This is a genomic window from Sporomusa malonica (genome assembly GCF_900176355.1).
GTDB classification, from domain to species: domain Bacteria; phylum Bacillota; class Negativicutes; order Sporomusales; family Sporomusaceae; genus Sporomusa; species Sporomusa malonica.
In genome coordinates, this window is sequence record NZ_FWXI01000005.1 from 115,344 (window position 1) to 230,686 (window position 115,343).

Here is a 115,343-nt window from a genome sequence, read left to right on the forward strand (position 1 = left end):
GGGATAAAGTCCAAAGAGTTTTGCCGGCTGGGTCGCCATTTTGTCAACAAACTGGGAAAGGCTAAGTTTTCCGGCCTTGACACCATAGGTATATAAAATACCCAACCGGTGCTCTACACCGGGAGCGCCATTGGGTATTTTGCTAAAGTCATCTCGTCCCGCCTCTTTTTGACCACGGAGGTTAAACGAGCAATGGTCGGTAGCGACGGTGTCCAAAATGCCGGTTTTCAGCCCGTTCCATAAATAATCTTGGTTTTCCTTGGCCCGAAGCGGGGGCGACATAACGTATTTTGCACAGGTAAAAGTGAAATCCTGATATACACTGTCGTCAAGCACTAAATATTGAGGACAGGTTTCAGCAAATACTCTAATACCCCGGGCTTTGGCCTGCGCAACCGTCTCCAGAGCCTCCCGGCAGCTTAAGTGGACAACAAAAACAGGGGCATCAGTCAGCTCAGCCAACACCATCAACCGGTTTACCGCTTCCTGTTCCACTCGTGGCGGACGGGACAGCGGATGGTAAAATGGCGCAGTTTTACCTTGCCGGCGAAACTGCTGGGTTAGATTATCGACAATATCCCCGTTTTCACAGTGAACACAGGTTAGAATACCGCAGTCCCGGCTGCGTTCCAACACTTGGAATAGGGCACTGTCATCCACCTGCATGATATTTTTGTAGGCCATATAGAGCTTGACTGAAGCTACACCGGCTTCCTGACTGAGCCAGGGCATTTCACGGCCGACATTTTCATTCCAATCAGTGATGGCCATGTGAAAACCGTAGTCTGAATAACATTTGCCGTCTGCCCGCCGGTGCCAGTTTTCCAGACCTTGCTGTAAGGTCTCACCCTTGAATTGGGTGGCATAATCAATTATGGTGGTGGTGCCGCCGAGGATGGCGGCCCTGGTACCACTGGCAAAATCATCGGCAGTAGACAAAGTCCCTACAGGCAAGTCAAAATGGGTATGGGCATCGATGCCACCCGGAAATATATAACATCCCTCTGCTGACAACACAGTATCTTCCGCGTGCGTTACCTGATCACCAACAGCGACAATGATTTCCCCTTGGATACGAATATCGCCCTGATAATAGTCCGCGTCGGTGACAATGGTGCCGCCGCGCAAAACAATTCCCATAAAAACCTCTCCTTGCCATAGGAAATTCAATAACAATTAAAACCATTATCGTTCATCTAAACACCGTAACCACTCTCTGTCAAGACACTAGGCGATACTGATGTGAGTCATGCTCTTTATTGCTTTTTTCTATCCGTTTGTTGGAAATCCTTTAATCTCGGTAACATCGAACTCGTTTAGCAGGAGGTTCACTGTATCGGTTTATTACGGCAGCTTATCCATGTTGTCCCATAGACGCTGGGCGGCCTTACGGGCTTTGGCATAAATCGGACTGACGTCAAAAGTAAACTGTCTGTTTTCCAGCACAATGTTGCCGTTGATAATAACGGTAGTCACATCACGGGAGTCCATACCAAAGGCAATGTGACCGCCGATATTTCCAGGCACAAGCGGTGTGGGAGCCTGGTAATCCAGCACTGTCAAATCGGCTTTACAGCCGGCAGCCACGCGGCCGAAATCGGCAGCAAAGTATCGCTTCAATATCTCGTTGCCGTTAGACAGGAACTTGAGGTAGCTGTCAGGCCACAGGGCACCGGCAGCATCTTTATGTTTGAAGTAGGCAAACTTCATTTCTTCCCACATATCACTACCCATGCCGTCAGTTCCCAGCACCAGGTTTTTGTACAGGGGCAATTTGGCGCTGTAGCCAACATTGTTGTTCATGTTTGAACGGGCGTTGTGAGCCAGAAAGGCGTCTTTGGCATTGATGATTTCAATATCCTGGTCTGACAGGTATACGCCATGCACCAGGAGAGCTTTGTCATTGATTAAGCCATAATCGCTCAAACGGACAATAATATCTTTACCGTACATATGGTGGCTGTGGGACACATCATAACGGTCTTCGGCCACATGGACATGGATGCCGCGTCCGGTTTCACGCACAGCGTCGGCCATCAGCCTAAGGGCAGCGTTAGGCATAGTAACAGGCGCGTGGCCGCCAATCATGGCCTCTACCAGGTGATTGCCGCCTGTGGCCGCTCTGTCACTTTCGCACAGTTTGGCAAAATCGACATTCTCCTGAACCCCGGCTTCTACTTCGCTGAGTCCCCCATTGCGGTCAGTGGTTTCATAACAGGTAATGCCGCGCAGGCCGGTTTCCTCAAAAGCTTTTTTGAGAGTTTTGAGCGAGCCTTTGAGGAAGGCTGGTGAGGCGTGGTGGTCAATTACCGAGGTTGTGCCACAGCGGATTGCTTCCAGTGAGCAGACCATTCCGCTGTAGTAGAGGATTTCTTCGTCAATAGCCAAGTCTAGCCGCCACCATAGATTCCTGAGTACAGACACAAAGTCGGGACTGGGGGCAATATTGGCGGTGATCCCTCTGGCTAAGCCGGAATAAAAATGGTTGTGACTGCAGACAATGCCTGGCATAACTATTTTTCCCTGTATATCAAGCACGCGGTTGGCCTGAACATTGGCCGAGGCGCCTACGCCGACGGCAGCAATTTTGCTGCCGTCAATGACAATATCGACACCGGATTGTATAGAAGCTGGATGAAAGTCTACAACTGTGGCGTTTTTTAAAACTAGCATAATGGTCCCCCCTTATTCCTCCACACGCCCGAACAACGTCGGCCGGTTATTGTACAGGTAATTAAATACTTGGGCCATTTGGTCAAAGGTCGTGTTGCCGGTTGTCTGAATCAGGCCATTTTCAAGCTTATGGGTAGTAACTTCACTATTAGCGCGAACAGTTAGTATATCGCCTTCCACAAAAAAGCCGCTGTTTTGACTATGGTCAAAGTCGTCACGACGGCTAAATACTGTAAGCTTATCGGAGAACGGACGGCCTTCCCACGGACAGAAGCCGGCACAATTGCCGCATTCGTTGCAGAAGGCATCCAGGTGGATAATCTGGTTGTAGTTGGCAAAGCCATTATCTAAGCGAATAGCCAGGTTAGCGCGGTTGGGGCAAACTTCCACGCACTTGTTGCAAACATAGTTGCACTCTAAGCACCGGTTGTACTCTCTGTCACCTGTGGCAACATCGACTTTACCTGAACCTTCGTGCGCCAGAGGCGCAGCATTTGTCAAACCAAATTTTTTGGCAGCAATCTCTTTAGCCTGCTCACAATGGGCTTTACTTGTTTTGTCGGCGTTGCTTTCAAAACCGGGTATTTCTTTTTGACAGATGGCGTCAGCCGCTCTACGCCCATCGGCAATACACTTTACAATTGAGGATGCGCCTTGCCGGACATCACCGGCTAAGTATACGTTCTCTAGATTGGTCAATTGCTGCCCTTGTGTAGTAATACCCAGTTTGGCAAGTAAGACTGTATTAATATCTTCACCGATCGCGATAATGATGGTGTCGGCTTCAAAGGTCTTGTATTTGCCGGTAGGTTCAGGCTGACGGCGGCCGCTGGCGTCAGGTTTGCCAAGCTGCATAACCAGGCAGACAAGATTGCCCTGGGCATCAATTTTTTCCGGGTTGACTAAAAAATTAAAGTCTACGTTATTGGCTACAGCCAGATCGTATTCGGCTCGGTCGGCAGGCATTTCATTAATGGAGCGGCGGTACACAATGGCGCTTGTTTCTACACCCTTTACCCGCAAAGCCGTGCGGCTGGCGTCCATAGCAGTGTTGCCGGCACCGATGGTAACAACGGTTTTTCCTAATTTGAGGGCAGATGCATCTTGGTTAAATTGGGCCAGGAATTTTAAAGCCGGAATGATTTGCGGTTGTTTATCGCTTTCCACTTTGAGTGTAAAGGTTTTTTCTGCGCCAGCGCCTACGGCTACAATTACATAGTTGTAGCCTTGTTGTTTGAGGTCGGCGGGAGTAAGATCCGGGCTGGAGTTGAAAACAAACTCCACGCCATGTGCTTTGATAAAGTTAATATCGCTGTCAATTGTCTCGCGGCTGATGCGGAAATTGGGGATTATATGCTGTACAGTGCCGCCGGCACTTGCACGGGTTTCGTATACCGTCACGCTAATGCCCTGGCGGGCTAAGAAGTAGGCTGAGGCCAGACCGGCCGGACCGGCCCCCATCACAGCCACTTTGACGCCGTTTTTGCTCTGGGGCAGCACATAATTTTTACGATATTCATCCCAACCTTGTTCGACAGCCAGGCGCTTAACCTCACGAATCTGTACACAGCCTTCATAATCCAGGCGGGTACAATTGTGCTGACAGGCATGGTCGCAGATGGTCCCGGTAATACCTGGCAGGGCATTTTTTTCATAGATAAGCGCAAGTGCCTCAGCATAACGCTTCTGCCCTGCCAGCCGAATGTATTCAGGAATGTCCTGGTTAATGGGACAGGCTGTTTTGCAGGGAGCGGCCGTACAGTTAAACAGCGGCAGCGGGCTCTTGACTGAAGCTTTGGCAGATCCGCGGAAATGCTTTTGCGAATAGCCGGCAGTAAGAGATTTTTCCGCCAGGGCTTGCAGTTTGGCAACATCAATCTTGTCAACTTCCCAGCCGGAAGCTGTCTCAAGTTTTGTGGCAATGGCTGCCATACGGGCATAGCCCCCGGGTTTGAGCATCTCGGTAGCCATTGTGACAGGCTTAATGCCTGTGGCAAATACGTCTAATACATTGTGTTCGGTAATACCGCCAGAGAAAGATATAGGCATTTCCCCCTGAAACTCTGCCGAGATTTTGGCAGCCAGAGTAATAGACAGCGGGAACAGGGCGCGGCCTGACATGTACATCTCACTGCCAGGCAGCTTGCCTTTAAAGTTGACTGAGCCTAAGGTATTGGTTAACTTAACGCCCAAAAAGCGGCCTTGCTTACCAGCTAATTCTTTAAGCCGGGTCAGCATGGGGATGGCGTCAGTATACTTAAGGTCATGGTCAAAGGCGTCTTCGGACAACTCGACATAGTCAAAGTCAGTGTTGTCAAGAATGGATCGCACGCCCTGGTAAGTCAGCAGCGTGGGATTAAGTTTTACGTACATGTCAATTTTCTTTTCGGTCAGCAAGTATCCGCAAATTCTTTCAATTTCAGCAGGCGGGCAGCCGTGCATGGTAGAGAGGGTAATTGACTGACAGACATGGCCTGAGATGCGTCCCTCGATGCCGCCAAGCCGCGGCAGGCGCTCTTCTAAGCCGGTGCCTTTCAGGAAACTGCCTTCAGCAACAAGAGCTTCTACTTCGGCCAGACATTGCTGAAAGTACGGATGCCGGGAGGCATCACGCAGGTTGTTCAGGTAAGCGTCCATACGCGGCGACTGGATGCCTTCCAAGTTATAGCCTGCGCTCATATTAAAGATAAAGGAACGTTTGCCGCTTTGACTGAGACCAAAGACTTCCTCCACTACATGCAGCAGCACCCAGGCTTTGATGTATTCTTCGTAGGCTTTTTCTACCGTAAACTCGCTTGACCATTCGGTGTTAAAGCCTTCGTCATCGGCATCAATACAGGGTTTAGCAACAGGCGGTTCATGTTCCTGAACAGTCTTAAGCTCAATAAAGCGTGCACCGGCCAGGTAAGCTACCACAATATTCTGGGCCAACTGGGTGTGCGGCCCGGCAGCAGGCCCTACGGTAGTCTCGATAGTTTCACCAAAGAGGGAAAATGTTTTACCGCTTTGCTTTCGAAAGAAATGGCTTGCAGGATAGCCAAAGACGGAACAGTCGGCCGCATATTCTTGGAAAATCCGTGCAACAAGTCCAAGCAGGGGAACCGGTCTCATTATGTCTCCCATTAGTGACTCCTCCTATTTATTTCATCTATATATACAATGAATGAACGTTTTACAGGTGGTGCGTGTTGGCTAACAGAGCGCAATGGCTTCTAATTCTATCTAAACATAGAATTATTTCTTACGGCTATAGGGTGTCTGGATAAGCGGCAAATCCGGACGAATTTTTCTGTCCAGTCTGAAATAGGCACCGGCAACAGCTGGTGCGGTAGGAATGGCAGTAATTTCGCCTACGCCTTTAGCGCCATAGGCCAGCTCAGCCTGGTTTTTTTCTACAAGAAGGCTTTCGATTTCAGGGACATTACCGGCCCGGAAAAGACCTAGAGTTCCGAATTTAACTTGCGGTATCCCGTTTTTCAGCGGAAAATCTTCGGTTAGAGCATACCCCAGTCCCATAACTACTCCACCTTCAATCTGTCCTTCGACCCCTATTGGATTAATGGCTTTGCCAACATCATGAGCGGCTACTACTTTGACCAGTTTGCCTACATCGTTAAGGATAACTACCTGGCTGGCGTAACCGTAGGCAACATGGCTTACCGGGTTAAGCTTATCAGACCCCATGGGGTCGGTTATACCTGAATATTCGCCGTAAAACTCACGGTCTTCCAACTCGCTTATCTTGGTTGCAGCCAGTGCTTCCCTGAGCTTGAGCGCCGCCCGGCGGACGGCCTCGCCGGTGAAGACTGTCTGACGCGAGGCTGTTGTGGTACCGGAATTAGGTGTAAGATAGGTATCAGGTACAGCCATGGCGGTTTGGAAATAATCAAGACCGGTTGTTTCGCACAAAATCTGGGTCATAGCTGTAGCTAAGCCCTGACCGATACAAGCGGCGCCTGTAAGAATAACGGCTTTACCATCTTCGATTTTTATTTTTGCCCGACCAATGTCTGGCAGCCCAACACCGATTCCGGCATTTTTCATAGCACAAGCAAGACCTGCGTAGGGACTGGCGTCAAATGCTGCCTTGACAGCCAGCAGGGTTTCTTTCAGGGCGGTGCCCTGGTCGGCGATTTGACCGTTTGGCAAAACCTTGCCGGGTTCAATGGCATTGCGCCAGCGTATCTCCCACTGGGATATACCGACTTTTTCAGCCAGCAGGTTGATGTTGGTTTCCATGGCAAAGCAGGACTGGGTTACGCCAAACCCCCGGAAGGCGCCAGCAGGAGGATTATTGGTATATACGCCCAACCCGACAATATCTACATTCTCAATTTGATATGGTCCGGCTGCATGGGTGCAGGCCCGCTGCAATACCGGCCCGCACAGCGAGGCATAGGCTCCGGTATCGGCAATTAATTGGGCTTTTACGGCCGTGATGATGCCATTTTCGTCACAAGCGGTTGTAAATTCCAGCTCCATGGCATGCCGTTTGGGATGGATATTGATGCTGTCCTGACGGGCCAGCGTATTTTTCACCGGTTTTTTTGTATGCCAGGCTAAGAGAGCAGCATGATGCTGCACAGATAGGTCTTCTTTGCCGCCGAAACCGCCGCCCACCACTTTGCTGATAATGCGTACATGGTTTTCATCCACCCCCAGCAGGGAAACAAGGGCGTGGTGATCGTCGTAGACGTTCTGCCCTGACGTATACACGGTCAGCGTGCCGTCAACATTCAGTACAGCCAGGGCGCTCTCAGGTTCGAGAAAGGCGTGCTCGGTGGCCGGGGTGGTGTAGTGCTGGGTTACGACATGCGTGGCCTTGGTAATGGCGGCGTCCACATTGCCGCGTTTAAGCACGGTTTTAGCCAGCAGGTTGCCCTTGGGGTGAAGCTGCGGCGCATTGTCAGCTAGCGCCTGGCTGGGAGAGGTTAGCGGATTTAACTCTTCATAATCGACTTTTATTAACTTGATAGCCTCTTGGGCAATTTTTTTACTGGTAGCGGCTACTGCGGCCAGTGCATCACCGATATAGCGGGTTTCTTCCCCGGCGGCGATAAAGGCCGGCCAATCGGGAACAATATGCCCTTGATGGCGTCGACCGGGAATATCCCTGGCGGTAATGATGGCCTCAACACCAGGCAATGTCTGTGCGGTCGAAGTGTCAATACTTTTAATCAGAGCGCGGGCGCTAGGTGCCCGTAAGACGGCGGCGTGCAACATACCTTCGACATACATGTCGTCCACGTACTCGGCCAATCCTAACACTTTGTCTTTGGCATCGATACGCGGCATTCTGTCGCCTACTTTATAGTTAACATTCGTCGGTGGTATGTACCCTTCACGCAGGGCTTTGGCAACCAGCAGTACGGCCTGCTCAATTTTAACATAACCTGTGCAGCGGCAGATGTTGCCGAGGAGCGCTTTTTTTACTTCATCTTGAGAGGGGTCTAACGTCTTATCCAGTAAAGCTTTAGTGCTAATCACCATGCCTGGTATGCAGAAACCACATTGCACGGCACCGGCAGCGGCAAACGCCCAGCTATAGATGGACTTTTCCTGCTCGGACAAACCTTCAACTGTTAACAGCGTTTTGCCGTTGATTTTGGCAGTTGTCAGCACACAGGCCCGCATAGCTTTTCCGTCCAATAACACCATACAGGCCCCGCAGGCTCCTTCAGCACAGCCGTTTTTTACCGAAGTAAGACGGACGACTTCTCTCAGGTACTCAAGCAAGTTTATTTCCTTGTCACAGACTGTTGGCTGACCGTTTAATATAAAACTATACATGGTAATCCCTCCTGCTTAGGAAAGGTTATGCAGCTTTAAAGTTCATTTTTGCTGTGGTTTTTTATGTTCTTAATTTTTTTTATTGCAGCGGATGACGTATTCAGCTTGAAGCTTGATAAACGTCTTTTTCGCGAATTTTCAATCTCAGTCAGATTTCGACAATCAAAACCGATTGGCTGCCGTTATTAAGATTATGGTAGAGATACTCCCGAGCGGGAGTATCTCTACCTGCTTCTATAGTTGCACGTGAGTTCCCGTTTTTCCAGCTACTGCTTCTTCCAAGGACTCCGGATTGGTAATAATGGCTTTGCTGCCGCCGTTTTCCAGGAATTTGATTACAGCCTGGATCTTGGGCAGCATGCTGCCTGGTGCAAAATGATTTTCTTTTACATATTCTTTTAGTTCAGCAAGAGTGACTCTGTCTAAGGCTTTCTCTTCCGGTTTGCCGTAGTTTAAGTATACTTTGGGCACACCGGTTGAGATTATCAGTTCATCTGCTAGAATCTGTGTGGCTAGCAGGCTGGCGGCAAAGTCTTTGTCTATAACAGCATCGACGCCTTTAAAGCAGCCATCCTCCTGCCGGATGACCGGGATACCGCCGCCGCCTACTGCAATCATGCAGTAACCTTCTCGTACTAATTTATGAATAACGTCTTTTTCGACAATTTCCAGGGGCAAAGGGGAAGCCACTACCCGGCGGTAACCCCGCCCTGAGTCACTTACCATAACCCAGTCAGGATGCTCCTTTTGAATTTTTTCTGACTGCTCCTGGGTGTAAAAAGAGCCGATCGGTTTGGTCGGTTTTTGAAAGGCCGGATCATTGGCGTCTACCACTACCTGCGTAACCAGGGTAATAGCCGATTTATCCATGCCCCTTTTTTTAAACTCATTATCCATAGCCTGTTGAATCTGATAACCAATAGCCCCTTGGGTATCGGCTCCACAAGCTACCAGGGGTACAAAATGCATTCCTGCTACTTCGTTTGCAATTTCTGACCGCCTGAGAATAAAACCTACCTGAGGTCCGTTGCCATGAGTAATAATTACCTCATACCCTTGTTCCATCATGCCAACAATATGCTTAGCAGTCTCACAGACGGCATCATACTGATCCTCTACCGTCTGGCGCGTGTTATCCCGAATTAAGGAGTTGCCCCCAATAGCGATAACAGCTAATTTGGTCATACTTATCTGCCACCCATTAACAGTGTCATAACAGCTTTGGCTGTGTGCAGGCGGTTTTCGGCTTCATCATAGACGATAGAATGTGGTCCGTCGATAACTGCATCTTCTACTTCGTTGTTACGGTCAGCCGGCAATGCATGCATATACATTACATTTTTATCAGCGGTAGCCATTTTTTCCTTGGTGCATTTCCATGATCTTTGGGCTTTCAGTTTGTCATCCACTACGGCTACGGCACCGGAAGCAGCCACGCCAGTCTGGTCATTTACCCAGTTGCCCCAGTTTTTCGGAATCACGATATGAGCGCCCTCGTAGGCTTCGGCTTCATTGTTGGTAACAGTAACGGTACCGCCGTATTTTTCAGCATTGGCTTTGGCTTGGGCAATGACCCAGTCAGGCAGTTCCCAGCCTTTGGGATGGGCCAGGACAACGTCCATACCATAACGTGGGAACAGCAATACCTGGGATACCGGTACGGAGATGGGTTTTTTGTGGCTTTCGGCATAGGCCCAGATGATGGACACTTTTACCCGTTTCAAATCGCCGATTTTTTCCTTCATGGTCATGAGGTCGGCTAATGCCTGGAACGGATGATATAGGTCGCATTGCAGGTTCATAATGGGTTTTGAGGACCATTTGGCCATTTCGGTCAGGTATTTGTTGCCATAACCCCAGTTGCAATAACGACAGGCAATAGCATGACCGAAGCGGGATAGTATGATGGCCGTGTCTTTGGCACTTTCGCCGTGAGCTATCTGCATGCTGCTCGAATCTAAGAACCCTGCATGACCACCTAATTGAGCAAACCCGGCTTCCATGGAGTTTCTGGTACGAGTGGATTGTTCAAAGAACATGAGAAACATGGATTGATGTAGCAAATAGGGAGTGGGAACACCCATGGCAAATTTTTTCTTCAAATCTAGTGAAACCTCAAGCATGGTATCTACTTCTTCTTTAGTGAAATCTTCCAAGTTAATAAAATGTCTTCCTCTGAAAATAGATTGCATTGTAAATTCCTCCCTAAAAATTTTCATGTTTTTATATATTATGGTGTAGTTACCATAACTATCGCTAAGGTTACACCAGATTTTCGGTGTGTTCCGTCATTTTGTCAGCGTATTTTTGGGTATAAATCAGCGGAACGGCCGCATACATGGCGGCGCAGTTTACCAGTTCCTTCTTCCAGGTGCGTTCATTAGGGGCATGGGCCTGGTCTTCATGGCCGGGTCCAAAGCCAATGCAAGGAATGCCAAAACGCCCCATAATGGAAACGCCGTTAGTGGAAAAGGTCCATTTATCGACTTTGGGTGCTTCTTTGAACAAACCTTGGAAAGCATCTACCAGGGTATGACATACAGGATGTTCGTTCTCAATAAGCCAGGTTGGGAAATAACACTCGGTCGGATATACCAAGCCGGTATATGCAGGCCTTTCGTAGGTATACATGGTGACTTCGGCATTGGCTGCTTTTACCGAAGGAAGGTTTTTTATCTGCTGAATGGCATATTCGCCGGTTTCTCCGGCCGTCAACCGTCTGTCGATGGAAATCCAGCAACTGTCAGCCACGGCGCAGCGTGAAGGAGACGTATGGAAAATTTCCGAAACCGTCAGGCTGCCTTTGCCCAGGAAGTTGTGATCCATAAGGTTTTCATGCAGGGCTTTTAGATCACTAAGAATGGGTCCCATTTTATAGATGGCATTATCGCCCCGCTCGGGCGCTGAGCCATGGCAGCTCACGCCGGTGGTTTTTACCCGGATTTCCATACGTCCTCTCTGGCCTCTATAAATTTTGCCGTCTGTCGGCTCAGTGCTTATCACAAACTCAGGACGCAGTTTATCCTCCTGAATAATATATTGCCAGCAAAGGCCGTCGCAGTCTTCTTCCTGAACTGATCCAACCATAACTAAGGTATAGTCGTCTTCTAGGCCAAGGTCTTTAATGATCTTACCGGCATAAACCATGGAAGCCATACCGCCTTCCTGGTCGCTGGCCCCTCGGCCGATGATGATTTCTTTATCCTCATACCCTTGATAGGGATCATATTGCCAGTTTTCCGGATTGCCGACTCCAACTGTGTCAATATGGGCATCCATGGCGATAAGGTGTTTACCATGACCAATGTAGCCTAAGATGTTGCCCATCGGGTCGATCTCCACTTTATCAAAACCTACTTTTTCCATTTCCTCCTTAATCCGCAGGACGACTTTTTCCTCCTGGCAGCTTTCACTAGGAATGGCAATCATATCGCGTAGAAATCTACTCATTTCCGGTTCATACTTTTTCGCAAGTTTCATTATTTTTTCAAAATCCAGATTCAAAATAATTGCCCCTTTCTTGTTTTGCTTATCTTATTGTTCCTGCCCCTTTTCCTATCCTCTGGCTGAGACTTCTTTTTTGTCGGTAACATCATGAGGTGCTTCCTTACCGTTTAAAAGGAGATTCAAGAGAATGGCGGCCAAGCTGCCGGCGGTAATGCCGCTGTGCAGAATGACCTGCAGCCAGCTGGGGAAACCGTGATAAAATTTAGGTACGGCTAAAGTAATCATCCCGATACCAATGCTAATGCCTACCACCATAATGTTGTGCGTTCCATCAAAGTTGACTTTAGACAAAGTCTTAATGCCGCTGGCTGCTACCATACCAAACATGACAATACCCGCGCCGCCTAGTACCGGATGCGGTATGGCTGCAACCATAGCGGCCAGCTTTGGAATTAGACCAAGGGCTATCAAGATAACCCCGGCAGCCGCCACCACAAACCGGCTTTTTACCCGGGTTAACCCTACCAAGCCTACGTTTTGAGCAAAGGCAGTATAAGGGAAACTGTTTAAAATACCGCCAAGTACAGTTGAGAAGCCATCGGCTCGCAAACATCTGGCCAAGTCTTCCTTATGAATGGGTTTTTCAATAATTTCGCCAATAGCGATACAGTCGCCGGTGGTTTCGGTCATAACCACAAGCATAACTAGCACCATGGCCGCGATGGAAGCAATATCAAAAGTTGGCAATCCAAACCAGAAGGGCGTGGTAATACCCACCCAGCCGGCAGTTCCTACCTGACTAAAGTTGACCATTCCCAGAGGAATGGCAAGAAGCGTTCCAGAGATTAAGCCTAAGAGAACGGCAATGTTACTTATGAAGCCGGTAAAATATTTGTAGAAGAATAGCACCAGCATCATAACCACAAACGCCAGGCCAATGTATTCCGGACTGGCATAATCCTTGGCTGTCGGATTGCCGCCTGCGGCCCACATGACAGCAACCGGCATCAAAGTGACGCCGATAATGGTGATAATAGTACCCGTAACTACCGGCGGAAAAAAACGAATCAACCTGCTAAAATAGGGTGCTGCCAGGTAGGTAACAAGCCCGGCTACAATAATGGCACCGTAGATGGCTGGCATACCATGGGTTTTACCAATAATAATCATGGGCGTAACGGCCGCAAACGTAACGCCCTGAATCATGGGAATCCGAATCCCCATATTGCCAATGCCCAGAGTCTGAATCAGGGTGGCGATACCACAGGTAAATAAGTCGGCATTAATCAGGAAGATTAATTGTTCTCTGCTTAATCCGATGGCATTGGCGATAATGAGCGGGACGGCAACAGCCCCGGCATACATGGCCAATACATGCTGTAAACCATAGATAAACAGTTGCCCCGGTGGCAGCATTTCATCAACTGGATGACGTGTATTCTCTGTCACTCTACATCACCTCGTTTTATTCTCATTGTACTTTCTGTGTGCTTGAGCACAATTGCTTACCTTGATTACACGGACACCGATACAAGTTGAAACGTTGTGACATCTACCAGGCCGCCAGCTGTTAACTTTAAGGCAGGAATAACCGGCAGACTTAAAAAGGCTAAAGTCATAAAGGGATCGTATTCCATTTTTACCCCAAGACTGCGGGCTATTTTTTGCAGGGCGGCCAACTTTTCCTGTACCTCGCTGATATTCTGATCGGTCATAAGTCCAGCTAGCGGTAAGGGCAGAGTACCTAGAATTTCCCCTTCAGCGGCAATGACCAAACCGCCTTGAATATGTTCAATTGCCTTTACGGCCAGCATAATGGCTGCATCGTCTGTTCCGACCACCACCAGATTGTGGGAATCATGGGCAATGGTCGACGCTATAGCCCCCTGTTTGAGGCCTAAGCCCTTGAGCAGTCCCACCCCCACCTTGCCTGTGCCCTTATGCCGTTCCCAAACTACCAGTTTTAGAATATCTCGGGTGGTATCGGGAACAAACTCCCCTTGAACTACCGGCATAGGCAGCTCTAAGGCAGTGGTAACCAACTGGTGGGGCATTAAGCCAACCACTCTGGCTATGGAAGAATGGGCCGGAAGTCGTAGCTTTTCTCGGCTGATTGGCCCCAGGGAAAGGGTATTGCGTATCGCTTTGTCGTCCACGAAGAAGTTCTTGAACAGGGATTTTCCATCTTCCGCTGCCAATTGTCCATCTTTAAACACCATAACCGGACGCCAATCTTTCAGATTGTCAAATACCAGTAAGTCAGCCCGATATCCAGGGGCAACCGCTCCCAAGTCACTAATTCGAAAATAATTAGCTGCATTGATGGTGGCCATTTGCAGTACCCAAGCCAGATCGGTACCTGCTGATACGGCCACATTAACTATATGATTAATGTGGCCTTGTTCAATTAAATCCGCCGGATGACGGTCATCGGTAGCAAACATACAGCGTTTTACCGTGTACTGGTTTATCGCAGGTAACAGACTTAACAAATTTTTGGCTGCCGATCCTTCCCTGAGCATGACATGCATGCCTTGCGCAAGTCGTTCAGTTGCTTCTTTAGGAGTAACGCATTCATGATCAGAGCAAATCCCGGCGGCAATATAACCGGTCAAATTTTTTCCCGTTAAGCCCGGGGCATGGCCGTCAACCAGCTTGCCCTGGGCCAGTTGGATTTTTTCGAAGACGGCGTTAGAGTTGTGGAGTACTCCGGGATAATCCATCATTTCGCCCAAACCAAGTACCCGTGGATGATGAATAAACTCCTCCAAATCCTTGGCCGAAAGTGTAGCACCCGAATGTTCCAAAGGGGTAGCCGGCACACAAGACGGCAGCATCACGTATACATTTAAGGGAAGCTGCTCGGTAGCATTGAGCACATAGCGAATGCCTTCTAAACCTGCCACATTGGCAATCTCATGGGGATCGGCAATTACCGTTGTTGTGCCGTTAGGCACCACCGCACAAGCAAACTGCGCGGGATTTACCATGGAACTTTCCAGGTGGACATGTCCGTCAATAAAGCCAGGCGTTATGTATTTTCCTGCTACATCTATTTCCTTGCGTCCGCTGTACTCTCCAATCCCGGCAATATAGCCATTGACAATGGCCACATCCCCTTTGGTAAAAGTGCCTGTAAATACATTAAATACTTGGGCATTTTTCAGCACCAAATCGGCTGCCGATCGTCCTAAAGCCGTATCCACCAGTTTGTGTACCGGTTTCACGCTACATCCCCTTTCTTTGCCGGGGAAGGATGTCGCCCTTCCCCGGCGGCTACATACTGCACGGACTAATGTAGACGCATATAGAAGTTAGCGAGGAAGGCCAAGCTGACAAGCCACATAATGAGACTGACTTCTTTGCCTCTGCCGGACAATACTTTTACAAAGGTGTAGCTAACAAAACCAAAGGCAAAACCGTTGGCAATACTGAAAGTCAAAGGCATCATAATAATAGTCATAAAAGCTGGAAACCCATCGGTAAAGTCAGCAAAGCTTACATGGACGATCTCAGCCATCATCAGTGCTCCTACCAGAATCAGGGCCGGTGCCGTAGCAAAGCCGGGCACCAAACCGATTAGTGGAGCAAACAACAGGGAAACAACAAACAAGCCGGCCACTGTCAGGGCTGTCAAACCGGTTTTACCGCCTTCGGCAATACCAGCGGCACTTTCTATATATGAGGTTACCGTGGAGGTGCCAAAAATAGCACTGGTAAGCGTTCCTACCGCGTCGGTGGTCAAGGCCTTGTCGAGATTTTCGATATCACCTTTGTCATTCATCAGTTTGGCCTTACGGGTCAGGCCAATGAGTGTTCCCATGTTGTCAAAGAGTTCCACAATGGTAAAGGTAAAGATAATGGAGAATATACCGAATTGCCAGGCACCCATCAGGTCTAACTGCATAAAGGTAGGTGCCATACTGGGAATATTAAAGCTAATAATATCATTTAACCCTTTAGGAGCCGGCACAACACCGAAAATCATTCCTAAAATAGTGGTGGTTATGATCCCAATGAGTATAGAACCTTTAACATTTCTGGCCATGAGAACGGCGGTCAGAATCAAGCCAAAACAGGCCAATAACGGTTCTTTATCGATTAAGTGACCTACTGTCACAAATGTTGCTTTATCTGCAATAATGATGCCAGCATTTTTTAGCCCAATAAAAGCGATAAACAAACCGATACCTACGCCGATGGCGCATTTTAAGTTCATCGGCACAGACTTGATAATGGCCTGCCGAATACCGCCAATGGTTAAGATCAGGAACAAAATACCGGAGAAAAATACCGCTCCCAGAGCAACCTGCCAGGAAAGGTGCAGCACTCCTACTACATAGTAGGCAAAGAAAGCATTTAGTCCCATGCCAGGTGCTACGGCAATAGGGAAGTTGGCCCACACAGCCATAAGGGTTGTTGCTAAAGCGGTGGCCCATATGGTAGAAGCAATGGCCGCTTCTTTGGGAATTCCCGCATCTGCCAAAATGTTGGGGTTGACAAAGATGATGTAGGCTAAGGCCACAAAGGTGGTCAAGCCTGCCAGCATTTCCGTCTTGACATCGGTTTGTTTTTGACTGAGTTTAAACATCCGGTCGAGTATACCTTGGTCCATTTTATCTCCTCCTTAAAATCACCCGGTTTCCACCGACCTATAGATTTGTAGGAATCCTGCCTCTATCATCTCCTTCCTTTAAATCAATTGCCACCTAATAAAGTAAACACAGCTTGCGCCGAGCCTTTGACGAAAGCGGAAGCTGATGTTACCAGAGAATGTTTACGTAAACCCAACCTAATGATGGCATCTCCCGCACCTATTTCATATAGATGGGACAGGATATTCTCCATTCCAGGTAATACCGCGGTATTTGACCGGATCGGTGTCGCCTTCGGTGCTAAACAGCAGGATTCTCGATTTCTCATTTAAACCCAGCTTTGCTTTGGCTTCTGCCATATCCGGGTTAGTCATAAGCTCTGCCACAAGACCGGCGGTAACGGCTCCTGACTCTCCGGAAATCACCCGGGCATCAATACCTAAGGGATTTCCCAGAATACGCATACCCTTGGCTGCCACCCAGTCAGGACAAGAAGCAAACATATTGCTGTAATCCCTGAGAACGTTCCAGGCAATGGTATTCGGCTCGCCACAGGCTAAACCGGCCATAATTGTTGCTAAATCCCCGTTAACAATTCTTGGTTCACCATCATTGGCCAGAGCTGATTTATATAAGCAGTCGGCCTGGTCAGACTCTACGATTACCGTTACCGGACGGTCGCTTTCACAGGCCGAGGCAAAGAACCCCTGTACCGCGCCGGCTAACGAACCTACCCCCGCCTGTACAAACACATGGGTGGGTTTTTCCACACCTACTGCCTTAAGTTGCTCCAAAGCTTCCAACGCCATAGTCCCATAGCCCTGCATAATCCACGTAGGAATTTCTTCATACCCTTTCCAGGCCGTATCCTGCACTACCACCCAGCCATACTTTTTAGCATTTTCTGTAGCCAAGCGTACCGCGTCATCATAGTTCAAGTCGGTAATAGAAGCCTCTGCCCCTTCAGCCCGGATATTTTCTAGACGAGTGAGGGAAGAGCCTTTGGGCATATACACCACAGATTTCTGCTTTAATCTGTTAGCCGTCCAGGCAACCCCCCGTCCATGATTGCCATCTGTTGCTGTGGTAAAAGTAATTTCCCCCAACTCTTTACGAACTTCATCGGAGGTCAGCCGTTCATAACCCAGTTGACTTATATCTCTCCTCAGACGCTTAGCTAAGTACTTGGCCATAGCGAAAGAGCCGCCTAGTACCTTAAAGGCATTTAAGCCAAAACGATAAGATTCATCTTTTACATACATACCTGCTACTCCCAAATAGGCGGCTAAATCATTCAACTGACGAAGCGGGGTTGCGCTATATTCAGGAAAGCTTTTATGGAATTGCCTCACCTTGCTGATTTCCTGACAACTCAAAAAATCAATAGAAACTTTCTCTTGCTTCTCCATCATTTGGTTCTTAATCCATTTAATTTTTTGGTTCATTCCTAGTCCCTCTTTTCTGGTTTATTGCACATTCTATTACCAATATCTTGCAAAAACCATGCCATGTTAAACTATCCCATAGAAATAGCTTGTTCTGATGGGTAAAAGACCCTATATTCCCATATAATATATTGAAGTTTGACTTCAAATATTTTTTCTTTGTCTCCCACCTAGTTCTTAAAATCTACCTATTATATTTTTTAATTTCCAGTTTTCTCTTATCAAAATGATAATTTTTATCATTTTGATAAATTACGTCCTCTAACTTCTACTTTTGTCCTTTCCTATAAAGCACACTATTTTTCTGCTTTGCATTTGTCCTATAATCAATAACTTATATTTATCAAAATGATAAAGAAGACACGGCTTGCGCCGAGCCTCTGGCGACAGCGGAAGCCGATGTTGCCCTTATCCAGACGGAAAGTTTTACTTTCTTACAGGATAAATATAAAAAATACATCCTTTATATCTCAACAGCAAAGAGATATAAAGGATGTATCAGTTTCTATGAATACCTGGTCTGAACCAACTAACGTATCAGTCAGGTATAGCTTTCGCAGCAACTCCGATTGTAATCTGCGCTTCTTCTATTTCATGTAATTTTCGATACAAAGTGGCAATGCCAATTCCCAGTTGTCTGGCAGCAGCTAGTTTTCCCTGGGTTGTATCCCCAAATTGCCGAACAACTTGTAAAATGTGGTCTTGTTCTACTTGGCGCAAAGATTTGATCTCTCCCGCCCGCGGCTCATCTGATTGAACTGCCCAGCTGTCAAAAAAACTTCGCGGCAGAGTATCCCTGGTCAACCAACCGTTATCATCAGCCATATTAATCATAAACTCAATGGTATTTTCCAGCTCCCGGATATTCCCCGGCCAACTGTATTGCTTCAATAACTCCATAGTCTCTCGGTCAATTCCGCGAATTATTTTTCGAAACAAGCCGCCGTATTTTCCCATCATAGAATCCACAAGCGGTTCGATATCTTCCACCCGTTTGCGTAGAGGAGGCACTTCAAGGGGAATTACATTTAAACGGTAATACAAATCCTCCCGAAACTTTTTTTCCTTAATAAGTTCTTTTAAGTCTTTGTTGGTAGCGGCAATAACTCGCACATCCAGAGATAGCAGCTGGTTAGAACCAATGCGCACCAGCTTGCGCTCTTGAAGCACTCGCAGCAGTTTCACTTGCAGATACAGGGGCATATCCCCAATTTCATCTAAGAAGATAACGCCCTTGTTAGCCAGTTCAAATTTACCGATTTTTCCTCGGGGGTCTGCACCGGTAAAAGCCCCCTTAACATAACCAAACAACTCACTTTCCAGTAGCGTATCAGGTATGGCGGCACAGTTGATGCCAATAAAAGGCCGGTCATTGCGATTGCCTGCAGCATGAATGGCCCTAGCGATAACTTCCTTGCCGGTACCGCTTTCCCCGGTTACAAGAACAGTGGAATTGGAATCTGCAATTTTCGTCAACCTAGCCTTGAGCTGCTGGGTTACCGGTGAGCAGCTTACAATATTATCTAAAGTGACTGCTATAGGCACCTTGGTCAAGTCATAAATACCGGATTTTACATTTTTTATTTCGTTAAAGATAAAAATCCGGTCACAGGAAGATAAACCTGGTGATACAGATAATAAGTCGCCCATAAGAAAATAGGTGGTATTATCAATAGTTACCTTGTATTCGTCCACGCCCAGCATAGAGTCGCTGGTAGCAACCATGGAAACCGGCTTTTTCATACAATCAACAGTGAGCTGGAGTTGTTTGCGTGCACTGTCATTAATCTGAACAATGTGGTTGCTGCTGTTCAGCACTAGCACCCCTTTGTCTACATTGTCGACGACTTGCAATAACACCTCCATCATGCGCTGATTACGTTGGCTTTCCTGTCGCTCATATGCTTTAGCACTGATAAAGTCAGCAATTTGCTCCAGAAACAGCTGGTAAAAGTTTAAATCCTGTAACAGCTGTTTCTTCTGTGCTTCCTCAAAGCAAATCAGACCAATAACCCCGATGATCTCCTCTCCCAAGGTAATGGGAGTACAAAGTTCTAGTTTTTCATCACAGCAACCTTGTTTGGGACAAATAATGCAAAGGGCGTGCTCGCCTGGGTTTTCAATAAGCTGGGATTGTCCGGTAGCCAGTACATGCTTATAGACAAATCCCTCTCGGGACATGTCTTCATTAATTCCCTTGTCATAGATGCCGGTGCCAACAATGCGGAATAAGTCCGCATCTACAATTTCTACATCCACACGAATGACATGAGCAATAATTTTTGCATATTGAATAACCGCAGCTTGAATTTCTTGTAAAATTGATTTTTTTATCATCTTCAGTCCACTTGCCTTTACTGATTTATGATTATTGCTTCCTGTGTTCTACTCTTTTGGCAAATTACCCAATACAAATTCGCTTGGGGTTGCTTCTTTCCCTGCGTATTGTTGTAAATGCTTCAAAATTTAACCGAATAAAATTTTTCCTCAGAATTAAATTCACTGCACCATTCTCTATTCTCTCAGAACAGGGCGGGAATGCGGGCGGAAAAGTCTCGGATTATAATGGTAAGAAACATTAAATCTGGATTAAAACTGATGACGGGAGAAATATTTGCCCAAAATAAAAGGCCCCCAGTTTCCCGAGGGCTCTAAAACTTCATATTATCTCTGCAACCTTCTCTATATCGGTCGCCGATGACGCCAATTGCTGCATTGACGCTGATATTTCCTGGCTTGCAGCGGCCTGACGCTCACCAATAATGGCCGTCTCTCCTATACCCGTTATTATCCCAGTCGTATCTCGCTGGATAGCCTGAAGTACTGCTTTAATGTCTTTCACTGCCTGGCTACTGTTATCAGCCATCTTTCTTATCTCGGTCGCCACTACAGCAAACCCACGTCCGTGTTCACCGGCTCTGGCGGCTTCAATAGCAGCGTTGAGTCCTAGTAGATTAGAATTAGTAGAAACGTCACTGACAAACTTAAGAATATCATCGGTCTTCTTAAGTTCCTGTATTACTCGTTCCCCTCTTGATTTAAGGTCGTCAAGCTGCTGTGCCAAAGAGGTAGCTGATGCTGCAAGCTCCTCAGTAGTTGCCGTGATTTCTTGACTTGTAGCTGCTATGTTTTGAGCTGATTCCATTAACGTTTGCTGTGAGGATAAAGAAAAACCCATCGCACTAGCTCCAACTAATACACCGTTTTCAAATACTGGATATGCGATTGCTTTAATTGCAACGCCGTACAGTTCCTTGGGCAGAGTCTTGAAAACTTCTTTGTGCGTTTTTAGGCAGTCGCCTAGAGTTCCGTTGGTTGGAATTGTATCGCCTTCCTTAACCCGCATATCAAAAGTTTTTGCTGGTAGGAACTTAACTACGACACCTTCTGTATTGCAAATCATTACACAGCAGTCTATGGGAACAAGATGTTGATACACAGTAGCTGATCTTATAGCGCAATCTAATTCTGTCATGGCTCCCTCTCCTTTTAATTACTTAGCAAAAACAATCACATTAACTTTTGACATGAAAGGGAAAGCCGCCTCGAGGATACGGCAACCCGGCAGAGTATTTTGCCTATTCTTCATCACTATCCCAAGAGATGTTTGTGCATTTCGCTTTATCAAACTCATCTTTTGCCTGTTCTCGCGTACCAGATAGATTAGATATCATGACCACTCTTTTTATTCTCCATCGCCCATTAATATACTCAATGTATTCAGCATTCGTGAAATGCTGCAAAACTTGATAGAGAGCTTCCTTAGCAGCAAACAACTGCAATCCCCTCGCCGGTGTCATATCGGGATTACGAATTTCCTGTTCAATAGCGTAATAGTCGCTAATAGTTGTTTGCAAGGCATTTTTTAGTTTAAGCTCCATGTTTATTATCCCTTCTTTTTTCATGCGATTACGCAGCCTAAGGTATCGGCAAATCTTTTGGGCTTACGAGGCTAACACAAGTAAAAAAAAGTACCGTCTACTCACAAGTAAACGGTATTATAAAATGGGAGAGTTTTACTAAAAGGTTAATTTAATAATACAATAATGATGTTGCGGTTAGGTTAAGAGTTTGTAAACATTTGATTAAAAATATAAAACCACGTTATTTTTTATTTCTCAATATAATTTATATGATTGCAGGAATATAATGTTAATTTGTGGTATTTTATATAATAATAAAAATCACCTTTGGGAGTGTGCAAAATGAAAACTGTTTTATCTATCCTGATTTGTTTTATAATCTCACTATCAGCGTTACCCGTACAGGCCGAGTTTAGTTTTAGTTCCACCGAACCCGAATCCAAACCAACTATCGCTGTTTTGGTTGGTGGCCAAGGCGCCATACGAAGCAATGAAAAGGCCATGAAAATAATCCAAGAGAAACTTGAAGAAAAATTCCCAAAAGCAAAATTCAATCTGGTTACAGACAGCAAGTTAGTTCAAGATGCTTTGATTTTTGCAGAAGACGAAGAAGTTACTGACATCTCGCAAATAAAGAAAGGTCAACTCGCCAAATTTGGAAAAGAACGCAACTTTGATTATGTCATTTCTTTAATACTGGGCATGGGCCACGGCAGGTCTGGTATGAATTTTTGGGCCCTAAATTACGACATCGACGTAGACTTACAGGCCAAGGTTGTCGATGTTGCTACCGCACAATATATATACCGGCAAAACATTATGGGCCATGGGAAAAGTTCTGCTGGAATCGGTATGCCTAGCTCTGTAAATGCGTTTGCTAAAGCAACGCAAGCCTGCATGGAAACGTTTTGTAAGGAAGTTAATATAAGTCCAATTAAACCTGTTGTACCCGAAACAGCACAATAAAAAACCACCAAAGCCCCCAGTACACGCAAGGGGGCTTTGGTGGGGTAATTTATTTCTCAATATACCCTTTACCGATTTACAAATGATTCACTATAAACCAAAAAAGCTGCCCCATCTATAAGGAGAAGCGGCAAAGCTTTAAATATGTGACAGCATTAGCGCAACATACGCCAAACCTAGGAAAACTGCTATACTCCCCTTTATAGGCCATGACTTATGTTCCTGTTGACCGATTTGCTGTTTTGCTAATTCATGAACCAAAAACATTCAATATCACTCCGATTTTCATAAATATTATTATTTAAGATTTATTATTTCTTTATTATAACATGTATTTATTTCCAAGGATAGCTAAATCAAAAAAACTAGGTATGATATTAAGATAAGAGTTGTTATATTGACAGAGACGTTAACGCTCTGAGTTCATATGTAATATAATAATCATCAATTTTTAGAATTAATTTAGAATAAATAAAAGCCACCTATCAGGGACGAACCCGTCAGGCGGCTAGAATCTATCATTCTGAACATGCGCAGAAGCTCAAGCCTTTGCAAAAATCAAGATCGGGGCTTTTGAAATTATGGAAGTAAAGCTGGATCTATGTAGATTCCTTGAGATGCTCCAAATAAAACTAGAGCCGAAAGAACTAACATAGCTAAAATATAGCCGCCAGCTATTAAAAATTTATCTAAAAGTTTTATCTTGCCTTCTTCGTGGGCACCATCACAATACCCTTTATAGCAATAGGTGTTGGCCATTACAATCATCCCCTTGAGATATATGTTAAATGTTTCCTTGAAATCAACATACTATAATCGATAATAATTGTCAATGTGAAATTATATTCTGTTAATAGATAAAGTTGAAAATATTCTGTAATAGGTAAAGAAAAGCAAAAGATCCTTCCAGTTCATTACTTGTTCGTATTGAGTGATGGTCGGCAACATCGTGAACTATCATGATGTGCTGTAGCACTCGTATCACTTACATTTGAGGGAAAAAGAAAACCGCCCTATTTGGACGGCTTAAAAGTTATAATCAGTCATAAAATCAGGAAAAAATTCATCTTTACTTAATTCTTTTAATTTAGTCCTCGCCTCATCAACAGTGTTCCCGATTCTAGTTGATTCTCCAGTTTTAGAATTGATCAACAGAACTTCTCCGTTTCCAATTACTAGTTGCTCTGATGAATCCATGCTCATCCAAAAATGTCCAGATTCCTCTACCATGCTAGCATCTCCCTTGTACCATTTTTATGCGTCATTCGTCAAAAGGTAAATAATTCCTCTATTTAACGTTTTTCTTTAAATCACATCAATACAATAATTTCATGAACACTAGCAACGGATTATTGTGGCTTTCATGGTTTGCCTCTCCGTTAAGTATAAAGATATCTTTTTTTGCCTACGCTACGTTAGGTGAATGTTTAAACTTGAAAAGTTATCTAGTTAGTTCCAAAAAATTTCAAGATAATCTACTGCTATTTTGTAAAAACTAAAACAAAACTTGATTGGAGGTGTTGGAATGGCTAAAGGAGATAGCGGCGCAACGCAACAGGATATATTTAATAAAAATGTGTCAGAGCAAGCAGTGGTTAATTACAATAATCCTGCGACAAGCGGAGCAATTCAAGATAAATTACGTAACCGCCGCGACCCTAACATTCATTCATAATCCAATTGAATCGTGTCAAATTGCTGTGAGCTGGAGATACTAGAATCTCTCCCTATAGGCCGTATGGCCTGTTTTTTATTTATGGTCACTCCTTTGCCCAGTAATTTACTGTCAACTTGTCTCCAGGATGAATTTCACCGGGTTCTCTACTAGCAAGTACATCCTGGTTAATTTCAATAATCCCGTGATAAAACTCCCTTATGTCTCTGGGGCCGTAAGTATTCTTCTGTATATACTGTTCCGATATAGTCCATAGCGTGTCTCCGGTTCTGACTGTATATGTTTCTGATATTAGTACGCCAGAAGGATCACTGCCGCTTCCATAGCTTACTACAGTTACTAATAAGGCCGTGCCAATAATTAACCGTTTAAAGTTTGTCATGCTTAACCTCCTAGCAGTCACACATGATTAGCCGAATGTCTCAGCCTGCTGCTTGTACATTCTATGATTAGAATTCATGCTTCATGCACTGGTTAAAGAAAATTGGCTCAAACGTCTGGCACTCTAACTCCTTCACGCACACGTCCTTAGGTGGACACGGATCGGTCTTACACATTCTTGCACCTTTGTTTGCACCTCCTAACAACATAATCCGTATAATAAAGCAACCAGGATTATAAGGTGGTGATACTTTGGTTATTGATTTTGATGAACAAAAATTTAGAAATGAAGTTAAAAATATGGTTCGCCCCTTAGGATTAAGCAAACGACAGGTTGAAGAAATTGTGAATCAGGCTTTAATGGCAATTCGTAGATCAAGCAAAATAGTAAAAATGTAGTTCAATCATCTGGCTGGCCTTTGGGGTTGGCCATTTTTTTCTGCTGCGTTACGCCTGCTTTAATATTGCCATGGAGGGGGCCTTCTTGAACATCCTGCTAATGTCATGCAGGAATTCTACAAACACTAAAGCCAGAAATAAAAAAAGGACAGGCTTAACGCCTGTCCTTTTTTTATGCACAATTATTATTTTGTTCTTTTGAAAACGTCGTAGGGGACAAGATTACATAAAATTAAAAACCGAAGGTCTATAAACCTTCGGTTTAACTGGTGTTTTTTGGTCGGAGCGGCGAGATTCGAACTCACGGCCTCTTCCACCCCAAGGAAGCGCGCTACCAAACTGCGCTACGCCCCGACATTTTCACCCTTCAGACAGTTACATTTAGATGTTCTGTCTGACTGACAAAATCTATTTTACTCAATTTACAGGTAATTGTCAACACTTATTATTAGAATTTTTATGGAAACTCTATTTTTTCGTCTGAACTGTGTCTTTGCCAGTGCGACCGGGATATGCGCCTTCTTCCCTGCTGCCTAATAGACCCTTATGAATGGCGGCGACGAAGTCGCCTTCGGCAATGACATTGTCGAGTACACCTTCGATGCCGTCAACGATTTGTGCTGCATAATGATCGGCTTGTTCAGTTGGTGTGATGTTGGCATGGCCAAAGAAACGAAAGCCGTCCTGAACTGCACGGAGTGTATCAACCTTAGCCGGAACCGAGATGGGTCCTCCGGAATAAGCTTCATCGGTGGACGCAATCGAAATGGCATCCACGCCAAGCGACATGGCCAGACAGGCGTGCAGTGTGGTGGTCATGGATGATTGAACTCGGTCTTCGGTATGGGTTAGGAAGCCGATGGGTGCGCCCGGCCATATGGGTGCGTTGATGATGTTTCGAAGAGCATAGATTTTGGCCGCATTAAAGTTGATGTAGTTATCGTCCATGAGGTCGTTGATCATGACTTCTGGTGAATAGGCGAATAACGGTTGCAGAATGGGTCTTGCCCCCAATTTGATAGCCAAGTCAGCTACGATTAACATACCGGCAAAGGCTTTATGTGCTGGTACACCTGCCAGTTCTTCATTGGTAACAATATCAAACGGCAGTTTATATTTTTGGGCATATTTTATGGCATGATAGCCATCAACCGTCATACGTTCTGGATCAGTACCAGCACCAAGTGCTCCATAGCATATGTTAATTTTAGTCAAGTCAGCGCCGATTTTTCCGGCCAAGACAACTGTCTCAGGGGTATTTAGACCACGATGAGCCCGGATTTGCCAGAGTGTTGATTTTTCCAATGCCATCTGTATACGGTTAAGATTAGCTGGGGTCATAACGGTGCCATCTTCCTGGTGGGTTAGGAAACCATCAAGGAAGCCCTCTGTTCTAGCGCCCCAGGATGGATCAAAGTGTACCACGCCGTCAGCACCCCAGGCTTCACTGGCAAGGATATGGGCAATGTCCATAAACGGACAGCCTGTTCCATATTGATTAAACACAAGTGGCTTTTTTCTAGTATGTTGTAGTTTGACAACCGACATCCGCGCTTTTGTTTCTTCAAGATATTTTTCTAATCCAACTACTTCGCCTTTTGTAAACCGTCTGGTTTTAGGATGCAGCTCACCTGTATTATAAAATTTCTGTGGTAATTCACTGCAAATCCCAGGGTAATATTTGTCTAGATCGCCATTACCCAGGCGATCACGCCAACGTTCGACATCCCAGTACTCATCGCGGACGCGTCCGCGTTCAACACCGGATGAGGTCTTATCTTTTACCCAGTCCAAGATGAGATTTGACACTTTATCAAGCTTACTTCCGATGTTAGGTGAAACATAGTGATAATCATAATCGGCTGTCATATCTGTCTTTTTCTTCTTGGTACGGTTCAAATCCGGTTTATATTCGCGTCCTTCAACAAAACAGATGACTTCTTCTACGGTTGTTCCAGGACCGAATCCAGCGTCAAATCCAAGTTCTGCCGCCAATTCTGGGCGAATAGCCATTCCGCCGATGCCAATTTTAACCCGCTCTCTTGCACCGGCTGCATCAGTGAGGTCAATAAACCGGGCTAAAAGTTCTCCTACCCCATAGCCAAGTGTTCGGCTTAAGAGTAGTGTTTCGACATCCTGGTGGCGGAGGATTTGCTGGACGATTTCTTCGGCAGACAAATCCGGCTGCAGTAATATAGCCTGGTGTCCTGCTTGTTCTAAGCCTCTGGCTATCATTTTAAGACCGATGTCATGTACTGGATCAATAGGGGCCAATAGTACTTTTTTCATGAAAGATGCACCTCTACTTCCGTTCAGCGTCGGGGATAATCCAACTGTATTTGTCAGCTGGTCGGTGGATATATGCTCTTCCCCTTACTCGGATTCCAGGACCCATATGCTGAGCAAACACCACGTCAACATCAGTAAGACCCCATTGTTTGAGGAGTCCAAGCATGAGACTACGTCCCTGCTGTTCATTATCGCAAACAAAAAAAGTTTCTACATCAAGGGCATCCATAACTTGCTCTAACGGCTGAATCATATTTTCCCTCCTTGTTGGATAATAAGAAAAGACTTGGCTTGTGCCAAGTCCTTCAGGGACGCCGGCAGAAGCCTTAGTCGTTCTTATGTCAACAGAATTGCGTTATAAATTCTGGTAGACTAAAGAAGGTGATACCAAGTATCACCTTCTTTATGTCAAGGTATTCTCTATTAGTTTGCCCTTATTATAGGAGGAATATTGCAACAATCGTCGTTGCTGCAAAGCCCAATATAACTGGTATAAAGTTTTTGCGTGCAAGGTCAATGGGGTTAACACCAGTGATGGCGGCAACCGGGATTAATCCCCAGGGAATAATGGTCCCGCCCCCTGTCCACACACCGGCGATCTGGCCAAGCGCAGCTAGTGTAGCTGTATCAAAACCTGCTTTTCCGAAGGTTGCGGCTACGCTACCGACTAATGGCAGCGGTGAGAACCCTGAACCATCCAGACCGACAACGATCCCTGTTGCCAGGCTGACAAGAGCGACAAATACTTTATTTAGGGGCACTGTCTGTGATAATGCCACACCAAAATCTTCAAGGAAACCGGTGGCGGCTTTGTCGCTTAGAATGCTTTGGGCAAGCTCTCCTTTACCGAGAAAGAAGAAACCACCAATAATTACGACAGGCGCAAAGATTTTGATGCCAAACATAAATCCGTCCCGCACGAAGTCGGTTATTTTCTCTAAGCCTTCCCAGCCGTATTTGAGCATGGTGCCAACTGCAAGAATGAGTACAGCCGTACCACCTAAAAGAGCAGTAGCATCCCCGCCTCTAAGCTGTAATACCCACATGGCTGCTACGTCAAGGGCGAATGCCAGCGGGGTTACTACAGCCAGGAAATACGATACTCCGTTGATCTCTCTTTTTATTTCTTTGCCCACAATAGCTTCGCGTTCAGCGGCCAAAGCTTCGGGGTTTTTACGCATATCTTTTTTTATAATAATATACGCAGCAATGGTGGTTACAAGACCCATAGTCAGCGCTAGTGGTATGCTGGCTTGAATAACTGGGCTCGGGTTTGCAAAGCCGGCAGCCTTGGCTGTAATGGTCGGCGCGCCTTGAATAATGTAGTCTGTAGACAAAGCAATGCCGTGACCAAAAAGGTTCATCGCCATAGCGGCACCAATGGCCGGTAGGCCAGCTCGTACTGCAACCGGGAACATAATGGCGCCTATGAGTGCTGTCGCAGGCGACGGCCAGAAAAACCAGGAAGCCAGCATCATGGCAATACCAATAACCCAATAGGCAACATCGGCGTTAACCATAAGCCGCGCGGCTGGACTCATAACCAAGTAGTCGGCCCCGGTTTCACTTAGTAGTTTTGACAGGGCTACGATGAGGGAGATAATAACAATTATCCCCCAGAACTCGTTGCCTGCTACAATTAATGCGTTATACACGCTGGTAACGCCGCCAAGGAAGCTTTTCTTAAACAGCCAGCCGACTGTAAGTAAGCCTAAGAGGCACGGTATCAAAGGGTCTTTACGGAACCCCATAACGATGATTACCACACCGACCCAGAATAGAAACAGCCAGTGAGCGGTCGTCAAAGTTACCGACATGCCGCCGCCTCCTTAGCAGAGCGGGCATAGATGCTGGTTAAGCCGGCTTTCTCGACACGCTCTTTAATCGCCTGGACATCGGTGGTATATAAGCCTTTTTCCTGCATGCGCTTAAAGTATTGCGCGCCCGAAAAGGTGTATTTTAGTTTCAGACCATCTTCGGTTTGCATCTGTTCTCTGACATGGGCAATAGCGTCGCCGGTAGCCAATGTTTCAGAGAGAACTAGCAGTTGTTTGGCAAATGCATGGCGAACGGCGTTATGTCCAGCCAGAGTGCCTGTGACAATCGCTTCGGTGTGTCCAACCAAGAGTCCCGCTTTTTCACCACCGCAGAATAGGTTATCAACACCATTCACTTTAAGCGCGTTGTCACGCGGTGAAAGTGCGGTAAAACGCATGGAGTTTCCTATTCCGCCTGCATATGGATCTTCATAACGGGCGTTTTCGAAACCAGGAATTTTCCGGAGCTTGTCCAGTGGATAGTAGGGCGACATAAGCTTAGCATGACCTGTATCAAGCAGGATTATATTGTCAGCAAACTCTTTTAGCGCGTATTGCTGGCAAGCTTTTATTGATAGTGATTCGGCTTTTTTTAGGTCTTCAGGGATGGGCACAACAACAACACCTTTGCTGTCAAGTTCTTTCGCAATTTGCTCTGACAACGATTCCTTATGCAGTTTACATGAGCCGCTCATAGCGGCATAGGAACCGTCAGCTTTGCGCCCCATCATTTCTTGTACGCCTGCTCGGGCCGCCACGCTGATTCGTGGACCAAACGAAGGGCAGCGAATAATGCACATAACGCAGCCATTGCCATATTTACTACAATGGCCTTGCGGGCCAGCGGTGCCAGTGGCTTCGACAAAGACGTCGCCATAAACTTCATCGTCTTTGTCTGTAATAACTGACTTGATTTTTGTGCCATCCATTGTGATGTCTCGGACACGCGCCATTAGATTGTATTTGATGCCAAGGCGGTCTAGAACACGTCTAACGGCTGGCTCAATCTTGGCTACATCGTACAAGGTAACATGTTTGTGGCCAGGGAATTCTATATTCCGATGCCGGGCAGCCTCTTCAACAGCGTCAAATAAATCACCGCCGCCCATAGCATAAGCTTCTTCCGTGGCAGTGAACCGGCCGTTATTGCGCATAATACCGCCAACTAATCCAGTGCCAAGAAGCATATCAGTGCGCTCTAACAAAATTACTTCGTCAGCACCGGCTTTTTTGGCGGCTATGGCTGCGCCACAGCCGGCCCAGCCGCCACCAATGACAACTATTCTAGCCATAGAGATTCCTCCCTTGTTTTCCTGTTAGAAAGTATAACTTTCGCCTGGATAAGGGCAACATCGGCTTCCGCTTTCGCTAAGGCTCGGCGCAAGCCGTGTTTTCTTTATATTAAGCGATGCCAGCGTAACGGCAGGTGATCTCAATCAGGCGGACTAAGCATTGAACTGCATAACGGGTAACATCTTCTAACAGGCGGTTTTTACTGTCAACAGTGGCAAGGCCTGGGGAAATATAAATATTGCCGTCATAAGCGACAGTCGGTATTACGCCCATTTGTGCCATACCTGTTTGGAAGATATTGCTGCCGGCATACATGTCTTCAATCGAGAAAATCGGAATACCTAGTTCGCCACCTTCCCAAGTTTTCTCGTAGTTAACCTCAACAGCGGTCGAGTTATACGATTTGGAGATAATGATTCCATCTTTAAGACGGGCAGGAAGATTAATCTTTGCAAACTCTTCTTTAACTATTTTTTCGAGAACATCAACTGGGTCGGTCAAGACTTGCGGATTATCGCGCAGTACTTTAAGAGCTTGGATTTGGCTTAAGAGTGCTTCTTTACCAGGGTCAAAACCTACATAAGCAGCCTTACCATAAGCAGCTGTAGTACCATAGCGGTCACCATGCATACCCATGGCGCGACGGATGGGTACCATGTATTCTTCTTTGCCAATGATGAGACCGCTGGTAGCTGCGCCGGTGGCTTTGTCCATGCTGTAGATAATAACATCTGCGCCAGTTTTGATTGGGTTGCAGCCTACGAACGGCAGACCCCAGGCATTATCAATGACATAAGGGATATCATAGGAATGCGCTAAATCCGCAAGATATTTTTGCAGAATCGGAGTGCCTTCTTCGTCTTTTACGGCATAGCCATAGCCTGGAGTTTCATAGCCAAGGCCGGTAATACCGGTTAAGAACGGAGCGTGAATGCTCGCATGCTCGCTTAAAATATCGAGAGATTCCTCAGGATCAACACCGGTTAAGAGTGGAACAGGATGATATTTGATGCCATGTACGTCATATCGTGCACCAGCTAATGGTACGATTATCGTGTCAAGGTTATTTTGGCGTTTACCGTAGAAACCAAGTTCGCCCGCAGTGGTGCCTCGATCGCCAAATATGTCTTTAAACCGTGCCGGAAATGGACGACCATAAGCGCCTTGGTGATGTAGATGTTTTTCATAAGGTGCAATATAGCGAGCACGATAGTTATCACCACGTCCCATCATTGGAGGGCTGAATAAGCTGTCAAATGTTACCCAAAGACCTGCTTCACAAGTCGATATTGGGCAGGCGTCATATTCGTCGCCGTAAACAGACTTAACCAATTCACGAATGTCGTCAACCAGTTTAGCCAAAGGAATTACTTCTTTTGCACCATGCTCGCTGTACTCCATGATATCATCGCGAAGGGGGGCTGGACAGCCGGAGATAGCACCGGTTAAACCAAATTTGCCTTTGAGTTCTTTAGGAATGTTGATTTCATCTGCCGCTTTACGAGCGTCTGCGTAAATATTGGAAATGTTTTGTTGAAGAGCGCGGTACATCTGGAATTTAAATTTGTGTGTTGACATTTGGTTGCCTCCCTTTTAGTATGTGTGAATTAGTATTGAATGTGATTTGTTGACGGCAGTAGCTACTTCACCTTAATAATCATTTCTACTTCTACGGCGGCGTTAAGCGGCAGCTCAGCTACACCGACAGCAGAACGCGCGTGTTCGCCCGCTTTGCCAAAAATTGAGCCAACTAGTTCTGATGCGCCGTTAATTACCTTAGGCTGGTCATAGAACTCTGGTGCACTGTTGACAAAGCCGACGATTTTTATCACTTTTTCAATATTGTCCAGCGAACCAATTTGCCCTTTGATGGCTGCCAAACAGTTGATAGCACAGGTTTTGGCAGCTTCATACCCCTCTTCCACTGTTAATTCTTTACCAAGCTTGCCTTTGAATTTTAATTCGCCAGCAATAAACGGGATCTGCCCGGAGGTGTACACATAGTTGCCATCTTTAACAGCAGCAACATAAGCTGCCACGGGTTTGGGAGCATCGGGCACGGTAATGTCCAGTTCTTTCAATTTTGCTTCGTAGCTCAAACATATCCCTCCATTATTTTATGGTGCTAACCAATGGTGACCTCGTCCGCAACAGATAAACTAAACTCTTTTCCGGTAGTTTTGCTGCCTGTCATGATAATGTTTAGGTGATTGGGCATATGCGTTTCATCATACCCTGCAATTTTACCGAGTATTTTTTTACCGATTTTGACTTCATCGCCAACGACTATGACCCCGCCCTGGTTGATTTCGAAAAAACCGACATAAGCAATATTATTGACTTTGCTTCCAGGCTGGGCTTCTTCATCGGTTATAATTAATTCATGAATCTCCGTTTGCCGTAACGCACGCGAAGGAGGCTTAATGAGTTCCAGCCCACGGTTTTCGTATACTCCATCCAAAACAACTACTAGCCTGCCAATAACAGGTTGTTTGGCATAATAGGGGTTAAAGGAACCAAACATTTTGCGGGCATAAGGGTCGGACACACGTCTAACCTTCTTTCATAACGGAATTAATGCTGTGATTCTTTTATATTGTGCCGTGAAAAACAGCAAATATGCAAAAAAGAAAACCCTACTCGCTACAAGTGCGAACAGGGTTTTCTTTTTTATGGAACTGTATAATTAGCATATCTAGCTATACGATTATAGCACCTTGAGTGTCAATCTGTAAAAGTTGATATCTCGCATCCACCTTATGTATGTTAAATGCTTTGACCATTGCCTGCCCTATCTCATCAGAATTATCGGCGGTAAAGGCCAACAGACACGGTCCAGCGCCGCTCAGCGCTGCGCCCAATGCCCCAGCTTGACGGGCTGCCGCCAGAACCTGCGCCATACCAGGAATAAGTTGCTCACGGTACGGCTGATGCAGCCTATCTTCCAGAGCATGAAGTAACAGCTTTAACTCGCCAGTGCACAGCGCCCCAATTAAGAGCGCTGTACGACTGACATTAAATACTGCATCTGCAAAGGGTACTGAATCAGGAAGCACCTTACGAGCTGCTTTGGTGGACAGGTTAAATTCAGGAATTACAGCCACCATGGAAAAGTTTTTAGGTGGCAGGAAGCGTAGATATTTAGCAGTACCGCTGTCCATAATGCTTACAGTGATACCGCCAAAGATGGCTGGTGCAACATTGTCAGGATGGCCTTCAATGGCTGTCGCCATATCTAAAATTTCTTCTTTGGTAAGTCGATTGCCAGTAAGCTCATTGGCCGCCACTAGCCCGCCGACTATAGCAGCCGCGCTACTCCCTAGCCCCCGCGCCAGCGGAATATTGTTGACCATGTTAAGTTTAATGCCGTTAGCCGGATAACCAGTTTTGGTTAACACCATTTGAATTGCCTTAACCACAACATTAGATGCATCAGCCGGTATTGCCCCAGCGCCCTCACCGGCTACCTCCAGTGATATCCCGCCTTGATCACTTAAAGTAAGTTCTAGGTCGTTATATATTGTACATGCTATACCGACCGCATCAAACCCCGGGCCGCAATTGGCGGTTGTTCCCGGCACGCGGATTTTTACGGTGTTTGCCATGGTATCTCCACCTTTTGACCTATGAGATTTGTTCTGCTTCTACTCTAATTACATTTCCTACTTTACTTACTACCGACATGCCAAGCAAGGTGTTCATGGCCAGACGGATATTTTCATCAGATACCCGGTAGGTGATAAGGACAAGCTCGGTAGAACGTTCTACTTTACGTTTTTGAATAACGGAATGCAGGCTGACTTGCTGAGCTCCAAATGCACCGGCAATGGCTGCCAATACGCCGGGCTTATCCTCGACAAGCAGTCTAATATAGTATGGTGACTCGGTCTTACTGACAGGATAAATATGTTTATGATCAAAGCAGGTGCACAAAATTCGGCTACTGACATTGTGACGAATGTCGCGAGCTACATCAATAATATCAGCAGTAACGGCGCTGGCTGTCGGCAATTCGCCAGCGCCGCGGCCGTAGAACATTGTCTCACCCACAGCATCACCTTTGACAAATATAGCATTAAACACATCGTTTACTGAAGCTAACGGATGGCTGGTCGGCAGGAAAGCCGGATGCACCCGGACATTAATGCCGCAGTCGTCTTGCTTGGCAATAGCCAGCAGCTTAATGTTAAAGCCTAATTCCCGTGCGTATTCAATATCCTCGATGGCGATATTTGTTATACCCTCAACGTTGACATCATCTAGCGTAATTCTGGCGCCAAACGCAATTGACGCCAGAATGGCAATCTTACGGGCTGCGTCAAAACCACCGACATCGGCTGTTGGATCAGACTCAGCATAACCTTTGGCCTGAGCTTCAGCTAATACGTCAGCATAGTCCATCTTTTCGTTGGTCATCTTAGTGAGCATATAGTTAGTGGTCCCGTTAACAATGCCCATAATTTCAGTAATCTGATTAGCTGCTAGACACTGTTTAAGTGGACGGATTATAGGGATACCCCCACCCACACTGGCTTCAAAAAGAAAATCAGTATGGTTTGCTTCGGCAGCTTCAAATAGCTCACGACCGTATTTGGCTACAACATCTTTATTGGCAGTCACTACATGTTTACCAGCTTTCAGCGCAGCCAACATATAATCCTTCGAGGGCATTTCACCACCCATAACTTCGGCGACAATCTTTATGTCAGGATCATTCAGGATTTCATCAATATCTGTAACTATCTTGGCGTCGGTTGGAGCATTTCTAACTTTGCCAGGATTTCTAACAAGTATCTTTTTAATAACTACCGGAGCGCCCACTTTTTGTTCGATATTGTGGGCATTATTGGCTAATATTTTAACAACACCGGTACCCACAGTTCCCATTCCCAATAGGGCAATATTGATGGCACTCATAGTTTTCCCTCCTAAGCCTGACCCAGAACTTCCAACCTTTTTACTCCATCCACCATTCTTAGTTTGTCAAGCATAGCTTCTAAATCGATTGCCAAATCGGCTGTTTCGATTGATATAGTGGCGTTGGCAACTCCCTGAAGCGGAATTCCTTGATTAATTGTCAGTACGCTACCACGCTCATTGGCGATAGTATTTAATACACGGGACAGTACTCCTGATTTGTGTTCAAGCAGTAAAGCAAGTGTAACAATTTTTTCTTTACTGGCTTCATAAAACGGAAAAACATAGTCCTTATATTTATAATAGGCGCTACGGCTTAATTCCATTTTTTCTACAGCTTCATTAATTGTTCTTGCTTCACCGCGTTTTAATAGTTCTTTTACTTTAATAGTTTTTTTAATAGCTTCAGGTAAAATTTCTTCCCTAACTAAATAAAAAACAGCTTTTTGGCCTGTAACCATGTTTCCCCTCCTCGGTACTGCTGTTGCGGATGGATATCTGTATATGGTAGACATTATAACATCACTTTGCCTGGAATTACAAGTAAAAATACAAAAAAATTAGTCAGTCCTTTACAGACTGACCTCAAAACTACTACATAATGTTGTTTTTATCAAAAAATGATACATATTAATCCGCCGCTACCATCGTTAACGATTTTTTGGAGTGTATCTTTCAGTTTCATTTGTGCATTTTCAGGCATACTTGTTAATTTATTCTGAATGCCTTCACGGACAAGTTCATTCAAAGATTTACCAAACAGGTTAGTTCGCCAGATTTTTTCTGGTTCGCCTTCAAATTCGCGCATGAGATATTGAATTAGTTCTTCGCTTTGCTTTTCAGTACCAATAATCGGCGAGATCTCAGCTTGAACGTCAGTTCGGATAATATGTAAGGACGGCGCTGAAGCCTTGAGTTTTACACCAAAACGGTTGCCGGTACGGATAATTTCCGGCTCTTCTAGAATCATTTCGTCAAGCTGCGGCGGCACGATACCATAGCCGGTTTGTTCAACATCTTCAAGAGCGGCCGATATTTTGTCATATTGCCGTTTAGCCACAGACAAATCCTTCATCAGCCGCAAAAGGTGATGTTCGCCGGCAATGGTAAATCCTGTTAGCTCTTCTAGGACACTATAGAACAGGTCTCCACGGGCTGTCATTTCGATAACAGCAATACCGCTGCCAAGGTCCATATCATGGAGAATAACGTCAGCGACAAAATCATAACCAGACAAATCATCAATGGCCCTGTCAATATCCCGCAAGCGGCGGATGTATTGAACAACATCACTAACAGCGGCTTCGAATTTTTGGCGCAACCAGTGGTCTTTATCCAGCTCTTCTACCCACTTCGGCAGTGTAATATTGACTTCTTTTACAGGGAATTCGTACAGTACTTCCTGTAAAATACCATAGATATCGTCGTGGGACAGTTGGGCGCAGTCAACCGGAATAACCGGTACATCGTACGTGCCCTCTAGTTTGGCTACAAGTTCCCGCGTCTCTTTGGAATTTGGCTTACCAGTATTTAGAATGACCAGAAATGGCTTTTGCAACTCCTTGAGTTCATTGATAACCCGTTCTTCAGCCGGTATGTATTTATCACGAGACAGGTCGGTCACTGAGCCATCAGTTGTGATAACCAAACCAATGGTTGAATGCTCGGCAATAACTTTGCGTGTGCCCACTTCTGCTGCTTCCTGGAAAGGGATTTCATTTTCGAACCAGGGTGTGAGTACCATGCGGGGACCTTGTTCTTCTTCATATCCCAGTGCGCCTTCTACAGTGTAACCGACGCAGTCTACTACTCGCACTCTAACATTAACATTGTCTTTAACATTGATCTCCACGGCTTCATTGGGAATAAACTTAGGTTCAGTTGTCATGATAGTCTTACCGCCAGCGCTTTGTGGCAGCTCATCTTTAGCACGTTCTTTGTCATATGGATCGGCGATATTAGGCAGTACCATGGTCTCCATAAAGCGTTTGATAAACGTAGATTTACCAGTACGGACCGGCCCGACTACACCAATATAAATATCTCCACCAGTCCGCTCGGCGATATCTCTAAACAGGTCGAATTTTTCCATCTGGCGTCTCCCTCCCTGATTACGATAATTGTCATTAATAAATATATGACAGGCCACTCCAAATATTACAATAAAAAAAGCATGGTAACTAAAAAGTAAGTATATCTTACTTTATTAGTCACCATACCATTTTATGCCAAGTTTATTTAATTCCAGTGCAAATTGTTAAGGGCAACTTCCTCAACCTCATGGGTGCGGCTTCGGGTCATCAATTCAAGGACGGCGTCTTTAGGAGACTTATTTTGATGTAATACTTGGTAGATTTCGCTAGTTATCGGCATATCAACATCATAGTTGGCAGCCAACTGATAGGCCGCTTTGGTAGCCCGGATGCCTTCCACTACCATGGATGTCTCAACCTGGATTTCATCTACTGTTTTACCTGCCGCCAGCATAATCCCAGCCCGTCGGTTGCGGCTGTGTACACTGGTGCATGTGGCAATTAAGTCGCCAATACCCGCTAACCCTGCAAAAGTTAGCGGGTTGGCGCCCATCGCTATTCCCAGACGAGCAATTTCAGCCAGTCCGCGTGTCATAAGTGCTGACTTGGCATTGTCACCGAAACCTAACCCATCGGCAATACCAGCGCCAAGCGCAATAATATTTTTCAGCGCACCTGCCAGTTCTACGCCGTTAATATCAGGATTGGTGTAGACACGGAAATACGGCAGCATAAACGTATCCTGAACATATTCGGCTACTTTGCGCGACGTTGCTGCAGCTACAGTGGCTGTCGGATGGCCTAATGCCACTTCTTCGGCATGATTGGGACCAGAAAGTACGGCTATTTGACCGGCGATTACCGGCAATTCCTCAGCAATAACCACGGACATGCGTTTAACACTGGCTAATTCCAAGCCTTTGGCAGCGCTCACAATGACACTATTAGCCCTGATATATGGCGCTAGCTCTGCCGCTGTTTGCCGTATTGCATGAGATGGGGTTGCCAGCACAATTAACGGTGCACCATTGGCGGCCTCGCCGAGCTTGTGAGTAACGGTAACAGACTGCGGCAATTTACAACCAGGCAAGTAGTTTACGTTTTCGCGGGTTGTCTTGATTTGTTCGGACAGGCCTGGCGATCTCACCCATAATGCAACTGAAGGGTGTTTCTGGCCTAAAACGGCGGCCAGGGCGGTACCCCAACTGCCAGCGCCAATGACTGCTATCTGCATTTAGTAACTGTCACTTCTCTTTCTCGGGGCCGGATTCAGGTGTGCCTCCGGCCTTGATTTTTGGCTCATCCCCTTTTAAAAGGCGCTCAATGTTCGGACGGTGCCTCACGATAACAAACAAGGCAGCCAATATACCAAAATAAAAAAATTCCTGCCTGGCGTGGAGTAGCCACATACTGATTGGAACCAAGGCGGCTGCCACGATTGAGGCCAGTGAAACATAGCGCGTAAAATACACAATAATTGCCCATACACCGAAAACAATGAGTGTCACTTTAGGGGCAATCATTGCAATAACGCCCAGGCCGGTCGCCACACCCCTCCCACCTTTGAACTTCAAGAATGCTGACCAGTTATGGCCGGCGATAGCCCCAATTCCTCCGGCTAATTCGGCCAACGCTGTTCCGGCAATATATTGGCCTAAGAGCACCCCGGCTACGCCCTTAAGGGCATCTGTTAAAAATACCCAGAAGGCTGGCCGGGGGCCTAGTGTCCTGTAGGCGTTGGTTGCCCCAATATTTTTACTGCCAAATTGCCTTAAATCAACCTTATAGAAGTACTGTCCGATGATCAGGCCATTAGGAATTGAACCAATTAGGTAGCTGGTGATAATAACCAGCACATACTCCATTCTCCCACTCCCCCACTCACTGAATCAGTTTACTCATCTTTTTCTTTACGTCCGCGAACAACCAGTTTGAGTGGAGTCCCTTCGAAGCCAAAGGATTCTCTTAATCTGTTTTCTAAAAATCTCAAGTAAGAGAAATGCATGATCTCAGGGTCATTAACAAAGAAAATAAAGGTAGGCGGCTTGACATCAGGCTGGGTAGTAAAATAGATTTTGAGCCTTCGACCACGGTCTGAAGGTGGCGGATTGATGGCTGTAGCGTCTTCAATAACTTGGTTTAGTACACTTGTTGCTACTCTCATAGCGTGTTGGTCTGCCACATATTTGACAAGCTCGGTTACCCGGTGAATGCGCTGTTTGGTGAGCGCTGAAGTAAACAAAACCGGCGCATACTGCATAAAGCCTAATTCTTCGCGAATGGTTTCGGTAAATTTGAGCGAGGTTTTACCGTCTTTATCAATCAGATCCCATTTGTTAACGACAATAACGCTGCCTTTACCAGCCTCGTGTGCATAGCCGGCAATTTTTTTATCTTGTTCTGTCACGCCTTCTTCGGCGTTAATAACCATAAGAACAACATCCGAGCGGTCAACAGCCCGAAGTGAGCGGATAACACTGTATCGCTCAACCGGCATGTCAACTTTGGCTTTGCGCCGCATCCCGGCTGTATCAATCATGACGTAAGTTTGCCCGTCTTTAGTAAAATGGGTATCGATGGCATCGCGGGTTGTACCGGGTATGTCGCTGACAATGACCCGTTCCTCGCCAATAATAGAATTTACCAGCGAAGACTTGCCGACATTAGGACGGCCAATCACGGCCACCTTAATCTGATCGTTGGCCTCAGGTTCAACCTGTTCTTCAGGCAGGCTTTCGATTAGCAGGTCAAGCATATCACCGAGATTCAGCGCATTGGTAGCAGAAATGGCAATCGGGTCGCCTAGACCTAGATTATAAAACTCGTAGATATCGGCTTCGTTTTTCATGTTGTCAACTTTGTTTACTACCAGCAGCACAGGCTTTCTGGTATTGCGCAAAATAGTAGCCACTTCGTCGTCCCCTGCGGTCAGTCCAGCTTTACCATCAACAACAAACATGATGGCATCAGCCTCGTCAATAGCCAACTTTGCCTGATTACGCATGGCTGTGTAGATTTTATCATTGCTTTCAAACTCAATACCACCGGTATCAATCATAGTAAAATTACGACCCAGCCATTCAGCATCCATATAGATGCGGTCACGGGTAACGCCTGGCATATCTTCAACAATCGATAAACGGTTTCTGCCTATATAATTGAATATGGTCGATTTGCCGACATTAGGACGGCCAACAATTGCAACAATTGGTTTACTCATCGAATACCACCTTGTATCTTTCTAAAAATCGATTCCCTGACGTGCTGGGACGCCAATAGAAAATGGATGTTTAATATCATGCATCTCGGTAACTAGGTGTGCAATGGCTGTTATCTCAGGCGGAGCATAGCGGCCTGTCAAAACAACCTCTGTATTATTCTTCTTCTCAGCTAAAAAGGCGGCCACAACAGAAGCATCCAATAATTTTGCCGCCATAGTGACATTGACTTCATCTAAAATAACAATATTATACTGCCCTGACAGTATGACCGACTTGGCTAGTTCCCAGCCTTCCTCAGCCAGTTTGTAATCAATGCTCTCAGGATTTTTCAGGTCAACAAATGCCTCGCGTCCGACCTGAATAAGCTTAAAGTTTGGAATTTTGAGGGCCGCCTTTACCTCGCCGTACTCATCATTCTTTTTCATAAACTGAATCATGCATACATTGAACTCATGTCCGGAGGCACGAAAGGCTAGACCCAGGCTAGCAGTAGTTTTTCCTTTACCGTTGCCTGTATATACTTGGATTAAGCCAAAGTTATCATGCTTTCCCACATTATAGCCCCCTCACGGTTATTTTTAATTACCGCCACGCGCAAAGCAATTCCTTTAAATCTTTGGCAAAGTAGGCAGTACGTACCGGTACGCCCAGCTTGGCGGCTATTATTTCCGGTGTGGTATTATCAAGAAAAACGTGTTCACCTTTTCTGAGCGCCACGCCTGGTATAATAATACCGCTACGAGAACCAGGAAGCTGCTGCAAGTTCTCAATAATATCACCGCCAGTCAAGAGACCGGTGACTGTCACATTATGACCAAAAAACTTGTTTTCTACAGCAACTACCCGTACTTTAAGATTGGGTAGAGACAATTTGGACAGCAGCGGTGTTAAAATCTTTTCGGCTGATACGCCACAGACAACATCTATATAATGCTGCTCATCATAACCCATCTCAACGACTGGTTGCTCCTCCCATTCTGCCAGGAAACTCCGGACAATGCCAACACCATTTTCTAGCTGTGGAAAGCTGTCATAAAGTTCATAACTGGGAATCTCCTGACCAGCTGCCAAATAAAACTCATCAGCCAGATACACAAAGGATTCCTGATTCTCTTTGCGGCATTTTTCTTGCCATGCATGAACTAATTTAATCACTTGGTCAGCCTTTTCACTGGTAAACGTAGTCAATGGGTGGCAGTTATCACGGTAGCGGGTAAGTCCAACAGGTACGATGGCTAGCGAGAGAACAGAAGGATACATGCCGTATAAATCGCTGATGGTTCTTTCAAGTTCCTTACCATCGTTAAATCCTGGACATAAGACAACTTGAGTGTGCACATCAATGCCTTTATCTACCAGCTTGCTAAGTTGCTCCATAATCTTGCCTGCCTGTTTACCGCCCAACATTCTTTCCCTAAGCTCACCATTTGTGGTATGAACTGAGACATATAGTGGCGACAAGTGCAATCGGGCAATACGGCTGAGGTCCTGATGCCCCAAATTAGTCAGTGTAACAAAATTGCCGTACAAAAAGGACAAACGATAATCGTCGTCTTTGATATACAGGCTATCTCGCATGCCGATTGGCATCTGGTCAACAAAGCAAAAAATACATTTATTGGCACACTGCCGTACTTTATCAAATACCGCGCTTTCAAACTCCAGCCCCAGATCCTCGTCATACTCTTTCTCCAGAGTAATTAGTTCCTGTTCCCCCGAACTCCGTTCAACCAACAACTCAACATCTTCCTCGGCCAGCGCAAAGCTGAGGTCAATAATATCTTGAACAGCTTCTCCGTTTACCTCTAGCAGCTGGTCGCCGGGAGCGAGGCCTATTTCAGCGCCGATACTATCTGGTTTAACATTTGTTATAATCGCTTTATATGTCAAAGTATTCCCCCCTTCCTTTAATATTCCGTTAGTAGCTATATTTTCCTGCAAAGTGTTTTGTTAAACGACAAAATAAATAAGAAAAGGCAGGACATAAGCCTGCCTGATGCGCATTACTTGTTATCGTCCTGTTTTTCAGACTGCTCAGAATCTGATGGATTTTTACGACGCTTTCTGGTCTTAGGACCAAGGAAGTTGGCAAATTCAGTGGAAGCAAAGTTCTTAAGTTTGGCACCGGCTTCTTTCATGCTGCCGGTACTTAGGAATAAGAACGCCGCAGTGCCTACAATCAAGAGCCCTACAATCCAACCCATAGATTTGGTAGCACCTGATGCACCGCCAGCCGCCGAGCCCAGCCCGGTATTACCGTCCGCCCCAGTGGTTCCTGCGGCATTAGGACCTGTAGGAGCGCTGGATTTGCCTAAAACTGTTGGCACAACATCGGAGAATAGCGCAATCCCCTTTTCAGCCGATTCGCGATCATTGGTATGAGCACCTACTTCCAGCAACATGGAACGCGGGTGTAAATCCTGGTTATAGTCACCGCCTTTGGCAAAGAAAATACCCTTTACCAGGCCTGGATGCTTTTTATCTGATGCTGCTTTAATTTGTATGGCGTAATCTTCGATTTGCTTGCCGGTAGGTCCGTACTTTCCAACGACGAGTTGAATTTTACTGACATCTTGACCGTCAATGTTGCCTTTATACACTTGTGGCGGCACAGCATCACGGTGAAGATCGAAAACAGCATCTGGCTGCTCTTTTTTGATTAGGTTAAGCGCCGTACGGCGCGAACGTTCATAGGCCATATCGTCATGGGGATCATGTTTTGCTTCAGAAAAAGCCACATTAATGCCCTTGCTTTTGAGTGATTCAGAAAATTTAGCACCTACTTTGTAAATGCCACCAGCGCCGAGAATACTCTCTTTGCCGTCAGTCGGTACATATGATTCGTCAGAGTGAGTATGGTAGATTGCTACTTTTCCACCGCCTTCAGCCCTGGCGATAGTTGGTTCAAGCAACCCTCTTAACCTAGCCAGTACGCTTTTGTCTGCATCTTGGTAGTATAAGGAAAGATTAACTTCGCCAATAAATTTGGCATGAGCGGTGTCACCATCCACGCGTACGACTTCATATCGACGGTTATTCTCGGTAATCACCTGATCGCCTGCTTGTACACGCCATCCTGTCATGTAAACGGTATTGCCACCTTCATCAACGATTGTTGAATAACTTCCGTCATTACGCTCGTTGGCTAAAACAAGAATGTTGGTCGTAACTAGGAGCAAGCCCACGAGGATAGTTACCAGGAGCCTACTTTTCATTGTTTTCACCCCCATTATCAGAGGTGTTAGTATTAGCTCCTGTCTGCTTCGGCGTTTGTTGCCCTGCTTGTTGTTTTTCTTTGGGATGCAGTTCTTTACTAAACTCATATAATCCTTCGGGTCGATTAGGCCCTAATACCGGACCGCCTTGCAGTTTTTCTCTGGTCTCACCGACCAGTTCGGCTATCATTACAGCTACTATACCGGCAATAATAGTAACGTCAAATGCTCCTGCTCCACCAATTGCGGTAGTGCCTGGAATGCCTAAGCCAGAAAGGGTAACAATATGGATTATATCGCTGAGAACAATGCCCAGTACACCGCCGATAAAAGCACTGCGCCGAGAACGGCCAGCAAGATAGGCAATAAGACCTGCCGATACCCCATAGATAAGTTTGGGATCAAGAAACATGTTTTCCGGTTCGTAAGGCAAATAACGCGATCCTAGCGATACTGCGCCTGCAACAAGTACTGCTGCAACAACGGCTCGTACTCTTTCGGCAGTTTCATCGGCTTTGGCAATTAGGTAGATACTGAGCAAAATAGGAAGCACCGCGCCGCCGACATTGATGGTAATTTCCATAGGGGAACGCATTATGGGAATGTCGATAAAACTGCCGACAACAATACCGGCAATAAACATCAGCGCTTGTTTATCAGTCATCCGCATGCGGTCTAAAATTCGCTGAGCTAACCCGAAATAAACCAGCACGCTGACAACTAAAAGCAAAATCATTCCTAGCGGCATATTCATCATGTTGTCTCACCTCATAGCCTTGTAATGTTGACGTATTAATCCTAGTTTGTACTGTTGTCGGCTTATTAATGCAAAAAGCATGGCCAGTTGGCCATGCTTTTACCGTGTTTTTTTACGCTTTGCAAATTGCTCAGTGTCAATTCCCCTTGCAGATAACCACTCTCGGCTAAAGCCGGTAACAACTATAGGTGTAGACCGTAGATCATTGATGTTTTGTGCGCCCACAAGGAGCATAAAGCGCCGTATATCTGTAGCAAAATTCTCATACCAGCGGACCGTGCCGTCCAATCCCTTACGCCTGAGCGTTTTTAGCACTGGACCAGCAATCCCCGTGGCCGCGCCACCAATAGAAAGCGCCTTGACAACATCAAGCGGTGTCCTGACGCCGCCTGACAAGACCACATCAACGGCAGGAGCAGTTGCAGCCACTACTTCTACCGCCGCAATTGCGGTAGGAATCCCCCAGGCGATCATTTCCTCATCCAGGTTTATTCGCCCACGGGCCGCTTCGATCGCCAGGAAGTTGGTACCGCCAGTGCCGCCTACATCAATGGCCTTGACACCAATACCGGCCAGTGCCTCCGCTTGTTCACGAGCAATGCCGCACCCCACTTCTTTAACAATAACTGGCACGTTAACTTTTTTTACAATGGCTTCAATTTTAGACAGATACCCGCTAAAATCACGGTCACCTTCACTCATAATGATTTCCTGTCCGGCGTTGAGGTGAATCTGAATGGCTTGGGCACCAATCATCTCTACAGCGTAGCAAGCAGCATCTGGGGCAGCATATGCGCCTAAATTTGCAAATACCACACCGTTAGGATTAGTTTTGCGTACAACTTTATACGATTCAGCCGCTGCCGGGTTCTCAATGGCAGAATACTGCGACCCCACCGCCATGGACACCCCTGTAAGACGAGCGAATTCAGCTAGCTCCCGGTTGACCTGTGTGACATCGGCTGCACCACCGGTGATTGCATTAATGATAACTGGCTGCGGCAACGTTATGCCTGCGACTGACGTACTGATGTCAATATCCCGCCATGCCAAATCTGGCAGGCAATTATGCACCAGATGAAAATCTGTAAATCCGGCAGCCGCCGGGCCATCGCCTAAGAGTATGGAATACTTTAAATGTTCCAGTTTACGTGACTGCCGTATCATGCGACTTGCTAGTCCTCCCGTTTAAATAAATGGCCGAACTTATCGCCAAGCGTAACTCCAGATGGCGGAGCCTGCGTGGTGAGATAATCGCTGAATTCGGCCCGCTCCTTATCTTGTGCGGCCTGCACCATGCTAAGCCCAATCCGTTTGCTTTCTTTATCAATGCTAAGCACCTTAACAGCCACTTCTTGTCCGGTGCTTACAACTTCCTCAGGATTAGCTACCCGCCGCTCCGCCATTTCAGAGATATGTACCAACCCTTCAATGCCTTTTTTGAGTTCAATAAACGCACCAAACTTGGCAATCTTACTAACCGTGCCAGTCATGACCGCACCTACTGTCAGGCTGTCAATCGTTGTATACCATGGGTCGCGTTCAACGTCTTTTAGGCTGAGCGACAATTTTTTTGCTTCAGGGTCAACCTTGAGCACAACGACAGTCACTTCATCGCCAACATTGACAACTTCCTGAGGTGTTTTGATACGCTGCCAGGATAAATCAGAAATATGAACAAGCCCGTCAATGCCGCCTACATCGACAAAAGCGCCAAAGTTAGCCAGGCGGCTTACTTTACCGGTAAGCGTCTGCCCCGCTGCTATTTTAGTAAATAGTTCTTTCTCTTTGACTTCTTTTTCCTGTGCTAACACTTGTCTGCGGGAAAGAACGGCCTTTTGTTTTTCCCTGTCGATTTCAATAGGCACTGCCTGAACAGTTTGTCCGACAAATGGTTGTAAATCTTCAACAAATCTAAGTTCAACCTGTGAGGCTGGAATAAAGCCGCGCACACCCAAAACGGCAGCAACCACACCGCCTTTAACAACTTCAGTAATTTGGGCATCTACTGGCTGTTTAGTGGCAAAGGCCTGCTCAAGTTTATCCCAGGCAGTTATTTTATCAGCTTGCACCATTGATAGTTTGACCTGGCCGTCAGTACTATCAGCATCAAGCACCAATACCTCAATGATCTGTCCGATACTAACAACGTCTGCGGCCGTTTCCGGTGTTGGATATGCCAGTTCAGCTAGCGGAATAACGCCTTCAGACTTGTAGCCGATATCTACGAACACTTCATCATGACGGACGCCAACAACCGTACCTTTTACAATACTGCCAGCCTCCAATTTAACAACATCAGTTACATTCATTTCTTCCATTTTTTTATATACCTCCTCAATCACCCAATCGGGCGTTGACGCACCAGCTGTAATCCCTGCAACTTGTACACCCGTAAACCATTCAGGTTTTAACTCATTGGCTGATTCAATATGATAAGCCAGTGAGCCGGCCTCACGGCAGACACTGGCGAGCCGGGCGGTGTTGGCACTGCTTTTGCCGCCAACTATAATAATGATATCCACCTTTTTCGCTAAATCGATAGCTGCCTGCTGCCTAAGATCTGTTGCCGTGCAGATAGTGCGTTCAATTTTTAATTCTTCACATTTGGTCTTTACAACTGTAACGATAGCCTCAAACTCCTTAGCGGCAAACGTTGTCTGAGCTACTACCCCGATTCGCGGGTAATATGGCAGCGCCTCTGCCTCAGCTGGCGTTTCCACCACTTGAGCCTTATGATTTGTCCAGGCAATAATACTTTGGACTTCTGGATGGTGCTGTTCGCCGACAATAACTACCTGATAGCCGACTGTCAAAAGCGCATGAGCGGCCTGCTGGGCCTTTTTTACATGTGGACATGTGGCATCGACCACTTCCAACTGTTGGGTTTCAGCCTGATGATATACTTCAGGGCCAACACCGTGTGACCTGATGATGACTCTGCCTGCCGGTATCTCATCCAGTTTGTTAGCAGTATCGATACCCTGCGCTTTCAGGTGGCTTACCATCTGCGGATTATGGATAATCGGGCCTAGAGTATGGACCGGGCAATTTGCATTAGTTGAAGCCAAGGCCATATCGACAGCTCGCTTTACTCCATAGCAAAACCCCCGGTGCTCGGCCATAACTATTTTCATAACAGCCTCCTGCTTGGTAGTCTTTGGTATATTCACCTTATTTATTATAAACCCTTTGCGCCAACGTTTCAAATCTAAAACCGCCGCCATTTAGCTAAAGCTGAAATAGCGGCGGTTTTCTTTATAATTTAGTTGACCTATTACAAATTATTAGCTCGGAATATTAGGCTTAGTGGTATTCACGGGGCAAGACATGGCTGAAATTTCGGTATTCATGCCAATTGGTTTATCATTCTTAAGCAGTTGTAACCACAACCTAATGGAGTCAAGCAGAGTAATAATTACCAGGACAATTAGGATAATGCTTACTGTGCCATTCGTGTTGCCTAAGGCATCACCGCGTTTGAAGAACATTTGCACATTCATTATACCTGCAGTAATAACAGTAACTGACAAGAAGCAAAGTGGGGCAAAAGTAACCCAGGCGTACGATTTCTTAGGAGCGATTTTCAGGATAATGGTTGTGCCAAGAGCCAGAGCAACAACAGCCAATAGCTGATTGGCCACACCAAACAACGGCCAAATAGTAGCTACGTCACCACTATAAAGCAGGTAGCCCCAGCAGTAAGTGACCAAAAAGCTGGTGAAAAGAATTCCTGGCCACCAGTTGGTTTGTTTGAGTGGAGAATACAAGTAGGTGCCAAGAATATCCTGGAGGATATAACGGGCTACACGAGTACCAGCGTCAATTGTAGTAAGAATAAACAGAGCCTCAAACATAATGGCAAATTGATACCAATAACTCATCAGGTGCTGCATACCGCCGATGCTGGAAAAGATATGTGCCATCCCAACTGCCAGCGAAACTGCACCACCAGGACGATGCGCAACATCCATTTGTACCAAACGGGACAATTCTTTAATTTCTACGGTAGGAATACCCAGTTTCGCAAATACAGCAGCCGGGCTGTTGATGGCGAAATAGTCGCCAGGCATAAGCACAACCGCCGAGATAAGAGCCATTACAGCAACAAAACCTTCAGTAAGCATGCCACCATAAGCGATAACACGGGATTGGGATTCAAGTTCAATCATCTTAGGCGTAGTACCTGAGCTAATGAGTGAATGGAAACCTGAGATAGCGCCGCAGGCAATGGTGATAAATACATACGGCCACCACGGACCAGGGATAATCGGCCCGCCGCCGTCAATAAAGCGGGTGGTTATCGGCATATTGATACTAGGCTGTACTATAAGGATTCCCAAAGCCAGTGCTAATACAGTACCAATCTTCATGTACGAGCTGAGGTAATCGCGCGGAGCTAACAAAAGCCATACCGGCAAAACAGCTGCAAAGAAGCCGTAGACAGGCAACGCAATTGACAGTTGCTGTTTAGTAAGGTTAAATATGTCGGCTATACCTGCCCACGGTTGACCAGGGCTCAGCCAGTGACCGGTAAATACTGCTGCCAATACCATGAGGAAACCGGCAATTGAACCGGAACGGATAGAACCAGGGGCAATTTTGAACATGTACAGACCAACAACAATTGCAATCGGAATGGTCATAAACAGTGTGTATACGCCCCATGGATTTTTAAATAGAGCGTTTACAACAACGATAGCCAGACCAGCAAGTGCGACAATGATAATAAATAGTACAGCTAAGGAAGTAGTTACACCAGTCAGCGGACCAACTTCCCGCCGAGCGATAACAGCCAGTGACTGGCCATTGTGACGAACTGATGCAAAGAGGATGATGAAGTCGTGGACTGCGCCAGCAAAAACAGAACCTAGCAGAATCCACATAAAACCAGGTCCCCATCCATACTGCGCGGCAAGTACCGGGCCGACAAGCGGACCTGCACCGGCAATCGCAGCAAAGTGGTGACCGAATAGTACCCACTTATTTGTGGGTACAAACTCGCGACCGTCATTGCAGCGGTATGCTGGGGTAATATTAGCGTCGTTTAGTGCTAATACCTTTGCGGCGATGAATGCTGAATAATAGCGGTATGCCAAGACATAAACACATACGGCAATAACCAATAAACTAACTGAATTCATGAATAAGTCCCCCTTCCAAAATAGTTATAAAATAAAAGACTTTACCTCCTTTTCACCAATTTTTCTTTATATTTAAAATAATACATTATACCGCATAGGCTAGCAATATGTATGCCGTGAAATGACAAAAAACCAGGATGAAATACACTGTCATCCTGGTCAATAGCACCAAGTTTGTTTACATAGTTACAGGGATAATTATAAACCAAACAGTTTTTTCAGCTTGGAGACTTGCTGACGACTAACAGGAACTTCTCTCTCAAATCCTTCTAAAATCAGGTTATATGTTCCGTTAAACCATGGAATAATCTCTCTGATCTTTTCAATGTTAACAAGATAAGCACGATGAGTACGAAAAAACAATCGTTCATCCAGCCGAGACTGGAGGTCCTGTAGCGGCATATTAGAGTAGTAGGTTTTATCTGCCGTATGTATAGATAGTTGTCCTTCAGTGCAGTACGCAGCAATGATATCCCTTGTATCAATGACATATGCCTTGCCATTATGTTCTATAGCCAGCTTTTGAAAGATGTAAAGTTGATTTGATTCTATGTCGCGTTTTCTAGGTGTGGTATGTACAGCTTCAGTTAGTAAGGTACGGACTTTCTCGATACATTTGGCTACCCTTTTTGCGGAAAAAGGCTTTAATAAATAATCTACAGCATTAAGCTCAAAAGCTTTTATAGCAAACTCTTCATGAGCAGTCGCAAAAACAAGTAGCGGTAGTACGTTGTTAGCATTAATTTTTTCGGCTGTTTGAATACCATTTAGCCCTGGCATCTCAATATCGATAAAAATAAGATGCGGCCGAAGAGCCAGTACGGCCTTACTGGCTTCCTCACCGCTTTTAAACTCGCCAATAATTTCGACTTCCTCAAATTGCTCTAGTAAATAGCGCAACTCGCTGCGGGCCGGTTCTTCATCATCGACCATCATCACCTTAATTGTACGTAATTGGTCAGCCATTAACAACAACCTCCTCCACATCAATAGGAATTTGAAGGATTACTGTTGTTCCCTGCCCTTCCATACTCCTAATCATGAGCGCATGTTTTGGTCCATAGATGGCTTTGAGTCGTTCGTTGACATTGGTTAAACCGACTCCGGCGCCTTTGCCGAAACCAAATTCCAACACTTGCTTTTGAATGTCTAGCGGGATACCCTGTCCATTATCGCTTACGACAATTTCGATTAATTTACCAGTTTGTTTTGCACAAATCTTAACAGTACCACCGTCCGCTTTTGATAAAAGTCCATGCTTTACCGCATTTTCAACTAAAGGCTGCAGAGTAAAGGTCGGAATTAATACGTCCAACACACTGGGCTCGATATCTTGCTCAATTGTTAGCCGCTGTCCAAATCGCGCTTGCTCTAAGGTAAGGTAGGAATCAACATGCTCAAGTTCTTCTTTAAGGGTTACAAAATCGCGGGCAGCCTTAAGACTACGTCGGAAAAACTCGCTCAATTCAATTAACAGATTGCGCGCATTTTCTGGGTTGGTACGGCATAAAGAAACAATAGTATTTAGCGCATTAAAGAGAAAGTGGGGGTTAATTTGGGCTCTCAACGCTTTGAGCTCAGCCTTTGCTGTCAGTTCAGCCTTATGCTGTAGGGCAGCCAATTCGAGCTGAGTACTGAATACCTGGCCAAGACCCTGTGCAAATTCAATATCAAGTGCTGTTAGCACTTCCTCACGAGCATAATAAATCTTTAGAGTGCCAACAAGCTCATCCCGACAATAGAGTGGTACCACAACTGCAGATTTAAGCGGGCATGCCGGAACATTACACCCAATCTCGGCTTGGGTTTGGGCAACGGTAACCTGTCCTTGTGCCAAGCAGGCTTTTGTCAGCCTAGTAAATACCTGTATCCCTTTAGTATGGTGATCGTCGCCTAAACCAACATGGGCTAAGACTCGTTCTAGATCAGTGATGGCTACAGCGGCTGCCGAAGTCATATTTAGTATATTCACAGCCACCTTTTCAGCCGATAACGGATTAAGTCCCTGCCGGAAATGCGGCAAGGTTGCGTTAGCAATTTTAAGTGCCTTATGTGTTTGCAGAGCGGCAATCTTTGTTTGATGCTGTCTGGCATTATGAATAATAATCATAAAAATAGCGATACCGACCGCATTGGCCAGTGACATGGGAATGATAATTTTCTTAACCAGCGACCAGGCTGTGTCAAAAGGCTTCGCAAACAATAAAATAAGCCCCATGCTAATAAGAATGACACTGACACCGGTTATGATCCCGGTAATCCATTCTGGGGTTTTTGGTTTTGTTCGTATATGGATATAGCCTGCCAGCATACCACCTATCATTGTAGCAACACCGCACTGCACAGCAGTAAATCCGCCAAGGTAAATGCGATGCAAACCACTAATAAAACCAGTTGCCGTACCTACCAGCGGGCCAACTAAGAGACCGGCGACAATGGTACCAGTATCCCGGACATTTGCCAATGCTCCTTCAATCGGTATCCCGAAATAAGTGCCTGCAATTGAAACCAGGGAAAAAATAAATACTAGGGTAAGCTTTTCTCGTCCAGTAGTGCTTTCTTTAAATATCAGGCGAAACGCCTGCGTATGTGATAGTACATAGGCAAAAACGGCAATGATGGCGATACGTTGTACTAAAATGATAGATAGGTTGGTATCTAATATATCAATTGAACTATTATCCATCTTGATACCTACACACTTTGTTCATTGGTATGATTATCTTCTTCTAGCATGCGGCCGATTGCATCCATAACCTTTAGGCTAAGCACTTCCAAGCCGTCTTTTTTTGCGTCATCCTTACTTAGCATAATAGGCTTGCCAAATATCACTTTAAATTTAGGAAAGAACTGACCTTGCTGAAAGACTTTGTTAGTACCAATGATTGCGGTGGGAACAACCGGGACACCTGCCTTTACGGCCAGCATGGCTAAACCTGGTTCAGGCGAGCCCAATTGCCCATTTTTGCTGCGGGTACCTTCGGGAAAGATACCAAGTATTGAACCGTTTTCCAGAAGTGTCAAAGCTGTACGGATTGCCGTCCGGTCAGCTATCCCCCGCTTGACAGGAAAAGCACCTAGTCCTGAAATGATACGAGCAAATATTGGATTGGAGAACAATTCTTCTTTAGCCATAAAATGGATCCGCCGGGGTATGGCGGTGCCAACAACCGGCGGATCCCAGAGGCTTACATGGTTTGATGCAATAATCAGACCGCCAGAGGACGGAACGTTCTCTGCACCAATTACCTTCCACCGGAAAAAAAACGAAAAAATAATACCCAGTACAAAACGTAATAAGTTATACATGGGTCTGTCGCTCCTTGCAAAGTTCTAATATTTCTGTAACTGCCTCATCAATGGATAATTCGGTGGTATCAACCATAACAGCATCGGTAGCGGCGATTAGCGGGGCAACTTCCCGTTCACAGTCGGCTTTATCTCGGCAGGCAATTTCATTTTCCAGTTCAGCTAAATCTATAGTATAGCCTTTGCTAGTCAGTTCGTGCCACCGGCGTTTAGCGCGTTCTTTAATTGATGCTGTCAGAAATAACTTTAAGTCAGCATTAGGTAAAACATGTGTACCAATATCCCTGCCGTCCATAACAACCCCGCCTGCGATAGCCATATCGCGCTGCAATGTAAGCATAACTGCTCTAAGTTCCGGTACTTGTGCTACTTTGGGTACAAGTCGACTGACTTCAGGGGTACGGATATCATCTGTAATATCCTGATTATTGAGAAATACCTCAGTTTTGCCGTCAACATAGGTTAGTTTCATATCAAGCTTATGAGCCAAATTGGCAACTGCTTCACTGGCGGGATCAATACCTTCAGTTAATACCTGCCAAGCTACAGCACGATACATCGCCCCAGTGTCGATATAAGTATAGCCAAGCCGCTGGGCAACCAGTTTGGCTACTGTGCTTTTTCCTGCTCCTGCTGGTCCGTCAATTGCAATAATTAAGCGCTTCATAAGTGGCCTCCCTGCTAATCCCGTCTTAATCCTGCGAGCACAGCATAAAAATCAGGGTACGAAATTTTTACACAGTCAGGTTCTTCAATTTCAACCCCCTGTGAAGCAGTGCCTGCTATAGCTAGCGCCATAGCCATGCGATGGTCATCATGAGAATGGCAAACAGCAGCATTCAGTTTCTGCGGTCCCTCAATTATCAGGCCGTCAGGAGTTTCAGTAATTTCCGCTCCCATTTTGCCAAGTTCCAGTGCGACTGCTCGCAGACGATCAGTTTCCTTAACCCGCAGCTCTTCTGCCCCTTGCACCACAGTTCGTCCCTCGGCAAATAAAGCAGCCACAGCTAGCACCGGAATCTCATCAATTAGCCGAGGAATAATTTCCGCGCCAATAGCAATACCCTTTAGTTGAGCTGATCGTACAACTATATCAGCTACTGGCTCGCAGCCACTCCACCGTTCATTAGTGATAGTTATATCTGCACCCATTTGTTTTAAAACATCAAGAATTCCGGTACGTGTCGGGTTAATACCAACATTCACCAGTGTAAGCTGACTATTGGGGATGATGGAAGCAGCAACTAACCAAAAAGCAGCTGAGCTAATATCTCCAGGTATGTTGATTAACTCTGGAGCTGTAAGTTTTTTCACCGGCTCAATGCTAATGGAGCTGCCTATTCGCTTAACAGGGATACCAAAGGTTTCAAACATTCGCTCAGTATGGTCCCGTGAAGGCAAGGGTTCGGTAATAATGGTCGGACTATTGGCATATAACGCAGCCAGCAAGATGGCTGATTTTACCTGGGCACTTGCAACCGGCATATCATACTCGATTCCGTGAACCTGTTCGGCTGGCGTAATAGCCAGCGGAGCATAACGCGACTCTTCACGGCCTTTTATGTTTAAGCCCATTTTGGCCAGCGGCGTAATCACACGGGCCATAGGACGTTTACGCAAGGAAGCATCACCTGTCATTACGCTAAAGAACGGCTGTGCACCTAATAAACCTGTTAACAGCCTCATGGTTGTACCCGAGTTACCGGCATCAAGCACATCATATGGTTCGCTTAATCCATAAAACCCCCGTCCGGTGATGTCCAGCACCCCGGCTGCATCTTGCTCTACCGTAACACCTAGTGCCCGCATACAGCCAATGGTTGATCTGCAGTCAGCAGCGTGAAGAAAATTCGTCACTTTTACCGGTGTATCAGCAAGTCCGGCCAACATTACACTGCGGTGTGATATTGACTTGTCACCTGGAATATTGACTGTTCCTGCTAAACCGTCAGCAGGGCTTAGTTTAATGATTTCTTCCATATCTAGCTATCCCTCTTTGCTGTATATTTTTCTGTCTCCTATAACGAACGTCCGAGTGCGGTGGCTAAAGTATTTAGCTCTGCCATAAGCTGGGAAAAATTATTGAGAGTCAGCGACTGCGGGCCATCAGATAAAGCTTCCTCTGGACAGGGATGGACTTCAATTAGAAGACCGTCCGCACCGGCAGCCACTGAGGCCTTAGCCATGGGACTCACCCATCGCCAACTGCCCGTGCCGTGGCTGGGGTCAACTATGACAGGTAAATGGCTTAAATGCTTTATTACCGGAACAGCCGTCAAATCAAGGGTATTGCGGGTATACGTCTCATAGGTGCGAATGCCTCGTTCACACAATACAACCTGATTATTCCCCCCAGACATTATGTACTCGGCCGCCATAAGCCATTCTTCAATTGTTGCGGCAAGACCGCGCTTAAGCAAGACTGGTTTTTTTGTTAGAGCTACCTCTTTGAGCAGGACAAAATTTTGCATGTTGCGGGTGCCAATTTGCAGCATATCAACATGTTCGGCAATAAGCTCGACTTTGCGCGGGTCGGTTACCTCAGAGACTACTGGCAACCCGACTTCACTGCCAACTGTCTTAATAATTTCCAATCCGGCTTTTTCCAGACCCTGAAAGCTATAGGGCGAAGTACGCGGCTTGTAAGCCCCACCTCTCAACATCGACGCGCCTGCCGCTTTTGCACTAATCCCAGCCTGGTAAAGCTGGTCATAACTTTCAATGGCACACGGTCCGGCAATCACCGGAATGGTGCTGCCGCCAAAGCTAGCCTTGTCCACAGTGACGATAGTATTACTGTTCTGAAATTCCCTGCTTGCCAATTTATACGGTGTTTCAACAATAACAACCTTATCCACCCCGGGCATTCTTTCATATAATTCAGGGCGACAGGCTGATAAATCCCCACTTGCCGTAATTATTGTTTTGTCTAAGCTGGTTATCGAATGCCCATCCAGTCCCAATTGACGAAGTTTGTCCAACACGCGGTTAATCTGGTCAATAGTGGGCGCGTTCATCATTATAATCATAGCAGGCCTCCACGAATATCCAAAAATGTATTATTTATAATTCCCTGCATAAAGAAAATTTCCTCTAATATTAATACTTTACTGCCAACTTTCTGTAAATATTTCAATATTTACAGAAAGTTGGCAGCTTAACGTTTAAATACAACTTTGCCCACCACAATCATATTGTTCTTACTTTCAAGCATAATCCCATCAATAGGGAATACCATATCACTATGATGTGTGTCAATAATAAACTGGGCTGGCGCTTTTATATTAATGGCGTCAATCTCTATATAGTCTCCGTCGTAAATTGTTAGTTCAACTTTTCCTTTGCCGAAGTGCCCCATTACTTCCCCATTAACTGTAACAACGGCATCCATGTTGGCTGGTGGGTTAATCATTCGGATTATGATATTTTTACTAGGTCTAAGGGTACGGATCGACTTGGCGACAACTTTATGCACAGCATTCATGGTTGTATCGGGATTAGGCCAGGGAACATCAGCCGCATACATAGTGGCCGGAGAGGTTATCTGTTCTCCTTCCAGCTTATCGACCAATGAAAGATACTTACGGGTTTCTCCATTTAAGAGGAGTGTCTGAACCACTAATAACAAAACAACAGCAGCTGTCGATAGCTTTATCAGCAGCCGATCGACAGTAAGGAATTGCTTGCGGCGGAACTTGTGATTCCTGTTTTCCATACAACCCCCCCCTTTGCTGTGGTTTGTATTAATCCTGAGCAGCAGCATACTTGCCGGCCACATAACCGGAAGAAAATGCTGCCTGAAGATTAAATCCGCCGGTATACCCGTCAATATCAATTACTTCACCGGCAAAAAATAAACCTGTCACTATTTTTGATTCCATCGAACGTGAATTAATTTCTTTAGTGCTGACGCCACCAGCTGTTACTATGGCTTCGGCTACAGGTCTGGTTCGAGAAATTGTAAAAGTAAGGTGCTGAAGTATCTCAAGCAAACGGACACGTTCTTCTTTAGTAATTTGGTGGACAAACTTATCAGGATCAATAAAAGCCAGGTCAATCACTACAGGTATGAGTTTGGTTGGTAATAGTTCATTAAGTGAGTTTTTTAACTGCTTCCTGGCAAATTTAGTAAAGTCTCGTTGCAGGCGCTTGTCCAGCGTCTCAACAGAGAGCGCCGGTTTGAGGTTAATTACAATAGATACTTCTTGACCTGGAGTTGTCAGGAACAACTCAGAAACCTTTTTGCTTAGCGATAGAATAATGGGACCTGATAAGCCGTAATGTGTAAACAGCATTTCACCAAATTCATCAGCTGCCTTTTTGCCGCTGCAAAAAACTGTTGCTGCTACATTCTTGAGTGATAAGCCTTGTAGCTCAGTTACCCACTCTTCTTCGACTTCGAGCGGTACCAGTGACGGCTTAATAGGTACAATAGTATGTCCGACCGCCTGTGCCAGGCGGTAGCCATCACCTGAAGAACCGGTTCCTGGATAAGAGGCACCGCCTGTTGCTATAATGACGGCGTCGGCCCGATATTCAGCCTCGGCAGTTACTGCACCGGCAACGCGCCCGTTTTCTATGATTAGGTTCTTCACTGTTTGTCCTGTTCTTACATCAACATCTAGCTTGGATAATTCTTTGACAAATGTTTTAATTACATCTCTCGCCTGATCACTGACTGGAAAGACGCGACCTCCACGCTCTACCTTGGTTGGCAAGCCGGCACGTTCAAAAAAATCAATCAAATCCTGGTTACTGAACGCATTAAACGCGCTATATAAAAACAATCCGTTGCCTGTCATATTTTTAACCAATTCAGGTAGGTCACAGCTGTTGGTGATATTACAGCGACCTTTGCCAGTGATAAGCAGTTTGCGGCCAATATCTTTCATTTTTTCCAGTACTGTCACTCTAGCGCCATGCTGCGCGGCGCTGACTGCGGCCATTAAACCGGCAGCACCGCCGCCGATAATGAGAACCTGCTGCATGCGTATCACACTCACTTTCAAGTTACTGTCGTAGTAAAAAAACCCTTATTTTCCTTTGAAATAAGGGTAAAAAAACTTATCCGTTTTTTTTCTTACCAAGCCGTTTGAGTTCTTCAACCTCACTGGCAAGCAGTTGGCGATACTGCCCCCGACGAAGCCCTTCTAACGTTAAGAATGCGTATTGAACTCGTTTAAGGTTCTTGACCGGATAGCCAATTGCTTCACACATCCGGCGAATCTGCCTGTTTTTCCCTTCGTATATGATAATTTCTAAAGTTGTTAATTCTTTCTCACGATCAATATCCACAACATTAATTTTTGCCGGAGCGGTAACGCCATCTTCCAACTTAATACCGACACGCAGTCTATCAAGTTTATCTTCAGGCGGAAACCCCTGGACTTTGGCCAAATAGGTTTTGGCGATTTCATGACTAGGGTGAGTTAAAGCATGTGTTACGTCGCCATCATTGGTCATGATCAGTAGTCCCTCAGTATTGTAATCCAGCCTTCCAACGGGATAAATACGTTCCGGAATCTTGGCAACAATATCAGCCACCGTTTTGCGCCCCCGGGGATCTTCGAGCGTAGTAACTACACCTTTCGGTTTATTTAGCAAAATATAAACATACTTTTCGGCTTTAAGCGGTTTGCCATCAACTGTGACACGAGCCCGCCTTGAATCAATTTTAGTGCCAAGCTCAGTCACTACTTTCCCATTAACAGTGACCCGACCAGCGGTAATTAGTTCCTCCGCATCCCGTCGTGAAGCAATACCGGCTTGAGCAATTACTTTCTGCAACCGTTCTAACATAGAATTTGATTCCTACTTTCCTTACTATATTTATTCTTGGATAAATTGGCTAAAATCAGTTTGCACTTTACAGGTACGCACCTTCTTGTTGTCCTTGGTTAGCCGTTCACAACTGCCGCAGATACCTTCACCACAGCACATTGTGGCGTTATTGGTAGCTGCCATAGGTATATTTACTCCAGCTGCCTGCATTGCGGCGATGATACCATAATGCTGGTTGTCAGGACCGGCACTCACTATTAGGTCTGGGTGTCCTTTGCTATCAGCTAATAACTCTCTGATAGCGTGCATTCCAAATTGACGCATGGATGCTACCGCCTGTACCTCTATGCCAAGTGCGGCTAGTTCTCCGGCAATAAACACCGTGCCGATTTTTCCTGGCGCTATGATGGCCTTGACGCTGTTGCTTTTTTCAAGAAGCTTATGAGCGATCGGCACAACAGGTGGCTGCCCCATACCTCCAACTATTAATAATATTTTACCATTATCTACATTGTCAATCCAGGGTTGACCCAAAATACCGTTAAAATATGGTCCACGAACCATTACCTGCTTGTTGTTATCTGTAAATAAGCGAGAAGATTTAGGTCCGATGGCCTCGACAACGACCTGAAGAGTATTACCGATAACCTTCATGACTCCCACTGGGAAATGATAAAAATGCTGGTCCGTCGGCCGGCGCATAAACACAAATGAACCGCATCTGTTAAGTGCCTGGGCAAGGTCGGGAATGACTTCAAATTCTAACAGGTATGTTTGTTCTGTAATTTTTTGTTTTACAATAAATTCGGTATCAGACTCTAGCCGGACAGGCATGTCAGCGCCCAGGATCCAACTATGTTTTTTTTGCTGCCATTGTTTTTCATATAGTATGCACACTCCGCTCCAGTTGCAATCACATACAGGTTCACCTTTAAGATGACTGCAAAAAGTACAATGGTTGGTTTCTGACAACAGGCACGGACAGTAGGGTGAGTTAATGTCAATACACTTCATGGACAGTTTGTGCAGCATGTTCACCCCTCCTCATACCAGACAGATATTATAGATATCTGTTAAACCGGTTTTAGTTACACGCTCGTTAATTTCTCCTCGCTGCGCCGAATACAACCCAAGCTTTTTCATTCGTTCAAGATAAACAGAACCAGAAAAAGTATATCTGAGTTTAATCCCTTCTTCAGTAGCCATTTGCTCGTGAACAAAGGTGATAAAATCTCCAGATGCCAGTTCAGACGGTAATTCCAGGTACTGCATATCTAGACAACAGCGTACTGCATTGTGGCCAGCCAATAAACCGGTGATCACAGCTTCAGTATGACCGACCATGCTACCGGCTTTTTCACCCGCACAGAATAAATTGTCTACTCCTTCTACTTTTAGCGAGCTGCCACAGGGTGCAATCCCCAAATACCGAATAGAGTTGCCTATGCCGCCTGAATACGGATCTTCATACCGGGCCCGTTCCAGACCGGGTATCGTTCTTAACATGTCAAGCGGGAAGAATGGCGTCATTAGTTTGGCATGGCCGGTATCAATGAGGACAATGTTTTCAGCGTAATCGGCAATAGCATACTGTGAGCACGCTTTTTTTCCAAGCATTCCTGTCTTTTTCAGGTTTTCTGGCAATGGAATGACTACCATGCCCTCTTTTTCCAGTCGGTCTTTAAGTTCGGGGCTTAATGAATCTTTATTAATCTTACATGAACCACTCATGGCGCCGAAGGTGCCGTCAGCTTTTTTACCCATGATTTCCTTGACATCAGCCTTCGCCGTAATACTTACTCTCGGACCAAAGGTCGGACAGCGAAGAATACACATGGCGCAGCCATTGCCATACTTTAAGCAATTGCCCATAGGGCCTGATGTACCGGTAGTGTCAACAAAAGCATCTCCTTTAATGGTCTCTTCATTATCATCGGTAAGATATTGAATTTTTTTACCATATTTAACTACGCTGGATACCCTTAATCTAGTTTTAATGTCAATGCCGTAGTTTTGTAGAATCTTTTTTACCAAAGGTTCCATAGTAGTTACATCATAAAATGAAGCATGGCTGTGTCCAGGAAAGTGTATCCCCCGGTGTCTGCTATTAGCATCCATTGCCACAAATAAATCCCCGCCGCCCATGGCAATCGCTTCTTCAGCTGCTGTAAACCGTCCGTTATTGCGGAATATGCCGCCAACTAGTCCGGTTCCTAGTAATAAGTCGGTGCGCTCAAGTAAAACTACCTGTGCCCCAGCTTTAGCCGCTGTTAACGCTGCAGCACAACCAGCCCAGCCACCACCAACCACTACCACTTTAATCATGGACTTCCCCCTCCATTCCCTGCTTTAAATCACATTACAGTGTATTCGTTCACCTTCAATGTGCCACAAGCAGCGGCATAGAAAAAACTGGTAACAATGCGCTACCAGTTATTGTACAAATAGATACTGACATATGTAAACTGAGGCCAGGAAGCTGGCAATGTCGCCAGAAAGACCGACTAATACAGCATAGCGAGGATTACTAAGGCCTACCGCACCAAAATACACTGTTAGTACATAAAACGTGGTATCCGTGCTTGCTAATACTGTTGAAGCAATTCGTCCCACCAATGAGTCTGGGCCATAGGTTTTTAGGATTTCAGTTGCTAGCCCTAACGAGCCGCTGCCTGACAGCGGCCGCATGACGGCCAAAGGCACGAGGTCAGAGGGTACTCCCAACATACTTAAGGCAGGGCCCATCCAGGCCACACAGGCGTCCATGGCGCCTGAGGCGCGGAATATACTGATGGCTACCAGCATCGCCACAAGGCATGGCAAGATACGGACAGCCGTGTGAAAGCCCTCCCCAGCGCCTTCGACAAAGGCTTCATACACTTTAACCTTCCGTAAATAACCAATAATTGGGATGAAAAAGAGTACAGCAGGAATAGCCCAAACCGACAGTTTCTCACATAATTCAATCAGCATCAGACTTCCCTCCTGGTTACCGTTTCCACACCGCCCTACATAGCCGGTCAACAATAAGCACGAAGATTGTGGCAAACAAACTGACAACAAGAGTCGGCCCGACAATCTCGGTGGGATTAACCGACCCTGCTGCTGAACGTAATGCAATAATAGTCGCCGGCACTAGCGTAAACCCTGTTGTACATAAAGCCAACAAGGTACACATGGCTGGTGTGGCGGTATCTTTTTGGGAATTGAGAGTTTGCAGTTCTTGCATTGCTTTAATCCCGAGCGGGGTTACTGCATTGCCTAAACCCAACATATTAGCACTGATTGTCAAAATAATTGCCCCCATAGCTGGATGGTTTTTTGGTATGCTGGGAAACAAGAGGCCTACAAGCGGATTCAATATGTAGGAGACGGCTTTAATAAGTCCTGATAACTCAGCGATCTTCATGATACCCAGCCATAGACACATAACGCCAATTAGATTAATAGCCAACTCTACCGCATTTGTAGCTGCATTGATAGCGCTGGCTGTAACAAATTCAATTCGCCCGTTTATACCCGCATAAACAATACCGCTTGTCATGAGAATCAGCCAGATTACATTAATCATCGTCAATATCACCCATTATGATGGTATGACAGATGTTATTAGGCTAGAACATAAGAAAACACGGCTTGCGCCGAGCCTTAGCGAAAGCGGAAGTCGATGTTGCTCTTATCCAGAAGAAAGTTATACTTTCCTATCAGGATGGAAAAGGACGCACTAATGCGTCCTCATGCAAAATTGCGGATTACAAAGGTCAGGAACCCCCATACTGAACCCCAAAGCAATCCGAAAAATGATTTTCTATCTACCGACCGGTCGGCCACCAGATCAGAGCTGGCAACTTCAACATTATTATACATGACCTTTACTGTTCCTACTTTCTGCCCAGAGGTAATAGGGGCATCTAATTTGTTCGGAGCATCAATCACAGTAGAGAACTTGTCATGTTCACTTTCAGCCATCGGTACGCTTATATCGTTTGCTGCGATCAGCTTTATATCCCCAGTTTTTCCGTCTTTTATTTTAACTGTTTTCAAAATGTCATTCCGGTTAATAACTGGCACCTGTTTAAGCTGGGTAAAGCCATAATCCAACAGCTTAATTGAATCGTCCCACATATGCTCGCTGTCTAATACAACGACAATCAACTGAATGCCGTTCCGGTTAGCAGCCGAAACCAAACAACGTCCTGCAGCATCCGTGTAGCCGGTCTTAACCCCGTTGGCTCCATCATATAGCCATAGCATTTTATTTTCATTGTATAAATCGCGGTCATGGTCTTTGCCAGGCCAAGGAACAACCTTATGTTCAGTTGAAACAATCTGGGTAAACAGCGGTTTCTTATACCCGTATGCTGTGATTTTAGCCAAGTCGTAGGCTGTGCTATAATGTCTTTCATCAGGAAGACCGCTGGTATTGGTAAAATTACTATTTACCGCGCCAATGGCATGGGCCTTGTTTGTCATTAATGTCGCGAATTTTTCCACTGAACCGGACATATGCTCAGCTACTGCTACAGTGGCATCATTACCAGAAACAAGCATTATCCCATATAACATATCCAACATTTTAAGTTGCTCACCTTGCGTAAGCCACAGTGACGACCCGTCGGTACTTGCAGCATTCGCGCTGGTTGTAACGACATCGTCTAATTTCCCATACTCAAGTGCCGTAATGAGTGTCATAATCTTGGTAGTACTGGCCGGATAGCGCCGTTCTTCAGCATTCTTTTCATATAGCACTTTCCCTGTAGATGCTTCCATTACAATTGCCGCCTTTGCCGTTACATCTGGCAGAGCGTTTGATGCTAGACTAACGGTCGGCAAAAACATCAGACACATCAAAAATATTCTTCCAAGATTAGTTAGTTGTCGCATTAATCCAATCCTTTCGTTTAGGATAAACCAAACATTATTATATAATTAATTTCCCCTGAGGTCAAAAATATATCTTTTCCAAATTGAGCCATATTAGTCTTCGAAAATAATATCCTGGCATTATTTCAACCTTATCCGGAGATAATAATAACAAATTCAAGGAGGTGAATCAACATGGAAATGCTTGATATCAAAACAGCTTTACGCACCACTCTTACACAAAAGCAAGAGCTTGTGCGCGATTATCAGTCTTACGCTGATCGCATTAATGACAAAGAAGTAGCTAAAATGTTCAAACATTTCGCCGAAGCTGAAGCCCTACATTCTACTCAGATTAAAGACAAACTGGATGGCTTGGTTCAATAATTACATCAGTAAGATTTATATGCAAAAACCCACACAATCATGTGTGGGTTTTTAAGACGCTTCATGTATCTTGTAAGCGATTTTATAAGTGTCCAGAGTGCTGATGGGTCGGTTGAGTTTCTGCTGTTTGTGCAAGCTGTTCGAGGTTAGCGTCTTCATCGCTCTCGCCACCGAACATATTTTCAATTTTGTTCATAATTTGCGGCACCATATCAATAAGCCGATCGTAAAACAGATTGCTTTCCACTGACATAAAGCGTACACCATTAATTGGTGAGCATACCAAAAAACCTACTGGTTTTACACTAATTCCGGCACCGCTGGCACCGCCGAAAGGGTGGTTCTGGGCAGTTGCCGTATCTTCTGCTTCATAGTCGCCGCCTCCTGCTGCAAAGCCAAATGCCACCCGCGAAATAGGAACAATTACTGTTCCATCCGGAGTCTCTACCGCATCGCCGACAATGGTATTAACATCCACCATTCCTTTGATACTCTCCATAGCAGTCTTCATCAAACCCTGTATTGGATGCTCAGCCACTGCGAGTCGCCTCCCTGTGCAATGAATTTGTTAAAGTAGCCATAGTCGCAGTAATAACATTGCCAAGTCTTATTCTGAATATACACCTGAACTCAATCTCAAAATGACTCTGACCGTATACTGGCGTAATATTAATATTCGGTTTTGCTTCTAATATTAGACGGTTATGTAGCGACGCCAATAAAAGGCCTCTAGCTGCGCCAAAGGCACCCATCATAAGTCCTGTAAAAGCCGCATCATCAAAGCCATATACGGCTCGTATGTCTAGCTTTTCGCAATGGATTGAGGCTACCAGACTGTTTATATATTTACGATAAATGCGGATATACCGTTTGACCGCTCTCATGAGCTTTTTAAATTTTTGCGGATTTTTTACGAATATCTCGGCAATTTTTTTTACAAAACGTTGCTCACGCGCAATATGGGTCTCGGCTCCACCCTGTGGCGCCTTAATTTCTGAAGTAATCCAAGGTAAATCATTGTACCGTACAATCTCAATAACAGGAATTTTAATGGTATAAACTAACAATGGTCGCAGAGCAGAGACGCTAACTTCTATATAATCATCATCTTTACGCCGACAAAAATGAATATCAATATAAATATTTATTCGCGAAAGCATCAACATCAGAATGCTAGAAGTTACTGAGAATATAATCCAATTGCTCATGCTTTCCACCTCTTTATGCATAACATATTTAATTTTTACAGTTTTTCCAATCTGTATGCATCAGCATGGCGTGGATAAATTAAAAAGAAAAAAGGACAGTCGCGTAGACTGTCTTCATTCCTCTGGATGGATGTCCGGGAGCAACCTGGAAATATCAGGTAAATCTTCCAGGCTTTTCAGGCCAAAACACTGCAGAAACTCAATAGTTGTTCCATATAAGATAGGACGGCCAATCGCCTCTTTGCGTCCAATTTCCTTAATTAGCATCCGTTCTAAGAGTGTGGTAACAACCCTATCGACATTCACACCGCGAATACTCTCAATCTCCTGCCTGGTTACCGGCTGCTTAAAAGCTACAATGGCCAATGTTTCTAATGCGGCTGCCGATAATTTGCTTTCCTGGACAGCAGCCAATTTGCTGACGATATTAGAAAAAGCAGGCTTGGTACAAAGCTGATAGCCACCAGCTACCTCAACAATTGTCAAACCGCGTTCTTCGGCCATCATCGAATTTACCATATCAGCAATCAGCGTATGGACATGGTCGATATGTATATTTAACATGCTGGCAATTCTTTCTGCCGGCAGCGGCTGCCCGCTAGCGAACAGCAGGGCTTCTATAGGACCCTGTAAATGCCGGTAAAACATAGCGCCCTTCACTCCTTTAAAGTAAGGTGGATAGGTGCAAATGGCTGTAGCTGGTGAACGCTAATCCGTTTTAGTCTGATAAGCTCCAATAAAGCTAAAAAACCAGCAATTACTTCGGTGCGTGAGCCGGTTCTGATAATCGTCTTGTTAAACTCTAAGCGACCGTTATTACTTCTAAGTAAAGTAATAATATCATGCATTTTATCCTTAACGCTGATCTCTTCGGGAGCAATTAAGGCAAAGTCGGGGACCGCGCTTTCCCAGAGAGTAACAAAGGCTTTTAGCAAATCGTCAAGTGAGAGGCCTTCAGGCAGGGCAAACTGTTGCGCAAACTCCTGGGGAAATCGTGTAAAGTACTTATCCCGTTCACCGCCAAGCTGGCTCAGTATTTCAGAGACTTGTTTAAATTTGCGGTACTCAATCAGTCGTTCAACCAGCTCTTGACGCGGATCAACTTCTTCAGCAACTGTATCGGTCGTAACCGGACGTGGCAATAGCATCCGTGATTTTATCTGCAGCAGCGTAGCTGCCATAACCAAAAATTCGCTTGCCACTTCGATATTAAATTCTTCCATGTTAGTGAGATAATCCAGGTATTGTCCGGTTACTTCTGCTATGGGGATATTATAGATGTCAATTTGATGTTTTTCGATCAGGTGCATTAATAAGGCTAATGGTCCCTCGAAGGTTTCCAGCCTAAGTGTATAATCAGACATAATGTATTAGGACAAATTCATAACGGCTCGGACTTCCTCCATGGTAGTTGCCGCTATTTTGCGTGCCCGTTCAGCACCATAGGCTAATATTTCCTTTAACTTATCAGGTTTTCCACTCATTACTTTGCGCCGGCCATGGACATCGGCCAGCGTTGTGACCATCTTCTCTGCTAACCGTTTTTTGCAGTCTACGCAGCCAATACTAGCATTACGACAGTGACCGGCAATCTCAGCCTGTTCTGGGCTGAAAATTTTATGAAAGGTGTATACTGTGCAAATATCAGGGTTGCCTGGGTCAGTTTTCTTAACTCGCTGCGGATCAGTAATCATTAATCTTACTCGTGCCTGTAGCTCGTCAGGTTCGGCTGCGTAGGGAATTTCGTTGCCATAAGATTTACTCATCTTGCGGCCGTCGATACCTGGCAGAAGTGGGCTTAAAATAGGCTGTGGTTCAGGGAATACCGGCTTGTACAAATTAGCAAAACGACGGATGATTTCCCGAGCCAATTCAAGATGTGGTATCTGGTCTTCGGCTACCGGCACAGCATTGGCCTTATATAGTATAATGTCAGCCGTCTGCAGTTCAGGATACCCGAGAAAACCGTAAGTATTAATTTCTTTGCCCATATCCCCTAGTTGCTGCAGTTTATCTTTGTAGGTAGGTACTCGTTCTAGCCAGGATAGGGGCGTCATCATAGATAATAAAAGATGCAGCTCAGCATGTTCCTTCACATGGGACTGAACAAAAATGATACTTTTCTCAGGGTCAAGACCAGCGCTCAGCCAATCAAGCGCCATACATTCTATGCGCTCTGGAATCATGCTGGTATCTTCGTAGGAAGACGTAAGTGCATGCCAGTCAACGATGGAATAAATGCAGTTATAATCATCCTGGAGCTTAATCCAGTTGTTAAGCACCTGATAGTTCCCCATATGAAATTTTCCTGACGGCTGCATACCACTGAAAATGCGTCCTTTAGTCAATTGTATCTCCTCCTGTTACAAAATTGTCATAACTATTGCATTGATAATATAGGCTAAACCTCTTTCAAGCGGGTAAGTAACCATACCAATCACTCCGATATACACGAGCGCCATCAGTATAAACGGGCCATATTGTTCCATCTGTTCAAATACATAGCCCTGCCGGCCGGGCAATATGCTTGCCAATACTTTTGATCCGTCCAGCGGTGGTATTGGGACCAAATTAAAAATTGCCAGAATGATGTTATAGCTGTAGGTCATCCACAAAACCTTGACCCAGTCCCCACTTAATAATTGCATTTTAGCTAGAATGCCAATAGCAAAGGCAGTAATCAGTGCCAATATCATATTGGAAACCGGACCAGCTAGTGATACCATTAACATGTCTTGGCGGTAGTTTTTAAAGTAGCTGGGATTTATAGGCACCGGTTTGGCCCAACCAAATTTAAACAGCCATAGCATTAGCAAGCCAATGGGATCAAGATGCGCTACAGGATTGAGAGTTAACCGCCCCATAAACCGCGGTGTTGGATCACCTAAGGCCACTGCCACTCGGGCGTGCGCATATTCATGTACAGTCAAAGCAATTAACAGTGCCGGTATTCTAAATATCATGTCGGCATCAAAACCTAACAAATGGATGTCCTCCTTATCACTTCGGTCAGCATACTACTAAATTATACTAAAAAAGCTATAAAAAGCAAAATGAAATAGTGGATTTATTTCCATACTAAAAACACCCACATATGCTCAGAATAAATGTATCTGGAGGCATCTAATAGAATCTTGTCCAATACTGAAAGGAGGTTTATACTTCATGCGTGTAATCACCCCTGTCAAGACATTCATAGTTGCAGTCGTTATTCTATCTTTTAGCCTTAGCGGCTGCGGGTTGCTTGCAGGTCCAGCTCCCAAACCGGACATTGGCCCAGCCGGCAAACCTGTGGATTCAAAGCCTAATCCTCCATTTATCGAAAGGTTTTATTCTGCTCCGACTGAGCTTTATGATCTGGAAGCAACAGCCGGAGTTGTATTTGAAGGTATCAATAAAGAAGACTGGGCTCAGGCTCAGGCCGGTCTAAACAATTTACAGACCTTGTGGGAACAGGCTAAAGCTGCGGTTGGCGACAAAAAGGGCGTTAAGGAAGCAGATGAAGCTATGGGGAAGCTAAAAACCGCTATTAATGGTCAAAAAATTACCGACTCCTACGAAAGCTTGATAAAATTTATGGGTAGTGTTAGCGACATTGGCAAATCTTATAAGTTGTCACCGGTAGCTGATATTATCTCAGTTAGTAACGCTATCCGCAATGTCAGTTTCTATGTAGAGGATAAGGACTGGAAAAAGGCAGCAGCCAAAGTAAAAGAGCTTCAGGGAACATGGGAACAAGTAAAGCCTAGCATGGAACAAATCGGTATTTTAGGAGAAATAACCAAAGTTCACTCAACCGTAAATCAGATGAAAGATTCTGTTAATGCCGAAAATAAAGGTTCATTTATGGAACAACAAGCCAACATAAATGAGAGTATGGGACGTGTCAGAGAATTCTTCCGTGGAAAATAGATAGTTGCCGCCATTATGGGCGGCAACTATCTATTTTTCTTTCTTTTCGTCTTTATTATTACTTTGGTTGTCTTCTTTAGCACCTGCACTTTCCAGACGGTCTTTGTCCTGAGGTTTTAAAACAGCTGGGCGCAATATCTTGCTGGGAATGGGTAGGCGGAACAACACATCTTTCATAGCGCCAAAATTAAAAGGTAATGCCGGCCATAGGTAAGGGACTCCGAAAGACCGTGAGGTTAGCAGCAAGAGAAATACGGCAGCCAGTCCGCCAGCAAATCCGGGTAATTTAAACAGCATTACTAACACAATAAGTATTGCCCTAAACAGTCGCATAGCCATAGCAAACTCCATACTTGGGGTTGCAAAAGCTCCTACTGCAGCAACCGCTGTATAGAAAATAATTTCGTTACCAAATAGCCCTACTCTGGTAGCAAAATCGCCTAACATAAACGCCCCAATAAAACCTAGCGCTGTTGACTGAGCCGTAGGCACATGCACGGTGGCCATCCGTACCAGTTCTATTCCAAATTCAGCTAAAATAAACTGGATACCAATAGGGATAATACCTGGCTCACGCGGTCCTAAAAAGGCGAGAGACTCTGGCAGTAATTGCCGGTTAAGCACCATTGCCAGCCATAAAGGGGGCAAAATGAGCGAAAGCATGACGCCTGCTAGTCTAACAAGCCGCAAATATGAACCAATGACAACGTTTTGATGAAACTCCTCGACGTGCTGAACATGATGCCAAAAGGTTGTCGGCAAAATCATAATATTGGGCGAAGTGTCTACAATTATACAAACATGTCCTTCTAAAAGATGGACTGCGGCAACGTCAGGACGTTCAGTGTATCGAACCATAGGCAGTGGATTCCATTTACTACCGCCGACAATATATTCTTCGATAGCCTTTTCAGCCATCGGTATACCGTCAATATTTATATTATTTATTCTGTCTTTTACTGTCTTAACAAGGTCGGGGTTGGTAATATCTTTAATATAGCAGACCGCAATATCGCATTGAGAGCGTGTTCCTACTTTAACAATTTCAAACCTAAGATTAGGGTCACGTAAGCGACGTCTGATCAAAGCAGTATTAAATACAATTGTCTCAACAAAGGAGTCCCGAGAGCCTCTTGTTACTTTCTCAATATTTGACTCTGCCGGCATTCGTGCCGGGTAAGAGCGCGCATCCAGTACCATTACCTGACTTTCGCCATCGACAAAAAATAGCAGCTCGCCAGACAGCAGACTGGTTATAGCATCATTCATGTTTTCAAGTAATTTGGCTTGAGAATGAGTCGCGCGAGAATAAAAGAGTTTTTGCATAGTGTTTATTGTCAAATCTTCCTGCCTATAGGCAGTCAGTTCTTCGAAAACATTTGATAATACAACATCATTTGTCATACCATTTATAGAAAATGATGCAGCCCGTTTTCGTCCTACTCTAAATTCGCGGAAAATAACATCAAATGTTTCTCCTACCCCTAGATAGTCTTTAATATAATTTATATTCTTGTCAATCTCTTTTTCAATTTTTATTTCATCGCCCATAACTAATGCCACTCCGTTTCAATATCTCTTCGATTGCTTTACGGGTAATCGGGGCGCCCCGACTCAAATCATCATGCTTGTCCATTTTACCAATATCACCTACGCCGATAATGACTGGAATTTCGACATCATTGAGTACATCAACAGTATCTCCGGTAATAACCGGCTTGCAGCCACAGTCTTCTTTCTCTTTAATCTCTCCTTTTTTATCTACAGATAAATCAATTACATGACCCTGACAGTCGATACAGGCATCAGCCTGTACCCCGTCAATGCCGGTCGTATTAGAAGCTACAGCTACTGCTCCCAACACTTCAATATCAGGGTGATTAGCAACATATTCGAGAGCTCGTTCACCTTGAGCTTTTTCCTTAAGCCCTTTATCATCAAACATTATCAGTACCGGATCAAATGGCACGGTTTTTAGCAATTTAACAATTTTTTCACCACTAATCGGTGTTGGGTTGCCTGCCGAAGCTGAAATACATCGTAAACCTAGTGAAGTACCTATGGTTTCGACAGCCTGCTGCGCTACCCTATCTCCATCGGTAACAAGAATTACACGTATTTTTTTATGGATTGCTTGGGTTTTCTCCAACTTAATCACCTCATCACTTTTGGCTATTTTCTTCTCCCAATAAATTACTAATCTTGTTAGCGATTTTCTCGCTTTCGCTGATGACCTGCTTTAGTTTTTTCAAACTGGTTTCAAGCTCATTAGAGAGTTCATACTGTGCTTGAGCAAGTACTTGTGCTGCTGTCTGCACTGCTATTGAGCTATTCCTATTAGGCGTATTAACTGTTTCACTACCTTGACCCTGATCCTGCCTTTGGCTTTGTTTTTGTTGCAGTGACGGGTTTTGGTCTTGACTGTTGCCTTGTGGATTGGCTTGTTGACTGTCATTTTGCAGAAGCAAACTAAATAGATTTCTCAACTCCTGCGATACGCCAGCTTCGGCCTGCGGACTTGCTGGTTGCTGCTGTACTTGTTGAGGTTGCTGAGCGAGACTTTGCTGTGGCTGCTGGGCAGGTTGCTGCCCGATCTGCTGGGACTGTCCAACTAACTGACTGCTTGAGGTTAAAGAAGTTTGCAGGTTTTCCAGCTGACTGTTAATTTTGCTTAGCAAGTCCACAACTTCTTGTGAATTGGTTTGCTGAGACGCATTGGATAGCTTTGTTTGAGCTTGCATAAAGCTTCTTGCCATATCAGCAATTAGATTTTCATCATCTACTTGCTCTCGTTCCTGGTTCTGAAACTTTGATTGGCTGGGCTTAATATAACTTGATATTTTACTGGAAACTCGTTTTGGCACACTCATCACTCCATAGTTTACTAAAAGAACTGACAAATACTTAAAATCAAAGAAATGACCGCAAACCTAAGGTTTATTACAGCAAATGGATGTTTTAACACAGCTGCGGGGTTGACTAAATGCGCTGTGCTGACAAATTCAATACCACCAGCCATTTTACTGATGATGAAATTTGTTAATGGGCCGCTCACTACAAATAACACAGCTTTAAATTCGCTAAGATTGGTAATGGCTGCTGAACTAAAAGCTCCGGCCGTAACAATTTTTTCAATATTTCCTGCGAAAAAAACGGCTATAAGCACTTGCCCTATTGCATTAGCTAATGCTGCTGCCAACGCATGATGCGGATACCGGATGCTGACGAGAACTATGGAAATAATCAAACCAACTATATCTACTGAAACCATATGCTTTTGTATCGCCTATCCTTTCGGATTAAAGACTATAGCTATAATTAAGCCAAAAACAACTGCTGCCGTTATTCCCATGGCTGTAGCCTTTACAGCCCCACTAAAGATCCCCCAGAAGCCTACTTTATTGACTTCCTCAATTGTACCGGAAACCAGAGAATGGCCAAAGCCAGGCAACGGAACCGTTGCTCCCGCGCCACCAATATCGATCAACGGTTGGTATAGCCCTAATCCGCTCAAAATACCACCTAATACGACAAAGAGTACTAAAACATGAGCTGGTGTAAGCGGAGTGAGATCCATGAGCAACTGCCCAATCACACAAATCAGGCCTCCGATGACAAATGCCATTATATATGCCTGCAAATGGGCTGCCTCCTTTACATTTCCACCGCTACGGCATGAGCAATACAGGGAATGGATTCCTTTTGCTGATAGGACGTTGTACTATGTAAACTTCCAGTGCCAACAAGCAATATCTTGCGTAATTTTTGGCGCATCAGCATCTGATAAATGTAGCCGGTAAATACCACGGCCGAACTGGCGCAACCGCTGGCTCCTGCATGAGCATCTTGTTCTTTCCGGAAAATCATGCAGCCGCAATCTTCATAAACTGTCGACAAATCAATTCCTTTTTCCTTAAATAGGTTTATGACTAAAGCTTTGCCGACACTCCCTAAATCTCCAGTATAAATCATGTCATAATAGTTAGGCTGGCGACCAGTGTCATTGAAATGCCGCCATAACGTATCGGCAGCTGCTGGAGCCATGGCAGGACCCATAGCGTTAGGATCTTTTAAACCTATGTCTACAATCTTGCCCGCCGTTGCAGCCGTAATTCGCGGTCCATCCCCATTAGCCGAAATTACCATGGCACCTGATCCAGTTACTGTCCATTGCGATATCATCGGCCGTTGGACACCAAGCTCTGTTGGGAACCGGTATTGCCGCTCTGCCGTATCATGATGACTGGAAACCGCGGCAGCAAGTTTACTAGCAAAACCGCCATCAATAAGAGTTGCTCCAATTATCATGCTTAGTGCTAATGTCGAGCAAGCCCCATACATCCCCAAGAAGGGACGTCCAACGTTTCTTACAGCAAAATGCGTACCCATTAACTGATTGAGCAAATCTCCTGCAAGTACATAATCTATATCATCAATTGCACTACATTCTTTGGCGATTGCTGTTTTTATAGCCCATTCCATCATGCTTGATTCGCATTTTTCCCAACTGGAGTTATCGTCAAGATTATCCTTAAGTATTCGGTCATAAAATTCGGTTAAGATACCATCCCCTTCCATGGGCCCGACAATATTGGCCGTACTTGTTATAACCGGCGGAGAGGCAAAAACAATACTTTGCTGCCCCCGTTTTTTGTTCATGCCCATCCTTCTCCTTTTTTTAGTTTGCCAGAATTTACAAATATATTCTTTTGACATAAGAACGACTAAGGCTTCTGCTGGCGTCCTGAGGGACTTGGCACAAGCCAAGTCTTTTCTTATAGTTTTAGCCAATAAATAAAACCAATAAGCACAGCTGTTGAAATACCATACACTAATACGGGTCCAGCAATAACAAACATTTTAGCACCTATACCGAAAACATAGCCTTCTCTTTTAAACTCCATCGCCGGAGATACAATGGAATTGGCAAAACCAGTGATCGGCACAATCGATCCAGCACCACCTCTGCGTCCTAGCTCATCATAAATGCCTAGCCCTGTGAACAGGGCACTCAAAAATATTAATAAGATAGAAGTAGGACCTGCAGCTTCTTTTTTGCTAAATCCTATGCTGACAAAATAATTTAGAAAAAACTGTCCCAGCATGCAAATCAATCCACCGACAACAAATGCCCATATTACATTTTTCATCAATGGCGGTTTGGGTTTTACTTGTTCAAACTTTTCCTGGAATTTTTGCTGTTCAGCCGGACTAGCTTTGCTATCAAACAACTTGTGTCACCTCCGATATTGGCATAGATGCATTTAATAGCTCGTTATCTGATAAAGAAAACACAGCTTGCGCCGAGCTTTAGCGAAAGCGGAAGCCGATGTTGCCCTTATCCAGACGGAAAGTTATACTTTCTAACAGGACAAGATAAGTTAGGACTGAGTTCGCTTATATTTTGACCATCCCTAAACTGATTAATTCATATAACGACAAAGAGTGCCAGCTGGCACTCTTTGTAACACTTATTTAATTAGTGATGAACTTGAAAAGCAATTTTTACATCAGCCTTATATTCGGCTATATGCCCATTGTCCACGTTAGCAGTAAAGTTTGTTACTTCAACGCCAAGGATGTCATCAACACTTTTGGCTGCCTCTAACACAGCGTTATCTACAGCATCAGTCCAATTATGGCGGGAAGTCCCCACAAGTTCAATTACTTTTACAACCATTATTACTACCCCCTGTTACTGATTATGTTTTATTAACAGTTATAGTCTGTGCAGTATTAAGATTGTTATGCCAAATAAAAACCTGCGTGGCTCTAAGAGGAGTTTTTTTAGGAAGATCTGATCCAAAATATAACCAAGCTGCCGTGCTGCCTGCCATTAGTAAAAACACGAGAAATAGGTAAATAATTCCTCTGATTTTCAACTTATTAACTACGCTGTTACTCATGTCTATCACCTCTTATTTTATTATGCCCCTAAATTATATTTAATATAAGAAAAGACTTGGCTTGTGCCGAGCCTTTGGCGACAGCGGAAGCCGATGTTGCCCTTATCCAGGAGGAAAGTTATATTTTCTAACAGGACTAGAAATGCAAAACAGACCTCATGATGAGGTCTGTAGTAACTCACGGATTATTTTTAACGCCTGTTTTTCTATCCGTGATACCTGTACCTGGGATAATCCGATTATTGCAGCGATCTCGGCTTGGGTTTTATCAGCAAAAAAGCGTAAATATATGACAGTACGTTCTTTAACTGGTAATCGTGCCAGCACCTCTTTTAAGGCCAACTTTTCGAAGTAGGCGGTGTCCTGACCGTCTGAATGAATTAACTGATCAAGTAGGTGAATTGTGTCGCCGCCGTCGCTTCCCTGGAATGCCTGCTCATATATAGATACTTGCGGCTGGAGGACCTCAAGTGCAGAAACAATTTCCTGGGGTGCTAATGCTAAATCTTTGGCAATTTCACCAATTGTTGGCTCCCGCCCCAAAGATCCTTGCAGCTTTTCTTGTGTTTTATAGACACGATATGCCAGCTCTTTTAACGGGCGGCTCACTTTGACAGGATTATCATCTCTTATAAACCGACGGATTTCTCCGATAATCATAGGAACTGCGTATGTAGAAAACTTAACGTTAAAATTAATGTCAAATCGTTCAATCGCCTTTAAAAGGCCCATGCAGCCTATCTGGAACAAATCGTCCCATTCGTATCCGCGGTTGGAAAACCGATAAACAATGCTTCGTACCAGATTTACATTGTGCTCAAGAATACTTTCGGTAGCCGCCTCCCGTAACTCAGGCTCTGCTGACTGAGCTTTAATCAGTAATTCCTTAAATTCTTCCTCTTTGAGCATATCTTTCACCTAATGCTCGGTGACTGGCGCAAGCATTTTGGCCATTCTCACCGTTGTACCCTGCTTGATTTCAGATTTAACTTCAAGCTCATCCATAAATGACTCCATAAAGACAAATCCCAGACCCATACGTTCAGGATCGCTCGAAAATGAGGGTTGACGGGCTTCCTCAATATTGGCGATTCCCTTCCCACGATCAATGATAGTAAACTCAAGCTTGTCCAAATATAAGATCATGATTAACTCAATATAGTTTTCTTGCTGATTATCTTCGCCATAGCCATGGATTACGGCATTAGACACCGCCTCCGAAACAGCGACTTTAATTTCATCAATTTCAGTTAGTGTTAAATCAATTTGCGCCGCAAAAGCCGCAGCAGCAGCTCGAGCAAAGCTAACATTCTCGTTGAGACTTAATATAGTGAACTTTATCTGGTTTTTGATTCGCGTTCCCACTGGCAATGCCTCCTTATATCAGCTCTAAGGCTTCTTCTTCTGATTCGTAAATGGTTACAATTTTCATCAAACCAGCTAGCTCAAATATCCTCTGTACCTGCGGTTCGAGGTGAGCAATAACCATTTTACCACCAAACTGGTCAATTCGCTTATATCGTCCGAGTATAACACCTAACCCTGAACTATCAATAAAAGCAACTCCCTGCATATTGAGCAAAATATGTTTGGCGCCAGTCTCGTCTAATGCCTTGTCAACTGCCGCGCGGAATTGATTGGCTCCGCAAACATCCAATTCGCCCTCAAGCCTGATTACCAGGACGCCTTGTTTCATAACTGTAACGACTTTCACTACATAACCTCCTACTTTAACCTTATAAATAAACAATTCGATAAAAGGAAATATTTTCCTGCAAATTTCATAAAAAAACTGTGGGTAATTTTTCCCACAGTTTGAAAGCGCAATTAATCTTCCTGGTATTTATTTTCCTGTTAGAAAGTATAACTTTCCGTCTGGATAAGGGTAACATCGACTTGCACCGTCGCCAAAGGCTCGGCGCAAGCCGTGTTTTCTTTAGTCTACCAGAATTTATAACGCAATTCTGTTGACATAAGAACGACTAAGGCTTCTGCCAGCGTCCTGAAGGACTTGGCACAAGCCAAGTCTTTTCTTATGAGATATTAAACATATTCGTAATTATATTTTGGAAAATTCTCATCAAACTAGCTTTAGCTACTGCTTTTTCGGCAAGCAAATCAACCTTGCCTACTTCTTTACCGTCCTTAAGGACGATAAGTTCCCCGCATTTTTGACCTTCTGCCACTGGGGCATTTACAGTAGGCTCTGCAACTATCTTCTTTTGCAGATTCTTGTTTTGCCCTTTACCAATGATTAAATTTAAATCTTGAGCTGCTACCAACTGAATTTCTTTATCTACGCCTTTATTGACTTTGAGCCGTTCAACAACTGTACCTTGGGTGACAATGGGCACCGCTGAAAAATTAGCAAAACCCCAATCAAGAAGTTTCATACTTTCCCGCAAATGAGAACGCGGTTCGGGTGTAGCAAAAACTGCCGAAATTAGCCGTAAACCATCGCGTTTGGCCGTTCCGACAAAACAGTATTTTGCTTCTTCAGTCCAGCCGGTTTTGAGACCATCGCCTCCTTTATACCACCATAGTAGTTTATTAGTATTTACTAGCCAATTTTTTCCATCTCTAAGCCATGTTTCTTTGATACCGCACATATCCATGTATAGTGGATGGGCTACCGCCTCTTTGGCAATTAAGGCGGCGTCATAAGCACTCATGTAATGGTCAGTTGTTGGCAAACCATTCACATTATTAAAGTGAGTGTTTGCCAGACCAAGAGTTTCAGTTCGTTTATTCATGGCTTCAACTGCAGACTGCTCGCTGCCATAGATATGTTCCATTAGCGCAACGGCGGCATCGTTAGCGCTAACAACTGCCACAGCAGCCATCATATCTTTTACAGTCATTTTTTCACCAGGTTCGAGCCAGATCTGCGACCCTCCTTGCCGCCAGGCATTTTCACTTGCATAAATTTCATCAGCAAGGTTAATGCGACCTTGTTCAACAGCTTCAACAGCCAAGAGTAAAGTCATAATTTTAGTTACACTGGCAGGAGGCAGTCGCTTATGCGGGTCTTTTTCAAAAAGTACGGTACCGTTTTCGTCCATTACCACAGCCGATACAGCACTAGTATCCAATTGTGTGCTAGATTGTGGTTTTACCGGCGCTGCCGGTGCACTAAAAGCAGTTGTAACAGCCAAAACAAAGAACAGTAACGTCACCAGCGCAGTTTTTCGAATCAATGATAACACTCCTTTCTTTTAAAGTTATAGTTTCCCATATTAAAACCACTTAAACAGGGAAATTCAAACAAAAAATCGACTGACATAATGTCAGTCGATCACGAACCCATTTTTAGCAACCAATCCTAATATCAGCGGCGGCCTGGCAACAGTCTGGGAGTCAATGCTAACAGCCTGTTTTACGACTAATGCAGCTTGCTCCAAGCGGGAATCATCATTGCTATATATTGTTGCCAATGGCTGATTTTTACTGATATACTGGCCTATCCTGCATTTTAGTATGACCCCTGCAGCTAGGTCAATGGCCTGTCCCTTATATTCTCTACCTGCCCCCAGCCGCATGGCAGCATAGCCAATTTGGGCAGCATTTATAGTTTTGACATAACCCTGACAGGAACTGGTAACCTCCAAAGCATAGCGGGCCTGTGGTAAATTAGCGGTATTGCTTACTATCCCAACTTCACCACCTTGGGCAGAAATAAATTCGCCAAATTTAGCCAGGGCCTGCTTACTGTCAATGAGGGCATTAAGCTGACCACGTGCAGCTTCCGGCGTGAGCGCTTTACCGCCCAGTACCAGCATCTGCGAGGCAAGTACAAGGCAAACCTCTTTAAGGGCTGGCTCACCACGTCCTGACAATACCTCAATCGCCTCTTTGACCTCTAAGCTATTACCGATAGCTGCTCCCAGAGGCTCTTCCATACTTGTTAATACAGCAACCGTCTCCCTGCCAACAAGTTGACCAATTCGCACCATAGTCTCGGCCAGTGTAATCGCATCAGCTTTATTTTTCATAAAAGCGCCACTGCCAACTTTGACATCCAAGACTATTTTGTCGGCGCCTGAAGCAATCTTCTTACTCATAATCGATGACGCAATAAGCGGGATACTCTCTATAGTAGCCGTGACATCCCTGAGGGCATACAGCTTGCCGTCAGCTGGCGCAATTGCGGCTGATTGGCCGGTTACTGCAATACTATATTTTTTCAAATTATCAATAAATTCATGACGTTCAAGCGTGGACTTAAAGCCGGGAATAGCCTCAAGTTTATCAATTGTACCACCAGTAAATCCCAGCCCCCGCCCTGACATTTTAGCCACCGGCACCCCAGCAGCCGCGACTAGTGGCGCAAGTATCAGAGTAGTTGTGTCTGCTACCCCGCCAGTACTATGCTTGTCCACCTTTATTCCTGGAACTAAGCTTAAATCCACCATCTCACCAGACTTCGCCATAGCCATAGTGAGCGCGGCTGTTTCCTGATCTGTCATACCTCGGAAAAACACTGCCATCAGCCAAGCAGACATCTGGTAATCAGGTATCTCATCTGCGGTGTATGCCTTGATTAGCCACTCAATTTCGCTGTCTAATAGCTCAATACCATCGCGCTTTTTTGCAATTATATCAGTAGCACGCACTATTCATTCTCCTCAAGCAGGTCGTTTAAAAAACATTGCCCATAAGTCAAAGGTGGCAAGGAAAAGTTAGCCGCAATAGTAGCTCCAATATCTGCAAAAGTTCCTCTTACCCCCAAGTTGACTGCCATTTGACTTTGTGCTAAGCCATGGTGATAAGCTAAAAGCGGCACATATTCACGAGTGTGGTCAGTTCCCTGAACAGTTGGATCACAGCCATGATCAGCTGTAATAATTAATAAATCGCTATTAGTTAACTTAGATTTAAAGACAGCTAGTGCAGAGTCAAATTCTTCAAGAGCTCGGGCATAACCAATAGCATCGTTACGATGTCCATAGACACTGTCAAAATCAACAAGGTTTGCCATAATAAGGCCATCAGGCATACTCTGTCCGGCCAAATCGGTTATAATCTCCATACCGTGTTTATTAGACTTCGTTGGATATGATTGTGTCAACCCGCGGTTGGCATAAATATCAGCAATTTTACCAATGCCAATGACGGCAAAACCGGCTTGTTTCAGTATGTCAAGCACTGTTGCTGCCGGCGGTTCTAAGCTATAATCGTGGCGGTTAGCAGTACGGGTAAAACTGCCCAATCTCCCGATAAACGGTCTGGCAATAATCCGGCCTACGGCGTGCTCGCCAATACAAACCTGTTCTCTGGCTATTTTACATAATTCATATAACCGTGCAAGTGGAATAACTTCTTCATGAGCGGCAATCTGAAAAACGCTGTCAGCCGATGTATACACTATCGGCTGGCCTGTTAGCATATGTTGCTCTCCTAGCTCGGCAATAATCTCGGTTCCAGATGCCGCTTTATTACCTAAAACGCCATAGCCTGAATAAATTTTAAATTTTTCAATAACTTCAGACGGAAATCCATCAGGGTAGACCGGAAAAGAGGTAAACAGCGGGCATCCGGCTAATTCCCAGTGACCACTTGTTGTATCCTTGCCTTTAGACAGTTCAGCCATTTTACCAAAAGCAGCAATAGGGTGGGTAATTGCCGGCATACCGGCAAAGGGTTCAATCAAACCAAGCCCCATACTTGCCAATATCGGCAAATTGAGTCCGCCCTTAACATCGGCGACATGCACCAGCGTATTAGCTCCGACATCGCCATAGTCGTTAGCGTCAGGCATAGCTCCGATACCCACACTGTCAAGGACAATAACAAATATTCGTTTGAACAAGGTTTACGGCTCCTCTGTAAAGTATTCTAACCTTATTATGCGCGAGGATGTGTCTTATCATATACTTCTTTCAAACGGTTTTTAGTTACATGAGTATATATTTGGGTAGTCGATATATCTGCATGCCCTAACATTTCCTGAACAGAGCGCAAATCTGCTCCATTTTCAAGAAGATGCGTAGCAAATGAATGGCGCAGAGTGTGAGGTGTAATTTCTTTAGTAATATTTGCTTCCATCGCATATTTCTTAATAATTTTCCAGAAGCCCTGACGAGTCAGTCTGTTGCCATGATGGTTAACAAAGAGTGATGCTTCTTCGTAGGTACGTACTAGTTTGGGGCGGCCTTTAGCTATGTACTCCTGAACACACTTAGCAGCAATTGAGCCTAGTGGCACAATACGCTCCTTGGCGCCTTTTCCGTAACACTTAATATATCCCATATCAAGGTTTACATCAGATATATTGAGCGATATCAATTCAGAGACTCTGATGCCGGTGGCATATAACAGTTCTAGCATAGCTTTATCCCTAAGACCGGTAGGCTGAAAGGTATTGGGCTGCTTTAACAATTCTTCCACTTCGGTGATACTAAGAATTTTCGGCAGTTTTTTCTCAAGCTTGGGTGACTCTAAATTTACAGCAGGATCTTTTTCTAGATGGCGTTCTCTCACAAGATATTGATAAAAGGATTTTATCGCAGCAAGATTGCGGGATATCGTGGAAACAGCCCGACCTTTTACTTGAAGATTATTTAGATAGTTTAGGATGGTGTCACGGTTAGAATTTTGTAAAAAATCTAATTGACTATTTTGCAAATATGTTTGAAACTGCCGTAAATCCCGTCCATATGATTCGAGCGTATTTTGAGCTAATCCCCGCTCAACTGCAAGATAGTTAATAAATTCATTAACATACGATTCCATTTTTTTAACCACCCTTTTTTCTTCCCAGATTTCCAGCTAACAATTACAGTATCTGGTCTAAGCTACTCTATTCAACATGAAGTTTACTTTTCCTTTATTTGTCTCTATTGTTTCGTAAAGTTTTAGTAATTTTTTGTTAATGACTGCTAAATTATGTCACGCTATAAATTTACCGAATTGGAAATCGCCATAACCCGTAATGGTTTTTCCAACAGGTGCTGGTCGCGTATCTTTAGACCTGGATTATTTAACTCCCAAAACATAGTCATCAGTTTGGGCAGAATGTAGAAGATAATAAGCGTTAATAGGACGATTTTTACATATAACTTGGACTTTTTTATGATACTGCGCAAAGAAAATGTCACTACCATGCGCCTCTACCTCCCTCCCCTCCGAGTATATCTTTCACGAGCTCTGTCTTAACTTAATATCATACTTATTCATCAAATAGAAGGTTTATTCGTACTTTGAAAGCTTACTATAATAAATAATAAAAAAGACTGCACATAATGCAGCCTTCTTATTACTTGACAATCATTTGCGCCACTGTTTTCATAAACACTGGCGAGACATATACTTCTACCAGAGCAGCGCCTAGCATTACGACAAGCATGGCTAGACAAAAAATCGAATACGCAATCGAGTTGTAAAATAGATTATCTTTACTTCTATTGCGTCGCACCAACATCAATGAAAAAGTTGTCGCCGATACTCCTGTCGCTAAAATAGCTGGTACAGCGAGAAAATTGTGAGGTAACACTGAAACTACGGCGAATAATAAACCTCTCATTATGTACTCATTAACTAAGAAACCGACAGTGAAACCAATAACAAACCCCCGCAAACAAACCAAAAACAAAACAAAGGGTATTCCAACAATTGTAAAACCTAACAGCCACATAAGACCGATTACTTTCATGTTATTAATCAATACACCAGCTAATAGTGATTGAGTATCACCTGCTGTATTTTGAGGCTCGACTAATCCTTGAAAGAAAACCCGCAAGTAACCGATAAGCTCGGTTTTTTGTTCATCAGGCAGCGTCTTTACAGCCATTGCTCCAAAAACTATCCCAATAACAAAAATAAGAATCATAAAAAAATAAGCAACAATATTCGCGCGGACATAATCGGCAGCATTCTTGCGAAGAAGTTTTAGCATGCATGTACCTCCCTGCCAGTACCTGCTACAATATATGTCCCACTAAAACTGTTTAGACCTATTGCTATTACATTTTAACCAGTCTCCCATAAATGCCGCCGCCGCCGGCAGCAATAGTGGCTGTCCCAGCCCGAGCGCTAATAATAAAATCTGCTATTTTACTGCCACCGACTCTGACTAATTCGGCATGGCTGGTATAATGCACAATATTCATTTCTGTCTTAAACTCGGCTAGCAGTTTATTTATACTTATTTTCCCAAGACCAGGTATGAACTCTAGCGGTATCTGATAGAAATAGCATGGTCGATGAGGCGGATGATGAGGTTCTGGGTAATCAGCAATCTGGTTAATCCGGTCAAACACCCCTTTAACCAAGCTATTGCCAGCACACTCTGGGCATTGGTGATCGGTAAAACCACCAGTATCAATATAGCCACAACCGGTACAAAAAGTACGATGATATTTCCCCAGACGCGGATCAAGACCATAGTTACCTTTAATTCTCCGGCCCTCTGTGCGGGCCAAAGCCCAGGACAGCTCTTGAAAAGACAATCCGGACATAGCAAGAACATTGTATTCACGAGCTATTTTATCTAAAGAATGAGCATCCGAATTAGTTATAAACGTATACCCAGACAACTCGCTAATTCTGTCCGCCATATCGCTATCAGCACTTAGCCCCAACTCAATAGCGGCCAGCTTATTCATCTCCTGATCAGACAGAATATGTGCCAGCCGGTCACAGCATACCCCATATAAGCTTTTATGGGGTGTAAAGACATGAGCCGGTACAATGAGCGAGTTAAAACTACTGGCGATATTGATAAGCTGCTTTAGTGGCATATGAGCATTCTGCGAACTAAGACTGATATTACGGATGAACTGGCTCATATAGGACGAAAAAGCCGACATTGTCTGAATATCAGGAACAAATATCAGCGTATGTGCTAAGCCACCACCTGGTTCCCTTGTTTCAATTTCAGCGCCAAGTACAAGCAATGTACTATCTTTATAGAGATAACCACCGCCACTAACAGAAACAAGTAACCCTTCATCAGTCAGCCGCTTTATATCTGCAAGTACAAGCGGGGATAACGCGTCCACAATGCCGACGATATCCATCCCCTTGCGTTCAGCTGCTTCCTGTAAAATCCCGCGTACTGTTAACCGGCGGGACGTAGGAATCTTGACCCATTTACCGCTTTCATTCATCCCAACATGAATGTGCAGGTCGGCAAAATATTGATTAAGCATGCAGTTATATCCCCGCCAGATACAATGCAACTAAACTCTTAGCGTCACAGATTTCGCCACTAATAATCATTTCTCGAATTTGTTCCGAAGTATAGGTTTCGGTATTGATAAACTCGTCTTCATCAGGCTGTTTATCAGATTCGACTAAACCTTCAGCTAAATATACATGGATCACCTCGTTGGAAAAACCGGGTGTTGTATACATTGCTGTCAACTTGCGAAGATTGTTGGCAACAAAACCAGTTTCCTCTGCCAGTTCCCTGAGTGCGCAAGCTTCTGGTCTTTCACCTGGGTCAAGTTTGCCAGCAGGAACCTCAAGCATTACCTGTTGTACCGGATGACGAAACTGCCGAACTAGAATAACCCTGCCATCGTTAGTTATTGGTACAATGGCAACTGCTCCTGGATGTTCTACCACTTCCCGCGTTCCGGTTTTTCCATTAGGAAGCATAACTTCATCCCGTCTTAGATTTATAATTTTCCCCTCAAAGAGGCGGGTCGAATTTATCAGTGTTTCATGAAAATCTGTTTTAGTATGCGGCATACTGACCTCCAACTTTTATGGTATATAACACCAGTAACGATCATATATTACCTCCATAGGGAGGGATGTCCAATGAAAATGGTTGCCAAAAACGGCTTATATTTTAGCGGAAAAATTAAAGATTTACTGAAAGAATTACGCAATCTAAGCAAAGAGTATATTAATTTGCGGGATGTTGTTAACAAAACTATGCATTAATTAATATTAATCCATCCATGGATAATGAGTGTAAGGTTTGAGAATAAATAGCGGCACGCTGGCTTGAACAGTTTGTTCAAGCCAATCAGGGACCACAACCCATTTAACAGGTAAGGTCATCGCTTTGGCTGCCTGCTCAACAATAACCAATCCTTCTTGTATATGTTCACTAGTTGTCTCAGGGCCAAGATTCGCATTACTGACCAAACCGCTGATTGTGAGCCGTGAAACTTGTTCGATACGGCGCAGTATATTGATAATACCCTCCGTACTACTGGTAAACGGCCGCTTCGTGTTAACAACCAATAACGCCTGATAGCTGGATTGATCAAAATAACGTTTTAATTGTCCCAATGCAATGGCTGATTCCCCTCCGCCAACATCCATAACAACCTGAGTATTAGTCTGTGAGAAAATCTCGACTAAATTATGTGGTATAACAGGGAGATCTGCATGAGATAAACGGGAATCAGGGGCAACAACCTTAACTCCGTTTTTTTCAAGCAACTCCTTATTTTCCCTGGTGCGAAAATAGGGTTTTATCAAGTCCATATCAACGATGGCTGTTTGCTGTCCTGCCTGTTGTAGTTTAAGAGCATAATTGACGGCAAGTTCTGTCTTGCCGCTGCCAAATTCCCCTAGAAAAATTGTTATTCGATTATCTTCCATACAATTCCCTACCTGCTACTCATATATTTTAGGCTGCTCTTCACCTCGCAAAATCCTTAGAGCGCCTTCCACCAGTGCTTGCAATTCGTCCTCCCCGGGATAAATCAGTACCTGACTTATAAATGCTACACGATTCTGGATCATATTAGTCAATCTTTTTGAGTGAGCCAATCCGCCAGTTAAAACAATACCATCAACACTGCCATGTACCACGGTCGCCATTGCACCAATCTCTTTAGCTACCTGATAAGCCATGGCTTCGTAAATAAGTGCTGCGTGAGCGTCGCCGCCCTCAATACGGCTTTCTATCTCACGCCCGTCGTTGGTACCAAGATGCGCTACCAGACCAGCATTGCCAACCAGTTTCTTTTTAATGTCATCAAGAGTGTATTTACCGGAAAAACACATTTTGACCAACTCATGTGTAGGTAATCCACCAGCGCGCTCTGGTGAAAAAGGGCCTGCGTCATTAGGGTTTGTTACATCAATCATGCGACCGCCACGTTGCACACCAACTGAAATTCCACCACCAAGGTGAACTAGAATAAAGGTGAGGGAATTATAATCTTTTCCTAAATCCTTGGCCACCCTATGAGCCACCGCTTTTAAATTGAGGGCGTGAAACAGGCTGCGGCGAGACATCTCGGGCAATCCTGTAATCCTGGCTAACGGTTCGAATTCATCTACACTCACTGGATCAACAATAAAAGCGGGTATTCCCGACCGACTGGCGATCCCTCTTGCTAAGAGACCACCAAGGTTTGAGGCATGCTCGGTTTGTACACCAACTTTTAAATCATCGGCCATAGTGTCATTAACGCTATATGTACCACTATCCATGGGTTTCAGGGGCCCGCCTCGTCCGACAACGGCTGACAAAGTGCTGACCTTAACATCATGATCCGCCAGCGCTTTTTCAACCAATTGCCGCCGATAATCATATTGGTCATAAATTTTAATAAATGGCTTAATTTCATCAGTGCTATGGCGTATAACCTGTTCAAACTCTATTCGTTCATTCGTATATACAGCTATTTTGGTCGAGGTTGAACCTGGGTTAATTGCTAATATCTTATATTGCTGCATAGTTAGCCTCCATATCCAAATTTTAAATGACAATAGTTATTTTATTCATTGCCGGGAGAAAAAATCCTGCAATAAAGAAAACACGGCTTGCGCCGAGCCTTGGCGAAAGCGGAAGCCGATGTTGCCCTTATCCAGACGGAAAGTTATACTTTCTAACAGGACAAAAAAACAAACCCTGCAGACGTGTTTGTCTAGCAAGGTTTGTCTCTTTAGCTAGCTGGCCCGCATTTCCATGCGTAGTTTGTCAGCAATCATGGCCATAAATTCTGAATTAGTAGGTTTGCCTTTATCAAGTTTGATCGTGTACCCAAACAACTTATTAATCATTTCAATATTTCCACGGTTCCAAGCGACCTCAATGGCGTGACGGATAGCGCGTTCTACCCGGCTTGGTGTAGTAGAGTATTTCTCAGCAATCATTGGATAGAGAACTTTGGTTACAGCTCCTAATAATTCAACTTCAGAAATTATCATCATAATTGCGTCACGAAGATATTGGTAACCTTTGATATGGGCGGGAATACCAATTTCTCTAATAATATTGGTTACTTCTACGTCCATAGGACGAGCCTTAACTACTTGCATAGTAGCTGCGGCAACAGGGCGTGTGGTAATTATGGTCCCAGCCAGTTGCCGGATTCTATTGATAAGCACATCCATATTGAAAGGTTTTAACACATAATAATCTGCACCTAGTTCTACTACCCGCTGGGTTATGCTCTCTTGCCCAAATGCAGTAAGCATTATAATTTTAGGACGCTTACTATGTGACGCATTAATACGTTCTAATACGCCAATGCCATCTAAGTGCGGCATAATGATATCCAAAACTATGACATCCGGCAATTTTTCTTCGAGAATCGATAACATTTGTTCGCCATTAAATGCCACACCAACTAACTCAATATCAGGTTCTCGGTTAAGATACTCCTGCAAAATTTCCGAAAACTCTTTGTTGTCGTCAGCGATAGCTACCTTGATTGTCTCTCTTACCATTACCATCGGAATCCTCCCTGCTAACTTCGTATATCTGTATAATTAAATTTATTCGACAAGCATTCGTCAATTCCTTCCTTGTTTGGAAAAAAAAACCAATTTATTTAAGCAAAATTCTAAATCTTATCTTAATTATATAGACAGTCGTAGATTGTGACAAGTAGTTTTACGCTATTTCTGAATGCCGAATAAGTTAAAAAATATATAATGCATAAAAACTGCCAGAAAACGTAAATAGTTTTCTGGCAGTTTGCCGCCCTTTTTTTGGAATGATACCACTTTCCATTAGCATCCAATCTACAAAGCAACCGTAGCCGCTTGTTGGATCATGCACAAATACATGTGTAACGGCACCGACGATTTTACCGTTTTGAATTATAGGACTTCCACTCATTCCCTGCACTATGCCGCCGGTTTTTTCTATTAGTTTTGGATCAGTTACTTTGATTACTAATCCTTTGCTTTCGGGTGCCTCTTGCAGATTGATTTTTTGGATTTCAATAGTGAATTGTTCAATTGTTTGCCCGTCAACTACTGTCAGCATTTCGGCAGGTCCCACTTGGATTTGGCTCATGGAGGCTATTGGAATTGCCTGAGGATATCTCTCATTTAGTAGTTTGGAATTAAGCTCACCGTAAATTCCGAATGGGGTATTCTTACTGATATTGCCTAACAGTTGATCTTCTTCGATAAAAACACCGATTTTCTCCCCGGGATGGCCTCTTTTTCCTTGTTGAATCCCAGATACTGTCGCTAGGACAATTTTGCCTTGCTCACAATCTATGGGCTGATTAGTGTCACTATCAGTAATAATATGACCGAGAGCTCCATATATTTTTGATTCCGGCTCATAAAAAGATAGTGTCCCTACTCCGGCCGCACTATCACGTACAAAAAGGCCTATACGATAGCGTTTGGTATCATGGCACAGTGCTGGCGATACACTTACATGCTGTTGTCCTTCTGTTCGCTTGAGCAAAATGTCGACACTACGTTTACTCTTGCCGCTTTCATCGATAATTTCGGCTACTTGGGTATCACTTTGAACAGGAATGCCATTAATACTAATAATAACATCCCCTATTGCTATTCCTGCATCTTTTGCAGGAGTCACGTACTGGCCCTGCATATTTAGTACTGGTGAATTACCGACAACAATAACACCTTGAGATCTGAGCACTACGCCAATGGAGTGGCCTCCTGGAATCAGTTTAATAGGCGGTAGTACATCTACCTGAACAGTGCGGAAGGGTATTATTCCGAATAACTTAAATTCTACAGTGGATTGACCGAGCTTGACAGGTTCAAGTGATACTGGGCGCGACAACGCAATGATCGGTAAAGACTCATAAGTCTGTACACGAATGCTGACGTCGTCTTGCCTGACATTTACGGTAAGCGGCAAATTGACGTCAAACAGAGCCGTCTCACCTTCAATAATCCGGATATGCATGGGAAGACCGTAAATACTTCGGAATTGGGGAGAAAGACAAAATGCAAAGATGGCGCTGATAATCAACATTGCCCAAATCAGCCTGCTGCTCAGTAGCCGATTAAATCTTGTCATGTTTTCTTCCATCACTCCCTATTACATTCTTCCCAAAATTGCCACTCCGCCTTTCATCTAAATTAATTATTGCTTTCAACCGGCTGCAAACTTAGAATTTCCCGAATTCAATGGGGATTATTCCGGAATTATTAGCATGTATTGCCTTGGAAGCTGAATTTTCACCGTTTTCTTGATAAAAATAGCGCAAGCTCACGCTTACGCTTTATATTTCCAATTTGCTTTTTTTAGCTTAGACATTTCGAGCATCTGAGCTGCATTATCAATGGAAAGTTGTGTGATATCGCCAGATGCCATTCTAGCTAATTCGTTTAATTGGGCGTCAGAATTCAGTCTGGCTACCTGTGTATTTGTTCGTTCATCTTCAACTATTTTCTCAATATAAATATGGCAATCGGCCATGGACGCAATTTGCGGCAGATGAGTAATGCATAGTACCTGCTTGTCAAACGCAGCAATTCTGGCAATTTTCTCAGCTACCCTTTGCGCAGTTTGTCCGCCAATCCCAGCATCCACTTCGTCAAATACCATGGTTGCTGTTTCTTCACGCTCTGAACACACCGTTTTTATCGCTAAGGCGATGCGTGATAACTCGCCACCTGATGCAATTTTATGTAATAGCCTAGGTTCTTCTCCTGGATTTGCTGAAAATAAAAAAACAACATCATTAGCGCCGTTCAAAGTATATTGTTCATTGCGTTTAACATCTACCGTAAACTGCGCTTTGGGCATTCCCAAATCAGCCAAATGGACTGATATTTGCTGTCCCATTTCCTGGGAGGCCAGACGCCTTAGGCTGTCAAGTTCGGCGGCCAGTTGCTCTACTTTGAGCTTATATTCGAGCTCCTGCTGCTCAAGCTTGCTTAAACGCTCATCATAATGCGTAATTGCAGCAAGCTCTGCTGCAGCACGTTCATAATAGGCTAGTATCTCTTCCTCTGTTGCCCCATATTTTTTCTTAAGTTTGTGGATTACATCAAGCCGGTCTTCCAGTTTAGCCAATTTAGCAGGGTTAAAATCTATATTATCGCGGTAATCCCTAAGCTCACCCATGGTTTCCTCTAATTGATAGAGTGATTCAGTCACAACAGTTAACTGCTGTTCAATCTTCTGGTCATAGCGAGCCACCAGTTCGAGATCGTTTTTAATATCAGCAAGACAGGATACTATACCGCTAAAACCCTTATTTCCCTGACTTAAGAGTGAATACGAACGGGATACTGCGTTGATAATTTTTTCCGCATTGGCCAAAACCTTGACCTGGCTCTCCAATTTTTCCTCTTCCCCAGGCGTTAGACTTGCAGCGATAATCTCCTGCGTTTGCCAGGTAAGCATCTCTTCTCGCTGCACACGTTCCCGCGAGTCTTGAGCAAGCGAGGCCAACTCATTTTTAGCTCCTAGCCAGACCTTATATGCACGGCGATATTGATCCAGTTTAGGCTTGATGCCGTCCGCAAAAGCGTCAGTAAGCATCAGATGCACCTCAGGTTTTAATAATGCTTGATTCTCATGCTGACCATGCATATCAACAAGCATTTCACCCAGCTTCCGCAAAGCGGCCAGCGTTACCTGGCAACCATTGATATGAATAGCATTCCTGCCATGCCTGGTCAAGCGACGGGCAATAATTAAGGTGCCGTCATCTTCAATCGCAATCCCCTGTTCGTCCAAAAGGCTCAGAATAGAACTCACACCTGTTATGTCAAAAACTGCCTCTACACGGAAATAATCAGCCCCTGAACGGATAGAATCCCCAGAGGCTCTTCCACCAATAATCGCTGACAAGGCATCAATCAAAATAGATTTGCCTGCCCCTGTTTCTCCGGTCAGGATATTAAGGCCAGGTACAAACTCCACATGAGCGCTGTCAATAAGCGCAAAATTGATGACAGTGAGTGATTTTAACATTTCCTACCTCTCCCTGCCTATCCCACTACCCATTAACGACTGGAATTTAGAAATAACTTGTGGGACAGCATCCATAGGCTTTACCAATACAAAAATAGTATCATCACCAGCTACAGTGCCGATAATCTCAGGCCATTTTACATAGTCAATGGTATAAGCGACTGCCTGAGCTGTGCCGGGTAGGGTACGAAGAACAACAATATTTTGACTGGAGTCGATAGCTACCATTGAATCCTGAAAAGTACGCTCAAGACGAGCTTGCGACATAATAATATTCTGTTCTGGCGGAAAAGCATATCGATACCGTCCATCGCCTGTTGGAACCTTAATGAGCATAAGCTCTTTAATGTCACGCGAAACGGTAGCCTGCGTAACATCAATACCTTGTTTGCTTAGAGCTTCTGCCAAATCTTCCTGAGTCTCAATAATATAGCGATCCACTATTTCTTTAATTTTCGAGTGACGTAGAGCTTTCAAGCTATTCACTCCCTATTTTTTCGATTATGTATAGAACCGGCGGACTATTTTTCTGATTTACCATTGACCAGCAGGCAACCGCAAACTGGTTTTGACTTAAACCAGCTAAATACTTATGAACAACTTGACATTCGAGCCTGCCATGATCATAACCTGGATAAGCGACAATAGTAACGATGCCACCGGTACGTAGCAGCGGTAGTGTGTGGCTTATTGCTTCTATGGTAGCATCTGGGTAAGTGCTTACAGCATGGTCTCCCCCTGGCAAATAGCCCAGATTGAACATAGCTGCATCTACTGGCTGGTTAATATACTTAGTTATATGCGCATGACTGTCTAAAATAAGGCGGACTTTGTGCTCAAGCCCATATTTAGTTAGTATCTCGTGTGTTTTACTTAGTGCTTGCTGCTGAATATCGAACGCCAATACGACAGCCGCGTGGGGTATATTGCCTGCCAGAAATAGAGTATCTTTACCATTACCGGCTGTAGCATCAACAACAAGAGAAGCCGCAGCCAGCCTTGGGCTTAAAAATCGTTGGGCCATTACCACTGCATTAGCAATTTCCATCCCGGTCGCCTCGTCTTAATTTCGTTCGCAAGGTTTCATAATAGCTCTTGCCGGTAAACCGGATAAAACGTGCACGGAAAGGCGAGCGCCTGACAACAACGGTATCATCAGGCAGTAAGTTGTACACGGTTTGACCGTCAACAGTAAGAACAATATCATCATGAGTCGCTTGCATCCGCACTTTTATCTCTTCCTTTTCAGAAATGACCAACGCACGAGAATGCAACGTATGCGGACAGATGGGAGTAATAACAATTACTTTCAGCTTAGGATTGACGATGGGGCCGCCTGAGGATAAAGAGTAGCCCGTTGAACCAGTGGAAGTAGCAATAATAAGCCCATCGGCAGGGTATTCGGCGGTAAGCTCCTCATCGATAAACAATTTTAGTTTTATCATGCGGGAAAACCCGCCTTTAGCAACAACAATATCATTAAGCGCAGGTGAGATATAGATAGGACTGCCTTTACGGATAACAACAGCATCCAGCATAAGACGTTCCTCAATATAATAATCGCCACGAACCAGCCTGTCTAATGCTGAACTTAAATCAGGCAGCTCAATTTCAGTCAAGAACCCCAAGTTCCCCATGTTTACGCCGCAGACAGGGATACCGAACGGCGCAATCTCCCGAGCAGTATTTAAGAGTGTTCCGTCACCGCCTAAGGTAATACCAAATGTGATATCATTCTTCACACATTCCAATTTTCCAGCTAAGTGAGAACACTTCAGTTCTAAAGCAGCATCTTCTGGCAAAACCACTCTTACATTTCGTTCTTTAAAATACTGAACAATCCACCCCAACACAGTACTGATGCTTTGTTTTTTGGTGTTGGGAAACAGCCCTACAGTCAACACGCCGTATTCCTCCGTCATCCCGTCAAATTGGCATGGGCGTCAGCGACAACGGCAGCAATGATTGCCTCGTCTACTGCAGCATTGGCCGGAACATTTGTTAGATATAAAAGATACTCAATATTGCCTTCTGGTCCTGTCACCGGCGAAAAAGTAAGTCCTAATGGGTTAAGGGAAAGTAACTCAGCCATATGTACAACATTGTTAATAACTTCACGATGAACAGCAGGATCCCGCACAACACCCTTTTTGCCGACTTTTTCCCGTCCTGCCTCAAACTGCGGTTTTATTAGCGCTATTACTGTCCCCTGCGGTGACAATAATGTCTTTACTACAGGTAACACTTTATCAAGTGAGATAAAGGCTACATCAATTGAGACAAAATCTAATTGTTCGCCCAAATCCTCCGGTTTTACGTTACGAATATTGGTTCGTTCCATATTGATGACCCGCTCGTCTGTTCTCAGCGACCATGCCAATTGACCGTAGCCGACATCAATGGCGTAAACTTTTGCGGCACCATTCTTCAAAGCGCAATCAGTAAAGCCACCTGTAGACGCACCAACATCGGCCATGACTTTGCCTGTCAATTCAAGACGAAACTGCTCCAGCGCTTTGGCCAGCTTAAGTCCGCCTCTGCTGACATAGCCAATGCTGTCCCCATGAACAGCTATGTTGGCGGTTATAGGCACAACAGTTCCCGCTTTATCTGTTTTTTGGCCATCAACAGTTACCAATCCAGCCATGATATAAGCTTTAGCACGTTCACGACTGGTTGCCAATCCTCTTTCCACTAATAAAATATCAATACGCTCTTTTGTACGCTCTCCTGTCATTTCTTTGCTCCAAACTGACGAACAAAAGCTTCGACACTTGTGGTAATTCCCTGACTATCTAATCCATACTGGGTCAGTAAATAACTGCGTGGACCATGTTCAATGTACTTATCAGGCAGGCCGAGCCGCAGCACCTTTACCCAATTGAGATTCTGCGAGTTAATATATTCAAGTACCGCCGAACCAAACCCACCGGCCAAAACATTATCCTCAACAGTAACAATAATACCAATATCCCTTGCTAACTGGCGGATAGCCTGTCCGTCCAGAGGTTTGACAAACCGTGCATTGACTACACTGGCAGCAATACCCTTTTCGGCTAACAGGCGGGCTGCAGAACGGCATGTTTCTACCATGGTGCCAACAGCCAAGAAAACTACGTCTTTGCCTGGCTGCAGTTCCTCAGCCTTCCCAATTTCAAGTCTAGTAAATTCCTGTTTTAACTCTACACCAAGACCGTTGCCTCGTGGATAACGAATAGCAACAGGCTCATTAAGCTTGGTTGCAGTATACAACATGTGCTGCAGTTCATCTTCATCTTTGGGAGCCATGACTACCATGTTTGGGATATGCCGTAAGAAAGAATAGTCAAATACACCGTGGTGTGTTGCCCCGTCTTCGCCAACTATACCGGCCCGGTCTAACATAAATATAACCGGAAGATTTTGTAGGCAGACATCATGCAATATCTGATCATAGCCGCGCTGCATAAAAGTGGAATATATGGCAACTACCGGCCTCTTTCCCTGGGTAGCCATACCAGCCGCCAGGGTAACGGCGTGCTGTTCGGCAATGCCGACATCAAAAAACCGTTTAGGGTATTTGGCACAAAACTTTTTTAGGCCTGTTCCCTCAGGCATAGCTGCCGTTATTGCAACAATATTAGGGTTTTGCTCAGCTAGTTTGACTAAGGTATCACCAAATACCTGGGTATAGGAGGGCGCTCCTTCTGTTTTTATGACTTCCCCTGTTTCAATACAGAATGGATTTACGCCGTGAAACTTGTCAGGGTTACACTCTGCCGGCGTATACCCTTTCCCTTTTTGTGTCAGTAAATGAATAAGAACTGGGCCTTGAACACTTTTGGTTTTATCAAGCACATCCAAGATTGAGGGAATATTATGGCCGTCAATTGGCCCAAAATAAGTAAAGCCTAATTCCTCAAACAGCATCCCTGGAACCAAAAGATATTTTAAGCTGTCTTTTACCCGTTCTGCCGTTTTGGCAACAGTATCACCAATCGCTGGAATGCGGCGCAGTAAATATTCTAGGTCATGTTTGACTTTCGAATATGTAGGAGCGGTGCGCATTTTTGCCAGATATTCTGACATCGCACCCACGTTTTTAGCAATAGACATCTCATTGTCATTCAAGATAACTGTGAGATTTATACCGAGATGACCGGCATGGTTAAGCGCTTCATACGCTTGTCCGCCAGTAAGTGAGCCATCACCAATTACGCCGATTACATTATATTTATCGCCTGAGATATCACGAGCCAACGCTATCCCCAAAGCTGAGGATATTGAGGTGCTCGAATGTCCGGCGCCAAAAGCATCATGCTGACTTTCACATCTTTTAGGAAAACCGCTAATACCACCGGTTTTTCTGAGTGTAGAGAAGGTTTCCCGTCTGCCGGTTAAAATTTTATGTACATAGGCCTGGTGTCCTACATCCCAAATAAACTTGTCTTTAGGACTGTCGAAGGCTTTATGCAGAGCAAGCGTCAGCTCCACAACACCCAGGTTAGGTGCTAGATGTCCTCCATTAGCAGATACTGTATGTATAAGAAGCTCGCGGATTTCCCCTGCGAGCTTTTCTAGTTGGCCCATAGAAAAGTTTTTAAGGTCTTGTGGCCCATTAATGCCATCAAGCAGTTTCCCCAAACTAAGTTCCCCGCTTTCCCTGACAGCGTCAGTTAGGTTGGTGTAATGGTGATGTCCATTTTCCCAAACATATTATAGCATATTTAAAGACTAACATTCATCTATAAAATACATAAAACGCATAAGCAATCAAAGTACCATGAACGGCTCCACCCAACACCTCAAGCGGCGTATGCCCTAATAACTCTTTAAGTCGGGTATCCCGTACTTTGTGTTCGACCCGCATTTCACGTACTAATTTATTAATTACCTTAGCTTGCTTGCCTGCAGCTCGGCGTACTCCAGCAGCATCATACATAACGATTCCAGCCAATACAACGGCTACGGCAAACAAATCTGAATCCAGACCTTGCCTTAGTGCAACACCAACGGCCAGACTCACCACTAACGCAGTATGCGAACTAGGCATACCACCGGCACCAACAAGCCGCTCTGCATTAAACGAGCCATGCCGCCAGTAAGAAGTCATGGTTTTTAGCACTTGTGCCGTAAACCATGCAGTAATGGCTGTCATCAATATAATATTTTTTCCGATTCCAGCCATAAATTCGGCCATAATCTACACCTCAGGCTTCACGAATGATTAAATACTCCACTAACGCACGTAATATCGCTGCTTCTGTTCCAAACTCGCTTAAGCTACCAAGTGCATCATCTACCGCCTTCTGTGCTAATTGTTTAGCGCCATCAAGCGAGTGGAGTGATACGTAGGTTACTTTGTGATTTTTAATGTCACTGCCTACCGGTTTGCCGATCTTATCCTGGCTGCCGACCACGTCAAGAATATCGTCAGTAATTTGAAAGGCCAGACCAAACTGCTCGGCGTAATATGTGAGTGCTCCAACTTCTTTCTCACTGGCTCCAGCTAGCAGGGCGCCTGCTCGCAGGGCGGCCTTAAATAAGGCTCCGGTTTTGGCCTGATGCATAAACTTCAAAGTCTTTGCATCAATAGTTTGTCCTTCTGATGCAAGGTCAACCGCTTGACCGCCGACCATTCCGGCTGCTCCGGCGGCATCGGCTATTTCTTTAACTACCCTGACTAATATTGCTGAATCAACATTAGGCTGTGACAACATTGTACCAAAAGCGGCTGTTAAGAGCCCGTCACCTGCCAGAATAGCCATACCATCGCCATATACCTTGTGATTGGTGAGTTTACCGCGCCGGTAATCGTCGTTATCCATCGCCGGTAAATCATCATGAATCAGCGAATAAGTATGGATCATCTCTAGGCCGCAGGCCACAGGCAGATAATTAGAGCCCTGGCCGCCAACAGCATCAGCCGCAGCCATAAGCATTATCGGCCTTAATCGTTTTCCGCCTGCAAACAGACTGTAGCGCATAGAATCATAAATTCCTGGCGGATAGGCGTTACCAGGGATATGCTCAGATAGAGCCTCATCAATCAGTTTAATTTTACTCTGGCAGTATTGGCTGAGTGAATTTTCTGTCATAACAATCAATCACCCTCCACCAAATTAAGTGGCTTCTCAACCAAACGGCCCTGTTCCTGCTGCAGTATTTTATCCACTTGTGCTTCTGCCACATTGAGACGTTCAAAACACAGCTTGGCATGCGAGATGCCTTGGCCGAATTTATCTAACGCTTCTTCCAGCGACAGATCACCTGTTTCTAATTGTTTTACAATTACTTCTAATTTGCCAAGAGCGTCCTCAAAACATACATTATTTTGCTTATTACTTGCTTTACTAGCCATTTTTGTCCTCCCTTGCCCGAATGACTCCAACATCCAATCGGCCTTGTCTTAAAATAATCTCCAGCGGCTGACCTGGTGTTACCTGGCTGGTGTTGTTCACAACTTTTCCTTCGGCGGTACGCACCAGACTGTAGCCTCTCCCTAGAACATCAAGTGGATTTAGCACTGATAACTTCTCAGCATAAATTTTTAAAGTATGCTGTTTGGAGAGAATAATTTTTCGCATTGCTTGTCCCAATCTTTCAACATACAAGTCTGTTAATTGCCTTTTGTCAGCGAAAAACTTTTCCGGCTGCAGAAATACTTTGTTATCTCTGAGCTGTCGAACCACTTGCCGCTGCTCTTTAATGTAAGTCCGTATATTATTTTCCAGCATGGTTTGCAGTGTTTTTATGTACCGCTTCAATTCATGAATATCAGGCACAACAAGTTCGGCAGCCTGTGAAGGCGTTGCTGCCCTGCAGTCGGCTGCAAAATCGGCTAATGTATAATCTGTTTGATGTCCGACAGCCGATACAATTGGGATGTTAGATTCTGCAATGGCCCGTACTACTCGCTCATCGTTGAAGGCCCACAATTCTTCAATTGAACCTCCACCACGACCGGCAATAATAACATCTACGTTATTAAGGCTGTTAAAAGCTTGAATAGCTTGTACGATCTGCCCGGGCGCCTCAAGGCCTTGAACTTGAACCGGATATAGGATAAGCGGCATACCTGGGTGTCGCCGTTTGGCGACTGTAATAATGTCTCTCAGAGCCGCGCCTGTGGGGGATGTTACGATGCCTACCGCTCTTGGCAAAAGGTTAAGCGTTTTTTTGCGGCTTTCGTCAAATAAACCTTCTGCTGCCAGTTTTTCTTTAAGTTGATTAAAGGCAAGATTTAGCTCACCTACACCATCAGGTATTAACTGGTCCGCATATAGCTGGTACTGCCCATCTCTTTCAAATATTGTAACCTGACCATACGCGACTACCTTAAGCCCATCCCTTGGTTCAAATTTCAAAAATTGAGCCCGACTTTTAAACATTACCCCTTTTATTTGAGACCCGGAATCCTTAAGTGTAAAATAACAATGGCCCGAATAGTGACATTTGAAATTAGATAACTCACCCCTGATGAAAATCGAAACTAATTTAGCGTCCCGATCAAACTGACCTTTAATATATTTAGTAAGGTCACTGACTGTATATATATTGCTCATATTTATTCCACCTGATTATATACATGATAATTTTGGCTCGGCGCAAGCCGTGTTTTCTTATATTTCTTTATAATAATAACCTATAAATGCAAAAAAAACCAGACATAAGTCTGGGTAAAGAAGATATGGCAATTAAAATCTGGCTCCGAAATAGCGTTGTGCTAAATATCCACTTACACTTCCCACCACGAACCAAAAGAAATATCCAGGGGGAATCAGATGTCCAACAACTGAGCCGATGACTGCGCCTGCTAGAATATAGGGTACCATGGTGTCACCTCCCGGCATATGGTTTATGTATCATATGCAAAGGAGGCAGCTATGGTGAATTGCAAGGCAATTATTACGAGATTAGCGCAAAGTAAGCAGCGCCGATTGCATTATCGGGGCTATAAATATTGTCCGGAAAGTATAATTGAGCCACGCCCTGATGTTCCAGTTGCTCTATTAGGTAGTGCCGGATAAATCTGTTAGCCATTACTCCGCCCACCAATAATATCTCAGCAAGACCAGTATGGGTAACTGCATGTTTTATCATAGCAGTCACAGCGCGGGCAATACAAAGTTCCACACTGGCGGCAATCCCCCCCATATCAGTGCTTTGGGCAACAAGCTTGCGGATGTAAGTTTCCGGCCCAGCAAAACTGACAGAGGCATCTCTGACAGTTACCGGTACTTTAACAGCTTGGTCACGATTAGGGGCCGCAAGAGCCTCGAGCTGTGCTCCAGCGGGAAAAGGCAACCCCAGAAGAACCCCTATTCGATCAACAAGTTGACCAGCGTGAATATCTTGGCTGCCGCCAAGTATCTCCATCGATAGCCTTCCTGAATTTGTTGCGACTATATCCGGCGATACTTTCACAATTTCAGTCGTTCCACCAGATAAGTGGACAACCAAGAAAGCAGCTGCCTGTGGGCCGCCTGCAGACCATATCCCGGCAAAAATGTGATTCTCCTGATGACTGATGCGATAAAGCGGTACATTATGACTCAGCGACAATACCCTAGCATAGCCTTCTCCGACCAAAAATGCGGGCATATAAGAGTCAGGTAGCGGTCGAGGAAAAGCGGACACACAGATCGCTTTAAAATGAACTGGTTTGGCAATACTGCAGCATGCCTCAGCAAACAGTTCTGGCAAGTTACGTGTATGTTGAAACACCATTTCTGATTGTTGAAGTCCTCGACTACCGGTTTTAACCTTCAGGATTCTCCGGCAGTCAGCAACAAGCTTCCCCTGCTCATCCAATATAGCCACTGAAGTAGTATAGCAACTAGTGTCTATTCCTAACGTATAGCTCATGACAGTTCTTTATTCTTTACAATTGACCCCAATATTCCGTTAATAAAGCGACTGGAGTCCTCTGTACCAAAAGTTTTTGCTAATTCAACAGCTTCATTGATAGCCACGCCTGGTTGCAGTCGCTCGTTACTATATTTCATTTCATAAATAGCCATTCTGGCTATATTGCGGTCAACACCGGCCATACGATCAATTTTCCATTCCCGTGATAACTCGGATATGTATTCATCAATGGCAGCTAAGTTATAGTATGTGCCTTCTACCAACGATTTGGCATAGAGCTTGGTGCTCTCATTAATATCTTCCCGCTCACTAAATACTGAGTTGATCGCCTCGTCATTGGTAACGCCTGAATTAAAATCTAACTGAAATAAAGCTTGAACAGCCATTTCACGGGCCTTTCTGCGGCTCATAATTTCCCTCTTTCTAAAGCTTCTACCGGTTGTAACCAGGTGGCAGCAGCTTATCTAATATTTCCATGATATCTTCTTTTTGGTCAATACGTTTACCAACTACATAACCGGCCACAACGCAGAAAACTACAAATAGTGTACGGAAAAAACCAAAAGTTATGACAAGAATGCCAAAGAGAAAGCCTAACAACACCCCTAGAAGTTTTCCGCTATGGTGCTGCCAGATTTCTTCAAATAGTTTTGAATTCAATACCGCCACCCCTATTCAACACGCTGTTTTGCTTTGAAATCATTGCTGATGCTTTCCACTATGACCTGAACATCAGCCAACTCAATTCCTACGGTGTTTTTGATATATTCATGAACGCGCTTTTGTATTTCACCAGCCACAGTTGGAACATGACTCTCGGGGCTTACGATTGCTTTTATACGTACTGTAATCCCTTGAGCAGCAAGCGCCACATTTACCTTGATTCCGCGAACGCCGCGCATGTGCCGTACTACCTTCTCTACCAAATTTTCTACTGCATCGAGGGAAATATGCACGTCCCCCATATCATTATGATGAACAATGGTATCTTTCGCTTTACGGGAACGAAGACCAGCTAAAAGCAGTCTGATGCTCACCAGAAAAAACACTGCACCAACCAGCGAAGCTTCCCATTGACCATACACATGTGCAAGGCTCGTCCCCGCCCATTCCAAAGGAATAAGGCGTAAAGACAGGAGAATAACAGCAAATGACAAAAACGCCAGTAAAAATGTATAAATAGATAGGATAATGCGGTCAATGATCCCCATAGTGTTCTCCTTTCCTTGGCCTCTCCCAATTATCTTACCCTAATATCTTCTTCTTTACCTTCTGGAGAAAATCCTACACCTTGGACATGGATGTTAACTTCGACAACATCCAGGCCTGTCATGGATTCAATACCCCGTTTAACATTTTCCTGGACTTTTAGTGCTACATCGGGAATACGTACACCATATTCAACAATAATATATAGATCTACTGCCGCTTCGCGTTCACCGACTTCAACCTTAACGCCTTTGGAAAGATTTTTTTTGCCCAACATCTCTGCAATGCCGCCTACTAAGCCAGCACTCATCCCAGCGACTCCGGTTACCTCGGTTGCTGCAAGCCCAGCGATAATGCCAACAACCTCGTCAGCAATCCGAATAGAACCTACATCATTATGCTCAGTTTTTTCCATACGCTCTCGCTTTTCCATTCCAACCCCCCCAAAAAAAATCTCCTGATTACTAAATTCTATTATATATATAGATATCTTATAACTTTATTATTATACCAAGCTTTTTCCAATTTTACAATTTTAGACGAAAAAAATAAGGGGAGCCGACAAGCTCCACTTATGGTTTGGCACTAACAGTAATATCTTCCGGCTTAACCCCAGCAGTGCGACTAATTACTTCTGCCACTTGGATAACTTCTTCCCGAGTCAGTGCTGTCGTCTTAACGACTGCACTGACTGAGTTATCGCGAACAAATACCAGGGCATCCCCAAACCCCTTGGCTTTAATTAAGTTTTCCATTTCAGCTTCCCGTTGCTTTTCAAGTGTCATTTTAAGGATGCTTTCTTGAGCCTGCTGCTTAGAATCCTCGGTTTTAGCATTTTTTATAATTTCACGTAAAAGGTCTGAGCGTTCACTTCTGATTTTATCACGTTCAAGCCGATATTCAGTAAAAAAGTCGGGAGCCATTGCAGGCACAACCTGATCAGGAACTACCGGTTTAGTTACCTGCATCGCATTCGATCGGTCGGCTCTCGTCTGGAGTATATCCTGTGCACAGTTCCAGGCACCACTGATAATGAGTGAAAGTATGCCTGCAAGTACTACAAAAATGGCAAGTTTCCCAATTTTACTTAACGAAAAAACCGAAATTATTCTCATGTTCTTTTTACCTCACTTTCTCTGCGGCAGAACTGTAATTTTATACGGAGGAATTCCTAAACCGGATTCTACAGCTCTGGTCAGATTAGCCTTAACCGCTGAATCATAAGCTCCTTCAGCGACAATTAGCACACCTTTAATTAACGGCTTGTATTCCCTTACCGTTACCGGCCGATCGGCGCCGTTTTCTTTGCTTAATAATATTTGCTCCGACTCTTTGGTTTCAGTTGTTGTACGGATGCCGCCGGTATTATCTTTTTCCTGTACAGTTTTAGTCTCTTTTGTAATATTTTTAGCATGCTCCTGCATACCACCGGTTTCCAACGTTATGCTTACAGATACAGCACCGGCTCCCTTAACCTGTGCCAACAGGTTGGCTAGTTTGCTTTCCAATGCTTCTTCGTAACTACGCCCAATAGCTGGAGCATTTTTAGCTGTTTCAACAGGAGCATACTGCTTAGGCCTTTCCGAAACTGGTTCATATACTCCACCAACTACCAATAACATAATACCAAGCAATCCGAGCCATATCAGCCTGGCATTTAGCACACCATCTTTTAGAAGTTGGCCAGGCACAACCTTTTTGGCTCCAGACAGCCATCCTTTCAGGGAAGTTCCTAACGCACTCATAACCCTTTACCTCCTAATTTTTTCGTTTAACCTCAACTTGATTAGACTTAAGCTGATATAACTCAGTTACTGCCCTTTTGACTTTGTCAATTACTGATTGAGACAACTTGTCTGATTTGTTTGTTGTCTCAACTACATCAGGTCTAATTACAACCTTGGCAATTTTTCGTTCATCGGCAATAATTCCTGGTTCAATATAAACTACTACACTCTTGATTTTACCCACATTTTCCTGCTGAGCCGCATCGGCGATAGCTACTGTTACTTTAGCATCAGCGACACCGTCGATGGCCAGTACTGTTGCCCTAATTTGTTTGGATAAGTCTCTTATATACAGCTCACGGGCCAATTCATTGCGTTTACCGGTAACATGATTGGCTGCGCTCAAAATGTTACCATCAGATAAATCACTTTCAGCCCGAGTTGCTAATGTTGGAATTTGATCTTCTGTCAGCCTAGTTTCAATAACACTGATGATTGGATTTAAAATAGCCAGCATGATAAACAAACCCATAATCACCCTTATAAAGCGCTGCATACTGTTGTTTGGCAGTAAAAGCTCCAAAAACGAGGCAAATAATACCACAAATATAATACTTTTTACCCATACAGTAATAGAATCTATCATATCATCACCTACCGCAAAGGCTTCGCTAACGCAACATCATGGCAACACTGCCGGCACCGATAATCATAGTCACTACTAAAAAAAACATCAATGCAACTGTTAATAACGCACCAAACACCAAGAGCAGATTATTGCCCATAGCATCCAGGCACTTGGCCATTTTTTCATCTCCCATGGGTTGGATCAAAGCCCCGGCAATCTTTATCACTACTACCAGCGAAATCAGTTTTACGAGCGGCAGCGCACACAATAGGGCAATTGCTAATACTCCGAAGATACCTACTGCGTTTTTTAAAAGCAGCGATGCACCCATAACCAACTCGACAGTGTCGGCAAACATTTTGCCGACTACAGGTATAAAAGTAGCGGTTGCGTATTTCGCCGTTCTCAAGGTCAATCCATCAGCAACACTGCCAGCCACTCCCTGGATACTGACAATACCAATAAATATTACCAATACTAAACCTAGTGTCATCATCCCAGCCTGTTTGAGTACTCCGGTCAAATTGCTAAGCTTATAGTTACCGGAGAGATAGTTGACACACTCTAAAATAGCCGTTAAGAATAGTAACGGTAAAATAATGTCTTTAACAAGGACACTTGTCACACTGACAACTAGCAGCATAAGCGGAGTAAACAACGCCACTGATGTTAACGCACCTACCCCGGCTAATAGGGATAACAACAATGGCAATAGTGCTTCCATAAAGCCGACCATATTGCCTACAGTTTCTCTGGCCAGTGTCAGTCCCTGATAAAAGGCACTCAACGCGATCACCGATAAGAAGATAAAGCATACGCTGTAGGCCAGTAAGGAAATAGTCGACTGTTCAAATGAATTCTGCAGATTTTGTAGCAGCGCGCATAACACTGCCAAAAAAAGCAGTTTCCCCATCAGGTGAATATTAATTGCTATTTCCTTAAATAAATAGGAAATCAGCTTATTAGCAATGGTTTGCCAGTTGAAAGCAAGTCCTTTAGTCGCAATGTCTTTGATTGTTTCAGTAGTCAATAACGGTATATCTTCATTCAGCTCTTTATTGACTACCTGAATAAAATGATTGACATTATTAACTGATGAACTGTCCAGCAAATCTATCGGCAAATCTGGACTAACATCAGGTGCTGCCCAAGCGATATTAATACCAAAAATACATACTAATATTGTAATAATTAACTTTTTCACGTGCACTCCACCTTAAGGAATGAGTCTCACGATTGTTTCCAGTACCAATGCAATTATAGGGACGGCCATAACCATAACCAATATTTTACCGGCAAATTCGATCTTCCCAGCTACTGCGCCTTCGCCGGCATCCCGGCATACTTGAGCTCCAAACTCTGTGACATAAGCAATACCGATAATTTTAAGGATGGTATTTAAGTACATTTGGCTGATGTTGGCCTTTTCTGCTAAATCACGGAATAAATCTAGCACAACGTTAAGTTTGCTAAGCACCATTAAAAAAATGATGGCCGATAGTGCCAAGCCAAGCTGTACAGCAAGCTCGGGCCGCTGCTGTTTGATGATTAAAATTAAAAGCGTAACAACAAACCCTAGACCGATAATTTGTATGATTTCCATGGTGTTACACCCCTTAGAACAACTTAAATACATCCTGGACGGTGTTAAACAGCCGGCCCAACAGTTGCACTACCCAGAGCAACACCATGGCAAAGCCGGCAAGCGTGCACAAATGAGCCATGTCTTCTTTACCAGCCTGTTTCAAAGCTGTGTGAAAAACTGAAATTAAGATACCCACCCCAGCAATTTTAAACAGCATATCTATCCCCATTTCTTACTCTCTCCTTTCTAATGCTGAACAGCTAACCTTCCTTATGCCAAAACTATGACTACCGCCAAGCCTCCACAAACTCCCAAATAGCGATACATTTTTACATTTTGCTCACAAAGCTTTTCAGCTTCGTACTGAATTCTGGACAACTGCTCATGCACTAAATCCAAAGATTTATGCTGTTCTTCTCGGTTCATTCCGCCTAAGTTGGCGCTAAACACAGCGAGAACTTCCCTTTCCTGCTTTTTTAAAACAAGCAGGTTTACTTCTGTTAACGCCTGACTCATTGCAGCCTGAGGCGTTAACCAACCGTTATTAACTAATAATTCTGACATAATATGGAATAAATCAGCCACCGGCCCGGTGATTCCACCGGTACATTGGGATAAGGCTTCAGGTAGCGGCACTGCTACATAATTGATGTGAGATTTAAGGGCCAACAGACAGCTGATGATCTGGCGAATTTGCCTTGGGCGTTCCACATATCGCGCCGCTAGATTAAACCCAATGCATGCTCCTGCAGTAACAATCATTAAACTACCAAAGATTTTGAGCCACATACCTTCACCTCATTCATACAGGTATACATCACTTTTTCCTGACGCGAGTCAAATATTTCTTCAACAGTTCCTGGACCTAACCGGTTGCTTAATATAACATACCGCTCAAAAATCTTTTGCTTCACTAGCTCGCCAATGTAGGGACGGTTACAGAGTTCATCAATTGTCCGGCTATGGGCAGTCGCAATTACGCTTACACCGGCATGAACGGCTTCACGTACGGCTGCAGCATCTTCAGCGCGGCCTAATTCATCTGTTGCTACTACTTGCGGTGCCATAGACCTGATGAGCATTAATAGGCCGCTGGCTTTAGGACAAGCATCAAGAACATCAACACGCGGCCCTAAGTCTACACTAGGAATACCATTTTGACAGGCGGCAATCTCTGAGCGCTCATCAACCAAGCCAATGTGTATGCCAGCAATAGCCAACAAAGGGTTTCCTGTACTCAGCTGCCTAATTAAATCTCGTAAAATTGTTGTCTTACCACAACGCGGCGGCGAAATGATTAAGGTGCTAGATACACAGCCTCGGCTATTGGCCGCTACAAAAGGAAGGATGCAGTCAGCACAGCCGAGCATTTCTCTTGCTAAACGGATGTTTAGTGAACTAATATTTTTTAGTGTCTTAACTGTTCCGTCAAAAGCTGTTGCCTGTCCAGCTAAACCGACTCGATGCCCACCCTTGACGGTCAAATACCCCTGCCTTAATTCCTCTTCAAATGCATATACAGAGTTTTTGCATATCAGTTGAAAAGTTCTGGCCAAATCTTCGCTATTGCAGCGGTAAGGCTCCGGCTTACCTTCTGTTTGACCAGACACAGGAACTGTGATGTCATGATTACTCAGCACTAGTAATAATGGCTGATTAACCCTAATGCGGATTTCAGTGACCTTATGCAAAACAATGGCAGGTAATGTTAGGAGTAGCTTTGCTATGTGAGGAGGTAAAATAGGACAAATATGTTGGTTTAAAACAGTTTGAAAATTTTCCATGCTTTTTTCATCCTCATTATTCGTTGGTGACTTGTCCTCAAGTCTCTGCATTACCCTTTCTTTACATAGATATGTTTAAGAAATAAATTTATGCCAAAAAAGAAAGACTTGGCTTTTGTGCCAAGTCAGTGAAAAATCCCGAGGGTTGCCTCGGGATAGCAAGATGTCTTATTAAAATATCGTTATACGCCGGGGTGCATAATATGGCCGGAACTTCTCATGTCATGTAAACTATCAGCAGTAATATCCAATGCATTATCATAGACTACGCCGCCACAGTATGGGCAGGTGACCTCAATATCGTCATCCTCGTCTAAGATGTCTGATTCAAAAGTTACTAGCTCATGACAGCCCGGGCAGGCCACTTCGACGATATCGTCTTCATAAGCTTCCTCATATAGGTCGTCGTCATAGTCAGCATCGTCTTCATCAAAATCTTCTTCATATATCTGCTCTTCGAGGTCAGTCAAATCTTCGTCAATTGATTCTACATACTCCTCAAGTTCCATCTGCGCCAAATTGACATTTTGGACTTCATCGGCAAACGATTCGAGCACGTCAATAATATTGAGCAAAACCTTGCCCTCAGATGAATGTTCGTTAACATTAAGCCCTTGTGTTAACCCATGTAAATAGGCAACCTTTTCCTTAAGGTTTCTCATAAAAATTAAACCCCCTTTAGCTATGTTCAAAGCATTAGACACTATTTGTAGTATGTCCAATGCTTATTAAAACATAACTTTTCGGGGGTTTTTAGCTAGCAGTTGTTATGCACGTTCGATATAGTCACCGCTTCGGGTGTCAATTCTTAGAACCTCACCAATATTAATGAAAAGAGGTACACGTACAACATGTCCAGTTTCAAGTTTAGCCGGTTTTGTACCGCCGGTAGCAGTATCACCCCTGATGCCAGGGTCGGTTTCAACGACTGTCAATTCAACAGACATTGGTAAATCAATGCCGATCACATTGCCTTGGAAGAACAATACGGCAATATTCATGTTTTCTTTTAAGAATTTGCGGGCGTCACCCAATTGCTCTGCAGACAAAGCAATCTGCTCGTAATTTTCGTTATCCATCAGGTTGAACATGCCATCGCTCTCATACAGATACTGCATTTCACGACGGTCAACATGTGCCTTCGGTAATTTTTCTCCGGCATTAAAGGTCCGTTCAACGACAGCACCAGTACGGCCGTTCTTAAGTTTAGCCCGGACAAATGCAGCGCCTTTACCTGGTTTTACATGTTGGAAGTCAACCACTGCCCAGACATCGCCATCAATTTCAACTGTTACCCCTGTACGAAAATCATTGCTTGAAATCATTGATAAGCCTCCCCATTGTTCGGTCAATTAGCCTATTTCTATTAAATCCTTGCTGCTAGTGGTCAAAATTGTGCAACCAGCAGCAGAAACAACCACTAAGTCTTCAATACGCACTCCGCCCCAGCCAGGAAGGTAAATTCCTGGTTCGACAGATACTACCATACCTTCAGCCAGCTCAATATCGCCAGCCGGAGACAATCTGGGGTCCTCATGGATAAACAGCCCAACGCCATGCCCTAAACCATGCCCAAAATATTCGCCATAACCCGCATCAGTAATTACCTGCCTGGCAATCTGATCAACTTCCTTGCCTCTCTTACCAGCTTTCACAGCATTAACTCCTGCTAACTGGGCTGACAATACAATATTATAGATGGTACGCTGTTTATCATTAGCTTTTCCGATCACAACTGTTCGCGTCATGTCCGAATGATAGCCTTGGTAAACTGCGCCAAAGTCCATAGTTACAAAGTCACCGACTTCAATAACTTTATTTGAGGCCTTGCCATGTGGCAACGCACCTCTGACTCCTGAGGCTACAATAGTATCAAATGCTGTTTTTTCCGCACCAAGCTTGCGCATCTGATATTCCAGTTCAAGCGCAAGTTCCAATTCGGTTAAGCCTGGCTTCAGGATTTTTATCACTTGATTAAATGCTGAATCAGCAATTTCGACAGCCTTAGTAAGCACAACTAATTCTTGTGGATCTTTAACCATCCTCAGTGTGTCAAGCTTGACAGGTATCAAATCTGCTCCATTAAGAGAATCAGCAAGCTTTTGATAAACTTCCCAAGTTACAAAATCACTTTCAAAACCAATGCGTACAAGCCCCAATTCCTTCACAGCACCTGCCAAACTCTCATAGATAGCATTACCGTGCCGGACAACCTGATATAATGGTGCTTGTTGTTTAGCTTGTTCAATATATCTGAAGTCAGTCAGTAATTTTCGTGATTGTCTGCTGATAACCAGCATGCCTGATGATCCAGCGAAACCACTAAAATACTGCCGATTTTCCGGTTTTGTTATGACAATGCCGTCAAGATGAATCTCAGTCATCAGTTCGTGAAGTCTTGCTAAACGCTGCTGTATCATCGATTATGCGCTCCTTATCAAACATGATGCCGCCTCTAGTGCTAACAAATAGCTGTTTGCGCCAAACCCAGCTATTTGACCAAGCGCTACTGGCGATACTACTGAATGATGGCGGAATTCTTCGCGCCGGTAAATATTAGATAAATGCACTTCAATGGCAGGTACACTTACAGCTGCCAGCGCGTCACGCACAGCAACGCTATAATGAGTTAAAGCGGCCGGATTAATGATAATACAGGCAAACTTGTCCTCAGCTTCCTGAATCGTGTCAATCATAACACCTTCATGGTTAGTCTGGACAATAGTCAGTTGTAGCCCAAGCTCCCTTGCCCGCTCATTTAGCCTGGTGTTAATATCGTCAAGCGTAGTCGAGCCGTATATTGCCGGCTCACGCTTTCCAAGCAAATTTAGGTTAGGTCCATGAATGATCAAGACTTTCTCTGTAGAGGCTTCCACTCCATCATCTCCAGCGTTTGTCTTCGAAAAAGCAAGCCACGATTTGCTTATATTAGCAAAATATGCATATATGCACTAGCTTTTACATTTTAGCACATATTTCGTATTTTGACTACTAGAAAACTCACTCGTAGTTTCCCGGAGATAAGAAGGTATTTGGGCTTAATTCTTTAAAATAGTTGCCGCTATTTCTCTGAAAATCGGAGCGGCAACATTACTGCCTGACATTCCTTCCTCTACAAATACCACAATGACATAGTTTGGATGCTCAAGCGGAGCATAGCCGGCAAACCATGCGTGATTGATCCCTTGCCCAGTTATATTTTTGCGTCCAGTTTCAGCCGAACCTGTCTTGCCAGCTGAGCCCAAACCTTCCACATTGGCTGCTTGGCCAGTACCGTATTGTGTGACGGCAGCCATCATTCCCCTCAGTCTTTCAGCTGTTTGGCGTGACATGACCCGCACATTTGGATGAGACTCATGAAATCTCTTGACAGTAATACCTTCTGGACTAGTAAGACTGCTAACAATATATGGCTCAATCTTAATTCCATCATTAACAATTGTTGCCACCGTTTGTGCTATTTGTACCGGAGTGGCTTCGCAAAATCCCTGACCAATGGCCAAATTGGCCAAATCACCAGGATACAGCTGATCAGCTTCCGGCAAATTACCTTCACTTTCACCTAAAAACTCCAGTTTAGTTCGTGAACCATAACCTAGCTTTTGGGCCATGACAATAAGTTTGTCAGATCCTATTTTTAATGCAATTTCAATAAATACCGGATTACTGGAGTGAGCCATAGCCTCGGTAATTGTGAGTCGCCCTTTTGGCCCGCGTTCATAGTCCCACCCCTGAAACCTAGTATTATTAACATCAATATAGCCGGGGTCAAAAAATACATCATCCATTTTCACTGTCTTATTTTCAAGTGCCGCCGCTGCTACTACCAGTTTAAAAACCGAGCCAGGTTGATAGGATGAAACTGCCCGGTTAAGTAGTGGAGCGCTATTTTGCTCCAAGTAATGGCTAAGATTATTGGCGTCAAAGGCAGGTCTTGAAGCCATAGCCAGGATCTCGCCAGTATTAGGGCGCATTACTACCACTGCGCCTTTGACAATAGTGCGATCCATAATTTGCTCGACTTTTTGCTGGATTTGCTTATCAATTGTTAACACAATATTGGTTTCTCTGTTACCTGCCGTCAGCTTCATCCTTTTATAACCCAAACCAGGTATAAGCTGCTGGCTGGCATCCACTATCGCTGCCACGTACTCAGGCTGACTTCCTCGTAAGAGTTCATCATACATGCCTTCAATGCCGCTTACTCCTTTGTTGTCAGCCGAATTGATATATCCGACCACATGAGCGGCTAGCGCGCCATGACCATAGCGTACCTTCTCAGCGACAGCCACAGCACCAGGGATCTGCATGTCGTTAATTTGTTTAGCAGTATTACTCGCTATGCCGCCAATTAATCGAAAAGGATATTCATTACTGTTTAAACGCCGTAAACTGGCTTCAAGCAAATCATGCGGCAAGCCGATAATACTGTCAATTCTGGTAAGCATTACTGGCTTATCTTCTACTTGGCCTGGAAAAATAACAATACTATACTGCTGGGCGGTATTAGTCAACGGCAGGTGATTACGGTCCAATATCTCACCTCTGGCAACATCTACCGGCAGTTCTTGAACGCGAATATTAAGACCCTCCAAAGCCAGTTGCGGGCCTTGAATAACCTGAAGATAGAATAAACGCATGATCAGCAGGCCGGACAGACTCAAAAAAAATAAAACCAGCCGATACATACGTCTACTGGAATAAGCCATACCGTCACCTTCTAATGCTATTAGATGGTTATAGTATGGCTTATAGCGGCAAGCAGTTATTCAGGGTGCTCAAAATGTTCTATGTATTGGACTTTAATCGGAAGATTAGCCAGTATCTCATGAACTTCACCAGCAGTATCTGGCGTTGCTCGGATTACTAAGATCCCAGTAGTACGATCCAGTGTACTGACAACCCCTAGATATTCGTACCCTTCCATTATTCGATTTACATAATTAACGTTCTTTGGCTCAATTTGAATATAAATTGGCTTGGCTACTCTATCGCTCATGGACGGCCCTGCCATCTCTCCGGGCGTCTTAGCATGGCGTATGGGACGACCGGTTTAGAGACCGGCATAGTCACAATCTGCTGCGGGTGAGGAGCTACTTCAATGGGAGTACCATCAGCATCGAACATTGCGTTAATTGATTGTATAAAGGTTTCTTGTCCCGGTTGCATTATCTCTATTTCTTCGCCAACCTTCATATTATTACGTTGTTCAATAACAGCCATTCCGGTTGCTGGATTGTAATCTTTTACCAACCCCACAAAGTCATGCGATTGGATGTAACTAGATGAGGTATATATCTGATCTTGTTCAGAGGTTTTATTAAAGTAAAAACCAGTTGTATACTCTCGGTGTGAGACTTTTTGCAATTCTTCAAGCCAATCCTGTTTAACATGAAAATTTGCTGGTGAGCTGACATAACTGTCAATGGCCTCGCGGTACACCTTGACAACGGTAGCCACGTAGTGAACACTTTTCATCCGGCCTTCAATTTTAAAACTATTTAAGCCACTTTCAATTAACTCCGGTAGGTGATTAAGCAGACATAAGTCTTTGGAATTAAAAATGTATGTACCACGTTCGTCTTCAAGTACAGGCAAATAGACTCCAGGACGGCTTTCTTCCATCAAATGGTATTTCCATCGGCACGGCTGGGCACATTCACCCCGGTTAGCATCACGCCCTGTCAGATAGTTGCTTATCAGACACCGGCCTGAATAAGACATGCACATAGCACCATGCACAAAAGCCTCCAAGTCAAGATCAACTTTCTCTCTGATCAGGCGTATATCGGCAAGCGATAGCTCCCTAGCCAGCACTACCCGCGATGCACCTAACTCCTGCCAAAACTCGACAGTTGACCAATTGGTACTATTAGCCTGTGTACTAATGTGAATTGGTAGTGCCGGAGCTACTTGGCGGGCAATACGGAACACGCCTAAGTCAGATACAATGATGCCGTCAGCGCCCATCGCGGCGACAGATTTGATGTAATCAGGTAAATCTGTCAGGTCATCATTGTGCGGAAAAATATTAATTGTTATGTAGGTCTTTTTGCCAAGCCTATGGGCAAAATCAATGCCTTGTTTAAGCTCTTCTTGTTCAAAATTATCGCTAAACGCTCTTAAGCCAAAAGCCTTGCCACTCATGTACACAGCATCTGCGCCATAAATAAGTGCCATTTTAAGTTTTTCTAAGTTGCCCGCAGGGGCTAGAAGCTCTGGTTTTTTCACTGATTCGTCTCTCCCTGGTAATAAGATACAGCCATACCATCACCAATATGATGAATTGTCGTTTTGAACCGAAAATCATTAGCAACAAATTCTAGATAAGCCTTAAGTCGCTTAACAATGGTGCGAAAACGTTTGGGCGCAGCTTTATCGTCAAGTACCCAACCCCTAAACAGCACATTGTCAGCAATAACAACAGCTCCAGGAGAGAGTTTGTCCATAACTTTATGCAAATAATCAAGATATTGGCCTTTGGCCGCATCAATGAATACTAGGTCAAACTTATCGACAAGTTGGGGCACAACTTCCCCAGCATCGCCAGCGATAAATTTGATCTGCCCCAATACACCAGCGTCTGATAGAAACTGCTTAGCAATAGCTATTCGGTTTTCATCCTGTTCAATAGTTGTTATCTTTCCGCCTATCGTCAAAGTAGTTGCCAGCAGCAATGTTGAATAGCCAATAGCTGTCCCTAACTCTAAAACAGCTACAGGTTTAACCGCAGCTGCCACTTCCTGTAGTAGTTGTCCGCCTTCTCTGCTGATGATTGGCACATGTTGCACGGCAGCATACTCTTCCATTGTGTCTAATATACTTTTAACGTTATCCATGTTAAATCTGCACCTGATCAATGGCTGCTAAATGCTCTTCATACGTTTTACTAAAATGATGCTTTCCTTGCTTGTCGGCAACAAAATATAAATAATCAGTATTGTTAGCAAAAAGCACAGCCCTTATAGCAGCAGTGCCCGGATTGGCAATAGGGCCTGGCGGCAATCCCATAATCTGATAGGTATTATATGGTGAAGGTATTTGAGTATCATGGATTGTAAGTTCAGGCTTAGGATAACCCAGGATATATTGTATTGTAGCACATGATTGTAGAGGCATTGCTTGTTTTACCCTATTGGCAAATACCCCGGCAATTACTGGCCGCTCATCGCTCATCTTGGCTTCCTTTTCAACCAGCGAAGCCATAATGACAACTTCACGCAGAGAAAGCCCCATGTCAGAAGCACGTTGTCTGAGGTCAGGCGTCAGTTTTGTATCAAATTGCTTGACCATCATGGTAAGTAGTTCTTCCTCACTTACTCCTCTAGATACTCGGTAAGTATCTGGGAAAATAAACCCTTCGACACGATATTTACTGTCAGGATGGGAGGTCATATAGGGAAATGGAGCAAAATTCTTAGCTAAAGCTTTGAATTTTTCAGCATTAGCCAATTTTTTCTCAGCAAGCAGTTCGGCAACCTGGTCAACGGTATACCCCTCTGGAATAGTAAATTGCTGATAGGCAGTTTGGCCCTGGGACATCATAAGAAGCATCCGCTCTACCGGCATGTTAGGACTAATAGCATATTCGCCAGCTTGCAGCGAATTTTCCACTCCCTGAAGCTTGGCTGCAACCCTAAATACGAGTGCATTTCTAATTAATCTCTGCTTTTCTAACTCTACAGCAATTGTTTTGGTCGGAGTACCTGGCTTAATTGTAACAAGTACCGGTTCCCCAACGTTATCTACAGGCTGAGTCATCGTCCAGCCAAGCATAGCACCAATACCAACAATTGCAACTGCCAATATTCCGGCAATTGCTTTTTTGGTAATCGAGTAATTCAGCATTACCATCACTATCCCCCTTTCGGTTAATCTTAGCTATTACATTATAATCGATAATACCCATGTAGACAAATGACGTTAACGAAAAAAGAAGCCTACTCGGCTTCTTTTTCTTCTTCATCTTCTTCAAAAACCATTTCTTCGTACGCTTTACGAACTTGTTCAAATTCTTCGTCAGTTGGATCGACGTAAATCTCTTCGCCGCTCTCATCAACGTCAATTCGGGCGATAAATACATCAGTTTCTTCGCCGCAGCCACAACCGCAGCTATCATCGCTGCACTCGCAGCCTTCCTCGTCAACGTCGATTGGT

General features: G+C 44.6%; 122 protein-coding genes and 1 tRNA gene (2 of these 123 cut by a window edge). 6 read left to right on the forward strand and 117 right to left on the reverse strand.

Going from position 1 to position 115,343, the window contains the following annotated elements; genetic code table 11:
- From hydA to B9A22_RS07335, 14 genes are all read right to left on the reverse strand, one after another.
- Positions 1 to 1,140: the 5' portion of a dihydropyrimidinase gene (hydA, locus tag B9A22_RS07270; protein ID WP_084575060.1), read on the reverse strand. 252 nt of this gene lie to the left of the window's left edge; only the first 1,140 of its 1,392 coding nucleotides appear in the window; its start codon is at positions 1,138 to 1,140; the stop codon falls past the left edge of the window.
- A gap of 204 nt (positions 1,141 to 1,344) precedes the next feature.
- Positions 1,345 to 2,673 (reverse strand): putative aminohydrolase SsnA, encoded by a 1,329-nt coding sequence (gene ssnA, locus B9A22_RS07275; protein ID WP_084575061.1) that lies wholly within the window; start codon positions 2,671 to 2,673, stop codon positions 1,345 to 1,347.
- Positions 2,674 to 2,685: 12 nt separating this feature from the next.
- Entirely contained in the window at positions 2,686 to 5,796 is a 3,111-nt protein-coding gene (gene ygfK, locus B9A22_RS07280; RefSeq protein WP_084575062.1) for a putative selenate reductase subunit YgfK, read from the reverse strand.
- Positions 5,797 to 5,907: 111 nt separating this feature from the next.
- Entirely contained in the window at positions 5,908 to 8,463 is a 2,556-nt protein-coding gene (gene xdh / locus B9A22_RS07285) for a selenium-dependent xanthine dehydrogenase (RefSeq protein ID WP_084575063.1), read from the reverse strand.
- Between the two features lie 234 nt (positions 8,464 to 8,697).
- Positions 8,698 to 9,648 (reverse strand): carbamate kinase, encoded by a 951-nt coding sequence (gene arcC, locus B9A22_RS07290; RefSeq protein WP_084575064.1) that lies wholly within the window; start codon positions 9,646 to 9,648, stop codon positions 8,698 to 8,700.
- Positions 9,649 to 9,650: 2 nt separating this feature from the next.
- A complete protein-coding gene (locus B9A22_RS07295) occupies positions 9,651 to 10,655 on the reverse strand; it encodes an ornithine carbamoyltransferase (protein WP_084575065.1) in 1,005 nt (334 codons plus the stop codon).
- Positions 10,656 to 10,725: 70 nt separating this feature from the next.
- Positions 10,726 to 11,967: a YgeY family selenium metabolism-linked hydrolase gene (locus B9A22_RS07300; protein ID WP_217805906.1), complete on the reverse strand. Its 1,242-nt coding sequence runs from the start codon at positions 11,965 to 11,967 to the stop codon at positions 10,726 to 10,728.
- 51 nt (positions 11,968 to 12,018) lie between these two features.
- Positions 12,019 to 13,326: a nucleobase:cation symporter-2 family protein gene (locus B9A22_RS07305; RefSeq protein ID WP_084575216.1), complete on the reverse strand. Its 1,308-nt coding sequence runs from the start codon at positions 13,324 to 13,326 to the stop codon at positions 12,019 to 12,021.
- Positions 13,327 to 13,424: 98 nt separating this feature from the next.
- Positions 13,425 to 15,137, reverse strand: coding sequence for an adenine deaminase (ade, locus tag B9A22_RS07310; RefSeq protein WP_084575066.1), 1,713 nt, complete (start codon positions 15,135 to 15,137; stop codon positions 13,425 to 13,427).
- A 65-nt stretch (positions 15,138 to 15,202) separates the two neighbouring features.
- Entirely contained in the window at positions 15,203 to 16,525 is a 1,323-nt protein-coding gene (locus B9A22_RS07315; protein ID WP_084575067.1) for an NCS2 family permease, read from the reverse strand.
- 204 nt (positions 16,526 to 16,729) lie between these two features.
- Complete coding sequence (dpaL, locus tag B9A22_RS07320) at positions 16,730 to 17,950, reverse strand: diaminopropionate ammonia-lyase (RefSeq protein WP_084575068.1); 1,221 nt, start codon at positions 17,948 to 17,950, stop codon at positions 16,730 to 16,732.
- A 537-nt stretch (positions 17,951 to 18,487) separates the two neighbouring features.
- A complete protein-coding gene (locus B9A22_RS07325; protein WP_245823868.1) occupies positions 18,488 to 20,287 on the reverse strand; it encodes a sigma 54-interacting transcriptional regulator in 1,800 nt (599 codons plus the stop codon).
- 322 nt (positions 20,288 to 20,609) lie between these two features.
- Complete coding sequence (locus tag B9A22_RS07330; RefSeq protein WP_084575069.1) at positions 20,610 to 21,425, reverse strand: methyl-accepting chemotaxis protein; 816 nt, start codon at positions 21,423 to 21,425, stop codon at positions 20,610 to 20,612.
- Positions 21,426 to 21,528: 103 nt separating this feature from the next.
- Positions 21,529 to 21,855 carry a hypothetical protein gene (locus tag B9A22_RS07335; protein WP_139796197.1) on the reverse strand — a complete coding sequence of 109 codons (327 nt, stop codon included), beginning with the start codon at positions 21,853 to 21,855 and terminating at the stop codon, positions 21,529 to 21,531.
- Between the two features lie 300 nt (positions 21,856 to 22,155).
- Here B9A22_RS07335 and B9A22_RS07340 point away from each other — a divergent pair, with 300 nt between their 5' ends.
- Positions 22,156 to 22,779: a hypothetical protein gene (locus tag B9A22_RS07340; protein ID WP_084575071.1), complete on the forward strand. Its 624-nt coding sequence runs from the start codon at positions 22,156 to 22,158 to the stop codon at positions 22,777 to 22,779.
- Positions 22,780 to 23,358: 579 nt separating this feature from the next.
- Here the strand turns inward: B9A22_RS07340 and B9A22_RS07345 are convergent.
- Complete coding sequence (locus B9A22_RS07345) at positions 23,359 to 23,538, reverse strand: hypothetical protein (RefSeq protein WP_084575072.1); 180 nt, start codon at positions 23,536 to 23,538, stop codon at positions 23,359 to 23,361.
- A 267-nt stretch (positions 23,539 to 23,805) separates the two neighbouring features.
- Positions 23,806 to 24,009, reverse strand: a complete 204-nt coding sequence (locus B9A22_RS07350; RefSeq protein WP_084575073.1) for a hypothetical protein — start codon at positions 24,007 to 24,009, stop codon at positions 23,806 to 23,808.
- 295 nt (positions 24,010 to 24,304) lie between these two features.
- On the opposite strand from B9A22_RS07350, the gene B9A22_RS25290 reads away from it, so the two are divergent.
- Positions 24,305 to 24,454: a hypothetical protein gene (locus B9A22_RS25290; RefSeq protein WP_176215426.1), complete on the forward strand. Its 150-nt coding sequence runs from the start codon at positions 24,305 to 24,307 to the stop codon at positions 24,452 to 24,454.
- 85 nt (positions 24,455 to 24,539) lie between these two features.
- Here the strand turns inward: B9A22_RS25290 and B9A22_RS07355 are convergent, their stop codons facing one another.
- Positions 24,540 to 24,836, reverse strand: a complete 297-nt coding sequence (locus tag B9A22_RS07355) for a LysM peptidoglycan-binding domain-containing protein (RefSeq protein ID WP_084575074.1) — start codon at positions 24,834 to 24,836, stop codon at positions 24,540 to 24,542.
- Between the two features lie 251 nt (positions 24,837 to 25,087).
- Here B9A22_RS07355 and B9A22_RS25295 point away from each other — a divergent pair, with 251 nt between their 5' ends.
- Positions 25,088 to 25,234 carry a hypothetical protein gene (locus B9A22_RS25295; RefSeq protein WP_176215427.1) on the forward strand — a complete coding sequence of 49 codons (147 nt, stop codon included), beginning with the start codon at positions 25,088 to 25,090 and terminating at the stop codon, positions 25,232 to 25,234.
- Positions 25,235 to 25,511: 277 nt separating this feature from the next.
- Here the strand turns inward: B9A22_RS25295 and B9A22_RS07360 are convergent.
- The 36 genes from B9A22_RS07360 to B9A22_RS07535 all read right to left on the reverse strand — a co-directional run bounded on the left by B9A22_RS07360 (position 25,512) and on the right by B9A22_RS07535 (position 63,894).
- A tRNA-Pro gene (locus B9A22_RS07360) sits at positions 25,512 to 25,588 on the reverse strand.
- 114 nt (positions 25,589 to 25,702) lie between these two features.
- Positions 25,703 to 27,523: a cobalamin B12-binding domain-containing protein gene (locus tag B9A22_RS07365; protein WP_084575075.1), complete on the reverse strand. Its 1,821-nt coding sequence runs from the start codon at positions 27,521 to 27,523 to the stop codon at positions 25,703 to 25,705.
- 13 nt (positions 27,524 to 27,536) lie between these two features.
- Positions 27,537 to 27,776 carry a hypothetical protein gene (locus tag B9A22_RS07370; protein WP_084575076.1) on the reverse strand — a complete coding sequence of 80 codons (240 nt, stop codon included), beginning with the start codon at positions 27,774 to 27,776 and terminating at the stop codon, positions 27,537 to 27,539.
- A 184-nt stretch (positions 27,777 to 27,960) separates the two neighbouring features.
- Positions 27,961 to 29,340, reverse strand: a complete 1,380-nt coding sequence (locus B9A22_RS07375) for a hypothetical protein (protein WP_084575077.1) — start codon at positions 29,338 to 29,340, stop codon at positions 27,961 to 27,963.
- The gene (locus tag B9A22_RS07380; RefSeq protein ID WP_084575078.1) at positions 29,331 to 30,632 is read right to left on the reverse strand and encodes an FAD-dependent oxidoreductase; all 1,302 of its coding nucleotides are present in this window, start codon (positions 30,630 to 30,632) and stop codon (positions 29,331 to 29,333) included. Before B9A22_RS07380 ends, B9A22_RS07375 begins: the two co-directional genes overlap by 10 nt.
- Before the next feature lie 109 nt (positions 30,633 to 30,741).
- Positions 30,742 to 32,211 carry a PLP-dependent aminotransferase family protein gene (locus tag B9A22_RS07385; protein WP_084575079.1) on the reverse strand — a complete coding sequence of 490 codons (1,470 nt, stop codon included), beginning with the start codon at positions 32,209 to 32,211 and terminating at the stop codon, positions 30,742 to 30,744.
- Positions 32,212 to 32,273: 62 nt separating this feature from the next.
- Entirely contained in the window at positions 32,274 to 32,732 is a 459-nt protein-coding gene (locus B9A22_RS07390; protein ID WP_084575080.1) for a RidA family protein, read from the reverse strand.
- Between the two features lie 26 nt (positions 32,733 to 32,758).
- On the reverse strand, positions 32,759 to 33,181 hold the full coding sequence (locus B9A22_RS07395; RefSeq protein ID WP_084575081.1) for a DUF6917 domain-containing protein: 423 nt from the start codon (positions 33,179 to 33,181) through the stop codon (positions 32,759 to 32,761).
- A gap of 151 nt (positions 33,182 to 33,332) precedes the next feature.
- The gene (thrB, locus tag B9A22_RS07400; protein ID WP_084575082.1) at positions 33,333 to 34,238 is read right to left on the reverse strand and encodes a homoserine kinase; all 906 of its coding nucleotides are present in this window, start codon (positions 34,236 to 34,238) and stop codon (positions 33,333 to 33,335) included.
- 19 nt (positions 34,239 to 34,257) lie between these two features.
- Entirely contained in the window at positions 34,258 to 35,550 is a 1,293-nt protein-coding gene (locus B9A22_RS07405) for a homoserine dehydrogenase (RefSeq protein ID WP_084575083.1), read from the reverse strand.
- An 11-nt stretch (positions 35,551 to 35,561) separates the two neighbouring features.
- Positions 35,562 to 36,011, reverse strand: coding sequence for an ACT domain-containing protein (locus B9A22_RS07410; protein ID WP_084575084.1), 450 nt, complete (start codon positions 36,009 to 36,011; stop codon positions 35,562 to 35,564).
- A 152-nt stretch (positions 36,012 to 36,163) separates the two neighbouring features.
- A complete protein-coding gene (gene spoIVA, locus B9A22_RS07415; RefSeq protein ID WP_084575085.1) occupies positions 36,164 to 37,642 on the reverse strand; it encodes a stage IV sporulation protein A in 1,479 nt (492 codons plus the stop codon).
- A 146-nt stretch (positions 37,643 to 37,788) separates the two neighbouring features.
- Positions 37,789 to 38,817, reverse strand: a complete 1,029-nt coding sequence (locus B9A22_RS07420; RefSeq protein ID WP_084575086.1) for an NAD(P)H-dependent glycerol-3-phosphate dehydrogenase — start codon at positions 38,815 to 38,817, stop codon at positions 37,789 to 37,791.
- A 10-nt stretch (positions 38,818 to 38,827) separates the two neighbouring features.
- Positions 38,828 to 39,448, reverse strand: a complete 621-nt coding sequence (gene plsY, locus B9A22_RS07425; RefSeq protein ID WP_084575087.1) for a glycerol-3-phosphate 1-O-acyltransferase PlsY — start codon at positions 39,446 to 39,448, stop codon at positions 38,828 to 38,830.
- Positions 39,449 to 39,477: 29 nt separating this feature from the next.
- Positions 39,478 to 40,803, reverse strand: coding sequence for a ribosome biogenesis GTPase Der (gene der / locus B9A22_RS07430; RefSeq protein ID WP_084575088.1), 1,326 nt, complete (start codon positions 40,801 to 40,803; stop codon positions 39,478 to 39,480).
- A gap of 21 nt (positions 40,804 to 40,824) precedes the next feature.
- A complete protein-coding gene (locus B9A22_RS07435) occupies positions 40,825 to 41,358 on the reverse strand; it encodes a cob(I)yrinic acid a,c-diamide adenosyltransferase (RefSeq protein ID WP_084575089.1) in 534 nt (177 codons plus the stop codon).
- A 28-nt stretch (positions 41,359 to 41,386) separates the two neighbouring features.
- Entirely contained in the window at positions 41,387 to 42,694 is a 1,308-nt protein-coding gene (locus B9A22_RS07440; protein ID WP_084575090.1) for a DUF512 domain-containing protein, read from the reverse strand.
- Between the two features lie 113 nt (positions 42,695 to 42,807).
- Positions 42,808 to 44,019 carry a stage II sporulation protein P gene (spoIIP, locus tag B9A22_RS07445; RefSeq protein WP_084575091.1) on the reverse strand — a complete coding sequence of 404 codons (1,212 nt, stop codon included), beginning with the start codon at positions 44,017 to 44,019 and terminating at the stop codon, positions 42,808 to 42,810.
- Positions 44,009 to 44,776, reverse strand: a complete 768-nt coding sequence (locus B9A22_RS07450; protein WP_245823870.1) for a DUF1614 domain-containing protein — start codon at positions 44,774 to 44,776, stop codon at positions 44,009 to 44,011. Before B9A22_RS07450 ends, spoIIP begins: the two co-directional genes overlap by 11 nt.
- Positions 44,777 to 44,875: 99 nt before the next feature.
- Positions 44,876 to 45,943 (reverse strand): type 2 isopentenyl-diphosphate Delta-isomerase, encoded by a 1,068-nt coding sequence (gene fni / locus B9A22_RS07455; RefSeq protein ID WP_245823872.1) that lies wholly within the window; start codon positions 45,941 to 45,943, stop codon positions 44,876 to 44,878.
- 8 nt (positions 45,944 to 45,951) lie between these two features.
- On the reverse strand, positions 45,952 to 47,913 hold the full coding sequence (locus B9A22_RS07460) for a bifunctional 4-hydroxy-3-methylbut-2-enyl diphosphate reductase/30S ribosomal protein S1 (RefSeq protein ID WP_084575092.1): 1,962 nt from the start codon (positions 47,911 to 47,913) through the stop codon (positions 45,952 to 45,954).
- 150 nt (positions 47,914 to 48,063) lie between these two features.
- Positions 48,064 to 49,920 carry a carbon starvation CstA family protein gene (locus B9A22_RS07465; RefSeq protein ID WP_084575093.1) on the reverse strand — a complete coding sequence of 619 codons (1,857 nt, stop codon included), beginning with the start codon at positions 49,918 to 49,920 and terminating at the stop codon, positions 48,064 to 48,066.
- A gap of 198 nt (positions 49,921 to 50,118) precedes the next feature.
- Complete coding sequence (locus B9A22_RS07470; RefSeq protein WP_176215428.1) at positions 50,119 to 50,886, reverse strand: LytR/AlgR family response regulator transcription factor; 768 nt, start codon at positions 50,884 to 50,886, stop codon at positions 50,119 to 50,121.
- Positions 50,879 to 52,606 (reverse strand): sensor histidine kinase, encoded by a 1,728-nt coding sequence (locus B9A22_RS07475; protein WP_084575095.1) that lies wholly within the window; start codon positions 52,604 to 52,606, stop codon positions 50,879 to 50,881. Before B9A22_RS07475 ends, B9A22_RS07470 begins: the two co-directional genes overlap by 8 nt.
- Before the next feature lie 8 nt (positions 52,607 to 52,614).
- Positions 52,615 to 53,229 (reverse strand): lysophospholipid acyltransferase family protein, encoded by a 615-nt coding sequence (locus tag B9A22_RS07480; RefSeq protein ID WP_084575096.1) that lies wholly within the window; start codon positions 53,227 to 53,229, stop codon positions 52,615 to 52,617.
- Positions 53,222 to 53,896 carry a (d)CMP kinase gene (gene cmk / locus B9A22_RS07485; RefSeq protein ID WP_084575097.1) on the reverse strand — a complete coding sequence of 225 codons (675 nt, stop codon included), beginning with the start codon at positions 53,894 to 53,896 and terminating at the stop codon, positions 53,222 to 53,224. Before cmk ends, B9A22_RS07480 begins: the two co-directional genes overlap by 8 nt.
- A gap of 14 nt (positions 53,897 to 53,910) precedes the next feature.
- The gene (gene aroA / locus B9A22_RS07490; protein WP_084575098.1) at positions 53,911 to 55,209 is read right to left on the reverse strand and encodes a 3-phosphoshikimate 1-carboxyvinyltransferase; all 1,299 of its coding nucleotides are present in this window, start codon (positions 55,207 to 55,209) and stop codon (positions 53,911 to 53,913) included.
- A 38-nt stretch (positions 55,210 to 55,247) separates the two neighbouring features.
- Positions 55,248 to 56,258 (reverse strand): 3-deoxy-7-phosphoheptulonate synthase, encoded by a 1,011-nt coding sequence (gene aroF / locus B9A22_RS07495; protein WP_084575099.1) that lies wholly within the window; start codon positions 56,256 to 56,258, stop codon positions 55,248 to 55,250.
- 128 nt (positions 56,259 to 56,386) lie between these two features.
- On the reverse strand, positions 56,387 to 56,944 hold the full coding sequence (locus B9A22_RS07500) for a hypothetical protein (protein WP_084575100.1): 558 nt from the start codon (positions 56,942 to 56,944) through the stop codon (positions 56,387 to 56,389).
- A gap of 28 nt (positions 56,945 to 56,972) precedes the next feature.
- Positions 56,973 to 58,223, reverse strand: coding sequence for a BaiN/RdsA family NAD(P)/FAD-dependent oxidoreductase (locus B9A22_RS07505; protein ID WP_281252369.1), 1,251 nt, complete (start codon positions 58,221 to 58,223; stop codon positions 56,973 to 56,975).
- A gap of 70 nt (positions 58,224 to 58,293) precedes the next feature.
- Positions 58,294 to 59,028, reverse strand: coding sequence for a pseudouridine synthase (locus B9A22_RS07510; protein WP_084575102.1), 735 nt, complete (start codon positions 59,026 to 59,028; stop codon positions 58,294 to 58,296).
- A 30-nt stretch (positions 59,029 to 59,058) separates the two neighbouring features.
- Positions 59,059 to 60,042, reverse strand: a complete 984-nt coding sequence (locus B9A22_RS07515) for a hypothetical protein (protein WP_176215429.1) — start codon at positions 60,040 to 60,042, stop codon at positions 59,059 to 59,061.
- Positions 60,043 to 60,054: 12 nt separating this feature from the next.
- Positions 60,055 to 61,335, reverse strand: a complete 1,281-nt coding sequence (locus tag B9A22_RS07520; RefSeq protein WP_084575103.1) for an FAD-dependent oxidoreductase — start codon at positions 61,333 to 61,335, stop codon at positions 60,055 to 60,057.
- A 108-nt stretch (positions 61,336 to 61,443) separates the two neighbouring features.
- Positions 61,444 to 61,983 carry a spore maturation protein gene (locus B9A22_RS07525; protein ID WP_084575104.1) on the reverse strand — a complete coding sequence of 180 codons (540 nt, stop codon included), beginning with the start codon at positions 61,981 to 61,983 and terminating at the stop codon, positions 61,444 to 61,446.
- A 16-nt stretch (positions 61,984 to 61,999) separates the two neighbouring features.
- Positions 62,000 to 62,581: a nucleoside recognition domain-containing protein gene (locus tag B9A22_RS07530; RefSeq protein ID WP_084575105.1), complete on the reverse strand. Its 582-nt coding sequence runs from the start codon at positions 62,579 to 62,581 to the stop codon at positions 62,000 to 62,002.
- 164 nt (positions 62,582 to 62,745) lie between these two features.
- Entirely contained in the window at positions 62,746 to 63,894 is a 1,149-nt protein-coding gene (locus tag B9A22_RS07535; RefSeq protein ID WP_084575106.1) for a D-alanyl-D-alanine carboxypeptidase family protein, read from the reverse strand.
- A 174-nt stretch (positions 63,895 to 64,068) separates the two neighbouring features.
- Between B9A22_RS07535 and B9A22_RS07540 the strand changes: the two genes are divergently transcribed.
- A complete protein-coding gene (locus B9A22_RS07540; protein ID WP_084575107.1) occupies positions 64,069 to 64,260 on the forward strand; it encodes a rubrerythrin family protein in 192 nt (63 codons plus the stop codon).
- A gap of 82 nt (positions 64,261 to 64,342) precedes the next feature.
- Here B9A22_RS07540 and ytfJ read toward each other — a convergent pair whose 3' ends face one another.
- The 6 genes from ytfJ to B9A22_RS25305 all read right to left on the reverse strand — a co-directional run bounded on the left by ytfJ (position 64,343) and on the right by B9A22_RS25305 (position 68,452).
- The gene (gene ytfJ, locus B9A22_RS07545; protein WP_084575108.1) at positions 64,343 to 64,798 is read right to left on the reverse strand and encodes a GerW family sporulation protein; all 456 of its coding nucleotides are present in this window, start codon (positions 64,796 to 64,798) and stop codon (positions 64,343 to 64,345) included.
- A complete protein-coding gene (locus B9A22_RS07550; protein ID WP_176215430.1) occupies positions 64,791 to 65,468 on the reverse strand; it encodes a DUF2953 domain-containing protein in 678 nt (225 codons plus the stop codon). The genes ytfJ and B9A22_RS07550 overlap by 8 nt, the downstream gene beginning before the upstream one ends.
- A 114-nt stretch (positions 65,469 to 65,582) precedes the next feature.
- Positions 65,583 to 66,116, reverse strand: a complete 534-nt coding sequence (gene scpB, locus B9A22_RS07555) for an SMC-Scp complex subunit ScpB (RefSeq protein WP_084575110.1) — start codon at positions 66,114 to 66,116, stop codon at positions 65,583 to 65,585.
- 8 nt (positions 66,117 to 66,124) lie between these two features.
- Entirely contained in the window at positions 66,125 to 66,832 is a 708-nt protein-coding gene (locus B9A22_RS07560) for a segregation and condensation protein A (RefSeq protein WP_084575111.1), read from the reverse strand.
- Between the two features lie 6 nt (positions 66,833 to 66,838).
- Positions 66,839 to 67,816, reverse strand: a complete 978-nt coding sequence (trpS, locus tag B9A22_RS25300; RefSeq protein ID WP_176215431.1) for a tryptophan--tRNA ligase — start codon at positions 67,814 to 67,816, stop codon at positions 66,839 to 66,841.
- A 15-nt stretch (positions 67,817 to 67,831) separates the two neighbouring features.
- On the reverse strand, positions 67,832 to 68,452 hold the full coding sequence (locus B9A22_RS25305; protein ID WP_176215432.1) for a site-2 protease family protein: 621 nt from the start codon (positions 68,450 to 68,452) through the stop codon (positions 67,832 to 67,834).
- A 181-nt stretch (positions 68,453 to 68,633) separates the two neighbouring features.
- Between B9A22_RS25305 and B9A22_RS07570 the strand changes: the two genes are divergently transcribed.
- Positions 68,634 to 69,380 carry a DUF4363 family protein gene (locus B9A22_RS07570; protein ID WP_084575112.1) on the forward strand — a complete coding sequence of 249 codons (747 nt, stop codon included), beginning with the start codon at positions 68,634 to 68,636 and terminating at the stop codon, positions 69,378 to 69,380.
- Between the two features lie 30 nt (positions 69,381 to 69,410).
- Here the strand turns inward: B9A22_RS07570 and B9A22_RS07575 are convergent, their stop codons facing one another.
- From B9A22_RS07575 to B9A22_RS07670, 20 genes are all read right to left on the reverse strand, one after another.
- Positions 69,411 to 70,931, reverse strand: a complete 1,521-nt coding sequence (locus tag B9A22_RS07575) for a spore germination protein (RefSeq protein WP_084575113.1) — start codon at positions 70,929 to 70,931, stop codon at positions 69,411 to 69,413.
- Positions 70,921 to 71,529, reverse strand: a complete 609-nt coding sequence (gene spoVAEA, locus B9A22_RS07580; protein ID WP_245823873.1) for a stage V sporulation protein SpoVABEA — start codon at positions 71,527 to 71,529, stop codon at positions 70,921 to 70,923. Before spoVAEA ends, B9A22_RS07575 begins: the two co-directional genes overlap by 11 nt.
- A 13-nt stretch (positions 71,530 to 71,542) precedes the next feature.
- Positions 71,543 to 72,280: a hypothetical protein gene (locus tag B9A22_RS07585; RefSeq protein WP_176215433.1), complete on the reverse strand. Its 738-nt coding sequence runs from the start codon at positions 72,278 to 72,280 to the stop codon at positions 71,543 to 71,545.
- Positions 72,265 to 72,651, reverse strand: coding sequence for a hypothetical protein (locus B9A22_RS07590; protein WP_084575115.1), 387 nt, complete (start codon positions 72,649 to 72,651; stop codon positions 72,265 to 72,267). Before B9A22_RS07590 ends, B9A22_RS07585 begins: the two co-directional genes overlap by 16 nt.
- A gap of 15 nt (positions 72,652 to 72,666) precedes the next feature.
- A complete protein-coding gene (gene spoVAE, locus B9A22_RS07595) occupies positions 72,667 to 73,020 on the reverse strand; it encodes a stage V sporulation protein AE (RefSeq protein ID WP_342747814.1) in 354 nt (117 codons plus the stop codon).
- A 14-nt stretch (positions 73,021 to 73,034) separates the two neighbouring features.
- Positions 73,035 to 74,039: a stage V sporulation protein AD gene (gene spoVAD / locus B9A22_RS07600; RefSeq protein ID WP_084575116.1), complete on the reverse strand. Its 1,005-nt coding sequence runs from the start codon at positions 74,037 to 74,039 to the stop codon at positions 73,035 to 73,037.
- A 116-nt stretch (positions 74,040 to 74,155) separates the two neighbouring features.
- Positions 74,156 to 74,611, reverse strand: coding sequence for a stage V sporulation protein AC (gene spoVAC, locus B9A22_RS07605; protein ID WP_084575117.1), 456 nt, complete (start codon positions 74,609 to 74,611; stop codon positions 74,156 to 74,158).
- A 248-nt stretch (positions 74,612 to 74,859) separates the two neighbouring features.
- The gene (locus B9A22_RS07610; protein ID WP_084575118.1) at positions 74,860 to 75,060 is read right to left on the reverse strand and encodes a dodecin family protein; all 201 of its coding nucleotides are present in this window, start codon (positions 75,058 to 75,060) and stop codon (positions 74,860 to 74,862) included.
- Between the two features lie 22 nt (positions 75,061 to 75,082).
- On the reverse strand, positions 75,083 to 75,286 hold the full coding sequence (locus tag B9A22_RS07615) for a hypothetical protein (protein ID WP_084575119.1): 204 nt from the start codon (positions 75,284 to 75,286) through the stop codon (positions 75,083 to 75,085).
- 156 nt (positions 75,287 to 75,442) lie between these two features.
- On the reverse strand, positions 75,443 to 76,195 hold the full coding sequence (locus B9A22_RS07620; RefSeq protein ID WP_084575120.1) for a SigB/SigF/SigG family RNA polymerase sigma factor: 753 nt from the start codon (positions 76,193 to 76,195) through the stop codon (positions 75,443 to 75,445).
- A 9-nt stretch (positions 76,196 to 76,204) separates the two neighbouring features.
- Entirely contained in the window at positions 76,205 to 76,651 is a 447-nt protein-coding gene (gene spoIIAB, locus B9A22_RS07625) for an anti-sigma F factor (protein ID WP_245823874.1), read from the reverse strand.
- Positions 76,652 to 76,664: 13 nt separating this feature from the next.
- Entirely contained in the window at positions 76,665 to 77,000 is a 336-nt protein-coding gene (gene spoIIAA, locus B9A22_RS07630) for an anti-sigma F factor antagonist (protein ID WP_084575121.1), read from the reverse strand.
- Positions 77,001 to 77,319: 319 nt separating this feature from the next.
- Entirely contained in the window at positions 77,320 to 78,492 is a 1,173-nt protein-coding gene (locus B9A22_RS07635; protein WP_084575122.1) for a D-alanyl-D-alanine carboxypeptidase family protein, read from the reverse strand.
- 81 nt (positions 78,493 to 78,573) lie between these two features.
- Entirely contained in the window at positions 78,574 to 79,899 is a 1,326-nt protein-coding gene (locus B9A22_RS07640) for a pyrimidine-nucleoside phosphorylase (RefSeq protein WP_084575123.1), read from the reverse strand.
- Complete coding sequence (locus B9A22_RS07645; protein ID WP_084575124.1) at positions 79,899 to 81,095, reverse strand: phosphopentomutase; 1,197 nt, start codon at positions 81,093 to 81,095, stop codon at positions 79,899 to 79,901. Before B9A22_RS07645 ends, B9A22_RS07640 begins: the two co-directional genes overlap by 1 nt.
- Before the next feature lie 35 nt (positions 81,096 to 81,130).
- Positions 81,131 to 82,018: a site-specific tyrosine recombinase XerD gene (gene xerD / locus B9A22_RS07650; RefSeq protein WP_084575125.1), complete on the reverse strand. Its 888-nt coding sequence runs from the start codon at positions 82,016 to 82,018 to the stop codon at positions 81,131 to 81,133.
- A gap of 161 nt (positions 82,019 to 82,179) precedes the next feature.
- Positions 82,180 to 82,389, reverse strand: coding sequence for a hypothetical protein (locus B9A22_RS07655; RefSeq protein ID WP_084575126.1), 210 nt, complete (start codon positions 82,387 to 82,389; stop codon positions 82,180 to 82,182).
- A 152-nt stretch (positions 82,390 to 82,541) separates the two neighbouring features.
- Complete coding sequence (spoIIM, locus tag B9A22_RS07660) at positions 82,542 to 83,180, reverse strand: stage II sporulation protein M (RefSeq protein ID WP_084575127.1); 639 nt, start codon at positions 83,178 to 83,180, stop codon at positions 82,542 to 82,544.
- A gap of 67 nt (positions 83,181 to 83,247) precedes the next feature.
- Entirely contained in the window at positions 83,248 to 84,435 is a 1,188-nt protein-coding gene (locus tag B9A22_RS07665; RefSeq protein ID WP_084575128.1) for an endonuclease Q family protein, read from the reverse strand.
- 4 nt (positions 84,436 to 84,439) lie between these two features.
- Entirely contained in the window at positions 84,440 to 84,979 is a 540-nt protein-coding gene (locus B9A22_RS07670) for an NUDIX hydrolase (protein ID WP_084575129.1), read from the reverse strand.
- 72 nt (positions 84,980 to 85,051) lie between these two features.
- On the opposite strand from B9A22_RS07670, the gene B9A22_RS26285 reads away from it, so the two are divergent.
- Positions 85,052 to 85,177: a hypothetical protein gene (locus tag B9A22_RS26285; protein ID WP_281252367.1), complete on the forward strand. Its 126-nt coding sequence runs from the start codon at positions 85,052 to 85,054 to the stop codon at positions 85,175 to 85,177.
- A 6-nt stretch (positions 85,178 to 85,183) separates the two neighbouring features.
- On the opposite strand, the gene B9A22_RS07675 is transcribed toward B9A22_RS26285, so the two are convergent.
- The 38 genes from B9A22_RS07675 to B9A22_RS07855 form a co-directional block, all read right to left on the reverse strand.
- Positions 85,184 to 85,846 (reverse strand): hypothetical protein, encoded by a 663-nt coding sequence (locus B9A22_RS07675; protein ID WP_084575130.1) that lies wholly within the window; start codon positions 85,844 to 85,846, stop codon positions 85,184 to 85,186.
- A gap of 15 nt (positions 85,847 to 85,861) precedes the next feature.
- Positions 85,862 to 86,932: a butyrate kinase gene (buk, locus tag B9A22_RS07680; RefSeq protein WP_084575131.1), complete on the reverse strand. Its 1,071-nt coding sequence runs from the start codon at positions 86,930 to 86,932 to the stop codon at positions 85,862 to 85,864.
- A gap of 213 nt (positions 86,933 to 87,145) precedes the next feature.
- On the reverse strand, positions 87,146 to 87,934 hold the full coding sequence (gene spo0A / locus B9A22_RS07685; RefSeq protein ID WP_245823877.1) for a sporulation transcription factor Spo0A: 789 nt from the start codon (positions 87,932 to 87,934) through the stop codon (positions 87,146 to 87,148).
- Between the two features lie 187 nt (positions 87,935 to 88,121).
- The gene (spoIVB, locus tag B9A22_RS07690; RefSeq protein ID WP_245823879.1) at positions 88,122 to 89,495 is read right to left on the reverse strand and encodes a SpoIVB peptidase; all 1,374 of its coding nucleotides are present in this window, start codon (positions 89,493 to 89,495) and stop codon (positions 88,122 to 88,124) included.
- Positions 89,496 to 89,693: 198 nt separating this feature from the next.
- Positions 89,694 to 91,403 carry a DNA repair protein RecN gene (gene recN / locus B9A22_RS07695; RefSeq protein ID WP_084575132.1) on the reverse strand — a complete coding sequence of 570 codons (1,710 nt, stop codon included), beginning with the start codon at positions 91,401 to 91,403 and terminating at the stop codon, positions 89,694 to 89,696.
- A 3-nt stretch (positions 91,404 to 91,406) separates the two neighbouring features.
- Positions 91,407 to 91,880 carry an arginine repressor gene (argR, locus tag B9A22_RS07700; RefSeq protein ID WP_084575133.1) on the reverse strand — a complete coding sequence of 158 codons (474 nt, stop codon included), beginning with the start codon at positions 91,878 to 91,880 and terminating at the stop codon, positions 91,407 to 91,409.
- 1 nt (position 91,881) lies between these two features.
- Positions 91,882 to 92,451, reverse strand: coding sequence for a tRNA 5-(aminomethyl)-2-thiouridylate-methyltransferase MnmM (gene mnmM / locus B9A22_RS07705; RefSeq protein WP_084575134.1), 570 nt, complete (start codon positions 92,449 to 92,451; stop codon positions 91,882 to 91,884).
- The gene (locus tag B9A22_RS07710; protein WP_084575135.1) at positions 92,438 to 93,307 is read right to left on the reverse strand and encodes an NAD(+)/NADH kinase; all 870 of its coding nucleotides are present in this window, start codon (positions 93,305 to 93,307) and stop codon (positions 92,438 to 92,440) included. The genes mnmM and B9A22_RS07710 overlap by 14 nt, the downstream gene beginning before the upstream one ends.
- A 14-nt stretch (positions 93,308 to 93,321) precedes the next feature.
- Positions 93,322 to 94,140, reverse strand: coding sequence for a TlyA family RNA methyltransferase (locus tag B9A22_RS07715; RefSeq protein WP_084575136.1), 819 nt, complete (start codon positions 94,138 to 94,140; stop codon positions 93,322 to 93,324).
- On the reverse strand, positions 94,137 to 96,026 hold the full coding sequence (gene dxs, locus B9A22_RS07720) for a 1-deoxy-D-xylulose-5-phosphate synthase (RefSeq protein WP_084575137.1): 1,890 nt from the start codon (positions 96,024 to 96,026) through the stop codon (positions 94,137 to 94,139). The genes B9A22_RS07715 and dxs overlap by 4 nt, the downstream gene beginning before the upstream one ends.
- Before the next feature lie 97 nt (positions 96,027 to 96,123).
- Positions 96,124 to 96,582: a divergent PAP2 family protein gene (locus B9A22_RS07725; RefSeq protein ID WP_084575138.1), complete on the reverse strand. Its 459-nt coding sequence runs from the start codon at positions 96,580 to 96,582 to the stop codon at positions 96,124 to 96,126.
- A 10-nt stretch (positions 96,583 to 96,592) separates the two neighbouring features.
- On the reverse strand, positions 96,593 to 97,480 hold the full coding sequence (locus B9A22_RS07730; protein ID WP_084575226.1) for a polyprenyl synthetase family protein: 888 nt from the start codon (positions 97,478 to 97,480) through the stop codon (positions 96,593 to 96,595).
- 5 nt (positions 97,481 to 97,485) lie between these two features.
- Complete coding sequence (gene xseB, locus B9A22_RS07735; RefSeq protein ID WP_084575139.1) at positions 97,486 to 97,743, reverse strand: exodeoxyribonuclease VII small subunit; 258 nt, start codon at positions 97,741 to 97,743, stop codon at positions 97,486 to 97,488.
- Positions 97,736 to 98,947 (reverse strand): exodeoxyribonuclease VII large subunit, encoded by a 1,212-nt coding sequence (gene xseA / locus B9A22_RS07740; protein WP_084575140.1) that lies wholly within the window; start codon positions 98,945 to 98,947, stop codon positions 97,736 to 97,738. The genes xseB and xseA overlap by 8 nt, the downstream gene beginning before the upstream one ends.
- Positions 98,948 to 99,079: 132 nt before the next feature.
- On the reverse strand, positions 99,080 to 99,217 hold the full coding sequence (locus B9A22_RS25310; protein ID WP_176215434.1) for a hypothetical protein: 138 nt from the start codon (positions 99,215 to 99,217) through the stop codon (positions 99,080 to 99,082).
- Positions 99,218 to 99,290: 73 nt separating this feature from the next.
- A complete protein-coding gene (locus B9A22_RS07745; RefSeq protein WP_084575141.1) occupies positions 99,291 to 100,250 on the reverse strand; it encodes a Kae1-like domain-containing protein in 960 nt (319 codons plus the stop codon).
- Positions 100,247 to 100,663 carry a transcription antitermination factor NusB gene (gene nusB / locus B9A22_RS07750; protein WP_084575142.1) on the reverse strand — a complete coding sequence of 139 codons (417 nt, stop codon included), beginning with the start codon at positions 100,661 to 100,663 and terminating at the stop codon, positions 100,247 to 100,249. The genes B9A22_RS07745 and nusB overlap by 4 nt, the downstream gene beginning before the upstream one ends.
- 22 nt (positions 100,664 to 100,685) lie before the next feature.
- On the reverse strand, positions 100,686 to 100,922 hold the full coding sequence (locus B9A22_RS07755) for a DUF2273 domain-containing protein (protein WP_245823881.1): 237 nt from the start codon (positions 100,920 to 100,922) through the stop codon (positions 100,686 to 100,688).
- A gap of 2 nt (positions 100,923 to 100,924) precedes the next feature.
- Entirely contained in the window at positions 100,925 to 101,464 is a 540-nt protein-coding gene (gene amaP, locus B9A22_RS07760; protein WP_084575144.1) for an alkaline shock response membrane anchor protein AmaP, read from the reverse strand.
- A gap of 29 nt (positions 101,465 to 101,493) precedes the next feature.
- On the reverse strand, positions 101,494 to 101,895 hold the full coding sequence (locus B9A22_RS07765) for an Asp23/Gls24 family envelope stress response protein (protein WP_084575145.1): 402 nt from the start codon (positions 101,893 to 101,895) through the stop codon (positions 101,494 to 101,496).
- 139 nt (positions 101,896 to 102,034) lie between these two features.
- Entirely contained in the window at positions 102,035 to 102,577 is a 543-nt protein-coding gene (locus B9A22_RS07770; RefSeq protein ID WP_139796199.1) for a SpoIIIAH-like family protein, read from the reverse strand.
- 12 nt (positions 102,578 to 102,589) lie between these two features.
- Positions 102,590 to 103,207, reverse strand: a complete 618-nt coding sequence (locus tag B9A22_RS07775) for a hypothetical protein (RefSeq protein WP_084575146.1) — start codon at positions 103,205 to 103,207, stop codon at positions 102,590 to 102,592.
- Between the two features lie 13 nt (positions 103,208 to 103,220).
- Positions 103,221 to 103,835 (reverse strand): stage III sporulation protein AF, encoded by a 615-nt coding sequence (gene spoIIIAF, locus B9A22_RS07780; RefSeq protein WP_084575147.1) that lies wholly within the window; start codon positions 103,833 to 103,835, stop codon positions 103,221 to 103,223.
- 25 nt (positions 103,836 to 103,860) lie between these two features.
- The gene (spoIIIAE, locus tag B9A22_RS07785) at positions 103,861 to 105,021 is read right to left on the reverse strand and encodes a stage III sporulation protein AE (protein WP_084575148.1); all 1,161 of its coding nucleotides are present in this window, start codon (positions 105,019 to 105,021) and stop codon (positions 103,861 to 103,863) included.
- A 12-nt stretch (positions 105,022 to 105,033) separates the two neighbouring features.
- Positions 105,034 to 105,420 carry a stage III sporulation protein AD gene (gene spoIIIAD, locus B9A22_RS07790; RefSeq protein WP_084575149.1) on the reverse strand — a complete coding sequence of 129 codons (387 nt, stop codon included), beginning with the start codon at positions 105,418 to 105,420 and terminating at the stop codon, positions 105,034 to 105,036.
- Between the two features lie 13 nt (positions 105,421 to 105,433).
- A complete protein-coding gene (gene spoIIIAC / locus B9A22_RS07795) occupies positions 105,434 to 105,631 on the reverse strand; it encodes a stage III sporulation protein AC (RefSeq protein WP_084575150.1) in 198 nt (65 codons plus the stop codon).
- 41 nt (positions 105,632 to 105,672) lie between these two features.
- Positions 105,673 to 106,191 (reverse strand): stage III sporulation protein SpoIIIAB, encoded by a 519-nt coding sequence (gene spoIIIAB, locus B9A22_RS07800; RefSeq protein ID WP_084575151.1) that lies wholly within the window; start codon positions 106,189 to 106,191, stop codon positions 105,673 to 105,675.
- Positions 106,164 to 107,186, reverse strand: a complete 1,023-nt coding sequence (gene spoIIIAA, locus B9A22_RS07805) for a stage III sporulation protein AA (RefSeq protein WP_245823883.1) — start codon at positions 107,184 to 107,186, stop codon at positions 106,164 to 106,166. Before spoIIIAA ends, spoIIIAB begins: the two co-directional genes overlap by 28 nt.
- A 182-nt stretch (positions 107,187 to 107,368) precedes the next feature.
- Positions 107,369 to 107,848 (reverse strand): CD1247 N-terminal domain-containing protein, encoded by a 480-nt coding sequence (locus tag B9A22_RS07810; protein ID WP_084575153.1) that lies wholly within the window; start codon positions 107,846 to 107,848, stop codon positions 107,369 to 107,371.
- Positions 107,849 to 107,953: 105 nt separating this feature from the next.
- Positions 107,954 to 108,511 carry an elongation factor P gene (gene efp, locus B9A22_RS07815; RefSeq protein ID WP_084575154.1) on the reverse strand — a complete coding sequence of 186 codons (558 nt, stop codon included), beginning with the start codon at positions 108,509 to 108,511 and terminating at the stop codon, positions 107,954 to 107,956.
- 27 nt (positions 108,512 to 108,538) lie between these two features.
- Positions 108,539 to 109,606 carry a M24 family metallopeptidase gene (locus tag B9A22_RS07820; protein ID WP_084575155.1) on the reverse strand — a complete coding sequence of 356 codons (1,068 nt, stop codon included), beginning with the start codon at positions 109,604 to 109,606 and terminating at the stop codon, positions 108,539 to 108,541.
- A 3-nt stretch (positions 109,607 to 109,609) separates the two neighbouring features.
- Complete coding sequence (gene aroQ, locus B9A22_RS07825; RefSeq protein ID WP_084575156.1) at positions 109,610 to 110,062, reverse strand: type II 3-dehydroquinate dehydratase; 453 nt, start codon at positions 110,060 to 110,062, stop codon at positions 109,610 to 109,612.
- A gap of 162 nt (positions 110,063 to 110,224) precedes the next feature.
- Complete coding sequence (locus B9A22_RS07830; protein WP_084575157.1) at positions 110,225 to 111,895, reverse strand: peptidoglycan D,D-transpeptidase FtsI family protein; 1,671 nt, start codon at positions 111,893 to 111,895, stop codon at positions 110,225 to 110,227.
- A 56-nt stretch (positions 111,896 to 111,951) separates the two neighbouring features.
- Complete coding sequence (locus tag B9A22_RS07835; protein ID WP_084575158.1) at positions 111,952 to 112,185, reverse strand: DUF4911 domain-containing protein; 234 nt, start codon at positions 112,183 to 112,185, stop codon at positions 111,952 to 111,954.
- On the reverse strand, positions 112,182 to 113,417 hold the full coding sequence (locus B9A22_RS07840) for a peptidase U32 family protein (protein ID WP_084575159.1): 1,236 nt from the start codon (positions 113,415 to 113,417) through the stop codon (positions 112,182 to 112,184). Before B9A22_RS07840 ends, B9A22_RS07835 begins: the two co-directional genes overlap by 4 nt.
- On the reverse strand, positions 113,414 to 114,025 hold the full coding sequence (locus B9A22_RS07845) for an O-methyltransferase (protein ID WP_084575160.1): 612 nt from the start codon (positions 114,023 to 114,025) through the stop codon (positions 113,414 to 113,416). The genes B9A22_RS07840 and B9A22_RS07845 overlap by 4 nt, the downstream gene beginning before the upstream one ends.
- A 1-nt stretch (position 114,026) precedes the next feature.
- Entirely contained in the window at positions 114,027 to 115,040 is a 1,014-nt protein-coding gene (gene mltG, locus B9A22_RS07850; RefSeq protein WP_245823885.1) for an endolytic transglycosylase MltG, read from the reverse strand.
- 86 nt (positions 115,041 to 115,126) lie between these two features.
- On the reverse strand, positions 115,127 to 115,343 hold the 3' portion of the coding sequence (locus B9A22_RS07855) for a DUF1292 domain-containing protein (RefSeq protein ID WP_084575161.1). 140 nt of this gene lie beyond the right edge of the window; 217 of the gene's 357 nt are visible here — the last part of the coding sequence; its start codon lies off the right edge, out of view; it ends in the stop codon at positions 115,127 to 115,129.

Coding starts and splice junctions, on each gene's coding strand:
- nusB (WP_084575142.1), bottom strand. CDS start 100,663: ATGAGCCGCAGAAAGGCCCGTGAAATGGCTGTTCAAGCTTTATTTCAG.
- B9A22_RS07350 (WP_084575073.1), bottom strand. CDS start 24,009: ATGGTAGAGGAATCTGGACATTTTTGGATGAGCATGGATTCATCAGAG.
- B9A22_RS07665 (WP_084575128.1), bottom strand. CDS start 84,435: ATGCTTAATCAATATTTTGCCGACCTGCACATTCATGTTGGGATGAAT.
- B9A22_RS07335 (WP_139796197.1), bottom strand. CDS start 21,855: ATGAAAAAAGAAGGGATAATAAACATGGAGCTTAAACTAAAAAATGCC.
- B9A22_RS07615 (WP_084575119.1), bottom strand. CDS start 75,286: ATGAGTAACAGCGTAGTTAATAAGTTGAAAATCAGAGGAATTATTTAC.
- xseA (WP_084575140.1), bottom strand. CDS start 98,947: ATGAGCAATATATATACAGTCAGTGACCTTACTAAATATATTAAAGGT.
- B9A22_RS26285 (WP_281252367.1), top strand. CDS start 85,052: ATGAAAATGGTTGCCAAAAACGGCTTATATTTTAGCGGAAAAATTAAA.
- spoIIP (WP_084575091.1), bottom strand. CDS start 44,019: ATGAAAAGTAGGCTCCTGGTAACTATCCTCGTGGGCTTGCTCCTAGTT.
- aroF (WP_084575099.1), bottom strand. CDS start 56,258: ATGATTATAATGATGAACGCGCCCACTATTGACCAGATTAACCGCGTG.
- B9A22_RS07540 (WP_084575107.1), top strand. CDS start 64,069: ATGGAAATGCTTGATATCAAAACAGCTTTACGCACCACTCTTACACAA.
- B9A22_RS25290 (WP_176215426.1), top strand. CDS start 24,305: ATGGCTAAAGGAGATAGCGGCGCAACGCAACAGGATATATTTAATAAA.
- aroA (WP_084575098.1), bottom strand. CDS start 55,209: ATGGAAGAAATCATTAAACTAAGCCCTGCTGACGGTTTAGCAGGAACA.
- scpB (WP_084575110.1), bottom strand. CDS start 66,116: ATGTTTTACCGGCATTTACAGGGTCCTATAGAAGCCCTGCTGTTCGCT.
- B9A22_RS07315 (WP_084575067.1), bottom strand. CDS start 16,525: ATGGACCAAGGTATACTCGACCGGATGTTTAAACTCAGTCAAAAACAA.
- B9A22_RS07530 (WP_084575105.1), bottom strand. CDS start 62,581: ATGATTAATGTAATCTGGCTGATTCTCATGACAAGCGGTATTGTTTAT.
- B9A22_RS07725 (WP_084575138.1), bottom strand. CDS start 96,582: ATGGCCGAATTTATGGCTGGAATCGGAAAAAATATTATATTGATGACA.
- xdh (WP_084575063.1), bottom strand. CDS start 8,463: ATGTATAGTTTTATATTAAACGGTCAGCCAACAGTCTGTGACAAGGAA.
- B9A22_RS07460 (WP_084575092.1), bottom strand. CDS start 47,913: ATGAAAATAGTTATGGCCGAGCACCGGGGGTTTTGCTATGGAGTAAAG.
- B9A22_RS07340 (WP_084575071.1), top strand. CDS start 22,156: ATGAAAACTGTTTTATCTATCCTGATTTGTTTTATAATCTCACTATCA.
- efp (WP_084575154.1), bottom strand. CDS start 108,511: ATGATTTCAAGCAATGATTTTCGTACAGGGGTAACAGTTGAAATTGAT.
- B9A22_RS07500 (WP_084575100.1), bottom strand. CDS start 56,944: ATGGAAAACAGGAATCACAAGTTCCGCCGCAAGCAATTCCTTACTGTC.
- B9A22_RS07765 (WP_084575145.1), bottom strand. CDS start 101,895: ATGGAAAAGCGAGAGCGTATGGAAAAAACTGAGCATAATGATGTAGGT.
- B9A22_RS07305 (WP_084575216.1), bottom strand. CDS start 13,326: ATGCTGCCACCGGGGCAACTGTTTATCTATGGTTTACAGCATGTATTG.
- xseB (WP_084575139.1), bottom strand. CDS start 97,743: ATGGCTAGTAAAGCAAGTAATAAGCAAAATAATGTATGTTTTGAGGAC.
- spo0A (WP_245823877.1), bottom strand. CDS start 87,934: ATGGTAATGGTAAGAGAGACAATCAAGGTAGCTATCGCTGACGACAAC.
- der (WP_084575088.1), bottom strand. CDS start 40,803: ATGAGTAAACCAATTGTTGCAATTGTTGGCCGTCCTAATGTCGGCAAA.
- B9A22_RS07835 (WP_084575158.1), bottom strand. CDS start 112,185: ATGAGCGATAGAGTAGCCAAGCCAATTTATATTCAAATTGAGCCAAAG.
- B9A22_RS07575 (WP_084575113.1), bottom strand. CDS start 70,931: ATGGGCGATGAAATAAAAATTGAAAAAGAGATTGACAAGAATATAAAT.
- B9A22_RS07450 (WP_245823870.1), bottom strand. CDS start 44,776: ATGATGAATATGCCGCTAGGAATGATTTTGCTTTTAGTTGTCAGCGTG.
- B9A22_RS07830 (WP_084575157.1), bottom strand. CDS start 111,895: ATGGCTTATTCCAGTAGACGTATGTATCGGCTGGTTTTATTTTTTTTG.
- B9A22_RS07535 (WP_084575106.1), bottom strand. CDS start 63,894: ATGCGACAACTAACTAATCTTGGAAGAATATTTTTGATGTGTCTGATG.
- amaP (WP_084575144.1), bottom strand. CDS start 101,464: ATGGGGATCATTGACCGCATTATCCTATCTATTTATACATTTTTACTG.
- B9A22_RS07410 (WP_084575084.1), bottom strand. CDS start 36,011: ATGGTTACAGGCCAAAAAGCTGTTTTTTATTTAGTTAGGGAAGAAATT.
- B9A22_RS07345 (WP_084575072.1), bottom strand. CDS start 23,538: ATGGCCAACACCTATTGCTATAAAGGGTATTGTGATGGTGCCCACGAA.
- B9A22_RS07295 (WP_084575065.1), bottom strand. CDS start 10,655: ATGCAATCTATTTTCAGAGGAAGACATTTTATTAACTTGGAAGATTTC.
- B9A22_RS07480 (WP_084575096.1), bottom strand. CDS start 53,229: ATGTATAACTTATTACGTTTTGTACTGGGTATTATTTTTTCGTTTTTT.
- xerD (WP_084575125.1), bottom strand. CDS start 82,018: ATGGAATCGTATGTTAATGAATTTATTAACTATCTTGCAGTTGAGCGG.
- B9A22_RS07610 (WP_084575118.1), bottom strand. CDS start 75,060: ATGGTTGTAAAAGTAATTGAACTTGTGGGGACTTCCCGCCATAATTGG.
- B9A22_RS07515 (WP_176215429.1), bottom strand. CDS start 60,042: ATGCTGCACAAACTGTCCATGAAGTGTATTGACATTAACTCACCCTAC.
- mltG (WP_245823885.1), bottom strand. CDS start 115,040: ATGGTAATGCTGAATTACTCGATTACCAAAAAAGCAATTGCCGGAATA.
- B9A22_RS07385 (WP_084575079.1), bottom strand. CDS start 32,211: ATGTCAACACACAAATTTAAATTCCAGATGTACCGCGCTCTTCAACAA.
- plsY (WP_084575087.1), bottom strand. CDS start 39,448: ATGGAGTATGTGCTGGTTATTATCACCAGCTACCTAATTGGTTCAATT.
- B9A22_RS07470 (WP_176215428.1), bottom strand. CDS start 50,886: ATGGCTGACCAATTACGTACAATTAAGGTGATGATGGTCGATGATGAA.
- spoIIIAB (WP_084575151.1), bottom strand. CDS start 106,191: ATGTGGCTCAAAATCTTTGGTAGTTTAATGATTGTTACTGCAGGAGCA.
- B9A22_RS07590 (WP_084575115.1), bottom strand. CDS start 72,651: ATGGTTTCAGTAGATATAGTTGGTTTGATTATTTCCATAGTTCTCGTC.
- spoIIM (WP_084575127.1), bottom strand. CDS start 83,180: ATGCTAAAACTTCTTCGCAAGAATGCTGCCGATTATGTCCGCGCGAAT.
- B9A22_RS07670 (WP_084575129.1), bottom strand. CDS start 84,979: ATGCCGCATACTAAAACAGATTTTCATGAAACACTGATAAATTCGACC.
- B9A22_RS07465 (WP_084575093.1), bottom strand. CDS start 49,920: ATGAATTCAGTTAGTTTATTGGTTATTGCCGTATGTGTTTATGTCTTG.
- cmk (WP_084575097.1), bottom strand. CDS start 53,896: ATGAAGCGCTTAATTATTGCAATTGACGGACCAGCAGGAGCAGGAAAA.
- B9A22_RS07525 (WP_084575104.1), bottom strand. CDS start 61,983: ATGCTGATTGAATTATGTGAGAAACTGTCGGTTTGGGCTATTCCTGCT.
- B9A22_RS07330 (WP_084575069.1), bottom strand. CDS start 21,425: ATGACAGAATTAGATTGCGCTATAAGATCAGCTACTGTGTATCAACAT.
- spoIIIAF (WP_084575147.1), bottom strand. CDS start 103,835: ATGATAGATTCTATTACTGTATGGGTAAAAAGTATTATATTTGTGGTA.
- spoIVA (WP_084575085.1), bottom strand. CDS start 37,642: ATGGAAAAATTCGACCTGTTTAGAGATATCGCCGAGCGGACTGGTGGA.
- B9A22_RS07355 (WP_084575074.1), bottom strand. CDS start 24,836: ATGACAAACTTTAAACGGTTAATTATTGGCACGGCCTTATTAGTAACT.
- B9A22_RS07770 (WP_139796199.1), bottom strand. CDS start 102,577: ATGAGAATAATTTCGGTTTTTTCGTTAAGTAAAATTGGGAAACTTGCC.
- spoIIIAC (WP_084575150.1), bottom strand. CDS start 105,631: ATGGGGATAGATATGCTGTTTAAAATTGCTGGGGTGGGTATCTTAATT.
- B9A22_RS07375 (WP_084575077.1), bottom strand. CDS start 29,340: ATGTCGGTAACTTTGACGACCGCTCACTGGCTGTTTCTATTCTGGGTC.
- B9A22_RS07810 (WP_084575153.1), bottom strand. CDS start 107,848: ATGAGAAACCTTAAGGAAAAGGTTGCCTATTTACATGGGTTAACACAA.
- B9A22_RS07520 (WP_084575103.1), bottom strand. CDS start 61,335: ATGATTAAAGTGGTAGTGGTTGGTGGTGGCTGGGCTGGTTGTGCTGCA.
- B9A22_RS07405 (WP_084575083.1), bottom strand. CDS start 35,550: ATGAGTGCCATCAATATTGCCCTATTGGGAATGGGAACTGTGGGTACC.
- B9A22_RS07715 (WP_084575136.1), bottom strand. CDS start 94,140: ATGACAGGAGAGCGTACAAAAGAGCGTATTGATATTTTATTAGTGGAA.
- spoIVB (WP_245823879.1), bottom strand. CDS start 89,495: ATGACAAGATTTAATCGGCTACTGAGCAGCAGGCTGATTTGGGCAATG.
- B9A22_RS07775 (WP_084575146.1), bottom strand. CDS start 103,207: ATGAGTGCGTTAGGAACTTCCCTGAAAGGATGGCTGTCTGGAGCCAAA.
- B9A22_RS07560 (WP_084575111.1), bottom strand. CDS start 66,832: ATGTCTGATTATACACTTAGGCTGGAAACCTTCGAGGGACCATTAGCC.
- B9A22_RS07745 (WP_084575141.1), bottom strand. CDS start 100,250: ATGAGCTATACGTTAGGAATAGACACTAGTTGCTATACTACTTCAGTG.
- B9A22_RS07325 (WP_245823868.1), bottom strand. CDS start 20,287: ATGATAAAAAAATCAATTTTACAAGAAATTCAAGCTGCGGTTATTCAA.
- B9A22_RS07550 (WP_176215430.1), bottom strand. CDS start 65,468: ATGAGCAATTGGATTATATTCTCAGTAACTTCTAGCATTCTGATGTTG.
- B9A22_RS07420 (WP_084575086.1), bottom strand. CDS start 38,817: ATGCAGATAGCAGTCATTGGCGCTGGCAGTTGGGGTACCGCCCTGGCC.
- B9A22_RS07820 (WP_084575155.1), bottom strand. CDS start 109,606: ATGATACAGCAGCGTTTAGCAAGACTTCACGAACTGATGACTGAGATT.
- ssnA (WP_084575061.1), bottom strand. CDS start 2,673: ATGCTAGTTTTAAAAAACGCCACAGTTGTAGACTTTCATCCAGCTTCT.
- B9A22_RS07730 (WP_084575226.1), bottom strand. CDS start 97,480: ATGACAGAAAATTCACTCAGCCAATACTGCCAGAGTAAAATTAAACTG.
- B9A22_RS07845 (WP_084575160.1), bottom strand. CDS start 114,025: ATGGATAACGTTAAAAGTATATTAGACACAATGGAAGAGTATGCTGCC.
- B9A22_RS07675 (WP_084575130.1), bottom strand. CDS start 85,846: ATGGAAGATAATCGAATAACAATTTTTCTAGGGGAATTTGGCAGCGGC.
- B9A22_RS25310 (WP_176215434.1), bottom strand. CDS start 99,217: ATGGTACCCTATATTCTAGCAGGCGCAGTCATCGGCTCAGTTGTTGGA.
- spoVAD (WP_084575116.1), bottom strand. CDS start 74,039: ATGAACAAAAAACGGGGGCAGCAAAGTATTGTTTTTGCCTCTCCGCCG.
- B9A22_RS07655 (WP_084575126.1), bottom strand. CDS start 82,389: ATGGTAGTGACATTTTCTTTGCGCAGTATCATAAAAAAGTCCAAGTTA.
- B9A22_RS07475 (WP_084575095.1), bottom strand. CDS start 52,606: ATGGATAATAGTTCAATTGATATATTAGATACCAACCTATCTATCATT.
- arcC (WP_084575064.1), bottom strand. CDS start 9,648: ATGACCAAATTAGCTGTTATCGCTATTGGGGGCAACTCCTTAATTCGG.
- spoIIIAA (WP_245823883.1), bottom strand. CDS start 107,186: ATGGAAAATTTTCAAACTGTTTTAAACCAACATATTTGTCCTATTTTA.
- B9A22_RS07380 (WP_084575078.1), bottom strand. CDS start 30,632: ATGGCTAGAATAGTTGTCATTGGTGGCGGCTGGGCCGGCTGTGGCGCA.
- thrB (WP_084575082.1), bottom strand. CDS start 34,238: ATGGCAAACACCGTAAAAATCCGCGTGCCGGGAACAACCGCCAATTGC.
- B9A22_RS07510 (WP_084575102.1), bottom strand. CDS start 59,028: ATGTTAGAACGGTTGCAGAAAGTAATTGCTCAAGCCGGTATTGCTTCA.
- spoIIIAD (WP_084575149.1), bottom strand. CDS start 105,420: ATGGAAATCATACAAATTATCGGTCTAGGGTTTGTTGTTACGCTTTTA.
- recN (WP_084575132.1), bottom strand. CDS start 91,403: ATGTTAAAATCACTCACTGTCATCAATTTTGCGCTTATTGACAGCGCT.
- B9A22_RS07570 (WP_084575112.1), top strand. CDS start 68,634: ATGCGTGTAATCACCCCTGTCAAGACATTCATAGTTGCAGTCGTTATT.
- buk (WP_084575131.1), bottom strand. CDS start 86,932: ATGCAGCAATATAAGATATTAGCAATTAACCCAGGTTCAACCTCGACC.
- dpaL (WP_084575068.1), bottom strand. CDS start 17,950: ATGAACCAAAAAATTAAATGGATTAAGAACCAAATGATGGAGAAGCAA.
- B9A22_RS07370 (WP_084575076.1), bottom strand. CDS start 27,776: ATGATTCAGCCGTTAGAGCAAGTTATGGATGCCCTTGATGTAGAAACT.
- fni (WP_245823872.1), bottom strand. CDS start 45,943: ATGATACGGCAGTCACGTAAACTGGAACATTTAAAGTATTCCATACTC.
- B9A22_RS07365 (WP_084575075.1), bottom strand. CDS start 27,523: ATGAAAAAAGTACTATTGGCCCCTATTGATCCAGTACATGACATCGGT.
- ygfK (WP_084575062.1), bottom strand. CDS start 5,796: ATGGGAGACATAATGAGACCGGTTCCCCTGCTTGGACTTGTTGCACGG.
- B9A22_RS07620 (WP_084575120.1), bottom strand. CDS start 76,195: ATGCTCAAAGAGGAAGAATTTAAGGAATTACTGATTAAAGCTCAGTCA.
- mnmM (WP_084575134.1), bottom strand. CDS start 92,451: ATGGAAATTGCTAATGCAGTGGTAATGGCCCAACGATTTTTAAGCCCA.